This window comes from Herbiconiux daphne, assembly GCF_024979295.1.
Classification (GTDB): Bacteria; Actinomycetota; Actinomycetes; order Actinomycetales; family Microbacteriaceae; genus Herbiconiux; species Herbiconiux daphnes.
Window position 1 is genome coordinate 57,672 of record NZ_JANLCJ010000002.1, and the last position, 115,343, is coordinate 173,014.

Genomic DNA, 115,343 nt, shown 5'->3' on the forward strand with positions numbered 1-115,343 from the left:
TCGAGCCGCGCCGCGGTCAGTTCGCCGAGCGGAAGATGCCGCTCGTCCAGCAGCAGGGGGAGCGACGGAGCCATACGCCGATGCTCTCAGGCCGGCATCCGCCCCGCACCACCCGCGGCAGATCTGTGGAAACCCCCCGCTGCTGATCCGCGCCGCTCAGCCGAGGGCGTCGAGCCAGACCTTGCGGGCGTCGAGGGCTTCCTGGAGCTCGGCCACCTTCTTGGTGTCGCCGGCGGCCTTGGCCTGGTCGATCTCGGCCTGCAGCTTGTCGATGGCGCCGGTGAGCTGCGAGGCGAGACCCTCGGAGCGCGCCTTCTTCTCGGGGTTGTTGCGCGCCCAGTAGTCTTCGTCGAGCTTGCGCACGGCGGCCTCGACCTTGCGCAGTCGCTCCTCGACCGTCTTGACCTGGTCGCGGGGCACCTTGCCGATCTCGTCCCACCGCTTCTGGATCGAGATGAGCGCCTCGCGGGCCCTCGTGCGGTCGGTCTCTTTGAGCAGAGGCTCGGCCTCGTCGAGCAGTGCGAGCTTCTGCTCGAGGTTGCCGGTGAACTCCTGCTCGTCGCGGGCGACGACCTCGCTGCGCGCGGAGTAGAGCACGTCGCCGGCGGCCTTGAACTTGTCCCACAGGGCGTCGTCGTACTTCTTGCCGGCCCGACCGGTGGCCTTCCACTGCGCCAGCAGATCGCGATAGGCCGGAATGCCGTCGACTCCGCGGTCGGCGAGGGCCTCGGCCTGGTCGACGAGCTCCTGCTTGCGGTTGCGGGCGTCGCGGTGCACCTGGTCGAGCTCGGAGAAGAACGCCTTGCGCTGTGACTCGAGCGACGTGCGCGCCTCGCGGAACCGCTTCCAGAGGTCTTGCGCCTCGGAGCGGGGGAGCCGGGGACCCTCGTGCTGGTGCTTCTGCCAGCGCGCGAACAACTCGTCGATCTTCGCCGTGACCGACTTCCACTGCGCCTTCGCGGGGTCGGCAGCGGCGAGGGTCTCGATCGCGACCACGATCGCCTCGCGGTCGCGGGTGGCTTGGGCCACTTCGGCCTGGGCCTCGGCGGACTGCTTCTCGGTGATCTCGGAGACCGTTGCGGCGAGAGCCTCGAGCCGGGTGTGCAGCGACGCGAGGTCGCCGACGGCGTTGGCCGACTGCACCGAGGCCACGAGCGACGTGACGGCCTTGCTGATGTCACCCGCGGGGGCACCGCGCTTGGCACGCTGCTCGAGCAGGGTCACCTGCCCGGCGAGGTCGGTGTACTTGCGCTCGAAGTAGGCCAGGGCCTCTTCTTTGCTGCCGTCGGGATATTGGCCGACCAGGCGCTCACCGTCTGCTTCGCGAACGTAGACGCTGCCGTCGTCGTCCACTCGCCCCCACGGCTGTTGATCACTAGTCACGGAACCATCCTGTCGACGATGTCTGGAAGTACGGCCACCAGCCTATTGCACCAGGCGCGGTGGGTCATTGACGATCTGTCACCGCACGGTGGGCGCCGCACGGTGGGCACCGCACGTGAGAACTGCACGGCGGCTGCTGCTCGGGGTCAGTACACGGGGGTCACTGCACCGTCACGCCGCTGATGACCGCGGGCGCCGCCGGCTTGCCATCCGTCGACCCGTCGGCCGTGCCCGGCGCGATGACCGTGCTCTGCAACGCGTCGAGGCCACTGGTGACCGTGCCGAGCACCGTGTAGCCGCCGGCCGAGTCGGTGGGGAGCGTGGTGTCCTGGTAGACGATGAAGAACTGGCTGCCCATGCTGTAGCCGTTGTCGCCCTGCCGCGCCATGGCGATCGTGCCAGCGGGGTAGACGTTGTCGGCGGGGGCGTTCTCGACCGGGCCGTAGCTGTAGCCGGGTCCGCCGGTGCCGGTGCCGGTGGGGTCACCGCACTGCAGCACGAACAGGCCGCTGGTGGTGAGGCGGTGGCAGGCGGTGCCGTCGAAGTAGCCCTGCTGCGCCTGGGTGACGAACGCCGAGACGGCTTGCGGGGCGGCTGCACCGTCGAGCTGGATGCCGAGCGGCACACCGTCGATCGTGAGCGTGCCCGTCCAGTCGCGACCCTCGGCGATGGTCGACGCCGGCACGTCGCCGGTGTTCTGGCCGGCGGCCGAGTCGTCGGCGGGCGCGGTGGCCGAGGGACTGGGCGTCGGCGAGGGGGAGGCCACCGGCGACCCTGGTCCGCCGTTGAAGTAGAAGAGCTGAGCGGCCGTGACGCCGGCCAGGAGCACCACGACGACCACGGCGGCGATCACGTTGTCGCGAACCCGGCGGCCCGTGCGCTCCGAGTACGCCTTCTGGCGGGCCTGGTAGTCGCGCAAACGGTTGCGTGCCTCACGAGCAGCGCGCTCCTGATTGCTGGGTGCCACGGGTCCTCCATGTGTCTGCTTGCCGAAGGGCGCTGTCGGCCCATCACAGTACCCTAGACGTATGGCCTATCAGCAACCGGGACTCCACTCCGGGGCAGTCCCTCTTGCCGTGCGCATGCGCCCTCGCAGCCTCGACGAGGTGGCCGGGCAGAAACACCTCCTGCGGCCCGGCTCGCCGCTGGTGAACCTCGCCTCCGACACCGGGGGCACCACGGGTTCGGTGTCGGTCATCCTCTGGGGGCCGCCCGGCACGGGCAAGACCACGCTCGCCCAGGCCATCGCCCACTCCTCGGGGCGCAAGTTCGTCGAGCTCTCGGCGGTCACTGCCGGCGTCAAAGACGTGCGGCAGGTGATGGATGACGCCTTCCGCAACCGCGATCTCTACGGCCTGTCGACCGTGCTCTTCCTCGACGAGATCCACCGGTTCACCAAGGCCCAGCAAGACGCGCTGCTGCCGGGGGTCGAGAACGGCTGGGTCATCCTGGTCGCCGCCACCACCGAGAACCCCTCGTTCTCGGTGATCTCGCCCCTGCTCTCGCGTTCGCTGCTGCTCACCCTCGAGCAGCTGACCGACGACGACCTCGGCGTGCTGATCGACCGCGCGGTCACCGACCCGCGGGGTCTCGCCGGCACCGTCACGCTCGACGACGAGGCGCGGGCGGCCATCATCCGCATGTCGTCGGGCGACGCCCGGCGCGCCCTCACCGCCCTCGAGGCCTCGGCCGGAACGGTGCTCGCGAGCCGGCCGACACACGGCGAGGCAGACGACGACGATGACGATGATGACGACGATCTCGACGACGATGACGGCGTCGAGCCCGCCGTGCCGGTCATCACCCCCGAGGTGCTCGAGCAGTCGGTCGACCGCGCCCTGCTGCGCTACGACCGCAACGGCGACGAGCACTACGACGTCATCAGCGCGTTCATCAAGTCGGTGCGCGGCTCCGACGTCGACGCGTCGCTGCACTACCTCGCCCGCATGTTCGAGGCCGGCGAAGACCCGCGCTTCATCGCGCGCCGGGTGATCATCCTCGCCGCCGAAGACATCGGCATCGCCGACCCGCAGGCCCTGCCCATCGCGGTGGCGGCTGCCGAGGCCGTGCAGATGATCGGGATGCCGGAGGGCCGTCTGCCCCTGGCCGAAGCCGTCGTCTACCTGGCCACCGCCCCGAAGTCGAACGCCGCCTACATGGGCATCAACGCCGCCATCGCCGATGTGAAGGCGGGCAACTTCGGGCGTGTGCCGAAGCACCTGCGCGACGCCCACTACGCCGGCGCCAAGCGCCTCGGCCACGGCAAGGGCTACAAATACCCGCACGACGACGACCTCGGCGTGGTGCGGCAGCAGTACCTGCCCGACGAACTGGCCGGAAAGGTCTACTACGACCCCACCGACCACGGCCATGAACGCGAGGTGTCGGCGCGGCTGGCGAAGCTGCGCGACATCACGCGGGGGCCGCAGAAATAGGCGGATCCGCGGCATCCGCTGTGCTAGTCTTGTCGGTGCCTAATCAGCGTCATTTCGGAGCGGCTGCCGATCGATGCTCGATGACGGGATCGTGTCCTTTAGCCGGACCGCCTGGCACACACCCCTCTTACTTGCGACTTCGGTGAAGTCGACGCGCACTGCTGTGCGCAATCCCATCTTGTAAGAATTTCTACGAAAGGACGTAAGTGGCTACCAAGTCGCGTACGCGCAGCAAGACCCGCCTCTCCCGGGCCCTGGGCATTCCGCTCACCCCGAAGGCGGCGAAGTACCTCGAGAAGCGCCCCTACGCTCCCGGTGAGCACGGCCGCACCAAGCGCAAGCAGGACAGCGACTACGCCGTTCGTCTGCGCGAGAAGCAGCGTCTGCGCGCCCAGTACGGCATCCGCGAGAAGCAGCTGAAGATCGCCTTCGAAGAGGCCCGTCGTGCGAAGGGCCTGACCGGTGAGAACCTGGTCGAGCTGCTCGAGATGCGTCTCGACGCCCTCGTGCTGCGTGCCGGTTTCGCCCGCACCACCGCCCAGGCCCGTCAGATGGTCGTGCACCGTCACATCCTGGTCGACGGCCAGCTGGTCGACCGCCCCTCCTTCCGCGTGAAGCCGGGTCAGCTCATCCACGTCAAGGCCAAGTCGGAGGGCACCGAGCCTTTCCAGGTCGCAGCCGCCGGCGGTCACGTCGACGTTCTGCCGAAGACGCCGGGCTACCTCTCGGTCGAGCTCGACAAGCTGCAGGCGCGCCTCGAGCGTCGTCCGAAGCGTGCCGAAGTGCCCGTGACCTGCGAAGTGCAGCTCGTCGTCGAGTACTACGCGGCTCGCTGACCCGAGCAGTCACGACATACTAGAAGCGGGTCACCCCAGGGTGGCCCGCTTTCGTCGTCTCGAGATCATGGCGTCTCGACATCCAGGCATCAGAGAGGTTCCACAATGACCGGTGGAGACATCGCAGGACTCATCGCCGCCGGCGTCTTCGCCGTGCTGGTAGGCCTGATCGCGATTCCGTTGGTGAAGCTCGGGGGAGTGTTCGACCAGACCCGCGACTCCATCAAAGACGTCAGCGACGGCATCACGCCGATCCTCGCCGAGTCGACGGTGACCGTGCAGGAGGCCAACAAGCAGCTGGCCCGGGTCGACGCGATCACGCGCAACGTCGAGGAGGTCACGGGCAACGTGTCGTCGCTGGTGGCGCTGTTCGCGGCATCCGTGGGCGGCCCCCTGATCAAGCTCGCGGGCTTCAGCGCCGCCGTGCGCGCCGCGTTGCTGAGCCTGCGCGTGGCGAAGGAGGCCGGCGACGATTCCCCCCGGCGCAAGCCCAAGAAGAGCAAGCACTAAACTGGCGTGAGGCCTTCTGAGGCCGACGGACACGAACGAGGAGAGAACGACAATGAAGAAGGTTCTGTGGTTGATCGCCGGCATCGGCATCGGATTCCTGGTGGCGCACCAGTTCAACCAGACTCCCAGCGGCAAGAAGTTCTTCAACGAATTCGACAAGAAGACCAAGGAATTCAGCGACTCGCTCGTCGACGGCTACCGTGAGCGCGAGGCCGAGCTGCGCGCGGCCATCTCCGGCAAGTAGTAGATGCTCACCGCTGACATCCGCTCCCGCTGGCTCGAATTCTTCGGAGACCGAGGGCACACGGTCGTTCCCTCCGCCTCGCTCGTGAGCGACGACCCGTCGCTGCTGTTCACCGTGGCCGGCATGGTGCCCTTCATCCCCTATCTCTCCGGGCTGGTTCCCGCTCCCTACCCGCGCGCCACGAGCGTGCAGAAGTGCATTCGCACCCTCGACATCGAAGAGGTGGGCAAGACCACCCGCCACGGCACGTTCTTTCAGATGAACGGCAACTTCTCGTTCGGCGACTACTTCAAAGAGGGCGCCATCGGCTACGCCTGGGAGCTGCTCACGAAGCCCGAGAACGAGGGCGGCCTCGGCTTTCCCGAACGCGACCTCTGGGTGACGGTCTATGAAGACGACGACGAGGCCATCGACATCTGGAAGAAGGTCGCCGGGCTTCCGGATGCGCGCATCCAGCGCCGCGGCAAAGAAGACAACTACTGGTCGACCGGCCAGCCCGGCCCGGCCGGCCCGTGCTCCGAGATCTACTTCGACCGCGGACCCGCCTACGGCGTGGAGGGCGGCCCCGTCGCCGACGAGAACCGCTACATCGAGATCTGGAACCTCGTGTTCATGCAGTACCTGCGGGGCGAGGGCACCTCGAAGACCGAGTTCGAGATTCTCGGCGAACTCCCGCGCAAGAACATCGACACCGGCATGGGCCTCGAGCGGGTGGCGTTCCTCAAGCAGGGCGTCGAGAACCTCTACGAGATCGACCAGGTGCGCCCGGTGCTCGATCGCGCCGCCGAGATCTCGGGCCGGCGCTACGGCGCCGTGCACGACGACGACGTGCGGATGCGCGTGGTCGCCGACCACGTGCGCAGCGCCCTGATGCTGATGAGCGACGGCGTCACCCCGTCGAACGAGGGTCGCGGCTACATCCTGCGCCGCCTGCTGCGCCGCACCGTGCGCTCGATGCGCCTGCTCGGCGTCGACACCGCCACCATGCCCGAGCTGCTGACGGCTTCGCGCGACGCGATGAAGGCCGCCTACCCCGAGGTCGAGCGCGACTTCGGCCGCATCTCCCGAAGCGCCTACGCGGAGGAGGAGTCGTTCCTGCGCACCCTCACCGGCGGCACGACCATCCTCGACACGGCCGTCTCGTCGACGAAGTCGGGCGGCGCCTCCGTGCTGCCCGGCGACACGGCCTTCCTGCTGCACGACACCTACGGTTTTCCGATCGACCTCACCCTCGAGATCGCGGAGGAGTCGGGCATCAGCGTCGACCGGGTGGCCTTCGAGTCGCTCATGGCCGAGCAGAAGCAGCGCGCCAAGGCCGACGCCAAGGCGAAGAAGCTCGGCATCACCGACCTCACGGTCTACAGCCAGTTCCGCGCGCTCGGCGAGACCGTGTTCCACGGCTACGACGCCCTCGAGGCCGAGGCCCCCGTGCTCGGGCTCATCGTCGACGGCGTCTCGGTCAACTCCGCGGTCGCGGGCGAGCAGGTCGAGGTCATCCTGGCCGAGACCGCGCTGTATGCGGAGTCGGGCGGCCAGGAGGCCGACGCCGGCACGATCGTGGGCGACGGCTTCGAACTGACCGTGCTCGACGTGCAGAAGCCCGTCAAGGGGCTCATCAGCCACCGCGCCGAGGTCTCCAGCGGCCAGATCGCCGTGGGCGACCGGGCGCGGAGCGTCGTCGACGCCGACTGGCGCCGCGGCGCCACCCAGGCGCACTCGGCCACGCACCTCATCCACGCGGCCCTGCGCGAGACGCTCGGCGAGCAGGCGCACCAGGCCGGTTCCTACAACAAGGCCGGCTACATGCGCCTCGACTTCTCGTGGAACCAGCCGCTGTCGTTCGAGACCCGCACCGAGATCGAAGAGAAGGCGAACCTCGCCATCCGCGCCGACCTCGACGTGGTGACCCGCGAGCTGCCGCTCGACGAGGCGCGCTCGATGGGCGCGATGGCGTTGTTCGGCGAGAAGTACGGCGAGGTCGTGCGCATGGTCGACATCGGCGGCCCGTGGTCGCGCGAGTTGTGCGCCGGCACCCACGTGGCCTCGAGCGCCGAAATCGGCATGATCAACCTGCAGGGCGAGTCGTCGATCGGGTCGACCAACCGCCGGGTCGAGGCACTGGTCGGTTTCGAGGCGTTCCGCGAGTTCGCCGCCGAGCGCGCCCTGGTGTCGCAGCTGACCGCGTCGCTCAAGACCCCGCGCGACGAGCTCGCTTCGCGCATCGCCGATCTCTCGGCGAACCTCAAGGCCGCCGAGAAGAAGATCGCGGCCTACGAGGCGAGTGCGCTCTCCACCCGCATCCCCGCCCTCGCCGCGAACGCGACGGCGACGGGCGCGGTGACCCTGGTGGCCGAGAACGTCGGTGAGTTGCGGTCGGGCGACGACCTGCGCCAGCTCGCCACCGGCGTGCGCGAGGCCCTCGTCGCATCCGGAACCGCCGCCGCCGTCGTGGCCCTCGCCGCCGTGGTGGCCGGGAAGCCCCTCGTGATCGTGGCCGCCTCCGAGGGCGCCCGCGCCACGGGTGCCAAGGCGGGCGCGCTGGCGAAACTCGCCGCCGGAGTGCTCGGCGGCGGAGGCGGCGGCAAAGACGACCTCGCGCAGGGTGGCGGCACCGACACGTCGGCGATCGGAGCCGCGCTCTCGGCGATCGCCCAATCGGTGGCCGGTTAGCGGCATGCGCACCGGAGTGCGGATCGGCGTCGACGTCGGCAAGGCGCGCATCGGCGTGGCCCGCACCGATGCGCACGGGCTGCTCGCGACCCCGGTCGAGACCGTTCCGCGGGTGACGACGGATGCCGCGGGCACGGACGTGCCCACCGCGGTGGGGGCCGACATCCGTCGCCTGCACGAGATCGCCGACGAACTCGACGCCCTCGAGTTCGTGGCCGGGCTGCCGCTGTCGATGAGCGGCGGAGAGACCGCCTCGACACAAGATGCCCGTGACTTCGCCACGCTGCTCGCCACCACCGGCGACCGGCCGGTGCGCATGATCGACGAACGCCTCACGACCGTCTCGGCGCAGTCGGCACTGCACGCCAGCGGCCGGAACACTCGCAGCTCCCGTCCCGTGATCGATCAGGTGGCCGCGGTTATACTCGTGCAGCACGCCCTGGACAGCGAGCGTGCCTCGGGAAAGCCCCCCGGCATCCTCATCGACCCGAGCCAAGGAAAAGGTAGTGACTGACCGCCAGCCACCTGAAGACCACCCGTTCGCAGAATTCTTCCGGGCAGAGACGCCGGTGGATTCCAAGACCGGACAGCCCTCGTCGCGCCGTGAGGCTCGGCAGCAGGTCATGAATCCCGCCGCCCACCACCGGGCCGCGACGCCCACGAGGGGCGATGACGAGTTGGGCCGGGGCGGGGGCGGCTCGGGCCGCCGGGCCGGGTCGGGCCGCGGCTCCGGTTCACGGGGCGGCCGGCGCCGACCGCGGCGCTGGATCGCCCCACTGATCGTGACCGTGGTGATCGTCGGCCTGCTCGCCGCCGCCGGCGCGTTCGTCTGGAACACCTTCGGCCCCCAGATCGCCACCATGCTCGCCGGAACCCCCGCGGCCGAGGACTACGAGGGCAGCGGCTCGGGCGAGGTGATGTTCGTCATCAACGACGGCGACGTCGGCGAGACGATCGGCGACAACCTCGCGGCCGCCGGGGTGGTCAAGAGCTCGCGTGCCTTCTATGAACTGCTGCTGAAACAAGACCCGGCACCGGTGTTCCAGGCCGGCACGTTCAAGCTGGCCGAGAAGATGAGCGCCCAGTCGGCGCTCGACGCCCTCGAGAACCCCGACAACAAGGTCGATTTCACCGTGACCATCCCCGAGGGCTCGAGCGCGAAGGGCATCTACCAGGAGCTCGCCGACGTGACCGGCCTGCCGCTCGAAGACTTCCAGGCCGCCGGAGCGAACTGGGCCGCCCTCGGGGTGCCCGCCGACGCGCCGAGCATCGAGGGCTTCCTGTTCCCCGCCACCTACGTCTTCCAGCCCGGTCAGACGGCCGTCGACATGATCACGACCATGGTGCAGCGCAGCTTCCAGTCGCTCGACGCCGCGGGCGTGGCACCCGAAGACCGGTTGCGTGTGGTGACCCTCGCCGCCCTCATCCAGAAAGAGGCGGGCAGCGTCGCCGACATGGCGAAGGTGTCGCGCGTGTTCACCAACCGGCTCGACCAGGGCATGAACCTCGAGTCCGACGCCACCATCGCCTACGGCGCAGGCCACAGCCGGGTGGAGACCACCTCGGCCGAGCGCGAAGACCCGTCGAACATCTACAACACCTATCTCTATCCGGGGCTGCCGGCCGGCCCGATCTCGAACCCGGGCGACGACGCCATCAACGCGGCGCTGCATCCGGCCGACGGATCGTGGCTGTTCTTCGTGACGGTGAACCTCGACACCGGCGAGACGGTGTTCTCCGACACCGCCGACCAGCACGCCGCGGCGGTGGAGCAGCTTCAGCAGTGGTGGGCGGATCACCCCGATGTCCAGTGACGAGTCGTTCGAACGCCGCGCCCTCGACGAGCTGGCGCTGACCGACGAGACGTTCAGTGCCGACCCGATCACGGGCGACACCGACGAGCGGCACGCGCCGCGGCGGCTCGGCGTGCTCGGTTCGCCGATCGCGCACTCGAAGTCGCCCGCCCTGCACCGCGTCGCCTATGCGGCGCTCGGCCTGCCCTGGCGCTACGACCCCTATGAAGTGACGACGGATGCCCTCGCCGGCTTCGTCGACGGCCTCACCCCGGACTGGCGCGGCCTGTCGCTCACCATGCCGCTGAAGGAGACCGTCTTCGGCCACCTCGACGCGGTCGACGCGATCGGGCGCACGACGCGATCCGTCAACACCGTGCTCGTCACGCACGACGACGGCCGCCGGCGGCTCGAGGGCTTCAACACCGACGTCTACGGCACCCGCCAGGCGCTCGAGCGGGCCGGCATCCGTCAGGTGACCCGCGCCCTCGTGGTGGGCGGGGGAGCGACGGCCCGGTCGGCCGTCGTCGCCGTCGCGCAGCTGGGCGCCGAGCACGTCGACATCGTGCTGCGGAGCCCCGACAAGGCCGCCCAGGCGGCCGAGACCGCCCGCGCCGCCGGGGTGAGCGTCGACGTGGTGGCGCTGCACGACCCCTCGGTCGAGTGGCTCGCGCCCGACCTCACCATCAGCACGCTGCCCGGCGGCGTCGGCGCCGCGCAGAACTTCGCCGGCACGCTCGCGTCGACCTCGTCGGCCCTGCTCGACGTGTCGTACGACCCGTGGCCGAGCGAGTTCGCCGCGCTGTGGCAGGAGTCGGATCATCCGGTGGTCTCGGGCCTCGCGATGCTCGTGCACCAGGCGGTCGCGCAACTGCGCGTGTTCGTGCACGGCGACCCGCTCGTGAAGCTCGCCGACGAAGAGCGCATCACCGCCGCCATGCTCGACGCCGTCGGCCTGCCGCCCACCGCCTGACGACGCCGGTGGCCCCGCGGTCTGTGGGAAGATCGTAATCATGCTTCGTTGGCTCACCGCCGGGGAGTCCCACGGTCAAGAACTCATCGCGATCGTCGAGGGTCTTCCGTCCGGCATCCCCGTTACTCTCGATCAGCTCCGTTCCGACCTCGCCCGGCGCAAACTCGGCTACGGCCGCGGCGCCCGCATGAAGTTCGAGCAGGACGAGCTGGCCATGACCGGCGGTGTCGTGCACGGCAAGACCCTGGGCAGCCCGGTCGCCGTGCGCATCGGCAACACCGAGTGGCCGAAGTGGACCGAGGTCATGGGCGTCGACCCGATCGACGACGAGCTGCCCGGCCGGGGCCGCAGCGCGCCTCTCACCCGCCCGCGCCCGGGCCACGCCGATCTCGTCGGCATGCAGAAGTACGCCTTCGACGAGGCGCGCCCGATTCTCGAGCGGGCGAGCGCCCGCGAGACGGCGGCCCGCGTGGCGCTCGGCGCCATCGCGAAGGCGTTCCTCCGCGAGCTCGGCATCGCGCTCGTGAGCCACACCCTCGCCATCGGCCCGATCCGGGTGCCCGACGGCAGCCCGCTGCCCCGCCCGTCGGATGTCGACGCGCTCGACGCCGACCCGGTGCGGTGCTGGGATGCCGCGACCAGCGCCCTCATGGTGGCTGAGATCGACGACGCCCACAAGGAGGGTGACACCCTTGGCGGCGTCGTGGAGGTGCTCGCCTACGGCGTGCCGCCCGGGCTCGGCTCGCACGTGCACTGGGACCGCCGGCTCGACTCGCAGCTCGCCGCGGCCCTGATGGGCATCCAGGCGATCAAGGGCGTCGAGGTCGGCGACGGCTTCGAGACCTCCCGCCGCCGCGGGTCGGCCGCGCACGACGAGCTCTACCGCGAGGTCGCCCCCGACGGCTCCTACATCACCCGCTCCACCGACCGTGCGGGCGGCACCGAGGGCGGCATGTCCACCGGCACCGTGCTGCGCGTGCGCGCCGGCATGAAGCCGATCGCCACCGTTCCGCACGCCCTGCACACCATCGACGTCGCGACCGGCGAGGATGCCGCGGCCCACCACCAGCGCTCCGACGTATGCGCCGTTCCGGCCGCCGGCGTCGTGGCCGAGGCGATGACCGCGCTCGTGCTCGCCAACGCGGTGCTCGAGAAGTTCGGCGGCGACTCGATCGGCGAGACCCGGCGCAACCTCGAGTCGTACCTCGCGGCGATTCCCGAGGCGCTTCGCACCGGCATCGCCCAGCCATGAGGCTGGTGCTGATCGGCCCGCCCGCGGCCGGAAAATCGCGCATCGGCAAGCGCGTCGCCCGCCTGCTCGGGCTGCCGTTCATCGACACCGACTCGCTGGTCGTGGCCGCGCACGGGCCCATCAGCGACATCTTCGCCACGCACGGTGAACCGCACTTCCGCTCGCTCGAGCGCGCCGAGGTGGTGAAGGCGCTCTCGGCCGACGCGGTCGTCTCGTTCGGCGGTGGGGCCGTGCTCGATGCCGAGACCCAGCACGATCTCGCGCGGCATCCGGTGGTCTTGCTCACCGTGCAACCGCACGCCGTGCTCTCGCGTCTCGGCAACGGCAAGCGGCCGCTCGTGGCCGACGTCGAGTCGTGGATCGCGCTCTACGAGAAGCGCCGCGACCTCTACGAGCGGCTCGCCGACCACACCGTCGACACCTCTGACCGGCCCACCGACCAGCTGGCCGCCGAGATCGCCGACTGGGCCCGGCAGAACGCGACGCAGCCGACGAAGGAGAGCACCCGATGACCGACGCCGACCCGATCGACGACGCCACCACGATCCCCGTCACGGGCGACGACCCCTACGACGTCGTCGTCGGCCGCGGGGTGCTCGACCGGGTGGGCGCGAGCCTCGGCCCGGGCGTCACGAAGGTGCTGGTGGTGCATCCGCCCACCCTCGGCGCCCGCGCGGCGGAGTTCCGCGAGCAGCTGCTCGAGGGCGGCTTCGAGGTGCTGCTGGCCGAGATTCCGGATGCCGAGACCGGCAAGCGGGTCGAGGTCGCCGCGTTCTGCTGGCAGGTGATGGGGCAGGCCGACTTCACCCGCACCGACGCCGTGATCGGGTTCGGCGGGGGAGCCGTGACCGACCTCGCGGGATTCGTGGCCGCCACCTGGTTGCGCGGTGTCACGCTCGTGCAGGTGCCGACGACGCTGCTGGGCATGGTCGACGCCTCGGTGGGCGGCAAGACCGGCATCAATACCAACGAGGGCAAGAACCTCGTGGGCGCGTTCTATGCCCCCCGAGCGGTGTTCGCCGACCTCGATCTGCTGGCGACCCTGCCGCGCAACGAGATCCTGGCCGGCATGGCCGAGGTCGTGAAGTGCGGGTTCATCGCCGAACCCGAGATCCTCGACATCCTCGAGGCCGACGTCGACCGGGCGACCGATCCGTCGACCCCGGAGTTCCGGCGGCTGATCGAGCTCTCGATCGCGGTCAAGGCGCGCGTGGTGAGCAGCGACTTCAAAGAGGCCGGGCTCCGCGAGATCTTGAACTACGGCCACACGCTCGGGCACGCGATCGAGCACGCCGAGCGCTACCAGTGGCGTCATGGGGCGGCCGTCGCCGTGGGCATGACCTACGCCGCCGAACTGGGCCGCCTCACGGGGTCGCTGTCGGACGCCGTGGTCGACCGGCACCGCGACATCCTGAACTCGCTCACGCTGCCGACCACCTACCCGGCGGGCCGGTGGCCGACGCTGCTGGCCACCATGCAGCGCGACAAGAAGTCGCGCGCCGGCATGCTGCGGTTCATCGTGCTCGACGACCTGGCCCGCCCGAGCGTGCTGCAGGGGCCCGAGACGGCGCTGCTCTACGCTGCCTATCAAGAGATCGCGTCGTGATCGCAGAAGGAGACCCATGGCATCCGTGCTCGTTCTGAACGGCCCGAACCTCGGCCGGCTCGGCAGTCGGGAACCCGACGTCTACGGCTCGCAAGACCTGGTGACCCTCGAGCAACAGCTCACCACGGCCGCCGCCGGGCGCGCGAGCATCGACCTGCGGCAGACCAACGACGAGGCCGAGCTCATCTCGTGGCTCTACGAGGCGGTCGACTCGAACACGCCGGTCATCCTCAACCCGGCCGCGTTCACCCACTACTCCTACGCGCTTCGGGATGCCGCCGCGCTCGTCACCAAGGCCGGCATCCCGCTCATCGAGGTGCACATCTCGAACCCGCATGCGCGGGAGACCTTCCGGCACACCAGTGTCATCTCGGGCATCGCGAGCGGGGTGATCGCGGGGTTCGGGTTCGGCAGCTACCGACTCGCGCTGATGGCTCTCCTCGAGCCCGAAGGCTGAGCCGCTACACTCTTTCAGGACCGAAACGCCGGTCTCACCACACTCTTCGAAACGGATCACCTTTTTCATGGCTTCAACGAACGACATCAAGAACGGCACAGTGCTGAGCATCGACGGTCAGCTCTGGAACGTCATCGAGTTCCAGCACGTCAAGCCGGGCAAGGGCGGCGCCTTCGTGCGCACCAAGATCAAGAACGTCATGACCGGCAAGGTCGTCGACCGCACGTTCAACGCGGGCGCCAAGATCGACACCGCGAACGTCGACCGCCGCGACTTCCAGTACCTCTACAAAGACGGCGACTCGTTCGTGTTCATGGACACCAGCGACTACGACCAGATCACCCTCCCGGCCACCATCGTCGGCGACGCGGCGAACTTCCTGCTCGAGCAGCAGACCGCCACGATCGCGCTCTCGGAGGGTGAGCCGCTCTACGTCGAGCTGCCGGCATCCGTGACCCTCGAGATCACCTACACCGAGCCGGGTCTGCAGGGCGACCGCTCGACCGGCGGCACCAAGCCCGCCACCGTCGAGACCGGCTACCAGATCAACGTGCCGCTGTTCCTCGAAATCGGCACGAAGGTCAAGGTCGACACCCGCACGGGCGACTACCTCGGCCGCGTCAACTGAGGCCGGTCGTTGAGCGCACGCACGAAGGCCCGTAAGCGGGCCCTCGACATCCTCTACGCCGCCGACGTGCGGCAGATCCCGATCACCGAGTCGCTCGCGGCCGAGGCCGGGCGTGCCGCGAGCGAGCCCGACCGCGAGGCCTCGTGGCTGTATGCCCGAGACATCGTCGACGGGGTCGTCGACCACTTCGCCGAGATCGACGAGACGATCGAGACCTACGCGCAGGGCTGGAGCATCGCCCGCATGCCTACGATCGACCGGGCGCTGCTGCGCATCGCGATCTGGGAGATTCTCTACAACGACGAGGTGCCGGCGTCGGTCGCCATCTCGGAAGCGGTCGAGGCGGCCAAGACCCTGTCGACCGACGAGTCGGCCGGCTTCCTCAACGGCGTGCTCGGCAAGGTGGCCCAGTCGGCCTGACCGGCTCGGCGCGCCTCCTTCGGGAGGCCATTCGCCCTAGCGGAGGCCGATTCGGCCTCCCGAACGCGCCCGGAGCCGTCGCCGGGCTCCCGAGCGGTGACTCAATCGCGCTACCTTGAGACGTGAGCATTCGTCATGGCCTCGGCGGAAGGTGACCGTGAAGAGCCAGTCACGGTCGAGGATGCGCGTGTGCCGGTTCGTCGTGCTCACCGAGAACCCACACCTGCGAGACCGGTTGGGTGCGCCGGACGAGTGGCGCGAACACCTCGAACGGCAGAGGGCTCGGGCCGGGTGGGATGACGACCTGGCCGGCAGAATCCTCGACGGCCTGGAGCAGGACTCCGCTGTGATCGACTCGATCGTCGACGAGGCGATCGGCGACGGAGCGATCGTCGGGCGTGCGGACGACCGGATGTCGCCGGAGCCGAGCCCGCCAGACGCGCGCCGCGTGGCCCGGAGCTTCCTGCGGGTGGCGGTCGCGGAACTAATCCTGGTCGGCACGCCCTTCGCCGTGGTGCGGTCCGTATACTCCTGGATGCCGTTCCGCTTGCACGGCCGCGAATCCGCGCCCCGGATCCTCGCCGCGCTCGATCGAATCGGCCCGCGGCACGACGGCCCGCGGCCTCCGGCGTCACGGGACTGATAGGGTTGAGCCACGAAGTAGACATCCTTTAAGTCCGTCCGAGAGGCGGGGAAGGAGGTCGGTTGCATGGCGCGCACAGTGCTGCAGCAGGCTGACATAGCCCGGGCGTTGACTCGGATCTCGCACGAGATCCTCGAGTCCAACCGGGGAGCGAACGATCTGGTCATCCTCGGCATCCCGACCCGGGGTGTCGTTCTCGCCGAGCGCATCGGCGGCATCATCGCCGGCATCGAGCCGGGCGTCGACCCGGCCGCGATGGTCGGGTCGCTCGACATCACGATGTACCGCGACGATCTGGCGAAGCATCCGACCCGCACGCCGTCGCCGACGCAGGTGCCCCGCCAGGGCATCGACGGCAAGACCGTCGTGCTCGTCGACGACGTGCTCTACTCCGGCCGCACGGTGCGGGCCGCCCTCGACGCGCTCAACGACCTCGGCCGACCGCGGGTGGTGCGCCTCGCGGCGCTGGTCGACCGGGGCCACCGCGATCTGCCCATCCGCGCCGACTTCGTGGGCAAGAACCTGCCGACCTCGCGCGACGAGCGCATCAACGTGCGCCTCGCCGAGATCGACGGCACCGAAGAGGTCAGCATCGAGGGGTCCAGCATCGAGGGGTCCGGCACCGACGCATGAGGCACCTGCTCTCGACCAAAGACCTGACCCGCGACGAGGCCGTCCGCATCCTCGACATCGCCGAGGACATGGCGGATGTCTCCACCCGCGAGGTCAAGAAGCTGCCCGCCCTGCGCGGCAAGACCGTGGTGAACCTCTTCTTCGAAGACTCCACCCGCACTCGCATCTCGTTCGAGGCCGCCGCCAAGCGGCTGTCGGCCGACGTCATCAACTTCAGCGCGAAGGGCTCGAGCGTGTCGAAGGGCGAGAGCCTGAAAGACACCGCGCAGACCCTGGCCGCCATGGGCGCCGACGGCGTCGTCATCCGCCACCACGCCTCGGGCGCCCCGCAGGTGCTCGCGCAGAGCGGCTGGATCGACGCCGCCATCGTCAACGCCGGCGACGGCACCCACGAGCATCCCACCCAGGCCCTCCTCGACGCCTTCACCATGCGGCGCCGCCTCTTTCCCGGCGAGAGCCGCGGCCGTGGACTCGACGGGGTGAGCGTCGTGATCGTCGGCGACATCCTGCACTCCCGCGTGGCCCGCTCGAACCTCTGGCTGCTGCGCACCCTCGGCGCCACGGTGACCTTCGTCGCCCCCGCGACCCTCGTGCCGCTCGGCGCCGACACCTGGCCGGCCGACATCTCGTTCGACCTCGACGCCACGCTCGCGCTGACGCAACCCGACGTCGTGATGATGCTGCGCATCCAGAGCGAACGCATGAACGCCGCCTACTTCCCGACCGCGCGCGAGTACGCCCGGCAGTGGGGTCTCGACGACGAGCGCCTCGGGCGTCTGCGCCCGGATAGCATTGTCATGCACCCCGGACCGATGAATCGGGGCCTCGAGATCTCGGCCGGCGCGGCCGACTCGGCGCAATCGACTGTTCTCGAACAGGTCGCGAACGGTGTGTCAATCCGGATGGCGGTTCTCTACCTGCTGCTCTCCGGCGAAAGGGAGGCCCTGGCGTGACGCGGTATCTGCTGAGGGGAGCGACCCTGCCCGACGGCTCGCCCGCCGACATCGTGATCGACGAGGGCCGCATCGTGTCGACCGCTCCCGGCGCGGCATCCGACGGCCCCGGCACGATCGTGATCGACGCCGGCGGACTCGTGGCGCTGCCCGGCCTCGTCGACCTGCACACCCACTTGCGCGAGCCCGGCTTCGAGCAGAGCGAGACGGTGCTCACCGGCACCCGCGCCGCTGCGGCCGGTGGGTTCACGAGCGTGTTCGCGATGGCCAACACCCTCCCCGTCAGCGACACCGCGGGCGTGGTCGAGCAGGTGCAGTCGCTCGGCGACGCGGCCGGCTACGCCACCGTGCGGCCGATCGGCGCCGTCACCGTCGGCCTCGCCGGCGAGCGGCTCAGCGAGATCGGCGCCATGGCCCAGTCGCGCGCCGCCGTGCGGGTGTTCAGCGACGACGGCAAATGCGTGCACGACTCGCTGCTGATGCGCCGCGCGCTCGAGTACGTCAAGACCTTCGACGGCGTCATCGCCCAGCACGCCCAGGATCCGCGGCTCACCGAGAACGCGCAGATGAACGAGGGCGCGCTGAGCAGCGAGCTCGGCCTCAAGGGCTGGCCCGCGGTGGCCGAGGAGTCGATCATCGCCCGCGACGTGCTGCTCGCCGAACACGTCGGCGCGCGCCTGCACGTCTGCCACCTCTCGACGGCCGGCTCGGTCGACGTCATCCGCTGGGCGAAGGCCCGTGGCATCGCCGTGACCGCCGAGGCCACGCCGCACCACCTGCTGCTCACCGAAGACCTCGTGCGCAGCTACGACGCCCGCTACAAGGTGAACCCCCCGCTGCGGCGCGACGACGACGTGCAGGCCCTTCGCGAGGGCGTCGCCGACGGCACGATCGACATCGTCGCCACCGACCACGCCCCGCACCCCCGCGAGAGCAAAGAAAGCGAGTGGGATGCCGCGGCGTTCGGCATGGTGGGCCTCGAGTCGGCGCTGCCGGTCGTGCAGACCGCGCTCGTCGACACGGGCCTCATCGGCTGGCAGGATGTCGCGCGCGTGCTCTCCACGGCGCCGGCGCGCATCGGGCGGCTCACCGGCCACACCCACTCGTTCGAGGACGGCGCCCCTGCCAACCTCACCCTCGTCGACCCGTCGGATCGGAGCGTCTTCACGCTCGACCGGCTGCACGGCAAGAGCGTCAACACGCCCTACGAGGGCCTCGAGCTCGCGGGGAACGTGCGGTGGACATTCCACCACGGCTTCCCCACCCTGCGCGACGGCGTTCTCGCCCCCGCCGACGAGGTGGCCGCCTCGGCCGCCTCGATCGCCCAGCACCGGATCGGAGCGCAGTCCCATGGCTAGAGTCTTCCCGGCCCTGCTCGTCACCCTCTTCGCCCTGCTGCTGCTCGGCGCCATGTTCTGGGCCTGGCGGGCGCGAAAGCGCCGCCAGTCCGCGTTCTCGCGACCCGTCGAGGCGCCGGCGACGGATGCGCGCGGTGGCGTGCTCGCCCGCGCCGACGTCCTCTACGTGGCAACCACCACCGCCGGCGACCCGCTCGACCGCCTCACCATCCCCGGTCTGGCGTTCCGCGGGCGCGGGGTGGCGACGGTCTGGGAGTCGGGTGTCTCGATCTCGATCCCGGGCGAACCCGAGACGTTCGTCGAGAAGTCCCGGTTGCGCTCCATCGGCACCTCGACCTGGGCCATCGACCGGGTGGTCGAGACCGGTGGCCTCGTGCGCCTCGACTGGACGTTCGAGTCATCGAACGGCCCGGCCGACGTCGAGAGCTACCTGCGAACCATCGAACTCGGTGACGCGGCCCGGCTCATCGCCGCCGCGAACACACTCGTCCCTCACCAGGGCATCCCGCAACAGGAAGGAACCTCGTCGTGATCAGAACCGAACCCGCCGTGCTCGTGCTGGAAGACGGTCGACGCTACGAGGGCCGCGCCTACGGCGCCGTCGGCCGCACGCTCGGCGAAGCCGTCTTCGCCACCGGCATGACCGGCTACCAGGAGACCTTGACCGACCCGTCGTATGCCGGCCAGATCGTGATGATGACGGCGCCGCACATCGGCAACACCGGGGTCAACGACCTCGACAAGGAGTCGTCGAAGATCTGGGTGGCGGGCTTCGTGGTGCGCGACCCCTCGCGCGTGGTATCGAACTTCCGCGCCGAGCGCAGCCTCGACGACGACCTCGCGACCGACGGGGTCGTGGGCATCTCGGGCATCGACACGCGCGCGGTGACCCGGCACATCCGGTCGTTCGGCGCCATGCGGGCCGGCATCTTCTCGGGCGACGACTACGACCTCAGCCAGACCGAGCAGCTCAACACCGTGCGCTCCGGCGCCGGCATGGTGGGCCAGAACCTCTCGAGCACCGTCTCGACGCCCGAGCGCTACACCGTGCCGGCCGTGGGCGAGAAGGTGGGAACCGTCGCGGTTCTCGACCTCGGGGTCAAGACCTCGACCGTCGGCTACCTCTCGCAGCAGGGCTTCGACGTCGTCGTGCTGCCCGAGGCGACGACCGGCGACGACCTGATCGAGCTGGCTCCGGATGCCCTGTTCTACTCCAACGGGCCCGGCGACCCCGAGGCATCCGAAGCCCACGTCGAACTGCTGCAGACCTCGCTGCGCAGCGGCACGCCGTTCTTCGGCATCTGCTTCGGCAACCAGCTGCTCGGCCGCGCGCTCGGTTTCGACACCTACAAGCTGCCGTTCGGGCACCGGGGCATCAACCAGCCCGTGCTCGACCGGGTCACCGGCCGGGTCGAGATCACGAGCCAGAACCACGGCTTCGCGGTCGATGCGCCGCGCGACGGGGTCATCGAGTCGCCCGCCGGCTTCGGCCGGGTGGAGGTGAGCCACGTCAGCCTCAACGACGACGTGGTGGAGGGCCTGCGGTGCCTCGACATCGATGCGTTCTCGGTGCAGTACCACCCGGAGGCCGCCGCCGGCCCCCACGACTCCCAATACCTGTTCGACCGCTTCCGCGACATGATCGTCGCCAAGAAGTCGGCGGCCCCCGCCACCGACGACGACGCTTCCTTTGAAGGAGACCACCAGTAATGCCACGCAGGGAAGACATCCAGAGCGTTCTCGTCATCGGCTCGGGCCCGATCGTCATCGGCCAGGCGTGCGAGTTCGACTACTCGGGCACCCAGGCCTGCCGTGTGCTGCGCGAGGAGGGCGTGCGCGTCATCCTGGTGAACTCCAACCCGGCCACCATCATGACCGACCCCGACTTCGCCGACGCCACCTATGTGGAGCCCATCACCTGGCAGGTCATCGAGTCGATCATCGCCAAGGAGAAGCCGGATGCGATCCTGCCGACCCTGGGCGGCCAGACTGCGCTGAACGCGGCCATCCAGCTGCACGAGCACGGCATCCTCGAGAAGTACGGCGTGGAGCTCATCGGCGCCAACTTCGAGGCCATCAACAAGGGCGAGGACCGCCAGATCTTCAAGGAGCTGGTGCTGCAGTGCGGTGCCGATGTGGCCCGCTCGCACATCGCGCACACGGTCGAGGAGGCCGTCGGCTTCGCCGAAGACCTCGGCTACCCGCTCGTCGTGCGCCCCTCGTTCACCATGGGCGGGCTCGGCTCGGGCTTCGCCTACACCGAGGAGGAGCTGCGGCGCATCGTCGGCGACGGCCTGCACCAGAGCCCCACCACCGAGGTGCTGCTCGAGGAGTCGATCCTCGGTTGGAAGGAGTACGAGCTCGAGCTCATGCGCGACACCGCCGACAACACGGTGGTCGTCTGCTCCATCGAGAACGTCGATCCGGTCGGCGTGCACACCGGTGACTCGATCACCGTGGCGCCGGCGCTCACGCTGACGGACCGCGAATACCAGAAGCTCCGCGACATCGGCATCGACATCATCCGCGCCGTGGGCGTCGACACCGGAGGCTGCAACATCCAGTTCGCCGTCGACCCGGCGAACGGCCGCATCATCGTGATCGAGATGAACCCGCGTGTGTCGCGGTCGTCGGCTCTCGCCTCGAAGGCGACCGGCTTCCCGATCGCCAAGATCGCCGCGAAGCTCGCGATCGGCTACCGGCTCGACGAGATCCCCAACGACATCACCAAGGTCACCCCGGCGTCGTTCGAGCCCACGCTCGACTACGTCGTGGTGAAGGTTCCCCGCTTCGCGTTCGAGAAGTTCCCGGCCGCCGACCCCACCCTCACCACCACCATGAAGTCGGTGGGCGAGGCGATGGCCATCGGGCGCAACTACACCCAGGCGCTGCAGAAGGCGCTGCGCTCGCTCGAGAAGCGTGGCTCGTCGTTCCACTGGGAGCCGCTCAACGCGTCGAAAGACGACCTGCTCGCCAAGGCCGCCATCCCGACCGACGGCCGCATCGTGACCGTGCAGCAGGCCCTGCGTGCCGGAGCCAGTGTCGAGGAGGTCTTCGAGGCGACCAAGATCGACCCGTGGTTCATCGACCAGATCCTGCTGATCAACGAGGTGGCCGAGGCCATCTCGTCGTCGGAGAACGCCGACACCGCCATGTTCCTGCTCGCCAAGCAGCACGGGTTCAGCGACGCGCAGATCGCGTCGCTGCGCGGCTTCGGCGAGAAGGATGTGCGCGAGGTGCGGCACATCCTCGGCATCCGCCCCGTCTACAAGACCGTCGACACCTGCGCCGGCGAGTTCCCGGCCCTCACGCCCTACCACTACTCCAGCTACGACCTCGAGACCGAGGTGGAGCCCTCCGACCGGCGCAAGGTCGTCATCCTGGGCTCGGGCCCGAACCGCATCGGCCAGGGCGTCGAGTTCGACTACTCCTGCGTGCACGCGTCGTTCGCCCTGTCGGATGCCGGCTTCGAGACCATCATGATCAACTGCAACCCCGAGACGGTCTCGACCGACTACGACACCAGCGACCGCCTCTACTTCGAGCCGCTGACGCTGGAGGACGTGCTGGAGGTCATCCACGCCGAGCAGCAGTCCGGCGAGCTCGTGGGCGTCGTGGTGCAACTCGGCGGGCAGACCGCGCTCGGTCTCGCTAAGGGTCTCGAAGAGGCCGGCGTGCCGATTCTCGGCACGACCCCTGACGCCATCGACCTGGCCGAGGAGCGCGGGCTGTTCTCGGGCATCCTCGACGCCGCCGGCATCCTGGCCCCGAAGAACGGCACGGCGACCGACTACACCACCGCGGTGGCGGTGGCCGAGGAGATCGGCTTCCCGGTGCTCGTGCGCCCCTCCTACGTGCTGGGCGGTCGCGGCATGGAGATCGTCTACGACACCCCGTCGCTCGCCGACTACTTCGAGCGCATCGAGGGCCAGGGCATGGTGGGCACGGCGAACCCGCTGCTCGTCGATCGTTTTCTCGACGACGCGATCGAGATCGACGTCGACGCCCTCTACGACGGCCACGAGCTCTACATCGGCGGCATCATGGAGCACATCGAGGAGGCCGGCATCCACTCGGGCGACTCCAGCTGCACCCTGCCGCCCGTCACACTCGGCCGCGAGCAGATCAACCGCGTGCGCGAGGCGACCCTCGCCATCGCCCAGGGCATCGGCGTGCGGGGCCTGCTGAACGTGCAGTTCGCCATCGGCGCCGGCATCCTCTATGTGCTCGAAGCCAACCCCCGGGCCTCGCGCACCGTGCCCTTCGTGTCGAAGGCGCTCGGCATCCCGCTCGCGAAGGCGGCCTCGCGCATCATGGTCGGGTCGACCATCGACGAGCTGAAGACCGAGGGCATGCTGCCCGTGCAGGACGGCTCGATCGTGCCGCTCGACTCGCCGGTGGCCGTGAAGGAGGCCGTGCTGCCGTTCAAGCGCTTCCGCACCAAGGAGGGCCTGATCGTCGACTCGGTGCTCGGCCCCGAGATGCGCTCGACCGGCGAGGTCATGGGCATCGACCGCGACTTCCCGCGCGCCTTCGCCAAGAGCCAGGAGGCGGCTTATGGGGGCCTGCCGACGAGCGGCACCGTCTTCGTGTCGGTGAGTGATCGTGACAAGCGCGCGATCGTGCTCCCGGTGCTGCGCCTGCAGCAGCTCGGCTTCGAGATCCTCGCCACCGAGGGCACGGCCGAGGTGCTGAACCGCAACGGCATCCACGCGCACCTGGTGACGAAGTACTCCGACGGCAAGGGAACGGATGCGCCCACCATCGTCGATCTGATCAACCAGAACAAGGTCGACATCGTCATCAACACGCCGAGCGGTCGTTCGGCCCGGGCCGACGGCTACGAGATCCGCGCGGCAGCGGTGGCGGCCGACAAGCCGCTGTTCACCACCATCGCGCAGCTCGGTGCGGCGGTGGCCTCGTTCGACGCCCTTCGCGAGGGCTTCGAGGTGACCTCGCTGCAGGAGTACGCACTCGCCCGGAGCGCGCGCGGATGAGCGGGGCGCAGACCGCGTCACCTCCCACGCGCATCCGGAGCTTCGGCGAGCGGCTGGACGCCGCCTTCGGCGCGCACGGTCATCTCTGTGTGGGCATCGACCCGCACCCCTACCTGCTCGAGCAGTGGGGACTGCCCGGTGACGCGAACGGAACGCGATCGTTCGGGCTGGCCGTCGTGGCCGCCGCCGCGGCATCCGGTCGTGCCGGCATCGTGAAGCCGCAGGTGGCCTTCTTCGAGGCCTACGGCTCGGCCGGATTCGCCGCACTCGAAGACGTGCTCGCGGCTGCACGGGAGGCCGGGCTGCTGGTGATCGGTGACGCGAAGCGCGGCGACATCGGGTCGACCAACGACGGCTACGCCGACGCCTGGCTCACGAGCGGGTCGCCGCTCGAGGTCGACGCCCTGACCGTGACGGCGTTCACCGGCGTCGGAGCGCTGGCCCCGCTGTTCGATCGCGCCGAGGCGAACGGCAAGGGCCTGTTCGTGCTGAGCGCCACCTCCAACCCCGAGTCGGGGGCTCTGCAGACGGCCCGCACCGGCGCCGGCGAGAGCGTGTCGCGTCTCGTGGCCGACGGGGTGGCGGCCCGCAACACCGACCGAACGCGGCTCGGCGACTTCGGGCTCGTGCTCGGCGCCACGAAGCGCCTCGACGACTACGGCTTCACCGCCGACTCGCTGCGGGGCCTCTCGACCACGCCCGTGCTCGCACCCGGATTCGGGTTCCAGGGGGCCGAGTACTCGGCCATCCCGCACATTTTCGGGCCGTTGGCTCCGGATGTCGTCGTGAGTGTGTCCCGCTCCATCCTGCAGCACGGCCCCACCGGCCTCGCGGCCGCGATCGACGCCGACGCGGCACAGGTCGGCGAGGTGATCTCGTGAAGCCGCCCGAGGTCGACCGGGTCGCGGCATCCCGGGCCGCCGTCGCCGCACGCCGAGCCCGCGCCGCGGTCAAGCGCGCGGTCACGGAGCGCCGGCTGAGCGCCGTGTCGGTGCTCGACACCGCCCTGTCGAGCACGGAGAGCGTCGAAGCGACGATGCGCGTGCGCGACCTGCTGATGAGCATCCCGGGTCTCGGCCCGGTGCGGGTCGACCGCGTGATGGAGCGGCTCGGCATCGCCTCGTCGAAGCGACTGTCGGGCCTCGGCGTGCACCAGCAGCAGCGGCTGCGCGAGTTCCTGCTGAAGCGCGCGCCGCAGGTGGAGCGCGCCGCCCAGAGCCGGCTGGTCGTGCTGGCCGGGCCGACCGCGGTCGGCAAGGGCACCGTGTCGACCTACATCCGCGAGAACTATCCCGACGTGCTGCTCTCGGTGTCGGCCACCACGCGGGCGCCGCGGCCCGGCGAGGTCGACGGCGTGAGCTACTACTTCATCGACGACGCGGAGTTCGATCGCATGATCGACGAGGGCGAGTTCTTGGAGTGGGCGGTGGTGCACAACAAGTCGCGCTACGGCACCCCGCGCGGCCCGATCGACGCGGCCCTGGCCTCGGGGCGCAGCGTGCTGCTAGAGATCGACATCCAGGGCGCGCGCCTGGTGAAAGCCGCCATGCCCGAGGCCACGCTCGTGTTCCTGCTGCCGCCCACCTGGGAAGAGCTGGTGCGCCGATTGATCGGCCGTGGCACCGAGACGCTCGAGGAGCAGGAGCGCAGGCTCACCACGGCGAGGGTCGAATTGGCGGCCCAGGACGAGTTCGATCACCGGGTCGTGAACCGCGATGTGCAGGCTGCGGCGGCGGAGGTCGTAGAATTGATGCAGATTCAGAAGGCGATCGACCTTCGCGGCAAGGAGTAACCACACAATGGCCACCAACAAACTCGGCATCATCGACCCGCCCATCGACGAGCTTCTCTCGAAGGTCGACTCGAAGTACGCCCTCGTCATCTTCGCCTCGAAGCGCGCGCGCCAGATCAACGACTACTACGCTGACCTGCATGAGGGCAGCCTGTTCGACAACGTCGGCCCTCTGGTCGACTCGACCATCGACGACAAGCCGCTCTCGGTGGCCATGCACGAGATCAACGAAGACAAGCTCGTCGTCAAGCCTGCGGCTCCCATCGAGTAGAGGCCTCCGGCCCATCAGCACCGGAGCAGCATCCAATTGAACATCGTCGTCGGAATCACGGGTGGCATCGCGGCCTACAAGGCGGTGAACGTCATCCGTGGTTTCGTTCTGCAGGGTCACGACGTGCACGTCGTGGCGACCGAGGCGGCTCTGCGGTTCGTCGGGCGGCCGACGCTCGAGGCGCTCTCGCGCAACACGGTGAACACCGACCTCTACGAGGCGGTGGCCGAGGTGCGGCACGTGGCCATCGGCCAGGCCGCCGATCTGATCGTGATCGCGCCGGCGACGGCGAACACCATCGCGAAGCTTGCGGCCGGCCTCGCCGACGACCTGCTGGGCAACACGGTGCTCGCGAGCCGGGCACCGGTGGTGATCGCGCCGGCGATGCACACCGAGATGTGGCAGAACCCCGCGACCGTGGCCAACATCGCGACGCTCCGTGCCCGCGGCATCCACCTCGTCGGGCCCGTCAGCGGACAGCTCACGGGCAAAGACGCCGGCCCCGGCCGGATGGCCGAACCCGACGACATCGTGGCCGGAGCCCTCGCCGTGGTGGCGTCGGCCGGCATCCGCGATCTCGAGGGCCGGTCGGTGCTCGTCACCGCCGGCGGCACCCGCGAGCCGCTCGACCCGGTGCGCTACATCGGCAACCGCTCCAGCGGGCGCCAGGGCATCGCCATCGCCGAGGCCGCCCGCCGTCGCGGTGCGCGGGTGACCTTGATCGTCGCCCACATCGAGGTGCCGGTTCCCGAGGGCGTCGAGGTCGTGCGGGTCGAGACCACCGCCGAGCTGCTCGAGGCGACCGCGTCGGCGGCGCCCGCGAACGACCTCGTCGTGATGGCGGCGGCCGTGGCCGACTACCGGCCCGTGCACGTCTCCGACGACAAGATCAAGAAGGCGAACACGGGCGAGACGCTGACGCTCGAGCTGGTGCAGAACCCGGATGTGCTCGCCACCATCTCGGCGGAGCCGCGCGGCGATCGCCTCATCGTGGGGTTCGCCGCCGAGACGGCCGTCGACCGCGACGCGCTGCTCGAGCTCGGCCGCGCCAAGATCGCGCGCAAGGGCTGCGACTACCTCGTGGTCAACAACGTCGGCTGGTCGACCGGATTCGTGACCGACGACAATTCGGTCACGGTGCTCGACTCTTCCGGCGATATAGTTTTCGAGGCATCCGGCAGCAAGTCGTCGGTGGCTGATGACATCCTCGGAGTGTTCGCCGCCGCCCTATCAGGAGCAGAATGACCTCTCTTCGTCTTTTCACGTCCGAGTCCGTCACCGAGGGTCACCCCGACAAGATCTGCGACCAGATCTCGGACAGCATCCTCGACGCCCTCCTCACCGTGGATCCGCATTCCCGGGTCGCCGTCGAGACCTTGGTCACCACCGGGCTCGTGCACGTCGCGGGTGAGGTGACGACGGCGGGTTACGTCGAGATCCCCGCCATCGTGCGTGAGAAGATCACGTCGATCGGCTACACGTCGTCGGACGTCTGGTTCGACGGCCGCTCGTGCGGCGTCTCGGTGTCGATCGGCGGCCAGTCGCCCGACATCGCGCAGGGCGTCGACAACGCGTTCGAGACCCGCGAGGGCTCGTCGACCGACGAGGTCGACCGGCAGGGTGCCGGAGACCAGGGCATCATGTTCGGCTACGCCACGACCGAGACGCCCCAGCTGATGCCGCTGCCGATCTGGCTGGCCCACCGGCTGTCGGAGCGCCTGGCCACCGTGCGCAAAGAGGGGCTGCTCGACTACCTGCGGCCCGACGGCAAGACGCAGGTCACCATCGGTTACGACGGCGTCGTGCCGCGCACGGTCGACACCGTGGTGCTCTCGACCCAGCACGCTCCCTTCATCGACCTCGACGAGCTGCGGCACGAGGTGGAGGAGGTCGTCATCCGTCCGGTGCTCGAGGGAGCGGAGGCATCCGGGGTCTCGCTCGACTACTCGGCCGTGCGCACGCTCATCAACCCGACCGGCCGGTTCGAGATCGGCGGCCCCCAGGGCGATGCCGGGCTGACCGGCCGCAAGATCATCGTCGACACCTACGGCGGCGCAGCGCGCCACGGCGGCGGCGCGTTCAGCGGCAAAGACCCGTCGAAGGTCGACCGCTCGGCCGCCTACGCCATGCGCTGGGTGGCGAAGAACGCGGTCGCCGCGGGTCTCGCCGAGCGCCTCGAGGTGCAGATCGCGTACGCGATCGGCAAGGCCGCGCCCGTGGGCTTCTACGTGGAGACCTTCGGCACCGGCGTGGTGAGCGACGAGGTGATCACCGATGCTCTGCGCAGCGTCTTCGATCTGCGCCCGGCGGCCATCATCGAAGAACTCGACCTGCTGCGCCCGATCTATGCGCGCACGGCGACCTACGGCCACTTCGGGCGCGAACTGCCCGAGTTCACGTGGGAGCGCCTCGACCGGGTCGACGAGATCCGGGCCGCCGCAGGCCTGTAGGCCGCGTCGTGCCGGGCGAGGTCGCGGCCGACGGGGGAGAGGCCGCCCAGGAGCGGGCGGGTGACGGGGCGGCGGCGGTTGCCGTCGCGCCCGTCGAGGTGGTCGAGGTGGTCGAGGCCGGCGCGCCCGTGGAGGCGGTCGTGGCGGTCGTGGCGCGGGTGATGCTCGAGTCGCCACTGCCGCAGCTGGATCGGCTGTTCGACTACCGGGTGCCGCCGGCGCTCGTGGCAGCCGCGCGGCCCGGTGTGCGCGTGAAGGTTCCGCTGCGCTCGGCCGGACGGACCGCGCGGGGATACATCATCGAGGTGGTCGCGCACGCCGACTACCAGGGGTCGCTGAGCGAGATCGACGAGATCGTGTCGCCCCTGCCGGTGCTCACGCCCGAGGTGTGGGCACTCGCGCGACGGCTCGCCGACCGTGCGGCCGGCAGCGCGTGCGACATCGTGCGGCTCGCCGTGCCGCCGCGGTTCGTGCGCGTCGAGAAGGCTTTCCTGGCGCGACGCGCCGGCGTGGCGCCCGTCTCGGGGTCCGAGGTTGCCGCCGAGGACGCTGCCAAGGGCGGGGCAGGGGCCGAGGGCGAAGGCGCGGACGGGGACGCGCGGGACGGGGCGAAACGCGACGGCACGGACGACGTGGCAGACGGGGGCGCGCGAGACGGGGCGGACGATGGCGCGCGCGACAGCGTGGACGATGGCGCGCGAGACGGGGCGGACGGGGGCGCGCGAGACGGGTCGGACCCGCGCGACAGGGCGGACGCGCGCCAAAGCGCGGACGATAGCGCGCGAGACAGCGCGGGCGGCGGTGCTGCGGTGAGCGCAGCGGCCGACACCGGGACGTTGCGACTGACTGCGTACTCCGCGGGCGACGCCGGGCACCTCATGGAGCCCGGGTCGCGCAGCGCGATCGACGCCGTCGCCACTGTCGTGGCGGTGCGCGACGCCGAGGGCGCCGAGCACACCGTCGGCCACTGGGCGCTGACGGTGGCGGAGTTCGCCGCGGCGGTCTTCCGGGGTGGTGAGTCCGTCATCGTGGCGGTGCCCGACTACCGCGATCAGACCTCGCTGGAACAGGCACTCGCCCACGCCGGGGTCGCCGACGCCGTGGTGCCGCTCGATGCCCGGCAGGCGCGCACCGACCGCTACGCCAACTTCCTCACCGCCCTCGACGGCGAGCCGCACATCGTGGTGGGCAACCGGTCGAGCGTCTACGCCCCGGTGTCGAACCTCGGCCTGATCGTGGTCTGGGACGAGGGCGACTCCCTGCAGACCGAGCCCCTGGCGCCCTACGTGCATGTGCGCGATGCCGCGCTCGTGCGCCAGGAGCAGTCGGGGTGCCGGCTGAGCTTCGTGTCGCACTCCCGCAGCACCGAGGTGGAACGGCTCGTCGAACTCGCGTTCCTGCATCCGGTGTTCCCCACTCCGCGCTACCTGCCTCGCGTGGTGCCCACCGCCGAGCAGGACGACGCCGACGCCCCGCAGAACTCGGCCCGCATCCCCTCGTCGGCGTGGGCGGTCGCCCGCGCCGCCCTCGAGACCGGCCCGGTGCTGGTGCAGGTGGCACGCCCGGGCTATGCGCCGGTGCTCGCCTGCACCAACTGCGCAACGCCCGCCGCGTGCACGGTCTGCGGAGGGCCGCTCAAGGTCGCCCGAGCCGGGGCGCGCCCGTCGTGCAGCCTCTGCGGTGCCATCGCCGCGAACTGGTCGTGCGCCACCTGCCAGGGCACCACGTTCCGCTTCGCGTCGATCGGCGCCGGACGCACCGCCGACGAGCTCGGCCGCGCTTTCCCGGGCACCCGTGTCATCGTCTCCGACGGCGAGCGGCCCGTGCTGACCGTCGACGCCCGGCCCGCCCTCGTGGTGGCCACCCGCGGGGCGGAGCCCATCGCGACCGGCGGCTACCGGGCCGTGCTGCTGCTCGACGGCCCGCGGATGCTCGCGCGCGAGTCGCTGCGCGTCGCCGAGGACTGCCTGCGCTGGTGGTCGAACGCCATCGCGCTCTCGGCACCGCGCGCCACGAACGTGCTGGTGGGCGTCGGCGGAGAGCTGGCGAAGAGCCTGGTTACGTGGCAGCAGGAGAGCGTGGCCGGCGCCGAGCTGGTCGACCGGCGGCGGCTGCGGTTTCCGCCCGCGGTGCGGATCGCCACCGTGACGGGCGCCGCCGACACCGTCGAGACGGCGATGAACGACCTGCACGGTCTTCTGACCGACGCCGAATGGGCGAAGATGGACACACTGGGCCCCGTGCCCACTGACGACGGCAGTGTGCGCGTGATCGTGCGGTTCGACTACTCGATCGGCACGGCCGTCGCCCGCCACCTGCGTGCGCTGGTCGTGAAGAACGCGACCAGCCGGCGCGCCAAGGCCGGCCGAGGTGCGGCTTACCGGCCACCGCCCACCCTGCGGGTGCGGCTCGACGATTCGGAGATCATGGAATGAGACTCGTGTTCGCGGGCACCCCGGCGGTCGCTGTTCCGAGCCTGGAAGCGCTCGCCCGCCGTCACGACATCGCCGCCGTCATCACCCGGGTCGACGCCCCGCTCGGCCGTAAACGCGTGCTCACCCCCTCACCGGTCGCGGATGCCGCCGACCGCCTGGGACTTGCGACCATCAAGGCCAATCGGCTCGACGCAGATGTCACCGAGAAGGTCGCCGCCCTCGACGCCGACCTCGGTGTGATCGTGGCCTACGGCGGGCTCGTGCGCGAACCCCTCCTCAGCACGCCGAGGCAGGGCTGGATCAACCTGCACTTCTCGCTGCTTCCCCGCTGGCGCGGTGCCGCGCCGGTGCAGTGGACCATCATCGCCGGCGACTCCGAGTCGGGCGCCACGGTGTTCCAGCTGCAGCCCGGCCTCGACGACGGCCCGATCTGGCGATCGGCGTCGACCCCGGTCGCGCCCCACGAGACGGCGGGCAACCTGCTCGCGCGGCTCTCGGTCTCGGGCGCCGACCTTCTCGCCGACACCGTCGACGGCATCGCCGACGGCCGTCTGCACGCCGGGGAGCAGCACGGCGAGGTGACGCTCGCTCCCAAACTGACCATCGACGACGCCCGGCTCGACTTCACCGCCGACCTCGACACCGTCTACCGACGCCTGCGCGGAGTCACCCCCGAGCCCGGAGCGTTCACCGAGATCGACGGCACGCGCGTGAAGATCGTCGACGCCGCACCGGCGCGCGACCACGCCGGCTTGGAGCCGGGGGTCGTGGTCGCCCGCGACGGCCACGTCTACGTGGGCACCGCCGGCGCGGCCCTCGAGTTGCTCACGGTGCATCCTGCCGGCAAGAAGGCCATGCGTGCTGCCGACTGGTGGCGAGGCTTGGGAGCAGAGAGGATGATCGCCGAATGAGCGACGACCGCAACAGGGGCGAACGAGGCCGGCGAAGCCAGGGCGAACCGCAGGGCCGGAGCGGCCGGCGCGGGCAGGGTTCGTCGCGCGCCGGCGGCGGCTCGACCGGCGCCCATGCCGCCGACCGCTCCGGCCGGGGGAGAGGCTCGGAGAGCAGCACCGCTCGCTCGGGCGAGGCGGCCGGACACGTTCAGCCCGCCCGGCGCATCGCGCTCGAGGTGATCACGGCCGTGCGCGCCGACGACGCCTACGCCAACCTGCTGCTGCCCTCGAAGATCGCGGCCGCCCGCCTCGACTCGGCCGACGCCGGCCTCGCCACCGAACTCACCTACGGCACGCTGCGGATGCGCGGCTACTACGACCGGGTGATCGAGATCGCGTCGGGCCGCCCGATCGCCGAGCTCGACGGGGTGGTGCGCGACGTGCTCGAACTCGGCTGCCACCAGATTCTCTCGATGCGCGTCGCCCAGCACGCGGCGGTCAACGAGTCGGTCGAGCTCGCCCGTCAGGTGGCGTCCCGCTCGTCGACCGGGTTCGTCAACGGAGTGTTGCGGGCCATCACCCGCACCCCCGCGGCGGAGTGGGCGACACGGGCGATCGAGTCGGCCGAGGGCGTCGACGAGCAACTCGCGATCGCGGCATCCCACCCCGCCTGGGTGATCCGGGCGTTCCGCCGGGCCCTCGCCGCCGACGGGGTGCCGGCCGACGACGCGGCTTTTCAGCTCGACGAACTGCTCGACGCCGACAACACGCCGGCCCGCCTCAGCCTCACCGCTCTGCCCGGCCTGATCGACCGCGACGAGGTCGGCGAGGGCACCGAACCGTCGCCGCTGTCGCCGATCGGCCTGCTCGCCCCCACCGGTGACCCGTCGTCTATCGCCGCCGTGCACGAGGGCCGGGCCCGCGTGCAAGACGAAGGCTCGCAACTCGCCGCCCTCGCCCTCACCCGGGCGCGCCCGATCGTCGCCGGCGAGCGCTGGCTCGACCTCTGCGCCGGGCCCGGGGGCAAGACCGCCGTGCTCGCCGCCGAAGCGCGGCTCGGCGGCGCCGAGGTCGTGGCGAACGAGCCCATCGCCGCCCGTGCCGGCCTCGTGCGCCGCGCGGTGGCCGCCATTCCCGACCCGCCCGTGGTGTGGGAGCGCGACGGCACCTCCATCGGCGACGACGAGCCCGAGTCGTTCGACCGCATTCTGGTCGACGCCCCGTGCACCGGCCTCGGCGCCCTGCGCCGCCGCCCCGAGGCCCGGTGGCGCAAGTCTCCGAGCGACGTGGCCGACCTGGTCGATCTGCAGCAGCGCCTGATCGACTCGGCCGTGCGCGCGCTGAAGCCCGGCGGCGTGCTGGCCTACGTGACCTGCTCGCCGCACGTGGGCGAGACGCGCGGTCAGGTGCAGGGCGTGCTCCGCCGCTGGGGCGATGCCCTCGAGCAGCTCGACACCCAGGCCGTGCTGACCGATATCAGCGGGGGCGCGATCGCGTTGGGCGCTCCGGATGCCGCCGCTCAGCTCTGGCCGCACCGCAACAACACCGACGCCATGTTCATCGCCCTGTTCCGCAAGAGCGCGCCGGCACCCGCTCCGGCCGAGTAGCGCGGTCACAGCCGCACGACGCCGTCGGAGTGGCTGAGGAACTGCCCCCGCAGTCGCGTGCGGCCTCGAGGAAAACACGATGTCACCGCGTCGGCGACCGCGCGTTCGGCCGCCGTGGGCCGTGGGCGCCCCTCGCGCTCCCAGACCACCACGACCTGGGTGGCGTCGATGTGGCCGGCCACCTCATGGGCCAGGATCGCCAGCGCCTCGATCTCGGTGGGCTCGGCACAATCGAGATCGAGGTCGAACGGCATCACGAGCGGCAGCGGCCGATCGGTCTCGTCGAGGTAGAGCAGCCACACCTGGGGCCGGATCGCGGGCCCGACGAGCGATCGCACCAGGCCTGCGAGGTCGCGGTCGGTGCTCATCACTCCGACGTCGTCGGCTGAGGGCGGTGAGGAGAATGTCATGCGCCGATCTTCGCGACCACGGCCCGCCCGATGGCGCACGAGCGACGATCTGTGGAGAAAAAGCCCGACCCGGCCCGCCGGGGAGGACAGGCCGGGTCGAAGTAGGGTCGGTCTCATGGCACCACTGCGCACCCGGATGTCGCTCCCACTGCAGCTCGGCGACGGCCTGCGGCTCGAACTGCGGTCGCGCGAGACCATCGAGGCCGGCCTCGAGCTCACCCGGCGCAACCTTCAGCGGCTGCGCGAATGGGAGCCCTGGGCGCAGGCCGACCAGACTCTCGCGAGCGCCCGGTCGTTCACCGAGCTCGTGCTCTCGCAATACGCCCAGGGCCGCAACATCCCGACCCTGGTGTTCCTCGGCGACGAACCGATCGGCAGCGTGTCGATGCGCATCGACCCGCTGCTGGGCACGGGCGAGCTCGGCTACTGGATCGACGGCGACCACGAGGGCCGGGGCATCGTGACCCGCGCCTGCGCCGCCCTGCGCGACCGGAGTCTCGAGGCGGGGCTCGCCCGGGTCGAGATCCGGGCGGCCACCGCGAACACCCGCAGCCGCCGCGTCGCCGAGCGTCTGGGCTTCACCCTCGAGGGCGTGCTGCGCTCGGCGCTGCCGGTCGGGGCGCGGCGCCTCGACCTCGCCGTCTACGGCTTCGTCGCCGGCGACGACGCGCGTGACGGCGGGAACCGCGGCGAGGGCGCCGCCGGAACCGGGCACGCGGTGGACGGCCGGCAACGGTAGACGGCCCAGCCCGCTAGTCCGGCAGAACGGTAAAGTCGACCCGTGGCACTCCGCATCAACCCCAGCATCCTGGCCTCCGACTTCGCCAACCTCGAGGCCGAGCTCGGCCGCATCGCCAACGCCGACCTCGCGCACGTCGACGTCATGGACTACCACTTCGTGCCCAACCTCACCCTCGGCCTCCCCGTCGTGGAGCGCCTGCAGCAGGTGTCGCCCATCCCGCTCGACGTGCACCTCATGATCGACGACCCCGAGCGCTGGGCTCCGGCCTACGCCGAGATCGGCGCCTACTCCGTCACCTTCCACGCCGAAGCCACGCTCGAACCGGTGAAGGTGGCGCGGAGCCTCCGCGAGCGCGGCGCCCGTGCCGGTCTGGCGCTGAAGCCCGGCACCGAGGTCGAGCCCTACCTCGAACTGTTGCCCGAGTTCGACATGGTGCTGGTCATGACCGTCGAGCCCGGTTTCGGCGGTCAGTCGTTCATGCCGGGCACGATGCCCAAGCTGACCCGCCTCGCCGACGCGGTGAAGGCATCCGGTCTCGACATCTGGATGCAGGTCGACGGCGGCATCAACGACGACACCATCGCCGTGGCCGCGGAGGCCGGGGCGAACACGTTCGTCGCCGGATCGAGCGTGTTCGGAGCCGAGAGCGCCGCCGCGCAGGTCGACCACCTGCGCGCCCTCGCGGCCCGGCACAGCCACTGACACCGGTAGCCTTGACCCGTGAAGACTTTCGATGAGCTGTTCCTCGAGCTCTCCGCCAAGGCGGCCGAACGCCCCGAGGGCTCGGGCACCGTTCGCGAGCTCGACGCCGGCGTGCACACCATCGGCAAGAAGATCGTCGAGGAGGCCGCCGAGGTCTGGATGGCGGCCGAGTACGAGTCCGACGAGAACGCCGCAGAAGAGATCTCGCAGCTGCTCTACCACCTGCAGGTGATGATGCTCGCGAAAGGCCTGACCCCGGCCGACGTCTACCGACATCTGTAGCAAGAAAGCCCCGCGTCAGAACGTCACTCCCACCGAAAGACCCCCCATGCTCAAGATCGCGGTGCCCAACAAGGGTTCACTGTCTGAAACCGCCGCCCAGATGCTCGCCGAGGCCGGCTACGTCGGCCGCCGAGACCCGCGCGAGCTCGTCGTGCTCGACCCGCGCAACGACGTCGAGTTCTTCTACCTCCGCCCCCGCGACATCGCGACCTACGTCGGCTCCGGCGCGCTCGACGTGGGCATCACAGGGCGCGACCTGCTGCTCGACTCCGAGTCGACGGCCACCGAGACGGCTGCTCTCGACTTCGGCGAGTCGACGTTCCGGTTCGCCCGCCCGGTCGGCACGGCCATCGAGCTGCCCGACCTGCAGGGCGCCCGGGTCGCCACGAGCTACCCGGGCCTCGTCGGCGCGTTCCTCGCCGGTCACGGCATCAGCGCCACGTTGATCCGGCTCGACGGCGCCGTCGAATCCGCTGTGCGGCTCGGGGTGGCGGATGCCGTCGCCGACGTGGTCTCGACCGGCTCCACCCTGCGCACCGCCGGTCTCGAGATCTTCGGCCCCGTCATCCTCGAATCCACCGCCGTGCTGATCAGCTCCGGCACCGAGCACCCCGGCGCCTCAGTGCTGCTTCGCCGCCTGCAGGGTGTTCTGGTGGCCCGCCAGTACGTGCTGATGGACTACGACGTGCCGATCACCCACCTCGACGAGGCCTGCGCGCTCACGCCCGGCATCGAGTCGCCCACCATCTCGCCCCTGCACGACCCCGAGTGGGTCGCGGTGCGATCGATGGTGCCCCGGCTCGACACCAACCAGGTGATGGACTCGCTCTACTCCGTCGGCGCCCGCGCCATCCTGGTCAGCCCGATCCACGCGGCGAGAATCTGATGTCGCTCGCGGTGCGGGTGATCCCATGTCTCGACGTGGCCGCGGGCCGCGTCGTGAAGGGGGTCAACTTCGAGAACCTTCGGGATGCCGGCGACCCGGTCGAACTCGCCGCGCTCTACTCCGCCCAGGGCGCCGATGAGCTCACCTTCCTCGACGTGACCGCCACGGTGGATGCCCGCGCCACGATGTACGACGTGGTGCGGCAGACCGCCGAGCAGGTGTTCATCCCGCTCACCGTCGGCGGGGGAGTGCGATCGACCGACGACGTCGCCCGGCTGCTCGCCTCCGGCGCCGACAAGGTGGGCGTGAACAGCGCCGCCATCGCGCGCCCGGCCCTGCTTGACGAGATCGCCGACCGGTTCGGCGCGCAGGTGCTCGTGCTCTCGCTCGACGTGAAGCGCTCCGACCGCGCGGCGTCGGGCTTCGTGGTCACCACGCACGGCGGCCGGCGCGAGACCGACCTCGACGCCCTCGACTGGGCGGCCGAGGCCGTGCAGCGCGGCGCCGGCGAGCTGCTGGTCAACTCGATCGACGCCGACGGCACCAAAGACGGGTTCGATCTCGAGCTGGTCGGGCTGATGCGCGAGATCAGCACCGTGCCGGTGATCGCCTCGGGTGGTGCCGGAAAGGTCGAGCACTTCGGCCAGGCGATCGCCGCGGGAGCCGACGCGGTGCTCGCGGCATCCGTCTTCCACCTGCGCGAGATGACGGTGGGCGACGTGAAAGACGAACTGAAGAGAGAAGGGGTGATCGTTCGATGAGCGAAGACACCACCGTCGAGAGCACCACCGCCGACCGCACCACCGCCGACAGCACCGTCACCGACACCGCCGCGATCCTCGAGCGCGTGCGCTTCGACGACAAGGGCCTCGTGCCCGCGATCATCCAGCAGTGGGACAGCAAAGAGGTGCTCATGCTCGGCTACATGAACGCCGAGGCGCTGCGTCGCACGCTCACCGAGGGCCGGGTCACCTTCTGGTCGCGATCGCGGCAGGAGTTCTGGCGCAAGGGCGACACCTCGGGTCACGCGCAGTTCGTCAAGGGCGCTGCGCTCGACTGCGACGCCGACACCCTGCTCGTCGAGGTCGACCAGATCGGCGTGGCCTGCCACACCGGCGCCCGCCGCTGCTTCGACGTCGACCCGCTGAACCCCGTCGTGGGCCCGCGATGACCTCCACGTCGCAGGATTCGACCACGCGCGCCGAGTTCGACGAGCTGCACGCGAGCCACCGGGTGATCCCGGTCATCCGTGAGCTCTACGCCGACGGCGAGACCCCTGTCGGCATCTACCGCAAGCTCGCCGACGGCCGGCCGGGCACGTTTCTGCTCGAATCGGCCGAACAGGGCGGCATCTGGTCGCGCTTCTCGTTCATCGGCGTCTCGAGCTTCGGCATCCTCACCGAGCGCGACGACCGGGCCGTCTGGCTCGATCTCGGGCTGCCGGTCGAGCGCACCTTCCCGGGCGGGCTGCCCGAGGGCCCGCTCGACGCTGTGAGCGCGCTCTACGACCACTGGAAGACCCCGGCCGTGCCGTCGCATCCGCCGCTCACCGGCGGACTCGTCGGCTTCATCGGCTGGGAGACCGTGCGACAGCTCGAGCGCCTGCCCCACCGGCCGGCGGCCGACTACCCGATGCCCAGTCAGGGCCTGTCGTTCGTCTCCGAGATCGTCGTGGTCGACCACAGCCAAGGCACCCTGCAGCTGCTCGTGAACGTGCTGACCGACGACGAGACGGATGCCGCCACGCTCTGGGCCTCGGCGCAGGCGCGTCTCGACGACCTCCAGCGGGCCCTCGCGGCACCGTCGGAGGCCTGGCTCGCCACCATCGACTTCGGTGTTCCCGCGACACCCGAGCACCGCACCGAGCGCGACGACTTCCTGGCCGCCATCGAGGTGGCGAAGGAGCACATCCGCGAGGGCGACATCTTCCAGGTCGTCATCTCGCAGCGTTTCGACCTCGACTGCCCGGCGCATCCGCTCGACGTCTACCGGGTGCTGCGCACCCTCAACCCGAGCCCGTACATGTACCTGCTGACGCTCGTCGACACCGACGGCGTGCCCTACCAGATCGTCGGGTCGAGCCCTGAGGCGCTGGTGAAGGTGCAGCGCGGCCGGGCGCACACGCATCCGATCGCCGGCTCGAAGCCCCGCGGTGCGACCCCTCAGGATGACATCGACCTCGAGCAGGAGCTGCTGGGCGACCAGAAGGAGAAGGCCGAGCACCTGATGCTCGTCGATCTCGCCCGCAACGACCTGCTCAAGGTCTGCGAGGCGTCGTCGGTCGAGGTCACGGAGTTCATGCGGGTCGAGCGGTTCAGCCACATCATGCACATCGTGTCGTCGGTCGAGGGCCGGCTGCGCGACGGCGTCGACGCGATCGACGTGTTCCGGGCGACCTTCCCGGCCGGCACGCTCTCCGGCGCGCCCAAGCCGCGAGCGCTCGAGATCATCGACGAGCTCGAACCGACGCGGCGCGGGCTCTACGGCGGCGTGGTGGGCTACTTCGCGTTCGGCGGCGACGCCGACCTGGCCATCGCCATCCGCACCGCCACGATCCGCGACGGCGTCGCCCACGTGCAGGCGGGCGGCGGCCTGGTCGCCGACTCCGACCCGGCGAGCGAGTTCCAGGAGTCGCAGAACAAGGCCGCGGCGCCGCTGCGCGCGGTGGCCGTGGCGAACGCCATGACGAGAGTGCGCTGATGAGCGAGGCGGCCGCCGCACGCACGTCGGGACGCCGGGTGAAGTTCGCCGTCATCGTCGCCGTGCTGCTGCTCAGCGCCCTCACCTTCCTCGCCTGGTCGCAGTCGTGGGGCAGCCTCACCATCGTCGGCGGCACCACCACCGAGGCCACGCTCGACGTGCCCGGATCCGTCGCCGCGCCGGCGCTGTCGGCCCTCGGCCTCGCCGGCATCGCGCTGGCGGGCGCCCTGGCCATCGCCGGGCCCGTCATCCGCACCGTGCTGGGCGCCCTCGAGGTGCTGCTGGGCGCGAGCGTGCTGTGGTCGGGCATCGGCGCGCTCACCGACCCGGTGGGCACCGGGGCATCCGTCGTCACCACCAGCACCGGGGTCGCCGGAACGGAGTCCATCCGCGACCTCGTCACGGTGGGCGCCACGAGCCCGTGGCCGGCGGTCACGGTCGTGCTGGGCGCCGGCATGGTGCTCGTGGGGCTCGTCGTCGTGATCACGGTTCGGCGCTGGCCCGCGGCCGGCCGCAAATACCAGGCCGTCACCTTCGAGGGCGCCGACGGGCGGCAGAGCTCCGACCCGGCCGACTTCTTCGACGAGGCCACCGGCACTGGGGCAGTGGGCGACGGCGGCGCGCCCGACAGCGCCGTTCCCGGCGTCGCCGTCCCCGACGCGACCGCGCGTGAAGGCGCCGCGCCCGCCCGCCCCGCGGATGCCGTCAGCGCCCGTGACGCGGCCGTCGACGACTGGGACAGCCTCACCCACGGCGAAGACCCCACCCGCTGAGGCGCCCGACTGTTGAGAGGCACCGAGTCTCGAAGGCACCGGAGTCCCTGAGGCGCACCGAGTGTCGGGGCGAGACCCCGGTAGACTTGAGGCGAACGACCACCCGTGAGACAGGAAGCATCGATGAGCTCTGACGTTGAAGAACTAGGCGAAGGCCACTCTCCCGCTGCGTGGACCGCCGTGGCCGTGTCCCTCCTCGGCATCGCGATCGGCACGGTCGCGTTCTTCCTCGACATCCCGTGGCTGGTCTGGGCCGCGGCCGGCCTCACCCTCGTGGGCTTCATCCTGGGCTTCGTGCTCTCGAAGGCCGGCTACGGCGCCTCGGGCTCGCGGGTTCAGCACAAGGAGCACTGACCCCGGTGCTCGCCGATCTCGTAGCCGGAGCGCTCGAGGATGCGGCGGAGCGTCAGCTGAGCGTCGGTCTCGCCGACGTCGAGGCCGCGGCGGCCCTGCAGCCGGCCGCCCTCGATGCGCTGTCGTTCCTCGCGCCCGCCGACCGGGTCAAGATCATCGCCGAGGTGAAGCGCGCCAGCCCGTCGCGCGGCGACCTCGCCGCGATCGCCGACCCCGCCGCTCTGGCCGCCCGCTACGCCGCGGGTGGCGCGAGCGCCATCAGCGTGCTCACCGAGGCGCGCAAGTTCAAGGGGTCGCTCGCCGACCTCGAGGCCGTGCGGGCGGCGGTCGACGTTCCGGTGCTGCGCAAAGACTTCATCGCCACCGACTACCAGGTGTTCGAGGCTCGCGCCGCCGGCGCCGATCTGGTGCTGCTCATCGTCGCCGCCCTCGACCAGCCGACGCTGTCGCACCTGCACGACCTGATCGTGTCGCTCGGCATGACGCCGCTGGTCGAGACCCACGACGCCGCCGAGGTGTCTCGCGCCGTCGATCTCGGCGCCGCCCTGATCGGCGTCAACGCCCGCAACCTCAGCACGTTCGACCTCGATCCCGACCTGTTCGGGCGCCTGGCCGACCGCATCCCGGCCGGCACCATCAAAGTGGCCGAGTCGGCCGTGCAGTCCGTCGACGACGTCGCGCACTACCGCGCGGCCGGCGCCGACGTCGTGCTGGTCGGCGAAGCCCTCGTCACCGGCGACGACCCGGTGACGACACTGAAGGAGTTCCTCTCCGTATGACCGACATCATCCCCCCGCAGACCGCATCGCTCCGCGCCGAGTCCGGGCCGTTCTTCGGCGAGTTCGGCGGCCGGTTCATGCCGGAATCGCTCATCGCGGCGCTCGACGAACTCGACGAGGCCTACCAGCTCGCCAAGCTCGACCCCGAGTTCCACCGCGAGCTCGCCGAGCTCGGCCGCACCTACACCGGCCGGCCCTCGATCCTCACCGAGGTGCCCCGGTTCGGCCGGCACGCCGGCGGCGCGCGCATCATCCTCAAGCGCGAAGACCTCAACCACACCGGGTCGCACAAGATCAACAACGTGCTCGGCCAGGCCCTTCTCGCCAAACGCATCGGCAAGCACCGCCTGATCGCCGAGACCGGTGCCGGCCAGCACGGCGTCGCCACCGCGACCGCCGCGGCGCTGTTCGGCATGGAGTGCGTGGTCTACATGGGCGAGGTCGACACCGAGCGCCAGGCGCTGAACGTGGCCCGCATGCGGCTGCTCGGCGCCGAGGTGATCCCCGTCACGAGCGGCACGCGCACGCTCAAAGACGCCCTGAACGAAGCCTTCCGCGACTGGGTGGCCAACGTCGAGTCGACGCATTACCTGCTCGGCACCGTCGCCGGCCCGCACCCGTTCCCCGTGATGGTGCGCGACTTCGTCAAGGTGATCGGCGAAGAGGCGCGGCAGCAGGTCATCGACCTGACCGGCGCGCTTCCGGATGCCGTCACCGCCTGTGTCGGCGGAGGCTCGAACGCCATCGGCATCTTCCACGCCTTCCTCGACGACACCTCCGTGGGTCTCTACGGCTACGAGGCCGCAGGCCTCGGCGTCGACACCCTGGAGCACGCCGCCACCATCACCAAGGGCCGCCCGGGCGTGCTGCACGGCTCGCGCAGCTACATGCTGCAAGACGCCGACGGCCAGACCCTCGACTCGCACTCCATCTCCGCCGGTCTCGACTACCCGGGTGTGGGGCCCGAACACGCCTGGCTGGCCTCGATCGGCCGCGCGAACTACCGTCCCGTCACCGATGCCGACGCCATGGCCGCGTTCCGCCTGCTCTGCACCACCGAGGGCATCATCCCGGCCATCGAGTCGGCGCACGCCCTGGCCGGCACCCTCGAGCTCGGTCGCGAACTCGGCCCCGACGCCACCATCCTGGTGTCGCTCTCGGGTCGTGGCGACAAAGACGTCGAGACCGCCGGCCGCTACTTCGACGTGCTCGACGAGCAGGGGAACGCGATCGTATGACCGACGCGACCTCGACCTCGACCTCGACCTCGACCTCGGCCTCCCCGGTCGGGGCGGCGCATCCGTCGCCCGTCGCCGGCGCCATCCGGCGGGCGAACACCGAGCGCGCCGGCGCCCTGGTGGGCTACCTGCCCGTGGGCTTCCCCTCGCTCGACGAGAGCATCGACGCCGCCGTCGCCCTGGTCGAGAACGGCGTCGACGTGCTCGAGCTCGGGCTGCCCTACTCCGACCCGGTCATGGACGGCCCGGTCATCCAGCGGGCCACCGTCGCCGCGCTGCAATCGGGCTTCCGGCTGACCGATGCCTTCACCGCCGTCGAACGCATCCGGGCACGGGTCGACGCCCCCGTGCTGCTGATGACCTACTGGAACCCCGTGCTGCAGTACGGGGTCGACCGCTTCGCCGACGACCTCGTCTCGGCGGGAGGCGCCGGGCTCATCACGCCCGACCTGACCGTCGACTCGGGCGCCGACTGGCTCGCCACGAGCGACCGCACCGGCCTCGACCGCGTCTTCCTCGCCGCCCCGACCTCGACCGACGCCCGCCTGCGGCTCGCGATCGAGCACAGCCGCGGCTTCGTCTACACGGTGTCGACCATGGGCATCACCGGCGCCCGAAGCGACCTGGATGCCGCCGCCCGCACGCTCGTGGGCCGGCTGCGCGCCCAGGGCGCCGACAGCCTGGCCGTGGGCATCGGGGTGTCGACCGCCGACCAGATCGCCGAGATCCTGGGCTACGCCGACGGCGCGATCGTGGGCTCGGCGCTGGTCAAGGCGCTGGCCGACGGGGGAGTCGACGCGGTGGGCCGGCTCGCCGCGCAACTCGCCGTGGGCACGGGGCGATAGGGTAGCCGGATGTTCGTCCCCCTCAGCATCCCCAGCCCCGATGTGAACTCGTTCGACGTGACGCAGTGGCTCTCGAGCATCGGGCTGACCTTCTTCGGTCAGTGGAACCTGCCCATCCGGTTCTACGCGCTCTGCATCATCTTGGGCATCATCCTGGCCACCTGGATGACCTCGCGCCGGCTCACCAAGCGCGGTGCCGAGCCCGGCGTGGTGCTCGACATCATCATCTGGGCCGTGCCGCTCGGCTTCGTCGGTGCGCGCGTCTTCCACGTGCTCACACACCCGGGCGACTACTTCTACGACGGGGCCGACCTGCTGCGGGTGTTCTACATCTGGGAGGGCGGCATCGCGCTGTTCGGGTCGCTCATCGGCGGCGCGATCGGTGCGTGGATCGGCTGCCGGCTGAGCGGCATCCGCTTCTGGACCTTCGCCGACGCCCTGGCCCCCGCCATGCTCGTGGCACAGGCCGCCGGCCGCCTCGGCAACTACTTCAACACCGAGCTGTTCGGCCAGCCGACCACGCTGCCGTGGGGGCTCGAGGTGCCCTCCGACAACCCGGCGTTCCCCACCGGCCTCGCCGACGGCACGCTCTTCCACCCCACCTTCCTCTACGAGATCATCTGGAACCTCGCGGGCGTGGCGGTGCTGCTGCTGCTCGAGAAGCGCTTCCACCTGCAGTGGGGCAAGGTCTGGGCGCTCTACCTCATCTGGTACGGCATCGGCCGCACCTGGTTCGAGACCATCCGCGTCGATCCGAGCGAGATCTTCTTCGGCGTGCGCACCAACGTCTGGGCCGCGTGGGCCGCCATCCTGCTCGGCATCATCCTGTTCATCGTGCAATCGCGCCGCCACCCGGGCGTCGAGCCGAGCCCGTACCGGCCCGGTGCTGAATGGGTTCCCCCGACGGCTGAGGTAGAATCGACCGACACGTATTCGGACGACGAGCTGGAGGGCGAGGAAGCTCTGACGGCTTCCGAGAACGAGGCAGTCGAACCGAGCGCCAAAAGTGAAGTCGGAGCGAAGTCGTAGTCTGCGCTGAACAGCACCCAGCGTGGGCCATCTGACCACCACAGGGCCCCCACATCGGCCCTGAGGACACCACGGATATCAATGGGCCATCGGCGTCCCAGTTCCCTCAACCACGTAGAGGACGGTTCTCTATGGCCGATCAGCCTGCATCGCGCACCGCGCCGGCGTTCAGCTTCAGCAGCATGCCCCACGCCCAGGGTCTGTACGACCCGAGCATGGAGAAAGACGCCTGCGGCCTCGCCATGGTCGCGACCCTGCGCGGCACCGCCGGTCACGACATCATCGACACGGCGCTGGGCGCCCTGCGCAACCTCGAGCACCGCGGCGCCATCGGCTCCGACGCGGGCACCGGTGACGGCGCCGGCATCCTGACACAGATTCCCGATGCGTTCCTGCGCGCCGTCGCCCCGGTCGAGCTGCCCCCGGTGGGCCGCTACGCCGTCGGCAATGCGTTCCTGCCGCTCGACGCGGCCGAGCGTGACGACGTCATCGACCGCATCGCCGGCCTCGCCGAGCAGGAAGACCTGCGCATCCTCGGCTGGCGCGAGGTGCCGGTGCGGCCGGCCGAGCTCGGCCGGCTCGCCCGCGACGCGATGCCGGCGATCTGGCAGCTGTTCGTGCAGTCGACCCGCACCACGGAGTCGGGCGCCACGCTGTCGGGCCTGCCGCTCGACCGCCAGGCGTTCCGGCTGCGCAAGCGCGCCGAGCTCGAGCACCAGGTGTACTTCATGTCGTTGTCGTGCCGCACCATCACCTACAAGGGCATGGTCACGACGCTGCAGCTCGAGCCGTTCTACCCCGACCTCTCCGACGAGCGGTTCGCGTCGAAGCTCGCGCTCGTGCACTCCCGCTACTCCACCAACACCTTCCCGTCGTGGCCGCTCGCGCAGCCGCTGCGCATGATGGCGCACAACGGCGAGATCAACACCGTGCAGGGCAACCGCAACTGGATGCGCGCCCGGCAGTCGCAGCTCGAGTCGGAGCTGCTCGGCGACCTCAGCCCGCTGTTCCCGATCGTCACGCCGGGCCTCAGCGACTCCGGCTCGTTCGACGAGGTCGTGGAGCTGCTGACCCTGGCCGGCCGGTCGCTGCCGCACGCCATCATGATGATGGTGCCCGAGGCGTGGGAGAACCAGACCGACTTCGAAGAGGCCCGTCGCGCGTTCTACGAATACCACTCGATGCTCATGGAGCCGTGGGACGGCCCCGCCGCGCTCATCTTCACCGACGGCACGCTCGTGGGTGCGACCCTCGACCGCAACGGCCTGCGCCCGGGGCGCTACCTCATCACCGACGACGGTCTCGTCATCCTGGCGAGCGAGATCGGCGTGAGCCCCGACATCGACCAGTCGCGCATCGTGCGCAAGGGGCGCCTACGCCCCGGCAAGATGTTCCTCGTCGACACCGCCGCGGGCCGGCTGATCGAAGACGACGAGATCAAGGCCGAGCTCGCCGCCTCGGAGCCTTACGCCCAGTGGCTCGACGAGGGCCGCATCAACCTGCGCGACCTGCCGGAACGCGAGCACATCGTGCACACGCCGGCATCCGTCACCCGCCGCCAGCGCACCTTCGGCTACACCGAGGAAGAGGTGCGCATCCTGCTCACCCCGATGGCGAAGAACGCCGCCGAGCCGCTCGGCGCGATGGGCTCCGACACGCCCATCGCCGTGCTCTCCGACCGCCCGCGGCTGTTGTTCGACTACTTCACGCAGCAGTTCGCGCAGGTGACGAACCCGCCGCTCGACTCCATCCGCGAAGAGGTCGTCACGAGCCTGCGCCTCGGTCTCGGCCCCGAGCGCAACCTGCTCGCGGCGACGCCGCTGCACACCCGCCAGGTCATCCTCGACTTCCCGGTGATCGACAACGACGAGCTGGCCAAGATCCAGCACATCGACCCGTCGTCGGGCAGCCGCCTGACCACGACGATCAAGGGGCTCTACCGGGTCGACGAGGGCCCGAAGGCCATGCAGAACCGCATCGCGGCGATGTGCGCCGAGGCCGACGAGGCCATCGAGCGCGGGGCGCAGTTCATCGTGCTCTCCGACCGCGACTCCACCCGCGAGATGGCACCGGTTCCGTCGCTGCTGATGCTCGCGGGCGTGCACCACCACCTCATCCGCAAGCAGACCCGCATGAAGGTCGGCATGATCGTCGAGGCCGGCGACGTGCGCGAGGTGCACCACGTGGCGTTGCTGATCGGCTACGGCGCCTCCGCGGTCAACCCCTACCTCGCCATGGAGACCTGCGAGAACCTGGTGCGCTCGGGCGTCATCTCGGGTATCACGCCTGAGAAGGCCGTGAAGAACGTCATCAAGGCGCTCGGCAAAGGCGTGCTCAAGATCATGTCGAAGATGGGCATCTCGACCGTGTCGTCGTATGCCGGTGCCCAGACGTTCGAGGCCGTCGGTCTCGACCCCGCGTTCGTGAAGGAGTACTTCACCGGCACCTCGTCGAAGCTCGGCGGCATCGGCATCGACGTCATCGCGGCCGAGAGCGCGTCGCGCCACGCCGCCGCCTACCCCGACGACGGCGCCGTCACGGCGCACGAACCGCTCGCGGTCGGCGGGGAATACCAGTGGCGCCGCGAAGGCCCGCCGCACCTGTTCAACCCCGACACCGTCTTCCGGCTGCAGCACTCCACCCGCGCGAAGCGGTACGACATCTTCAAGGAGTACACCCAGCTCGTCGACGACCAGGCGACCAACCTGATGACGCTGCGTGGCATGTTCAAGCTGCGCACCGGTGTGCGCCCGCCCGTGCCGATCGACGAGGTCGAGCCGATCGAGTCGATCGTGAAGCGGTTCTCCACCGGCGCGATGAGCTACGGCTCGATCTCGCGGGAGGCCCACGAGACGCTCGCGATCGCGATGAACCAGCTCGGCGGCAAGTCGAACACCGGAGAGGGCGGCGAAGACGTCGACCGGCTGCTCGACCCGGCGCGACGCAGCTCGATCAAGCAGGTCGCTTCGGGCCGGTTCGGCGTGACGAGCATGTACCTCACGCACGCCACCGACATCCAGATCAAGATGGCGCAGGGCGCGAAGCCCGGCGAGGGCGGCCAGCTGCCGCCCACGAAGGTCTACCCGTGGATCGCGCGCACCCGCCACGCGACCGCCGGTGTCGGCCTCATCTCGCCGCCGCCGCACCACGACATCTACTCGATCGAAGACCTCAAGCAGCTCATCTTCGACCTCAAGCGCGCCAACCCCGAGGCCCGGGTGCACGTCAAGCTCGTGAGCCAGAACGGCATCGGAGCGGTCGCGGCCGGCGTCACGAAGGCCCTCGCCGACGTGGTGCTCGTCTCGGGCCATGACGGCGGAACGGGCGCCAGCCCGCTCAACTCGCTCAAGCACGCGGGCACCCCATGGGAGATCGGCCTGGCCGAGACCCAGCAGACCCTGATGCTGAACGGGATGCGCGACCGCGTGGTGGTGCAGGTCGACGGCCAGATGAAGACCGGCCGCGACGTGATCGTCGGCGCTCTGCTGGGTGCCGAGGAGTTCGGTTTCGCCACGGCGCCGCTCGTGGTGGAGGGCTGCATCCTGATGCGGGTCTGCCACCTCGACACCTGCCCGGTGGGCGTCGCGACGCAGAACCCCGAGCTGCGCGCCCGGTTCTCGGGCAAGCCGGAGTTCGTGGTGAACTTCTTCCAGTTCCTCGCCCAGGAGGTGCGCGAATACCTGGCCGAGCTCGGCTTCCGCAGCATCGAAGAGGCCATCGGCCACAACGAGCTGCTCGACGTGAACGCGGCGATCGAGCACTGGAAGACCGACGGCCTCGACCTCAGCCCCGTGCTGGTGGGCCCGCACTTCGACGCCGACGAGCCGCGCGCCAACCGCCGGCCCCAGGAGCACGAGCTCGAGAAGCACTTCGACGTGCGCCTCATCCACGAAGCCGTCGCCGCGCTCGACCACGGCGAACCGGTGGCCATCACGCTGCCGATCCGCAACACCGAGCGCGCCGTGGGCACCATGCTCGGCCACGAGGTCACGAAGCGCCATGGCGAGCAGGGCCTGCCCGAGGGAACGATCCAGATCACGCTCTTGGGCTCCGCCGGCCAGTCGCTCGGCGCGTTCCTGCCCAACGGCATCACGCTGCGCCTCGAGGGCGACTCGAACGACTACGTCGGCAAGGGGCTCTCGGGTGGTCAGATCATCCTGCGTCCCGACCGCAACTCGGTCTTCCCGGCCGAGCGCAACGTCATCGCGGGCAATGTGATCGGCTACGGCGCCACCCAGGGCAGCATGTTCCTGCGCGGCATCGTGGGCGAGCGGTTCCTGGTGCGCAACTCCGGCGCCACCGCCGTCGTCGAGGGCGTGGGCGACCACGCGCTCGAATACATGACCGGCGGGCTCGCGCTCATCCTCGGCTCCACCGGCCGCAACCTGGGTGCGGGGATGTCGGGCGGCACCGCCTACATCCACGACCTCCACCCCGAGCGGGTGAACGCCGATTCGCTCGCCTCCGGCGAGTTGCAGCTGCTGCCGCTCGGCGGCGCCGACGTCGAGATCGTGCGGGACCTGCTGCAGCGTCACGAATCCGAGACCGGTTCGCCGCTGGCGTCCCGGATGCTCGCCGATTTCGATGCGACGGTCGCCGCCTTCACGAAGGTGCTGCCTCGTGACTACGCCGCTGTCCTCGCCACCCGGCAGGAAGCGGTCGAAGAAGGACTCGACCCCGACGGCGACGTCGTCTGGGGACGCATTTTGGAGGTGACAGGTGGCTGATCCCAAGGGCTTCCTGAAGACGCAGGAGCGCGAGCTCCCGGCCCGCCGGCCGGTATCCGTGCGGCTCATGGACTGGAAAGAGGTCTACGAGCAGGGCGATGCGGCAACCATCCGGCGTCAGGCCGGGCGCTGCATGGACTGCGGCATCCCGTTCTGCCACCACGGCTGCCCGCTCGGCAACCTCATTCCCGAGTGGAACGACCTCACCTGGCGCGACGAGGGCCGGCAGGCCATCGAGCGGCTGCACGCCACGAACAACTTCCCGGAGTTCACGGGCCGGCTGTGCCCGGCGCCGTGCGAGGCATCGTGCGTGCTCGGCATCAACCAGCCCGCCGTCACGATCAAGCAGGTCGAGGTCTCGATCATCGACCAGGCGTTCGCGAACGGCTGGGTGCAGCCGCACCCGCCCGAGCGGCTGACCGGCAAGACCGTCGCCGTCGTGGGCTCCGGGCCCGCGGGCCTAGCGGCCGCCCAGCAGCTGACCCGGGCCGGCCACACCGTGGCCGTCTACGAGCGCGACGACCGCATCGGCGGGATGCTGCGCTACGGCATCCCCGACTTCAAGATGGAGAAGAAGCACCTCGAGGGTCGCCTCACCCAGATGATGGCCGAGGGCACCCGGTTCCGTGCCGGCATCGAGATCGGTGTCGACATCTCGTGGGACGACCTGCGCGCCCGCTACGACGCCGTGATCGTCTGCACCGGAGCCACCGTTCCGCGCGACCTGCCGATTCCCGGTCGCGACCTCGACGGCGTGCACTTCGCCATGGAATACCTCGTGCAGCAGAACAAGGTGGGCGCCGGCGACGACGTCCTCGGCCAGATCACGGCCGAGGGCAAGCACGTCGTGGTGCTCGGCGGTGGCGACACCGGCGCCGACTGCATCGGAACCGCCCACCGTCAGGGTGCGCTCTCGGTCACGAACCTCGCCATCGGCAAGCAGCCGCCGTCGGAGCGCCCCGAGACCCAGCCCTGGCCGATGTTCCCCACGCTCTTCGAGGTCGCCAGCGCCCACGAAGAGGGCGGTGAGCGCACCTACCTCGCCTCGACGGTCGAGTTCTTGTCGAACGACTCGGGCGAGGTGCGGGCCATCCGTGTCGCCGAGACCGAGTTCGTCGACGGCCGCCGGGTTCCGAAAGCCGGCTCCGAGCGCGAGATCCCGGCCGACCTGGTGCTGCTCGCCCTCGGCTTCACCGGCGCGGAGGGCGACGGCATCACCACCCAGCTCGGCACGCGCTTCGACCAGCACGGCACCGTGGAGCGCGACGGCGACTACCAGAGCACCACTCCCGGCGTGTTCGTCGCCGGCGACGCCGGTCGCGGGCAGTCGCTCATCGTGTGGGCGATCGCCGAGGGGCGTGCCGCGGCATCCGCCGTCGACCGCTACCTCGAGGGCACGACGGAGCTTCCGTTCCCCGTGAAGCCCACCGACCGCGCAATCTCGATCTGATAGCCTCCACCCCGGACAGAACAGACCCATCCCGAACACCTGGCACCATCCACCACCACCACCACCACCACCACCACCACCACCACACCATGCGCCCCGGCGCAGAACTCGGAGCAGTACACACCGATGAGACGCGCGAAGATCGTCGCAACACTCGGGCCGGCAACGTCGACCTATGAAACCATCCGGGCCATCATCGACGCGGGCGTCGACGTCGCCCGGATGAACCTCAGCCACGGCAGCTACGACGTGCACGAGGGCGTCTACCGCAACGTGCGTCAGGCAGCGGATGACTCCGGCCGCGCCGTGGCCGTGCTGGTCGACCTGCAGGGCCCGAAGATCCGTCTCGGCAAATTCGAGAACGGCCCCTACGACCTCGCCGAAGGTGACATCTTCAAGATCACCATCGAAGACATCATCGGCAACAAGGAGATCTCGTCGACGACTTTCAAGGGTCTGCCCGACGACGTGAAGCCGGGCGACCCCCTGCTGATCGACGACGGCAAGGTCACCCTGCGGGTGCTCGAGACCGACGGAACGGTCGTCACGACCCGGGTCGAGGTGCCGGGCGCGGTGTCGAACAACAAGGGCATCAACCTGCCCGGCGTCGCGGTGAACGTGCCGGCCATGAGCGAGAAGGACATCGCCGACCTGCGCTGGGGCCTGAAGCTCGGCGCCGACCTGATCGCCCTGTCGTTCGTGCGCGACGCCTCCGACGTGAAACTCGTGCAGGAGATCATGGCCGAGGAGGGTCGCCGCGTTCCCATCATCGCCAAGATCGAGAAGCCGCAGGCGGTCGACAATCTCGAAGAGATCATCGACGCCTTCGACGGCATCATGGTCGCCCGAGGCGACCTCGGTGTCGAGCTGCCGCTCGAGGCCGTGCCGATCGTGCAGAAGCGTGCCATCGAGCTCTCTCGCCGCATGGCCAAGCCCGTCATCGTGGCGACCCAGGTGCTCGAGTCGATGATCTCGTCGCCGCGACCCACGCGCGCCGAGGCATCCGACTGCGCCAACGCCGTGCTCGACGGCGCCGACGCGGTCATGCTCTCGGGCGAGACCAGCGTGGGGGAGTACCCCGTGATCACGGTGCAGACCATGGCGCGCATCATCGAGTCCACCGAGGAGCACGGCCTCGAGCGCATCCCCGCGCTCGGCACCAAGCCGCGCACCCAGGGCGGCGCCGTGACGCTGGCCGCGGCCGAGGTCGGCGACTTCGTGGGGGCCAAGTTCCTCTGCGTGTTCACCGAGTCGGGCGACTCGGTTCGCCGGATGACGCGCTTGCGCTCCACGATCCCGATCCTCGGGTTCACCCCTCTTCCCGGCATCCGCAACCGCATGGCGCTCAGCTGGGGCGTGCAGTCCTACCTGGTCGCCCGCGTCACCCACACCGACGAGCTCATGGTGCAGGTCGACGACGTGCTGCTCGGGCTCGGCCGGGCACAGATCGGCGACAAGGTGATCGTGATCTCGGGTTCCCCTCCCGGAATCTCGGGCACCACCAACGACATGCGTGTGCACATCATCGGTTCGGCGCACAACCCGCTGAAGCCGGAGACGTTCGACAACTGAGCGCGCGCGGGTAGCTCAGGTTTCGGCCAGTATTCGATCAGGCTTTGATCGGGTGCTGGCCGATTTCCGTCAGGACGGCCGGGTCGGGTGCTAATTTTTCGATGCTCCCAGCACCTCGTTCAGACCCGAACGATTCAGACCCGATCCTGAAGGTACCCGCTCATGTCCAAGCGTCTCGTTCTGCGCTCGCTCAGCGCCACGGCCGTCGTCGCGACCGCCGTCGCCCTCTCCGGCTGCTCCACGATCATGCCGTTGTTCGGCATCCAGCCCACCCCGGCGGGCCGGCCGTCGACGACCACCACGGAAGCCGATGCGGCGGCCGCCGACCAGGCTCTGCAGTTCGCCTCGGTCTTCACCGACATGGGCTCGGTGCACCCCACCGTCGACATCACCGATCAGCTGCAGCTGAAGCTCGACGTGTGGACCGAGCAGAAGACGCACGACTGGACCCCGATGGCCGACAAGCGCTTCTCGTTCGTCATCGGCGTCTACGACAACCGCGTGCCCGCCGAGGCGTCGTTCGACCAGAAGCGGCGCGTCTTCATGTCGAACCTCACCGTCACGGCGAAGACGACGACCACCTCGGGCACGGTCGAGACGCCCTACCTGCTCAACACCGACCCGCTGAAGGTCACGCTCGACCCCGAGGCGATCCGCTCGGAGCAGGGGCTCGGCCTGCTGATCACGTCGCCGAAGGGCGGCTTCCAGCTCGAGTCGCAGCAGATCGGCGTGCTGGCCGACGACACCGAGGGCGTGATGCTCGACTTCGCGATGCAGATCTCGTTCGAGACCAGCCCGCTGTCGAACACCTACACGACCCAGGTGGTGCACCAGTACGTTCCGGTGGCGATCTTCTCGGAGATCGCGGCATCCGCGACCCCGACGCCCACCCCGACGCTGACGCCGACCCCGATTCCGCAGGGCTGACAGCCGATCACCCGTCGTACCGGTGGTGGGACTCGAACCCACATGCCCTCACGGACAACGCATTTTGAGTGCGTCGCGTCTGCCATTCCGCCACACCGGCCTGCTACGACCGAGGTCAAGAATACCGTAGGGTTGAAATGTGACTGACCAAGAACCGACGACAGCAGCGCCCCGCCGTGTAGTGGTGGCGGAAGACGAATCCCTGATCCGCCTCGACATCGTCGAGATCCTGCGTGACAACGGGTTCGATGTCGTGGGCGAGGCCGGAGACGGCGAGACCGCGGTCGCCCTGGCGACGGAGCTGCGGCCCGACCTGGTCATCATGGATGTCAAGATGCCCCAGCTCGACGGCATCTCGGCCGCGGAGCGCCTGTCGAAAGACCACATCGCCCCCGTGGTGCTGCTCACCGCCTTCAGCCAGAAGGAGCTCGTCGAACGAGCCACAGAGGCCGGCGCACTCGCCTATGTCGTGAAGCCGTTCACGCCCAACGACCTGCTGCCCGCGATCGAGATCGCCCTCTCGCGCTACGCCCAGATCATCACGCTCGAGTCCGAGGTCGCCGACCTGGTCGAGCGCTTCGAGACCCGCAAGCTCGTCGACCGCGCCAAGGGTCTGCTGAACGAGAAGATGGGGCTCACCGAGCCCGAGGCGTTCCGCTGGATCCAGAAGGCGTCGATGGACCGCCGGCTCACCATGCACGACGTCGCCCAGGCGATCATCGAGCAGCTGAGCCCGAAGAAGAGCTGACCCGGCTCGTCATCGCGGCTCGAAGACCTGGCCCTCGGGCCGGTCTTTGATGAAGTTGGTCATGCGCACCGTCGACAGCCGGCGGCCCTGCTCGTCGCTGATGGCGATCTCGTGCGTCACCAGTGTGCGGCCGAGGCTGATGGCGGTGCAGACTCCCGTGACCCAGCCCTCGGTGGCGGAGCGGGAGTGGCTGGCGTTGATCTCGATGCCGACCGCCACCTTCGTCGGGCCCGCGTGCAGGTTGGCCGCGGTGGAACCGAGGCTCTCGGCGAGCACCACGTAGGCGCCGCCGTGCACCAGGCCGAGCGGTTGCGTGTTGCCTTCGACCGGCATCCGGGCCACCGATCGCTCGGGCGTGAGCTCGAGGAATTCGATGCCCATGCGCTCGGCGAGGGCGCCGATGCCGCGATAGCCGAAGACCTCCATCACGTCGAGGGGAAGAGGCTCTTCAGAGGGCGATTCGGTCTGCGTCATCGATCGGTGTTCCTGATCTCGTCGTTCTGCGCACGGCCCTGAAAGGCGGCGGAGAGCGTGTCGGAGGCCCTGTGTAGGCTTGCCGTGTGCCGGACAAAGAACAGCCTACCCTTCTCATCATCGACGGACACTCGCTCGCATTCCGGGCCTTCTACGCCCTGCCGGTCGACAGTTTCTCCACCCGCGACGGGCAGCACACCAATGCCATCCACGGCTTCATCGCGATGATGATCAACCTGCTGAAGGCCGAGAACCCCACGCACCTGGCGGTGGCCTTCGATGTCTCGCGCTCGTCGTTCCGCACGCGTGAATACCCCGACTACAAGGGCACCCGTGGCGAGACGCCGCCGGAGTTCGTGGGGCAGGTGCCGTTGCTGCAGGAGGCCCTGCACGCTCTCGGCATCATCACCATCGAGAAAGAAGACTTCGAGGCCGACGACATCCTCGCCACCCTCGCCCTGCAGGGCACCGAGCAGGGCTACCGCGTGCTCGTGGTGTCGGGCGACCGAGACGCCATCCAGCTCGTCAACGACAAGGTCACACTGCTCTACCCCTCGCGGCAGGGCGTCTCCGACCTCACCCGTTACGACGTCGAGAAGGTCTTCGACCGCTACGGCATCCGGCCCGAGCAATACCCCGAGATCGCGGCCCTGGTGGGCGAGACGAGCGACAACCTGCCCGGCATCCCGAAGGTCGGCGAGAAGACCGCGGTCAAGTGGCTCAACCAGTTCGGCTCGCTCGACGCCATCCTCGAGCACCGCGACGAGATTCCGGGCGTCGTGGGCAACAACCTGCGCGAATACGCCGACAACGCCATCCGCAACCGCAAGCTCAACCGGTTGCTCACCGACGTCGATCTGCCGGTCGGGCCCGCCGACCTCGCGCGGCAGCCGGTCGACGAGCAGCAGATGCGCGACGTGTTCGCGCGGCTGGAGTTCCGCACGCTGCTCGATCGCATCCTCAAGCTCGAGGGCATCGCCGGCGATTCCGAGGTCGGCCTCGCCGCCGCGGCCGAAGCAGCCGCGAAGGCCGAGAACGCCCCGACCCCGGTCACGCTGCTCGACGACGAGCTCGCGGCCTGGCTGAGCCGGCATTCCGAGACGCCCGAGGCCGTGGCATCCGACACCCCGGCGAGCCTCGTCGCGGGAGCGATCGCCGTGCACATCGAGACGGTCGACGGCTACCCGATCGCCATCGGGCTGGGCACCGCCCACGAGACCGTCTACCTGCCGTGGACGGCAGACGACCCGGCCTACGCACCCCTCGTGGCCTGGCTCGCCGGCCCGAGTCCGAAGATCTTCTTCGACGCCAAGCGCCAGATCAAGACGTTGCGCTCGGCCGGGCTCGAGGTCGCCGGTCTCGCCTTCGACCCGGTGATCGCCGCCTGGTTGCTGAAGCCCGACTCGAGCACCGACCGCTCGCTGGCCCAGCTCGTCGACCGGCACCTGCTCGAGACGCTGCCGACGCCCGATCCCAATCAGTTGGTGCCCGACACCGACACCGTCGTGGGCCCGGCCGGCGAGGCCTGGTATGTCTGGCGGGTGGCTCAGGCGCTCTCCGCCCTGCTCGACGACCGCACCCGCCGGGTGCTGACCGAGATCGAGATGCCCACCCTCATGGTGCTGGCGCAGATGGAGATGACGGGCGTCACCGTCAGCCACCCCGAACTGGCCGAGCTGTCGACCGAGCTCGGCGACACCGCCGCGCAGATCGCCTCTGAAGCCTTCGGCATCATCGGCCGCGAGATCAACCTCGGTTCGCCGAAGCAGATTCAAGAGGTGCTGTTCGACCAGCTCGACATGCCGAAGACGCGCGCCACGAAGACGGGCTACTCCACGGATGCCGGGGCTCTCGCCGATCTTCAGGCCTCGAATCCCCATCCCTTCCTCGGTCTGCTGCTCGCCCACCGTGACGCCACGAAGCTGCGCCAGATCATCGAGAGCGTCGACAAGGCGATCGCCTCCGACAACCGGGTGCACACCACCTACGTGCAGACGGGGTCGAGCACGGGCCGCATCTCGTCGACCGATCCCAACCTGCAGAACATTCCCGTGCGCACCGAAGAGAGCCGGCGCATCCGTCAGGCCTTCCAGGTGGGCGAGGGCTTCGAATCGCTGCTCACGGCCGACTACTCGCAGATCGAGATGCGCATCATGGCGCACCTGTCGCGCGATGCCGGCCTGATCGACGCCTTCCACTCCGGCGAAGACCTGCACCGGTTCGTCGGCTCGCGCATCTTCTCGGTGGAGCCCGAAGACGTCACGCCCAACATGCGCACGAAGGTCAAGGCCATGTCGTACGGACTGGCCTACGGGCTGTCGGCCTTCGGGCTGTCGAAGCAGCTGCGCATCGAGACCGCCGAGGCCAAGCAGCTGATGACCGACTACTTCGAGCGTTTCGGCGGCGTGCGCGACTACCTGCGCAATGTCGTCGTGCAGGCCAAGGTCGACGGCTACACCGAGACCATCTTCGGCCGCCGCCGCCCCTTCGCGAACCTCAACAGCAACAATCGCGTGCTGCGCGACAACGACGAGCGCGCCGCCCTCAACGCCCCCATCCAGGGCAGTGCGGCCGACATCATCAAGATCGCCATGATCAACATCGCCGCCGATCTCGATGCCCAGCAGCTCGCCTCGAAGATGCTGCTGCAGGTTCACGACGAGCTCGTCTTCGACGTCGCGCCGGGAGAGTGGGACGCCCTGTCCGCCATCGTGACCGCCCGCATGTCGACCGCGGCCGACCTCTCGGTTCCGCTCGAGGTGCAGGTGGGCCGCGGGCAGAACTGGAACGACGCGGCGCACTGAGTTGCTGCCGTGGGGGCCGTGCTTCGCGCGGCCTCCACGGGCGCCGCCGGTCCCCGCCCGGCGTCGCGCGACATGTGCCGACGCGGTCGCTGGCGCGGCCACGCCGACACCCTGGGTCGTCGAGCACGGCCTGTTGCGTTCGTGCGCCGTCCCTCCAGGTCGCGCGACATGACCGCGAGCCGCCCGAGGCGCGGCCACGCAAACACCTCGGATCGAGGAGCGCGGCCTGATGCGTTCGTGCGACGGTCTCGCCAGACGTCGCACATGTGCTCGAGCGGTCGCTGGCGCGGACACGCCGACACCCGGGGTCGTCACGGCGGCCTGGTGCGGTCGTCGCCGATCTCGGCGGGTGCGGCGGCGGGTGCCGACGCGGTCGCGCCGTCAGTGGGCCTGTGGTGGTGGCGGCGCTCACTGGAAGTCTCGGGAGCGGGTCTTGGCGCTCAGCACGAGCGGTTCGAAGCGGTCGGCCACGAGGTTGGTGACCCCCTCCGCGGAGCGTTCGAGCAGACCCCGCACGATCATGGCGGGGGAGTCGCGGGCGATGCGGCGATAGCGTTTCCAGACGCCGACGCCGCAGATGATATTGAGGATGCCCGTCTCGTCTTCGATGTTCATGAAGGTGATGCCGCTCGCGGTCGCCGGGCGTTGCCGGTGGGTGACCACCCCGCCGACTTCGATGCGGCGACCGGTCTCGGCGGCGACCAGGTCGGCGATCGACAGCGCCCCGCGCATCCGGAGTTCGTCGCGCACATGATGCAGCGGGTGATCGTCGGGCGAGATGCCGGTGGCCCAGAGGTCGTAGACCACCTGTTCTTCGGCCGAGAGCATCGGAAGCAGCGGCGGTTGCACCGACACGAAAGTGCCGGGAAGGTATTCCGCCCGGTCTTGGGAGGCATTGCCGGCCTCCCACAGCGCTTCGCGTTTGGTGAGGCCGAGTGATTCGAAGGCACCCGCGGTGGCGAGCGCCTCGAGCTGGGCGGTGGTGAGGCTCACGCGGCGGGAGACGTCAGCCATGCTGAGGTAGGGGCCGCCGCGCTCCCGCTCGTCGACGATGCGCTCGGCCAGGCCCTTTCCGATCGAGGTGACCTCGGCCAGCCCCAGCCGAACGGCGAGCCGGCCGTCGCGCCGGTGCTCGGCCGTGCGGTCGGGAGCCTGGCGGTCGAAGGTGTTCTCGACCAGTGGTGGCTCGTCGAGGCAGCTGTCGAGCCCGGTCTCGGCGACCTGCTCGTCGCCGGTTGCGGCGAGCAGCAGGGGTTCGAGGCCTGCGTCGACCCCCGAGCGCTGGATGTCGGGCCGCCGCACCTCCACCCCGTGCCGTCGGGCATCGGCCGTCAGCGTCTGCGGGGAGTAGAACCCCATCGGCTGCGCCCGCAGCAGGGCGGCGAGGAAGGCGGCGGGGTAGTGCAGCTTGAACCACGAGCTGGCATAGACCAGCAGAGCGAAGCTCGTGGAGTGGCTCTCGGCGAAACCGAAGTTCGCGAACGACTCGATGCGCATGTAGATGCCGTCGGCGAGCTCGCCGACGATGCCGTTCTCGGCCATGCCGACATAGAGCTTGTCTTTCAGCGACGAGATCTTCTCCAGACCGCGTTTGGAGCCCATCGCCCGGCGCAGCAGATCGGCGTCGTCGGCCGAGCATCCGCCCACGGCCATGGCCATCTGCATCAGCTGCTCCTGGAACAGCGGCACCCCGAGGGTGCGCTCGAGCACGGGCTTGAGCTTCGGGTGCATATAGGTGACCTCTTCGAGGCCGAGCTTGCGCCGGATGTAGGGATGCACGGCACCGCCCTGGATGGGGCCCGGGCGGATGAGGGCGATCTCGACAACCAGATCGTAGAACCGGCGGGGCTGCAGCCGAGGCAGTGTGCCCATCTGCGCCCGGCTCTCCACCTGGAAGACGCCGATCGAGTCGGCCCGGCAGAGCATGTCGTAGACGCCCTGCTCTTCTTTGGGGATGTTGTCGAGAGTCCAGCGCGTGCCCGTGTTCTGTGCCACCAGCTCCATGGTCTGACTGAGCGCCGTGAGCATGCCGAGGCCGAGCAGATCGAACTTCACGAGCCCCATCCAGGCGCAGTCGTCTTTGTCCCACTGCAAGACGGTGCGGTCGTCCATCCGGGCGTTCTCGATCGGGCAGACTTCACCGACGGGGCGGTCGGTGAGCACCATGCCACCGGAGTGGATGCCCAGGTGGCGGGGGAACTTGAGCACCTCGGTGGCGAGGGCGATCACCTCGGCAGGGATGTCGTGATCGTCGGTCTCGACCGCCGGCCCCCAGCGCTCGATCTGCTTCGACCAGGCGTCTTGCTGCCCCGGGCTGTGCCCGAGCGCCTTCGCCATGTCTCGCACCGCGAACTTCGGCCGGTATTGGATGACGTTGGCCACCTGGGCGGCGTTGCGGCGCCCGTATTTGGCATAGACGTATTGGATGACCTCCTCACGGCGATCGGAGTCGAAGTCGACGTCGATGTCGGGCTCTTCTTCGCGCATGCTGGAGAGGAAGCGCTCGAACGGCAGCTCGCGAGCGATGGCGTCGACGGCGGTGATGTCGAGCAGGTAGCAGACCGCCGAGTTCGCGGCGGAACCCCGGCCCTGACAGAGGATGCCGCGGCTGCGCGCCTCGCGCACGATGTCGTAGACGATGAGGAAGTAGCCGGGGAAGTCTTTCATCTCGATCACGCCGAGCTCTTTCTCGATGCGCGCCCAGTCGTCGGCACTCGCGTGCGGATATTTTCTCGGCACCGCGTCGAGCACCAGGTGCCGCAGCCACGACATCGGCGTGTGCCCCTCAGGCACCTCCTGCTTCGGCAGCTTCGGCTTGGCCATGCGCAGCTGGAACGACAGATCGGCCGCCACCTCGACCGTGCGTTCCACGGCGCCCGGGTAGCGGGAGAACCGCTGTGCCATCTCGGCGCCGGACCGCAGGTGCGCGGTCGGCGAGGCCGGCAGCCAGCCATCGAGCTCGTCGAGACTGCGCCGGGCGCGCACGGCGGAGAGCGCCTGCGAGAGACGGTGCTGAGCGGGAGTGGCGTAGTGCACGTTGCCGGTCGCCACGACTCCGAGCCGACGACGCTCGGCGATCGTGAACAGGGCGTCGTTCGCCGCGCTGTCGAGTGGATCGCCGCGATCGAAGAGTTCGACGAGCACATTGTCGCGGCCGAACAGCGCCACCAGCCGATCGACCTCGTGCTCTGCCGCCTCGGCACCCTCGAAGGCGAGGGCCTGCCGCACCGGACCTTTGCGGCATCCGGTCAGCACCGTGAAATGCCCCTCGCTCTGCCCCGCCAGCTCGTCGAGGTCGTAAAGAGGGCGGCCTTTCTCGGCGCGGGGGGCGAGCTGAGCCGAGGTGATGGCTCCGGCGAGGCGGTGGTAGCCCTCCTGCCGGCGCGCCAGCACCAGCAGATGCGAACCCTCGGGATCGGGCACGCCGTTCTGCGGCTTGCTCAGGTCGAGCGAGAGTTCGGCACCGAAGATCGTGGCCACATCGTGCTTCTCGGCCGCCTCGGCGAATCGCACGATGCCGTAGAAGCCGTCGTGGTCGGTGATGGCCAGGGCGTTCAACCGCAGCCGAGCGGCTTCTTGGATGAGCGACTCGGGGGAGGACGCACCATCGAGAAAGCTGAAGTTCGAGTGCGCGTGCAGCTCGGCATAGGGCACGACCGACTTCTCGTCGACCGCCGGCAGCAACGGTTCCGATGGCTCGTAGGCGGCCCGTTTGCGCGAGTGGGTCTCTTCGCTCGCCATCTTCTCTTCAGGCCGGCTGCGGCCCGAGAGCGTGCGTTCCAGTTCTGACCAGGGGATGGCCGGGTTGTTGAAGCCCATCTCAACCTCCCGCCTTCGGCGCCGGCGGGAGCGTCGGCGCGGTCGCCGGCTGCGCGGTGAAGAGCGTCTGCTCAGTCATACCGGGCCTCCGCACGCCAGACCTGGCCTTCGAGGGCGAGCAGCCACGCCATGCCGTCGGCGTCGACCACCTGGAAGCGATCGAGTCGGCGTCGTTTGTCGGAATCCCACCATCGCTCATAGACCGGCCACGGCCCGGCCCAGGCTTCGAGCGGCCGAAGGCCCTGGCCGGAAGGGTTCTCGGAGAAGAACACCGGCGGAGCCGAGAGGTCGCCCCGTTCGGTGACGGCCACCGGATCACGGTCGGCCGCGAGAACGACCACCGGGCGCGGCTTCTCGAACACCGTCGTCGGCAGAGGCGGCGGCAGGCTGCCCGGCCACGGAGCGATCTGCTCGGCCGCCGAGGCCTTCTGCCGCCCGCGGGGTCGCGGGGCGCGAGGTGCCTTCTCGGGCACCCGGTCGCCCCAGGGGATGAGCAGCTGGCGCTCGCGCGGCGAACGGCCGCCGCCGATCGAGGCGGTGAGCACGCCCTCGTGGCCGACGATGCTCTGCACCCTCGAGAGCCCGTGATGGATGCGTTCGTCGGAGCCGCTGCCCCAGAGACCGGTCTCGTGGTGGGAACTGTGATCGATCGTCTCGGCGACGATGCGCACCCGGGTGACCGGTGACGAGAGCGCGCTCTCGATCGTGCTGCCTCCCTGCAGCTGCCAGCGAACCCGGTCGACGACGTCGCTGGAGCCGAACCAGCGCGGGTGCAGCCAGCTGCGTTCGCGCACCTCTCCCCGTTCGGTCGTGATCTCGACCCGCAGCGCCGTGCACACGAACATCGCCGTCGCCAGGTCGTCGATGAACCGGTCGCTGGCGGCTCGGATGCCGAAGGTGATCTGGTCGATGCGGTCGAGCGGCGGCTCGAAGTCGCTCACGCTCTCCCGCACCTCGGGCGGGATGCGAGGGGTGACCTGCGTGCCGTCGAGACCACCCGCGCGGGCGTGCGCCCGGGCTCCGGGCTCGCCGAACCGGGTGCGCACGTCGTCGGCGGGCAGCCGGGCGAAATCGCCCAGGGTGCGGATGCCGAGCCGCCAGAGCAGCATGGTCAGCTCGTCTTCGTCGAGAAGCTGCAGGGGCAGCCCCGCCAGGAACCGGGGCGACTCGTTCTCGGGCACGATGCGGATGAGGTCGACCCCCGGCAGTCGTGCCGCCTGATCGGCCGCGAACATGCCGTCGGCGATGCCGACGCGGGCATCCGTCACCCCCAGCTCGGCGAAGCGCTCGAGAAAGGCCAGAGCCGCGGCATGTTCGTCGCCGTAATATCGCGCCGGCCCCCTCGCCCTCAGGGCACAACTGCCGGCCCGCACGATCTGCACGTGCGGGCTCATCTCTTCGAGCGCCGAGATGAAGGGCTCGAAGGCGCGATTGACCCGCACCGGATCGTGCACGAAATCGAGCAGCCGTGGGCTTCGCGCCTGGGCTTCGCGGATGCGCAGCCCTCGCCGCACACCGTCGGCCCGGGCTGACGCCGAGCAGGCATAGACCAGCCCTTTCTCGATGACGGCGATCGGCTCGTCGAGCGAGACCTCCTCGAACCCCGCGGTCGCGACGACGGGCCAGTCAGGGCACCAGACCACCATGGTGCGCACCGGGGCGATGGCCGCGTTCATCCGGCCACCACCTCGTGCAGAGCCCGCACCGGGGAGGCCGCCGTGCCCAGCACCGGCCGGAACAGCTCGTCGCCGTCGGGCAGCCACAGCCGCGCGCGACGCGGGCGCCCCGCGCCGCCCCGGGCCGTGACCGACACCATCGCCTGCCGGGCGGTGAGATGACCGTGCCCGACCCCGATGCCCGACCAGGAGCTCTCGGTGATGCGCAAGGTCGCCTCGCTCTGCGGCCAGTCGCCGAGCACGATGAGTGTCGCGTCGCGCTGACGGATGCGCGCCTGCAGCCGCGCGATCGACGAGTCGCTCACCCGCCCGGGCAACCTGGTCACCACCACCCCCACCACGTCGGCCATCGCCGCCGTGACGGTGAGCCACTCGTCGCCCGGGTCGGGCACCAGGGCGAGACGATCGAGGTCGATGCCGAAACGGGCAGCCGCCTCGACCCCGAAATCGGGCATTCCGACCACCCCGCACCACACGCCGTCAGACGATGGGCCGGCCATCAGCGCCATCACCAGTGCCGTCGATCGCTCGACCGAATAGGCGGCGCCCGAGCGGAGCGAGCCGCCCGGCAGCAACCCGGTGAGGGCGGGATGGGTGCGCACGCTGCGGGTGTCGAGTTTCGTCGCCTGCATCTGCTGGATGCGGGACTGCAGCGCCCTGATCTCCTCGCCCGCCGGAGCGGGGGAGGAGAGGGTGAGAGCCGCATCTGCCATGCCCTCATATTCGAACATATGTTCGAATAAGTCAATCGAGCCCGAGAGCCTGTGGAGAGTCGATTCTCTCTCCACAACCTGTGCCGCTCAGCATCCGGCGTCAGCCCCGTACCCTAGGGTCGAAACATGACCAGCACGACAGTACCGAGCTCCGCCGACACCCGCCCCCAGACCGAGATCGACCTCATCGCCGAGCGCTGGGTCGACACCCTCGTCGAGCTGGAACCCGTGCTCGGCACCTACATCGGCCGCTCCGAGGTCAACGACCGCTACGGCGATCTGTCGCCCGCGGGGCACGAGCGCTACATCGCCGCCGTCTCGTCGGTGCTGGCCGAACTCGCCGTGGCCACCCCGGTCGACGAGGTCGACGAGGTCACCAAGACCGATCTCGCCAACGAGCTCCGGCTCACCCTCGCGAGCTCCGATGCGCGACTGCACCTGCGCGACCTCAACGTCATCGAATCGCCGAGTCAGAGCATCCGCGAGGTCTTCGACCTCATGCCGACCGATACGACCGACGACTGGTCGACGGTGGCCAAGCGGCTCTCCGCCGTCGAAGAGGCGGTCGACGGCTACATCGTCACCTTGCGCGAGGGCATGCGCGAGGGCATCACGCCGGCCAGGCGGCAGGTGGTCGAGGTGCTCGCGCAGGTGCGCAAGCACTCCGGGCCCGAGAGCTTCTTCACCGAGTTCGCCGCCTCGGCCGCCCCGAAACAGGGTGAGCTGCCGGCATCGCTCCAGGCCGACCTCGAACGCAACGCCGTGACCGCCGCCGAGGCCTACGCCAAACTCGCGCAGTTCCTCGAGAACGAACTCGCTCCGGTCGCCACGAAGCAGGATGCCGTGGGCCGCGCCAGCTACGCGCTGCAGTCGCGCCGGTTCCTCGGCGCCGTGATCGACCTCGACGAGACCTACGAGTGGGGCATCGAGGAGCTCGGGCGCATGGTGCGCGAGCAGGAAGCCATCGCCGAAGAGATCAAGCCCGGGGCATCCGTTCACGAGGCCATCGCCTTCCTCGACGCCGACGACAGCCGCAAGCTGTACGGCACCGACGCCCTGCAGGCCTGGATGCAGGCCACGAGCGACCGGGCCGTCGAAGAACTCGGCAAGACGCACTTCGACATCCCGCACGAGATCCGGGCACTGGAGTGCATGATCGCCCCGACCCACGAGGGCGGCATCTACTACACCGGTCCCACCGACGACTTCTCCCGTCCCGGCCGCATGTGGTGGTCGGTGCCAGACGGGGTCACCGAGTTCGACACCTGGCGCGAGTTGACCACCGTCTACCACGAGGGCGTTCCGGGCCACCACCTGCAGATCGGCCAGGCGGTCTACAACCGCGCCAAGCTCAACACCTGGCGCCGCCAGCTCGCCGGCACGAGCGGTCACGCCGAAGGCTGGGCACTCTACGCCGAACGCCTGATGGAAGAACTGGGCTACCTCGATGACCCGGCCGACCGCCTCGGCATGCTCGACGGGCAGCGGATGCGTGCCGCTCGCGTCGTGCTCGACATCGGGGTGCACCTGCAGAAGCCCCGCCTCGACGGCAGTGGGGTGTGGGACGCGGATTACGCCCTCGAATTCATGCGCCGCAACGTGAACATGGATGACGCGTTCATCCGCTTCGAGGTCAACCGCTACCTCGGCTGGCCGGGCCAGGCGCCCTCCTACAAGGTGGGTCAGCGCATCTGGGAAGAGATCCGCGACGTCTACCGGGCCCGCGAGAAGGAGGCCTTCTCGTCGAAGGAGTTCCACCGTCGCGCCCTCGACCTCGGGGGAGTCGGCCTCGACACACTCCGCTCGGCCCTGCTCGGCTGACCGCCGACGCTGCGGCCATCCGGAGCGCCTCAGGGAATGCTCGACGGTTCTCGAACGTTCTATTGGATGTCGCTGGAAACGCGGCTTGCTGCGCATGCAACTGCGCGGCTAGACTAAATCGTCACTCTTGTGACCATCCATCCGCCTGCCAGTCGCGGAAACAACCCACGCAAGCGAACAGCTCGCACCAGTCGCGGCCGGCCCGAACTATGTCCATAACGGAGCAACCACTACATGACAATCGTAACGACCGAAAAGGCAACCAAGCAGGTCGCCATCAATGACATCGGATCTGCTGAAGACTTTCTTGCCGCGGTCGAAAAGACTCTGAAATTCTTCAACGACGGAGACCTCATCGAAGGCACCGTCGTGAAGATCGACCGCGACGAGGTCCTCCTCGACGTCGGTTACAAGACGGAGGGCGTCATCCCTTCGCGTGAACTTTCCATCAAGCACGATGTCGACCCGACCGAGGTCGTTCAGGTCGGTGACTTGGTCGAGGCTCTCGTCCTCCAGAAGGAAGACAAAGAAGGCCGCCTCATCCTGTCGAAGAAGCGCGCCCAGTACGAGCGTGCGTGGGGCGACGTCGAGAAGATCAAAGACGCCGACGGCGTGGTGACCGGTTCGGTCATCGAGGTCGTCAAGGGCGGTCTGATCGTCGACATCGGCCTCCGCGGCTTCCTGCCGGCCTCGCTCATCGAGCTGCGCCGTGTTCGCGACCTGACCCCATACTTGGGCCAGGAGATCGAGGCGAAGATCCTCGAGCTCGACAAGAACCGCAACAACGTCGTGCTGTCGCGCCGCGCCCTGCTCGAGCAGACGCAGTCCGAGAGCCGCACCACCTTCCTCAACAACCTCCAGAAGGGGCAGGTCCGCAAGGGCGTCGTCTCGTCGATCGTCAACTTCGGTGCGTTCGTCGACCTCGGCGGCGTCGACGGTCTCGTGCACGTCTCCGAGCTGTCCTGGAAGCACATCGAGCACGCCTCCGAGGTCGTCGAGGTTGGCCAGGAGGTCACCGTCGAGATCCTCGAGGTCGACCTCGACCGTGAGCGCGTGTCGCTCTCGCTCAAGGCCACCCAGGAAGACCCGTGGCAGGTGTTCGCCCGCACGCACGCGATCGGTCAGGTCGCACCGGGCAAGGTCACCAAGCTCGTTCCCTTCGGCGCGTTCGTTCGCGTCGCCGAGGGCATCGAGGGCCTGGTGCACATCTCCGAGCTGTCGGGCAAGCACGTCGAGCTCGCCGAGCAGGTCGTGTCGGTCGGCGACGAGGTCTTCGTCAAGGTCATCGACATCGACCTCGAGCGTCGCCGCATCAGCCTCTCGCTGAAGCAGGCGAACGACGGCGTCGACCCCGAGGGCACCGAGTTCGACCCCGCACTCTACGGAATGCTCACCGAGTACGACGACCAGGGCAACTACAAGTACCCTGAGGGCTTCGACCCGGAGACCAACGAGTGGAAAGAGGGCTTCGACGCCCAGCGCGAGAAGTGGGAGCAGGAGTACGCCGAGGCCCAGGCTCGCTGGGAAGCTCACAAGAAGCAGGTCGCGGCGTCCAACGCCGAGGCGCTCACGAGCGACATCCCCTCGGGTTCGAACTCGTTCTCGAGCGAGTCGACCGGCGCCGGCACCCTTGCCGACGACGAGACCCTCGCCGCACTGCGCGAGAAGCTCAGCTCGAACTCCTAAGCAGTTCTGCAACACACGGAAGGCCGTCCCTCAGGGGGCGGCCTTCCGGCCGTTAACCGTGCGACCGCTAGCATGAACTCGTGTACGTGATCGCACTCACCGGGGGCATCGCCGCCGGAAAATCCACGGTGGCCCGACGACTGCGCGAACTCGGTGCCGTCACCATCGACGCCGATCGCCTGGCCCGTGAGGCGGTGGAGCCGGGCACCCCCGGGCTCGCCGCCATCAGCGAGCGGTTCGGGGCATCCGTCATCGCCGACGACGGCTCGCTCGACCGGGCAGCCCTGGGCGCGATCGTGTTCTCTGACGAGCAGGCCCGCCTCGACCTCAACGGCATCACGCACCCGGCCGTCGGCGAACTGCTGAAGCAGCGGCTCGGCGAGGCAAAGGCCGCCGATCCCGGCGCGATCGTGGTCTACGACGTTCCCCTGCTCGCCGAGAGCGGGGGGCGCCGCGGCGGCCTCTTCGAGTTCGTGATCGTGGTCGTGGCTCCGGCCGAGCAGCGCGTCGAGCGCCTGGTCGAGTTGCGTGGGATGTCGCGCGATGAAGCCGCACGTCGCTTCGCGTCGCAATCGGGCGATGCCGAGCGCCGGGCCCTCGCCGATGTCGTCATCGATTCGGGCGGCTCCCTCGACGAGACGGTGGCGCAGGTCGACGCGCTCTGGCCGGACATCGTCGCCCGCGCGAGCACGGCCGGAGTCGCTGCCACCGACGACGAGCGGCAGGCGCCGGCTGGCGCGACGGATGCCGCCCTCGACACCGCCGACTCGCCGGCCACCGACCCCGCAGCGCCCGACTCCCGGCCTGCCGCATCTGCGGCGCCTGTCTCCTCGCCCGCCGGCGCCGCAGCGCCCGACTCGCCGGACACCGCATCCGCAGCACCCGGCACCGTAGCGAGCGGGGCCGCAACATCCGGCGACCGCCGCCGCGATACCCCGACCGCCGGCTGAACGGGGGGACGCGCCGATGAGCACGATCGACCTCAACGCCGATCTCGGCGAATCGTTCGGTGCCTGGACCATGGGCGACGATCCCGCCCTGCTGGCGATCGTGTCGAGCGCCAACGTGGCCTGCGGATTCCACGCCGGCGACCCGGCCCGCATGCTCGAGACCGTTCGAGTGGCCGCCGCCCGAGGCGTCGCGATCGGCGCTCACGTCTCCTATCCCGACCTCCGCGGATTCGGCCGCCGCGACCTCGAGCTGCCGGTCGCCGACCTGATCGCCGATGTCGTCTACCAGATCGGCGCCCTGAAGGGCATCGCCGCCGCCGCCGGCACCCGCGTGCGCTACGTCAAACCCCACGGCGCCCTCTACAACCGCATCGTGCACGACGACGAGCACGCCTCGGCCGTCGTCGACGCGATCGTCGCCGTCGACCCTGCGCTGGCGATCGTGGGGCTTGCCGACTCCGAGGTGGCGAGCATCGCCGACGCCGAAGGACTGCGTTTCGTGCCCGAGGCATTCGCCGACCGCGCCTACCGCAGCGACGGCAGCCTCGTGCCGCGCAACCAGGCGGGAGCCGTGCTGCACGACGCCGAAGAGATCGCCCAACGGATGCTCCGCCTCGCCGCCGAGGGCGTGGTCACCGCGATCGACGGCACCGACATCGCCGTCTCGGCCGAGACCATCTGCGTGCACGGCGACACTCGCGGTGCCGTCGACATCGCGCGTGCTCTGCGCCGCCGGCTCGAATCCGCGGGCCTCACGATCGCTTCGTTCTCGGCGCGATGAGCATGATTCCGGCCAGACCGCCGGGCCCACCGAGCGCCCGAGACGGGCAGGTCGGGATGGCAGCGCCGGTCATCCTGCCGGTGGGCGGGTCGGCGGTGCTCATCGAACTGCCCGTCCTTGCGTCCGCAGACACCACGAAGGCGGGCTCGACGCACGTCGGGGCGTCATCGGCGAACGTGCCGCTGGGCGCGTCCGCGGCCGCGAAGCCGATCGACCTCTACCGCGCCCTGCGCGCCACCGCGCCGTCGTGGGTGACCGAGCTGGTGCCCGCGGCGACCACGGTGCTCGTCGTGTTCGACCGCGCATCCGTCGGTCTGACACCGCTGCTGGCCTGGATCGATCGCGCCCTCTCGGCTCCGGCCGCCCCCTCGGCTGTGGCGGCCTCAGCGGCAGCCGCGCTCGGCTCCTTGGTCGAGATCGCCACGCGCTACGACGGCGCCGACCTCGCGACCGTGGCCGAGCTGGCCGGCCTGACCGTCGACGGGGTGATCGCGGCGCACAGCGAACAGACCTGGACCGCCGACTTCATCGGCTTCGCCCCGGGCTTCGCCTATCTCTCAGGCGAGAACGACCTGCTCGCCGCGCCCCGCCGGTCGACTCCGCGGCCGGTCGTTCCGGCGGGCTCGGTCGCTCTCGCCGCGGGGTACTGCGGCATCTACCCCCGCGAGTCGCCGGGCGGCTGGCACCTCATCGGCACCACGACCGCCTCGCTCTGGGACGCCCGCCGCACCGAACCCGCCCTCCTCGCACCGGGCACGCGCGTCAGGTTCGTGCCCGATGAGTGACACGCTGCCTCGAAGGACCCGTGCGAGCGACCCGCCGCGCGCTCACGTGCGCCCGGCGGTCGACAGTCCAGTGGCCACCCGATTGCTGCCCGGTGGGCGATGGTCGCGCTCGATGTCGCGGCCCCTCATCGTCGCCACCCCGAACCGAAGCACAGACGCATGGGCTCGTCATTCTCACGCGGCTCCGGATGCCGCTACCGGGGTGTCGTCATGAACTCCGGCACCACGCCTCCCAACCAGGCGGCCTGGTTCGACGTCGTCGCCGGCGGGCCGCTCACGCTGCTGCAAGATGCGGGCCGCCCGGGGTATGCCCATCTGGGTGTGACGGCGTCGGGCGCGGCAGACCGCGCGGCCTACACGGCGGCGAACCGCCTGGTGGGCAATCGGCCCGGCGCCGCGTGCCTCGAGACGGTCTTCGGCGGCCTCGAGCTCGTGGTGCGCCACACGGCCCTGCTCGCAGTGACCGGCGCGCCCGCGTTCGTGATCGTGACGCGCGCGGCCGGCAGCGCAGACAAGGGCGAGGCCGCCACCGAGCCCTGTATCCCCGCGGCGCGCGAGACCGTCGTGCCCACCGGATACTCGTTCACCGTGTGGCCGGGGGATCGCGTGCGCCTCGTCGCGCCCGAGCGCGGGCTGCGCAACTACGTCGCCGTGCGCGGCGGCTTCGACGCCGAGCCGACGCTCGGCAGCCGCTCCACCGACGTGCTCAGCAGACTGGGGCCGCCCGCGATCGCCGCCGGCGACCACCTGGCAGTCGCTGACGAGGCAGGGGAGTGGCCGGCAGCCGAATCGATCCCCCCGCGGCGGTCGATCGACGGTCCGGCACTGCTGCACGTCACGCGAGGCCCGCGGGACGACTGGTTCGGCGACTCCGGCTGGCAGACGCTCCTGTCGGGCACCTGGACCGTCGGCATCGAGTCGAACCGGGTGGGTATCCGGCTCGGCGGCGAGCGTCGCATCGACCGCCTGCCGGGACGCGGCGGCGAACTCCCGAGCGAGGGCATGGTGGCCGGAGCCGTGCAGGTGCCGCCGAGCGGCCAGCCCGTCGTGTTCCTGCGCGACCACCCCGTCACCGGCGGCTACCCCGTGATCGGCGTGCTCACCGCAGCGGCGCTCGATGCCGCCGCGCAGCTGCGACCGGGCGACTCCGTGCGGCTCGCCGCCTCCGTTGCCTCAAACGTCTCCGCCGCCGACTGAAAAAGCTGCAAATAACGACGACCGACGCCCTATACGGCCTCGGTCGTCGTCATTTGCAGCTTTTTGAGAGCGAGCACGCGCCCGGCATCAGCCGAACAGCATCGCCGCCTCGTCGTAACGGTGCTGCGGCACGGTCTTCAGCTTGCCGAGCGCCTCTTCGAACCCGACCGTGACGATGTCGGTGCCGCGCAGGGCCACCATCTGCCCCCACGAACCGCTCTGCACGATGTCGCTGGCCGCCATGCCCAGCCGCGTGGCGAGCACCCGGTCGTAGGCCGTGGGCACACCACCGCGCTGGATGTGCCCGAGCGTCGTCGCCCGGGTCTCGATGCCGGTGAGGTCTTCGATCATCGGCGCGAGACGCTCGCCGATGCCGCCGAGGCGGGGGCGGCCGAAGGCGTCGAGTCCGCGCTCGGAGTGCGGGTCGTCTTCGTGGTCGGGTTTGAAGCCCTCGGCCACGACGACGAGCGGCGCGCGACCTCGGTTGGCCGCGCTCTGCACCCATTCGGCGATCTGCTCGAGACTCGTCTTCTGCTCCGGGATGAGGATGGCGTGAGCACCCGCGGCCATGCCCGAGTGCAGCGCGATCCAGCCGACGTGCCGGCCCATGACCTCCGCCACCATGCAGCGGCTGTGGCTGTCACCGGTGGTGCGCAGCCGGTCCATGGCCTCGGTCGCGATCTCGACCGCCGTGTCGAAGCCGAAGGTGTAGTCGGTGGCGTCGAGGTCGTTGTCGACCGTCTTCGGCACGCCCACGATCTTGAGGCCGGCGTCGGTCAGCCGCTTGGCCGCCGCGAGGGTGCCCTCGCCGCCGATCGCCATGATGGCGTCGATGCCCAGCCGGTCGAGGGTCTCCTGGATGCGCTCCGGGCCGCCGTTGCCCTCGAACGGGTTGGTGCGCGAGGTGCCGAGGATGGTGCCGCCCTGCTTGCCGATGCCGCGCACGTCGCTGCGCTCGAGCGGGATGATGTCGCCGTTCACGACTCCGCGCCAGCCGTCTCTGAACCCGACGAACTCCTGGCCGTTGATCTCGGTGCCCTTGAGCACCGCTCCCCGGATGACGGCGTTGAGACCCGGACAGTCTCCTCCGCTGGTCAGAATTCCAATTCTCATGTGTCTGCCTCGAGGTGGTGGTGAGGTGGTGGGATGCTCGGCGTGACGCTGTGAGCGAGCACCGACCCTGGTGTCGGTGGTCCTCCCTAAACTTAATGCATGGAACCCACTCGCTCTGTTCACCCTTTCGAGGTCATCAGTGACTACACCCCGAGTGGCGACCAACCCGCGGCCATCGCCGAACTCGCCGGCCGCATCAACGCCGGTGAGACGGATGTCGTTCTCCTCGGCGCCACCGGAACAGGCAAGTCCGCCACCACGGCGTGGTTGATCGAGCAGGTGCAGCGCCCCACCCTCGTGCTCGCCCACAACAAGACCCTGGCCGCCCAGCTGGCGAACGAGTTCCGCGAGCTCATGCCGAACAACGCCATCGAGTACTTCGTCTCCTACTACGACTACTACCAGCCAGAGGCCTACGTTCCGCAGACCGACACCTTCATCGAGAAAGACAGCTCGGTCAACGCCGAGGTCGAGCGGCTGCGGCACTCCACCACGAACTCGCTGCTCAGCCGCCGCGACGTCGTGGTGGTCTCCACCGTCTCCTGCATCTACGGCCTGGGCGCCCCCGAGCAATACCTCAACGCGATGATCGCCCTCCAGGTGGGCGACAAGGTCGATCGCGACTGGCTCATCCGCCGCTTCGTGTCGATGCAATACCAGCGCAACGACGTCGACTTCTCGCGCGGCAACTTCCGGGTGCGCGGCGACACCATCGAGATCATCCCGATGTACGAAGAGCTCGCCATCCGCATCGAGATGTTCGGCGACGAGATCGAGGGCCTCTACAGCCTGCACCCGCTCACCGGCGACATCGTGAAGAAGCTCGAGAACGTCTCGGTCTTCCCGGGTTCGCACTACGTGGCCGACACCAACGTCATGCACCGCGCGATCGAGACCATCCAGACCGAGCTGCACGACCGGCTGGCCGAGCTCGAGCGCGAGGGCAAGCTGCTCGAGGCCCAGCGCCTCCGCATGCGCACCACGTTCGACCTCGAGATGATGCAGCAGATCGGCTTCTGCTCCGGCATCGAGAACTACTCCCGGCACATCGACGCCCGGGCGCCGGGCGAGCCCCCGCACTGCCTGCTCGACTTCTTTCCCGACGACTTCCTCGTCGTGATCGACGAGTCGCACGTCACGGTGCCGCAGATCGGCGCGATGTACGAAGGCGACTCCTCGCGCAAGCGCACCCTGGTCGACCACGGCTTCCGTCTGCCGAGTGCCCTCGACAACCGGCCGCTGAAGTGGAACGAGTTCAAAGACCGCGTCGGCCAGACCGTCTACCTCTCGGCCACGCCCGGCAAATACGAGATGGGCATCGCCGACGGCGTGGTCGAGCAGATCATCCGCCCCACCGGCCTCATCGACCCGACGCTGATCGTGAAACCCTCCAAGGGCCAGATCGACGACCTGCTCGAAGAGATCCGCCTGCGCTCGGCGCGCGACGAGCGCGTGCTCGTGACCACGCTCACGAAGAAGATGGCAGAAGAGCTCACCGACTTCCTCACCGAGGCGGGCGTTCGGGTGCGCTACCTGCATTCCGACGTCGACACCCTGCGCCGGGTCGAGCTGCTCACCGAGCTCCGTCAGGGCGTCTACGACGTGCTGGTCGGCATCAACCTGCTGCGCGAGGGCCTCGACCTGCCCGAGGTGTCGCTGGTGGCCATCCTGGATGCCGACAAGGAGGGCTTCCTGCGGTCGTCGACGTCGCTCATCCAGACCATCGGCCGTGCGGCTCGAAACGTCTCGGGCGAGGTGCACCTCTACGCCGACAAGATGACCGACTCGATGCGCCTGGCCATCGACGAGACCGACCGCCGGCGCGAGAAGCAGGTGGCCTACAACACGCTGAACGGCATCGACCCGCAGCCGCTGCGCAAGCGCATCGCCGACATCACCGAGGCTCTCGCCCGCGAGGGTGCCGACACCGCCGAGCTGCTGCGCGAGCGCTCGGGCCGGGGCAAGAAGGCCCCCACCCCGAACCTGCGGCGCGAGGGCATCGCGGCGGCCGGCGCCAACGACCTCGAGTCGATCATCGCCGACCTCAACAGCCAGATGCTCGAGGCCGCGGCCGAGCTCAAGTTCGAGCTCGCCGGTCGCCTGCGCGACGAGGTCTCCGAGCTCAAGCGCGAGCTGCGGCAGATGGAGAAGGCCGGCCACATCAGCTGACGGCGGAGGCCCGGCGGCGGCGGCGACTCAGCTGCCGCCCCAGGCCCGTCCGCACCTGCGACTCAGCCCTGAGAGGTCAAGCCGTGAGCGTAATCCGGCACCGGTGTCGGTGGGTCGCCATAGACTTTCGGGGTGTCGATTTCGAGCGTAGATTCCCTGGATTCCGTTGACTCCTTCGTGCCCTCCTTCCTCGCCCCCACGGGCAAGCTGAGCGTGCACGGGGCGCGGGTGCACAACCTGCGCGACGTCAGCATCGAGATTCCCCGAGACTCCCTCGTGGTCTTCACGGGCCTGTCCGGTTCGGGCAAGTCGAGCCTCGCGTTCGACACGATCTTCGCCGAGGGCCAGCGCCGATACGTCGAGAGCCTGAGCGCGTACGCGCGCCAGTTCCTCGGCCAGGTCGACCGACCCGACGTCGACTTCATCGAGGGCCTCAGCCCCGCGGTGTCGATCGACCAGAAGTCGACCAACCGCAACCCCCGGTCGACCGTGGGCACGATCACCGAGATCTACGACTACATGCGTCTGCTCTGGGCGCGCATCGGCGTACCGCACTGTCCCATCTGCGGCGAGCTCATCTCGGCGCAGACGGTGCAGCAGATCGCCGATCAGCTCATGGAGCTCGAGCCCGGCGTGCGCTACCAGATTCTCAGCCCGGTCATCTCGCAGAAGAAGGGCGAGTTCGTCGACCTCTTCAAAGAGCTGAGCGCGAGCGGCTACTCGCGGGCGATCGTCGACGGCGACATGATCCAGCTCGCCGAGCCGCCGAAGCTGAAGAAGCAGTTCAAGCACGACATCTCGGTGGTGGTCGACCGGCTCGTGGCGGGCCCCGACATCCTGGGCCGTCTCACCGACTCGCTCGAGACCGCCCTGCGGCTCACCGACGGTCTGGTGCAGATCAACTACGTCGACGAGAACGGGCCCGAAGCCTGGGCCACCTTCTCCGAGAAGCTTAGCTGCCCCAACCAGCACCCCATCCAGCTCACCGAGATCGAGCCGCGCACCTTCTCGTTCAACGCCCCGTTCGGCGCGTGCCCCGAGTGCTCGGGCCTCGGCACCCGCATGTCGGTCGACCAAGACCTGCTGCTCGGCGACGAAGACCTCAGCATCAACGACGGCGTCATCATCCCGTGGACGACGCAGGGCAAGGGCCTTTTCCAGTACTACGAGAAGCTGCTCGACGGCCTCGCGCGCGACCTCGACTTCTCGCTCAACACGCCGTGGAAGAAGTTGAAGCCCGACGTGCAGGAGGCGATCCTGCGCGGCAACAACTTCGAGGTCAAGGTCAAGTGGAAGAACCGCTACGGCCGCGAGATGAGCTACACCTCGGGCTTCGAGGGCGTGATGCCTTACATCGAGCGCCAGTTTCTGCAGGCCGAGAGCGACTCGCAGCGGGCACGCTGGAGCGAATACCTGCGCGAGGTGCCCTGCCCCGTCTGCAACGGCAAGCGACTCAAGCCCGAAGTGCTCGCGGTCACCGTCAACGGTCACAGCATCGCGGATGCCGCGGAGCTCAGTCTCGCCGACGCACAGCGGTTCATGGGAACCCTCGTGCTCACCGATCGCGAAGCGATGATCGGTGCGCAGGTGCTGCGCGAGATCAAGGCCCGGCTCGACTTCTTGATCGAGGTGGGGCTCAACTACCTCAACCTGGCGCGCTCGGCCGGGTCGCTCTCGGGTGGCGAGGCCCAGCGCATCCGTCTGGCGACCCAGATCGGTTCGGGGCTCACGGGCGTGCTCTACGTGCTCGACGAGCCATCGATCGGGCTGCATCAGCGCGACAACCGCCGGCTGATCGACACCCTGGTGAAGCTCAAGAGCCTCGGTAACACCCTGATCGTGGTGGAGCACGACGAAGACACCATCCGCACCGCCGACTGGATCGTCGACATCGGGCCGGGTGCCGGCGTCAACGGCGGCACGGTGGTGCACTCCGGGCACTACGACGAGCTGCTCGCTAACACCGATTCACTCACCGGCGACTACCTCGCGGGGCGCAAGTCGATCGCGGTGCCGAAGAAGCGGCGGCCGATCGACAAGAAGCGCATGATCACGGTCGTCGACGCCGAGGCCAACAACCTCAAGAAGGTCACGGCCGACTTCCCGCTCGGGGTGATGACGGCGGTCACGGGTGTCTCGGGCTCCGGCAAGTCGAGTCTCGTGAACGACATCCTCTACCGCGTGCTGGCCAATCAGCTGAACGGGGCGCGAAAGCTCCCCGGCAAACACAAGCGGGTCACCGGGCTCGACCAGCTCGACAAAGTCGTGCACGTCGACCAGGCGCCGATCGGCCGCACCCCGCGGTCGAACCCGGCGACCTACACGGGGGTGTTCGACCGCATCCGCACGCTCTTCTCCGAGACCGCCGAGGCGAAGGCTCGCGGCTATCTGCCGGGTCGGTTCTCGTTCAACGTCAAGGGCGGCCGCTGCGAGGCGTGCTCGGGTGACGGCACGATCAAGATCGAGATGAACTTCCTGCCCGACGTCTACGTGGCGTGCGAGGTGTGCGGTGGGTCGCGCTACAACCGCGACACCCTGAGCGTGCACTACAAGGGCAAGAGCATCTCCGAGGTGCTCGACATGCCCATCAGCGAGGCGGCCGAGTTCTTTGAGCCGATCTCGGCCATCCACCGCTTCTTGAAGACCCTCGTCGAGGTCGGCCTGGGTTACGTGCGGCTCGGCCAGAGCGCGACCACCCTGAGCGGTGGCGAGGCGCAGCGCGTGAAGCTCGCGACCGAGCTCCAGCGGCGGTCGAACGGCCGCAGCGTCTACGTGCTCGACGAGCCGACGACGGGCCTGCACTTCGAAGACGTGCGCAAGCTGCTGCTCGTGCTCAACGGGCTGGTCGATAAGGGCAACACCGTGATCGTGATCGAGCACAACCTCGACGTGATCAAGTCGTCCGACTGGGTCATCGACCTCGGTCCCGAGGGCGGTTCCGGCGGCGGCACGGTCATCGCCACGGGCACACCCGAGAAGGTCGCCAAGACGGAAGGAAGCCATACCGGCAGGTTCCTCGCCGAGGTGCTCGCGCAGAAGTAGCCATGGCAGACACCGTCAGTTACCGCCCGAAGGCGGGGGAGATCCCGACCCAGCCGGGGGTCTACCGGTTCAAAGACGCAAGCGGCCGCGTGCTCTACGTGGGCAAGGCGAAGAACCTGCGCGCCCGCCTGAGCAACTACTTCGCGCCGTTGCGCAGTCTGCACGAGCGCACCCGCCGCATGGTCACGACCGCAGCCGGCGTGGAGTGGACCGTCGTAGCCACCGACATCGAGTCGTTGCAGCTGGAATACACCTGGATCAAGGAGTTCAACCCGCCGTTCAACGTCAAGTTCCGTGACGACAAGACCTACCCGTTCATGGCGATCACGCTGGCCGACGAGTCGCCGCGGGTGATGGTGACGCGCAACCACAACATTCGGGGCGCCCGCTACTTCGGGCCCTACCCGAAGATCTGGGCGGTCAAAGACACCGTCGATCTGATGATCAAGGCGTTCCCCATCCGCACCTGCTCCGACTCGAGCTACAAGCACGCGATGCAGACCGGCCGCCCCTGCTTCCCGGGCCAGATCGGCCGCTGCGGCGGCCCCTGCTCGGGTCGGGTGACCATCGAGGAGCACCGCGAGATCGTGAACGACTTCGTGGCCTTCATGGCCGGCGGCGACAAGCGTTTCGTCACCGCCGCCTCGAAGAACATGCGCGAGGCGGCCGAGCGGCAGGACTACGAGTCCGCCGCGAAATACCGCGATCAGCTGCAGGCCCTCGAGGCGGTGCTGGCCAAGAGCGCCGTGGTGCTCGCCGACAGTGTCGACGCCGACCTGTTCGCCATCGAGCACGACGAGCTGGCGGCATCCGTTCAGCAGTTCATCGTGCGCGGCGGCCGCATCCGCGGTGAGCGCAGCTGGACGGTCGACAAAGAGATCGACGTCGACACGGCCGAACTGGTCGACTCGATCCTGCAGCAGGCCTACGACGGCGACGAGCCGCCGAAGGAGATCATCGTTCCGGCGCTGCCCGACGACCGCGACGAGCTCGAGACCTGGCTCGGCGAGCGGCGTCAGAAGGGCAAGGTGCGGCTGCGCACCGCCCAGCGCGGTGAGAAGGCCGCCCTCATGCAGACCGCCACGATGAACGCCAAGAACAACCTCATGCTCTACAAGACCCGGCGGTCATCCGACTTCGTGGCCCGGTCGCAGGCGCTCACCGACATCCAGGAGGCCCTGGGCATGACGGATGCCCCGCTGCGCATGGAGTGCTTCGACGTGTCGCACCTCGGCGGCACGAACATCGTGGCGTCGATGGTGGTGTTCGAAGACGGGCTCGCCCGCAAAGACCAGTACCGCCGGTTCTCGATCGCCGACTCCACCGACGACACCGAGTCGATCTACCAGGTGCTCACGCGCCGGCTCGCATACCTGAAAGAGGAGCCGAAGACGGATGCCGACGAAGCGGTCTTCGGCGTGGGCGAAGGTCCGGTCGAACCCACCAGACGCAAGAAGTTCTCCTACCCGCCGAACCTGCTGATCGTCGACGGCGGGCAGCCTCAGGTCAACGCGGCCGCCCGTGCGCTCGAGGAGTCGGGCGTGCAGGGCATCTTCCTGGCCGGAATCGCGAAGCGGCTCGAGGAGGTGTGGCTGCCCGACACCGACTACCCGGTCATCCTGCCGCGTGGCAGCGAGGCGCTGTTCATGATCCAGCGCATCCGCGACGAGGCGCACCGCTTCGCGATCACCCACCAGCGGTCGCGGCGAAAGCGCGACATCACGTCGGTGCTCACCGAGATCCCGGGGCTAGGCCCGTCGCGCGTGCGCGAGCTGCTGCGGCACTTCGGTTCGGTCGCCGAGCTCAAGAAGGCCGAGCCGTCGGCCATCTCCGAGGTGAAGGGAATCGGTCCGCAGCTCGCCGCCACCGTGCATCACCAGTTGCACTCGTGAGATACTGAGGGATATTCATTCCCTTTCGAACGGCACTGTATGATCACTTACGAGCTCACGGACGTCACGAGGGTCGACAGTACCGGCGCAGTGCTTCGACAGCTGCGTGCCCTCGAACCTCGGGCAGCCACCGAGCACACGCCAGCGGTCGACGTGGGCGATCTGGGTGGCTGGATGCCGAGCGAATCGATCACTGATCCGGCCTCGCCCCATGCCGGTCAGCCTCGCCTGTCAGGCCTGGCGTGGGTTCACGACGATGCCCGGATCCTCGGAAATGCCGTCGTCCAGGGTCAGAGCCACGTCTTCCGAAACGCCCGCGTCGAGGGCGAGGCGCGGGTGAGCGGTTCCGCGTGCGTGTCGGGCAGCGTCCGAGTCGAGCATCACGCTCACATCTTCGGCGAAGCGGAGGTCTGGGGCTCGGCCATCGTGACGGGCTACGCGCAGGTCTTCGACATGGCCAGGGTGAGAGGGCATTGCCATGTCGACGATCTGACGAGGGTGGGCGGCACAGCGTCAGTCCACGGCCACGCTCGCATCGAGGGTAATGCGATCGTCTGGGATCAGGCCATCGTCGGAGGATTCGCAACAGTCGGCGGCACTGCTCAGATCAGCGGCAAGGCTCGGATCGACGGAAGCCACTCCTCGAATGGAGCAAGTCCGGTCGTGATGGATGCGAAGGTCTCGGGCACGACGATCATCACCGGGATGGCTCAGGTGCGGGCGCCACTCTCGATCGCGGGGCGCGCGATCATCGACGAAGACGCGCTCATCGAGTCGGTCACCCATGTGCTGTACCTCGAGTCGATGGGGCCCAACGACAACGCCCTGACGGTTTTCCGCACCGCCGGCAACTCGGCACGGGTTCACCACACCTGTTGGAGCTGGAGTCATGGGCCCCTCCACGAGTTGTTACCCAATGCTGCTGCCGAGGTCAGGCGCACGTCGTACGGTGACCTCGCAGCGTCGTACATCCGTCAATACGAACTCGTGATCGAGGTCGCGCGCGAGCGAATGGCGTTCTGGCCCCAGCGTCAGGGAGGGTGACCGGCAAGCCCGATCGTCGGCCCCGCCCGATAGTCTTAGACGAGACCACCGACGAGGCGACAGCACCCGAGACACCGAAAGCACCCGAGACACGATGAGCCCCGAAACACCCGAGCAGCAGGAAGTGCTCATCGTCACGGGCATGTCCGGCGCGGGTCGCTCCACGGTGGCGAACGCGCTCGAAGACCTCGGCTGGTACGTCGTCGACAACCTGCCGCCGCAGATGCTGCGGCCGCTGGTCGACCTCGCCGAGCACGCCGGCTCGACCCTGCCGCGCATCGCCGCCGTGGTCGATGTGCGCGGACGCGACTTCTTCTCCGATCTGCAAGACATCATCCAGGCGCTCCGAGGCGGAACCCAGCTGCGGGTCGTGTTTCTCGAGGCCACCGATCAGGCGCTCGTGCGCCGGTTCGAGCAGGTTCGCCGGCCGCACCCGCTGCAGGGCAACGGCACCCTGCTCGACGGCATCGGCGCGGAGCGCGCGCGGCTCAGCCCCATCCGCGAGTCGAGCGACATCATCATCGACACGTCCGACCTCAACATCCACCAGCTCGCAACCGCGGTGCAGGAGAAGTTCTCGACCGTCGACACGGCCGGCGTGCAGGTGACGGTGATGAGCTTCGGCTTCAAGTACGGCGCGCCGACCGATGCCGATGGCATCGCCGACGCCCGGTTCCTGCCCAACCCGTTCTGGGTGCCGGAGTTGCGGGCGCACACCGGACTCGACGCCGACGTCAGCGACTACGTGCTCGGTCAGTCCGGGGCGAAGGAATTCGTCGAGGCCTATGCCAAGGCGCTCGAACCCGTTCTCGCGGGGTATCAGCGAGAGAACAAGAGACATGCGACGATCGCGATCGGATGCACCGGTGGAAAGCACCGCTCCGTCGCGATCGCCCGCGAGCTCGCCGACCACATCGGCCGATTTCCCGGCGTGGTCGTCAACGTCAAGCACCGCGACCTCGGTCGCGAGTGATCGGCGGCACCGGTCGCGGGGCAGGTCTGCCCGCCGGCCGGTGAACTGCAGGTGAATCATCGAAGAGAAGTAGAAGAAGGTTTCCATATTGGCTCTCACCGCCGACGTCAAAGACGAGCTGACCCGCGTCACGGTCAGTAAGACGACCGTTCGGGCCGCCGAGCTCGCAACCATCCTCCGGTTCGCCGGGGGACTGCACCTCATCTCGTCGCGCATCGCGATCGAGGCCGAGCTCGACACCCCCGACATCGTGAAGCGCGTGCTGCGCGACCTCGCAGAGCTCTACGGGGTCAAGGGCGACGTGTCGATGGTCGCGGCATCCGGGGCCCGGCGGGAGGGCTACTACCTCGTGCGCGTGCTCGACGGCGGCGAGACCCTGGCCCGCCAGACCGGCCTGCTCGACGCCCGGCGACGCCCCATCCGCGGCCTGCCGAACCGGCTGACCACGGGCGGCCGCGACGACCTCGCCGCCGTGTGGCGGGGAGCGTTCCTCGCCAGCGGCTCGCTCACCGACCCCGGCCGCTCGGCGGCGCTCGAGATCACGTGCCCGGGCAACGAGGCCGCGATGGCCCTGGTCGGCGCGGCATCCCGCCTCGGCGTCTCGACCAAGGCGCGGGAGGTGCGCGGCGTTCACCGCGTCGTCATCCGCGACGGAGAGGCCATCGCCGCGATGCTCTCCGTCATGGGCGCGACCGAGACCGTGAAGAAGTGGGAGGAGATGCGTCAGCGGCGCGAGGTGCGCGCCACCGCCAACCGGCTCGTCAACTTCGACGACGCCAACCTGCGCCGCTCGGCCCAGGCGGCCGTCGCGGCGTGCGCCCGGGTGGAGCGCGCGATGGAGATCCTCGGCGACGACATCCCCGACCACTTGAAATACGCCGGCGAGCTCCGCCTGGCCCACCGCGACTCGAGCCTCGACGAGCTCGGCCACCACGCCGACCCGCCGATGACCAAAGACGCGATCGCCGGGCGCATCCGCCGGCTGCTCGCGATGGCCGACAAGCAGGCCACCGATCTCGGAATTCCGGGCACGGAGGCCAATCTTCCGCCCGACCTCGACGACTGACGACGTCGCCAATCGCAATAGACTGAAAGAGTCACTCAACAGCCGCCGCGAATCAGGTCGGCGGCGTCAAACACGAGGAGATCATCAATGGCTGAGTACACTCTGCCTGAGCTGCCGTACGACTACGCCGCGCTCGAGCCCCACATCAGCGGCAAGATCATGCAGCTGCACCACGACAAGCACCATGCCACCTACGTCGCGGGCGCCAACACCGCTCTCGCCTCGCTCGCCGCAGCCCGTGAGGCCGGCGATCTCGCCAACGTCAACAAGCTCGAGAAAGACCTCGCCTTCAACCTCGGCGGTCACGTCAACCACTCGGTGTTCTGGACGAACCTGACCCCCGACTCCCAGACCCCCGAGGGCGAGCTGGCGGCCGCCATCGACGACGCCTTCGGGTCGTTCGAGAAGTTCCAGGCGCACTTCACCGCCGTCGCGCTCGGCGTGCAGGGCTCCGGCTGGGCCGTGCTCGGCTGGGACGTCATCGGCCAGCAGCTCACCGTGTTCCAGCTGTTCGACCAGCAGGGCAACGTGCCGTTCGGCGTCGTTCCGCTGTTCATGCTCGACGTCTGGGAGCACGCCTACTACCTCGACTACCTCAACGTGCGTGCCGACTACATCAAGGCCGTCTGGAACATCGCCAACTGGGCGAACGTCGCCGAGCGCCTCAGCGCCGCCCGTGAGAAGACCGCGGGCCTGCTGATACTGTCTTAGCGACGCAGGATCCGGCGGGGCCGGCTCACGTGCCGGCCCCGCCCTCCTTCTCCACCGCTACCCACCACTCTGCCCACCCGGGCCCCAGCAACAGGAGCAATTCGTGTCTGTAAAGATCGGCATCAACGGCTTCGGCCGCATCGGTCGCAACTTCTTCCGCGCCGCCCTCGCGAAGGGAAGTGACCTCGAGATCGTCGCGGTCAACGACCTGACCGACAACAAGGCGCTCGCTCACCTGCTCAAGTACGACTCCATCACGGGTCGCCTTGACGCCAAGGTCGAGCTCGACGGCGACAAGATCGTCGTCAACGGCAAGCCGATCATCGTGCTCGCCGAGCGCAACCCCGCCGACCTGCCCTGGGGCGAGCTGGGCGTCGACATCGTCATCGAGTCGACCGGCCGCTTCACCAAGAGCGACGACGCCCGTCAGCACATCACCGCCGGCGCCAAGAAGGTCATCGTCTCGGCGCCCGCCACCGGCAGCGACGTCGCCACGCTGGTGCTCGGTGTGAACGAGGGCACCTACGACCCCGCCATCCACGACATCATCTCGAACGCCTCCTGCACCACGAACTGCCTCGCGCCGCTCGCCAAGGTGCTGCTCGACAACTTCGGCATCGAGCGCGGCCTCATGACGACGGTGCACGCCTACACCGCCGACCAGAACCTGCAGGACGGCCCGCACAGCGACCTGCGCCGTGCCCGCGCCGCCGCGATCAACATCATCCCGACCTCCACCGGTGCGGCCAAGGCCCTCGGCCTCGTCATCCCCGAGCTGGTCGGCAAGCTCGACGGCTACGCGCTGCGCGTTCCGGTTCCGACCGGTTCGATCACCGACCTCACGGTCGAGCTGACCAACCCGGCCTCGGTCGAGCAGATCAACGAGGCCTACAAGAACGCCGCGAACGGCGAGCTCAAGGGCATCCTGAGCTACACCGAAGACCCGATCGTGTCGAGCGACATCGTCTCCGACCCGCACTCGTCGATCTTCGACGCCGGCCTCACCAAGGTGATCGGCAACCAGGTCAAGGTCGCCTCGTGGTACGACAACGAGTGGGGCTACTCCAACCGTCTCGTCGACATCACCGAGTACGTCGCCGACCGGCTGTAACCGAACCCTGAAAGCGAATCCGTGACGCTCCGCACTCTCGACTCCCTCGGATCGCTCGCCGGCAAGCGCGTCATCGTGCGGTGTGACCTCAACGTTCCTGTGAAGGACGGGGTCATCACCGACGATGGGCGCGTGCGCGCGAGCCTGCCCACCCTGAACGCACTGCTGAACGCCGGAGCGAAGGTCGTGGTGGTGAGCCACCTCGGCCGCCCCGACGGCGCTCCCGACGCCAAGTACACCTTGGAGCCGGTGGCCCAGCGCCTCAGCGAGCTGCTCGGCAAGCCGGTCGTGTTCGCGCACGACACGGTGGGCGAGGCGGCCGAGGAGGCCGTCTCGGGTCTCGACGACGGCGACATCGCCCTGCTCGAGAACCTGCGCTTCAACGCGGGGGAGACGAGCAAAGACGATGCGGAGCGTCGCGGTTTCGCCGAGAAGCTGGCCGCCTTCGGCGACGCCTTCGTCTCCGACGGCTTCGGCGTCGTGCACCGCAAGCAGGCGAGCGTCTACGACCTCGCCGAACTGCTGCCGAGCGCTGCCGGTCTGCTCATCCAGACCGAGCTCGAGGTGCTCGACAAGCTCACCGAGAACCCCGATCGCCCCTACACCGTGGTGCTCGGCGGATCGAAGGTCTCCGACAAGCTCGGCGTCATCGGGCACCTGCTGCCGCGCGTGAACACCTTGCTCATCGGCGGCGGCATGCTCTTCACCTTCCTCAAGGCCCAGGGTCACGCCGTGGGCTCGAGCCTTCTCGAGGAAGACCAGCTCGACACCGTGCGCGGTTACCTTGCGAAGGCCGACGAACTCGGCGTCACGATCGTGCTGCCGACGGATGTCGTGGTCGCATCGAAGTTCGGAGCCGACGCCGACATCGTCACCACGAGCGCCGACGCCATCGAGGACACCCCCTTCGGGGCATCCGGACTCGGCCTCGACATCGGGCCTGAGACGGCGGCCACCTTCGCCTCGATCATCGAGTCGTCGAAGACCGTGTTCTGGAACGGCCCGATGGGCGTGTTCGAGCTGGCGCCCTTCGCGGCGGGCACCAAGGCCGTGGCCGAGGCCCTCACCCATGTCGACGGCCTCGGTGTCGTCGGCGGTGGAGACTCCGCGGCGGCCGTGCGCGCGCTCGGCTTCTCCGACGACCAGTTCGGTCACATCTCAACCGGAGGCGGTGCCAGTCTCGAGTTCCTCGAGGGCAAGCGTCTCCCCGGCCTGGAGGTCCTCGGATGGTCCTGAAGCGCACCCCGCTCATCGCGGGCAACTGGAAGATGAACCTCGACCACCTGCAGGCGATCGCCTTCGTGCAGAAGCTCGCCTGGTCGCTCAGCGATGCGAAGCACGACTTCAGTACCGTCGAGGTCGCGATCTTCCCGCCGTTCACCGACCTCCGCTCGGTGCAGACGCTCGTCTCGGCCGACAAGCTCGAGATCGCGTACGGCGGCCAGGATGTCTCGGCGCACGACTCCGGCGCCTACACCGGCGAGATCTCGGGCCAGTTCCTCTCACAGCTCGACTGCGGTTACGTCATCGTCGGGCACTCCGAACGGCGCACGCTGCACGGCGAGACCGACGAGGATGTCGCGGCGAAGGTCAAAGCGGCGATCAAGCACGGCCTCGTGCCGATCATCTGCGTCGGCGAGACCGCCGACGACCTCGAGAAGCACGGGCAGAGCGCCGTTCCGGTGGCTCAGTTGAAGGTGGCCCTCGAGGGTCTGAAGGCGGACGCCGATGTCGTGGTCGCCTACGAGCCGGTGTGGGCCATCGGTTCGGGGCAGGCGGCGACGCCCGAGCAGGCCGAGACCGTCGGTGCGGCCCTGCGCGCGGTCGTGGCCGAGAGCCTCAGCGCCGACGCGGCGGCCGCGACGCGCATCCTCTACGGCGGATCGGTGAATTCGGGCAACATCGCGGGCTTCATGCGCGAGCCGAACGTCGACGGCGCGCTGGTGGGCGGAGCGAGCCTCGACATCGCCGAGTTCGCCGCGATCGTGCGCTACCAGAAGCACGTCGGCGTCTGAAAATCCGGCCACGGGTTATACTTACCTGTGGTCTCGGGGGAGCGATCCGGCTCTCCCGCGTGTGAAAGGCAAGTAGTGCAAATCCTTCAGGTCATCCTCCAGGTGGTTCTCGGCATCACGAGCCTGCTGCTGACCCTTCTCATCCTTCTGCACAAGGGCCGCGGTGGCGGTCTCTCCGACATGTTCGGAGGCGGCGTCACCTCGAACCTCGGCGCCTCGGGGGTCGCCGAGCGCAACCTCAACCGCATCACCGTCATCCTGGGCTTGGTCTGGGTCGGAAGCATCGTCGTGCTCGGCCTCATCACCAAGTTCGAATCAGGCATTTAGGAGCACAGAACATGGCATCAGGAGGTAGCGCGATCCGAGGATCGCGCGTGGGCGCGGGCCCGATGGGCGAACAGGATCGCGGGTTCCATGCGGAGCGCATCCAGGTCTCCTACTGGGACGCCCTGGGCAACGAGACCGTTCGCTACTTCGCGGCCAACCTGCCCGACGAGGAGATCCCCGAGACCATCGACTGCCCCACCTCGGGGCTGCCGGCCGGTCGCGACAAAGAGAACCCGCCGTCGGTGGCGAAGCTCGAGCCCTACAAGACCCACCTCGCCTACGTGAAAGAGCGCCGCACCGAGAAAGAGGCCGAGCAGCTTCTCGAAGACGCCCTCCAGCAGTTGCGCGAGCGCCGCGGCACGGTCAACTCGAAGTAGCGCCCGCCGTCGATCAGATTCGTCTGAAACCAGAAAGGGAGCCTCACAATGACGTGGGGCTCCCTTTCTGCTGTCACGGCAGCTCTCAGCGCAGCGATAGTCAGTACGACGGCGCGATGAGCGACTGCGGCACCTCGGCCGCCGCCTCGCGGTCGACGAAGAACACGGTGCGCTTGCGCCCCTCGGCTCCCGCGACCGGCACCTCGTCGATGCTCGCGCCCGCGAGGGCCAGCCCCAGCGCGGAGGCCTTGTCGGCACCCGCGAGCACCATCCAGATGCGGTCGGCCGACTGGATGACGGGCAGCGTCAGCGTCAGGCGCAGGGGAGGAGGCTTGGGCGAGTTGCGCACCGGCACGACGGTCGCGTCAGTGATGCGGATCTCATCGTGTCCGGGGAACAGCGAGGCGATGTGGCCGTCGGGGCCGACCCCGAGGAACATGATGTCGAAGCGCGGGTAGTCCGCGCCATCCGGTGCCGCCTCGGCCAGCTCGCGGGCGTAGCTGCGAGCGGCCTCGTCGATGTCGGCGATCTCGTCTGACGCCGGAAAGGCGTGCACCCGCGACTCGTCGACCGGGATGTGGTCGAGCAGCGCCTCGCGCGCCTGCAGGTCGTTGCGGTCGGGGTCGCCCTTCGGCACGAACCGCTCGTCGCCCCACCAGAAGTTGATGCGCGACCAGTCGATGGTGTCGGATGCCGGTGACGCCTTGATCGCCGCGAGCACCGCGCTCCCCATGGTGCCACCGGTCAACACGATGTTGGCCTCCTCGAACTCGTCGAGGATGTCGATCACCTTCGTGATGAACCGGGCGGCGACGGAGCCGGCCAGCGACTCCTTGTCGGGGTGGACGAGAACACGGCGATCAGTTGTCATAGGGCTACACCTTCACTCGTCACGCTGCGTCGCCAGCGAGGCCTTCGTTCTTCTCCAGCAATTCGACCAGACCTTGGGAGATGACTTCACCATACAGGTCATCAGGGTCGAGCCGACGCAGCTCCTCCGCCAGGCAATCGCGCAGGTTGCGGCGGGGCAGCGAGAGGTCGTGGGTGGGCTGATTCGGCTGGCTCAACCGCGCCACGTTGGGCACCTCGCGCACCAGTTCGATCGGTCCGCTCTCCCGGGTGAGAATCACGCCGTGGATGCCGCTCGAGCCGTTCGCGCGCGGCGAGAGGCCGTATTGCACCGGCACCTTGAGCTGGTGCCGCAACCACGCCGCCAGCAGCAGCGTCGAGGGGGAGTCGGATGCCCCGGAGACCTCGATCGCGGTGACCGGCTCGTAGGGCGGCTGGTCGAGCACGGCGGCGAGCTGCGCCCGCCACAGGGTGAGCCGCGTCCACGCGAAGTCGGTGTCGCCCGGGGCGTACGACTTCGAGCGGCTGAGCAGCGCCTCATAGGGGTTGAGCTGGTTCGACGAGTCGGTGATGCGCCGGGTGGCGATGCGGCCGAGGCTCGAGCTGGAGACGTCCTCCGGCGCCGTTCCCGGCCACCACACCACCACGGGGGCGTCGGAGAGCAGCAGGCCGGTGACCAGGCTCTCGTCGTCGCTCGCGGCGGCACCGTAGGCGCGCAGCACGATGACCTCGCTCGCTCCGGCGTCGCCGCCGACACGGATCTGGGCGTCGAGGCGCGCACCGCGGCCGGTGTTCATGCCGTCGTTCTCGTGGTCGGTCGAGACCACGATCACACGCATCGGATGCTCGCGCGAGGCGTCGTTCGCCGCCTCGATCGCGTCTTCTTCTTCACCGAGGGTGGTGACGATCACGAGGGTCAGCACGCGACCGAGGGCCACGGCGCCGCCCTCCTCGCGGATCTTCACGAGCGACTTCGAGATCTTGCTCGTGTTGGTGTCAGGCAGGTCGACGATCACGGGCGTCTCCAGGTTCTTCCGTCGCGGGCCAGGAGTTCGTCAGCCGAACTCGGCCCCCAGGTTCCGGGGCGGTACTGCTCGGGCTGACCCAGCGTGGTCCAGTACTCTTCGATCGGGTCGAGGATCTTCCACGACAACTCGACCTCTTTCTGACGCGGGAACAGCGGCGGGTCGCCGAGCAGCACGTCGAGGATGAGTCGCTCGTAGGCTTCAGGGCTCGCTTCGGTGAAGGCGTGCCCGTAGCCGAAGTCCATGGTGACGTCGCGCACCTGCACGCCGGCACCCGGCACCTTCGAGCCGAAGCGGATGGTCACACCCTCGTCGGGCTGCACCCGGATGACCAGGGCGTTCTGCCCGAGCTCCGAGGTCTGGCTCTCGGCGAAGAGATACTGCGGTGCGCGCTTGAACACAACCGCGATCTCGGTGACCCGGCGACCGAGGCGTTTGCCGGCCCGCAGATAGAACGGCACGCCCGACCAGCGGCGGGTGCCCACGTCGAGACGCACCGCGGCGTAGGTCTCGGTGGTCGACTCCGGGTTCATGCCGTCTTCCTCGAGGAAGCCGAGAACCTTCTCGCCGCCCTGCCAGCCGCCCGAGTACTGACCTCGCGCGGTCACGGTGCTGAGGTCGTCGGGCAGCTTGACGGCCGCGAGCACCTTCTCCTTCTCGGCCCGCAGGTCTGCGGCGTCGAACGAGATCGGCTCCTCCATGGCCGTGAGGGCCATGAGCTGCAGCAGGTGGTTCTGGATGACGTCGCGCGCCGCGCCGATTCCGTCGTAGTAGCCGGCTCGGCCGCCCACCCCGATGTCTTCGGCCATCGTGATCTGCACGTGATCGACGTAGTTGGCGTTCCAGATGGGCTCGTAGAGCTGGTTGGCGAAGCGGAGGGCCAGGATGTTCTGAACCGTCTCCTTGCCGAGGTAGTGGTCGATGCGGAACACCGAGTCGGGCGGGAAGACCGACTCCACGACCTCGTTGAGCTCGATGGCGGTCTTCAGGTCGCTGCCGAACGGCTTCTCGATCACGACCCGACGCCAGTGGTCGTCGCTCTGATCGGCCAGGCCCGAACGACGCAGCTGCTCGGTGACGAGCGGGAACGCCTTCGGCGGGATCGAGAGGTAGAACGCGTAGTTGCCCATGGTGCCGCGATCGCGGTCGAGCTCGTCGATCGTCGTCTTCAGCTGCTCGAACGCCGCCTCGTCGTCGAACTCGCCCGAGACGAAGCGGATGCCCTCGGAGAGCTGACGCCAGACGTCTTCATCGAAGGGGGTGCGGGAATGCTCCTTGACGGAGTCGTGCACCACCCGCTCGAAGTCCTGGTCTTCCCAGTCGCGCCGGGCGAAGCCGACGAGCGAGAATCCAGGTGGCAGAAGGCCGCGGCTGGCGAGGTCGTAGACCGCCGGCATCAGCTTCTTGCGGGACAGGTCGCCGGTCACCCCGAAGATCACGAGGCCCGACGGCCCCGCGATCCGGTTCAGACGGCGGTCGGTCGGCAGCCTGAGCGGGTTGTACTCCGGCGTTATCTCAACGGGAGGCATTGGACTCCTAGGGGGTGAGGTGCCGATCAGCGCAGGGCGCTGAACAGCGTCGGCACGTCGTTTGCGGCGTCGGTCAGATTGAGTCGGAGAACGGGTCGCCCGTGCTCCGCGAGCACACCGGCGTCGCCGGCGGCCTGCGCTTGGATGAGCTGCCCGAAGGTGAAGGGGCGGTCGGGAATGGCGAGGTCGTCGACCGTGTCGGCCGTGATCTGCAGGAACACTCCCGTCGCGGGGCCGCCCTTGTGGTACTGCCCGGTCGAGTGCAGGAACCGCGGACCCCAGCCGAAGGTCACCGGACGACCCGATCGCGCCGCGAGCAGGTCGCGGAGGTCGGCGAGCTCGGGCAGGGCCAGGCGGTCGACATAGGCCATGACCGCGACGTAGCCGTCGGCGGGCAGCTGCGCGAGCAGGGCGTCGACCGCTCCGGCCAGCGTGCCGGCGGCCGAGACGACGTCGGCGGTTCCGCGCACCTCGATGCCGCCCTCGACGAACGAGGGAGCGACGGGCTCGGGGCGGTCGTCGAGCAGGCCCCGGGCGGCGGCCTTCGCCGACTCCACGTCGGGCTGGTCGAAGGGGTCGATGCCGAGCAGGCGGCCGGCCACGGCGATGGCGTACTCCCAGGTGAGGATGAGTGCGCCCAGCGAGCCGCTGATCAGCACCTCGCCCGGGTGGCGCTCACGCAGGTGGAACGCACCCGCATCGCCGACGAGTCGCACGATCTGCACGTCGGGCAGGTTCTCGGTGAGCTCGGGCGACTCGAGGTCGAGCACCACCGGCAGCAGGCCCTTGCCGCTCTTGCCGGTCGACTCGGCGATCAGCTGTTCGGCCCAGTCGGCGAACCCGACGACGTGGGTGCCGTCGGAGACGATGCCCGTCTTGTCGCGCAACGGCTGGGTGCCGGCGAGAGCAGCGCCCAGGATGAGTCCGACGTTGTCGGCGCCGTCTTCGGCCAGGTTGAGCGAGAACGCGTCGGCCTCGTCGAGCAGCTCGCCGATGTCCGCACCCGCGAGCCCCGAGGGCACGAGACCGAAGGCGGTGAGGGCCGAGTAGCGGCCGCCCACGTTCGGATCGGCCAGGAACACGCGGTAGCCGGCATCCGTCGCCAGCTTCTGCAACGGCGAACCCGGGTCGGTCACGATCACGATGCGCTCGGCCGGGTCGATGCCCGCCGCGCGGAAGGCGCTCTCGTAGGCGCGACGCTGGCTGTCGGTCTCGAGCGTGCCGCCCGACTTCGACGAGGCGATGAGCACCGTGGTCTCGAGCCGGTCGGCGAGGGCCGAGCGGATCTGCTCTGGCGCCGTGGAGTCGAGGATGGTCAGCTCGACGCCCAGCGTCTTCGTGATCACCTCGGGTGCGAGCGACGAACCGCCCATGCCGGCCAGCACGAAGTTGTCGATTCCCGACTCGACGAACAGCGCGCGCAGGTCGGCGATCTGCTGCACGAGGGGCCGCGAGATCGCGACCGCCTCGGTCCAGCCCAGTCGCTTCGAGGCCTCGGCCTCGGCGTCAGCGCCCCAGAGTGCGGGGTCTTGCGCCGTGATGCCCGAGGCCACCAGGTCGGCGACCAGTTGAGGAACGTGCCTTTCGACCGCCGCCTTGGCGTCGCCCGAGACGTGGATCGAAACGGTCATTTCGCTTCTTCGAGCGCCGCGGTGACGGTGTCGAGGAGTTCGTTCCAGGAGACGATGAACTTCTCGACGCCCTCTTTCTCGAGCAGCTCGGTGACCTCGGCGTAGGAGATGCCGAGGGCTCCGATGGCGTCGAGCACCTTGTTGGCCTCGAGGTAGGAGCCGTCGATGGTGTTGCCGCGGATCTTGCCGTGGTCGAACGTGGCGTCGAGGGTCTTCTCGGGCATCGTGTTGACGACCTCGGGGGCGGCCAGCTCGACCACGTAGGTGGTGTCGGGCACGCTCGGGTCTTTCACGCCGGTCGAGGCCCAGAGCGGGCGCTGCTTGTTGGCGCCGACGCCCTGGAGGTACTTCGCGCGCTCGGTGTCGAAGGCCTGCTCGTAGACCTCGTAGGCCAGCTGGGCGTTCGCCACGCCCGCCTTGCTCTTCAGCGCGAGGGCCTCGTCGGTGCCGATGGCCACGAGGCGCTTGTCGATCTCGGTGTCGACGCGCGACACGAAGAACGAGGCGACGGAGTGGATCTTCGACAGATCGAGGCCGGCCTCCTTGGCCTTCTCGAGGCCGGTGAGGTAGGCGTTGATGACGTCGCGGTAGCGCTCGAGCGAGAAGATCAGCGTCACGTTCACCGAGATGCCGGCGGCGATGGTCTCGGTGATGGCCTCGAGGCCCTCGACCGTCGCGGGGATCTTGATCAGCACGTTCTCGCGGTCGACCTTGGCGTAGAGCGCCTTGGCCTGCTCGATCGTGCCCTGCGCGTCGTGCGCGAGGCCGGGCTCGACCTCGATCGAGACGCGGCCGTCGAAACCGGCCGTCGCGTCGTAGATCGGCTTGAAGATGTCGCTGGCGGCAGCGACGTCGTCGGTGGTGATCTCGAACACGGCGGTCGTGACATCCGTGTTCGCCTTGGCGAGCACCGAGACCTGCTCGGCGTAGCTCTCGCCCTTGGCGAGGGCGGCGGCGAAGATGGTCGGGTTGGTGGTGACGCCGACGACGTTCTTCTCGTCGATCAGCTTCTGCAAGCCGCCGGACGAGATGCGCTCGCGCGACAGGTCGTCGAGCCAGATGCTGACGCCGACGTCGGAGAGCTGCTGGGTGGGAGTTGATTCAGTCATTTCAGTCTTCTATCTCTTGTATGCCGGGCGCGTTTGGGTCGACGACTCAGAGGGCGGCCAGCGACGTCTTCGCGGCTTCGACGGCGGCTTCGGTCGTGATGCCGAACTCGCGGAACAGGGTCTTGTAGTCGGCCGAGGCGCCGAAGTGCTCGATCGACACGCTGCGACCGGCGTCGCCGACGTACCGGCGCCAGCCCATGGCGATCCCGGCCTCGATCGACACGCGGGCCTTCACGGCTGCCGGCAGCACCGACTCCTTGTATTCGTCGGTCTGCTCCTCGAACCATTCCAGGCTCGGGGCCGATACCACGCGGGCATTGATGCCTTCTTCTTTCAGGATGGCTCGCGCTTCGACGGCGAGCTGCACCTCGGAACCGGTGGCGATGAAGATCACGTCGGGGGTTCCGTTGGGTGCTTCTGCGAGAACGTAGGCGCCCTTCGAAACATTCCGGGCCGACGCGAACACCTCACCGGATGCCTCGCCGTCGCCGCGCTCGAACACCGGGATGTTCTGACGGGTCAACGCGATGCCGGCCGGGTTGTGGTGACGGCCGAGAATCGTGAGCCAGGCCTGAGCGACCTCGTTGGCGTCGGCTGGACGCACGACGTCGAGCCCCGGGATGGCCCGCAGCGCGGTGAGCTGCTCGACCGGCTGGTGGGTGGGGCCGTCTTCACCGAGGGCGACGGAGTCATGGGTCCAGACGAAGACCGAGGGAACCTTCATCAGGGCGGCCAGACGCACCGCCGGGCGCATGTAGTCGCTGAAGATGAGGAAGGTGCCGCCGAACGGGCGGGTCTTGCCGTGCAGCACGATGCCGTTCAGGATGGCGCCCATCGCGTGCTCGCGGATGCCGAAGTGCAGCACGCGACCGTAGGGGTTGCCCGACCACTCGTGCGTGGAGTGCTCGGTGGGCACGAACGACGCGGCCGACTCGATGGTGGTGTTGTTCGACTCGGCGAGGTCGGCCGAGCCGCCCCAGAACTCGGGCAGCACGGGGGCGAGGGCGTTGATGACCTTGCCCGAGGCGGCGCGGGTCGAGACGTCTTTGCCGGCCTCGAACACGGGCACCGACGACTCGAGGTCGTCTGGCAGCTCGCCGGCCTCGAGCCGGTCGAGCAGCGCCTTGCGCTCGGGGTTGGCCTCGGCCCAGGCGTCGAAGCCCTTCTGCCACTCGGCGCGCAGCTCGGCGCCGCGCGCGACGGCGCCGCGGGTGTGCTCGAGCACGTCGGCGTCGACCTCGAAGGTCTTCTCGGGGTCGAAGCCGAGAACCTCCTTGAGACCCTTTATCTCGTCGGCGCCGAGAGCCGATCCGTGGATCTTGCCGGTGTTCTGCTTCTTCGGGCTCGGCCACCCGATGATGGTCTTGAGGATGATGAGCGACGGCTTGCTCGTCTCGGCCTTGGCGGCCTCGATCGCGTCGTTGAGGGCCTGCACGTCTTCGACGTAGAGACCGGTCTTCTTCCAGTCGACCACCTGCACCTGCCAGTGGTAGGCCTCGTAGCGGGCCTTCACGTCTTCGGTGAAGGCGATGTTGGTGTCGTCTTCGATCGAGATCTGGTTGGAGTCGTAGATGGCGATCAGGTTGCCGAGCTGCTGGTGGCCGGCGAGGGAGGAGGCCTCGCTCGTGATGCCCTCTTCGAGGTCGCCGTCGCCCGCGATCACGTAGATGTGGTGGTCGAACGGGCTGGTGCCGGCATCCGCGTCGGGGTCGAACAGGCCGCGCTCGAAACGCTGGGCATAGGCGAAGCCGACGGCCGACGAGAGGCCCTGGCCGAGCGGGCCGGTGGTGATCTCGACGCCGTCGGTGTGGCCGTACTCCGGGTGGCCGGGCGTCAGCGAACCCCAGGTGCGGAGCGCCTTGAGGTCGTCGAGCTCGAGGCCGTAACCGCCGAGGTAGAGCTGGATGTACTGGGTGAGCGACGAGTGGCCGACCGAGAGGATGAAGCGGTCGCGGCCGAGCCAGTGCTGGTCGGTGGGGTCTTTGCGCATGACCTTCTGGAAGAGCAGGTAAGCGGCGGGGGCCAGGCTGATCGCGGTGCCCGGATGCCCGTTTCCGACTTTCTCGACGGCGTCTGCCGCGAGGATCTTCACTGTCTTCACTGCTTTGTCGTCAATGGGTTCCCATTGGAGTGTCGCCACGAGGTATATGACCCTTCTCGATTGCGGTCCGTGAGCACGGAATCGTCCTCATCAATCATATCGACGCCGCAAGGGACGCCGGTCGCCATCGCCTAGACTTACGTCGGGGATTGACAAGCGGGACAGGTTAGAGGAGCGATGGACGTGGTGGTTGACGGCCTGGTGGAGCATCGGCGAATCAGCCCGCTCGACAAGGTCAAGGCGTACTTCGCCCTCACCAAACCGCGGGTGATCGAGCTTCTGCTCGTCACCACCGTGCCGGTGATGATCCTGGCGCAGGGCGGCATCCCGAACCTCTGGCTCGTGTTCGCCACCCTCATCGGCGGTGCGCTGAGCGCCGGGAGCGCGGGCGCGTTCAACTGCTACTTCGACCGCGACATCGACCGGCTGATGCACCGCACGTCGCAGCGGCCGCTCGTGACCGGCGTGCTGAGCGACCGCGAGGCGCTGGTGTTCGCCTGGACCATCGGCGTGATCTCGATCGCCTGGCTGGCCGTGTTCACCAACCTGCTGGCGGCCTCGCTCTCGCTCGTCGCCATCCTCATCTACGTGCTGCTCTACACGCTCGTGCTGAAGCGCCGCACCCCGCAGAACATCGTCTGGGGCGGCACCGCCGGCTGCATGCCGGTGCTGATCGGCTGGGCGGCCGTCACGAACTCGCTGTCGTGGGAGGCGCTGATCCTGTTCGGCATCATCTTCCTCTGGACGCCGCCGCACTACTGGCCACTGTCGATGAAGTACCGCGCCGACTACAAGACCGCCGGCGTGCCGATGCTCGCCGTGGTGCGCGGCCGCGTGGTCGTGGGCCTGCAGATCGTGCTCTACGCCTGGGCGATGGTGGCCTGCTCGCTGCTGCTCATCCCGGTGGGCCACATGGGTCTCATCTACTCGGCGACCGCGGTGATCGCCGGCGCCTGGTTCCTCTACGAGTCGCACCGGCTCTACAGCCGCTCCATCCGCGACCTCGAGATCAAGCCGATGCGCGTGTTCCACGGCTCGATCACCTACCTCACGCTGATCTTCCTCGCGGTCGCGATCGACCCCCTGCTGCCGTTCCTCCAGGTCTGACGCCGTGAAGACACCACTCGGCTGGGCCGCCGACCGCTGGACCCTGACGCCCCGAGCCCTGCGCTGGGGCACCACGGCGGCGCTCGTCGTGAGCATCCTGATCATCGTCACCGGCGGCGTCGTGCGGGTGACGGGCTCGGGGCTCGGCTGCCCCACCTGGCCGACCTGCGACGGCACGTCGATCACCACCACCCCCGAGCTCGGCCTGCACGGCTTCATCGAGTTCGCGAACCGGGCGCTCACCGGCGTCCTGATCCTCGCGGTCGGCTGGGCCATCGTGGCCGCCCGGCTGCAGAAGCCGCGCGAGCGCAGCATGACCCGCCTGGCCTGGTCGCAGTTCTGGCTCGTGGTCGCGAACGCGATCGCCGGGGGAGTGACGGTGCGCACCGACCTCAACCCGTGGGTGGTCGCGATGCACTTCTTGATGGCGGTCGCGCTGCTCACCACGACGACGCTCACCTGGCACCGTGCCCACCGCGGCCAGTCGGCGGCCGTGGCGTTCCCGCGCTTCATCGGGCCGCTCGCGTGGGCGCTCGTGGCGCTCACCGCCGTGCTCATCATCGCGGGCACGCTCGTCACCGGCACCGGACCGCACGCGGGCGACCCCGCCGACGTTCCGCGCATGCCGTTCCACTGGGAGGGCGTCACCGTTCTGCACGGGGTACTCGGCGCCTCGACCCTCGTACTGGGTGTCGTGCTCTACCTCGCACTGCTGCGGGTGCCCGGCGCCAACCTGGCCCGCCGCCGCGCCGCCACCTTCGTGGCCGTGGTGATCGTTCAGGCCGGCATCGGTCTCGCCCAGTCGCTGCTCGGTCTGCCCGAGTGGCTCGTGGTGCTGCATCTGCTCGGCTCGGCCCTGGTCTGGGTGGGCGTGCTCCGGGTGCTGCTCGACGTGCATCCGAAGCTCTTCGCCCCCGCCGCGCCCACGACGTATACAATGAAGACCGAGGAACACGCTCTTAACGCGTGAACCACTCGTCCGCCGAATCCCGAACGGCACGGCTCCTGCCCGTGAGTGCACCGGGACATCATGACGGGCAACACACAATCCGCCCAGAGTCTCGGTTCGGCAGATAGATCGCTGCGACTATGGAATGACGGAGACCTCCAGCAGGTTGTCAGCAGTAGGGAAGGGAGTCAGTCATGACCGACGTACTCATCGACCGACCGGAACTCGAGAACCTGGGGGTGTACGAGTTCGGCTGGTCCGACTCGGATGCCGCCGGTGCCAGCGCGAAACGCGGCATCAACGAAGCGGTCGTGACCAACATCTCGGCGCTCAAGAGCGAACCCGAATGGATGCTGAAGAACCGTCTGAAAGCCCTTCAGATCTTCGGCCGCAAGCCCATGCCGACGTGGGGCGCCGACCTCTCGGGCATCGACTTCGACAACATCAAATACTTCGTGCGCTCCACGGAGAAGCAGGCCACCACGTGGGACGACCTGCCCGACGACATCAAGAACACCTACGAGAAGCTCGGCATCCCCGAGGCGGAGCGTCAGCGCCTCGTCTCCGGCGTGGCCGCGCAGTACGAGTCGGAGGTGGTCTACCACCAGATCCGAGAAGACCTCGAGGCGCAGGGCGTCATCTTCATGGACACCGACACCGCGCTCCGCGAGCACCCCGAGTTCTTCACCGAGTACTTCGGCACCGTCATCCCCTCGGGCGACAACAAGTTCGCCGCGCTCAACACGGCCGTCTGGTCGGGCGGCTCGTTCGTCTACGTACCGAAGGGCGTGCACGTCGAGATTCCGTTGCAGGCCTACTTCCGCATCAACACCGAGAACATGGGCCAGTTCGAGCGCACGCTGATCATCGCCGACGAGGGCTCGTACGTGCACTACATCGAGGGCTGCACCGCCCCGATCTACAAGAGCGACTCGCTGCACTCGGCCGTGGTCGAGATCATCGTGAAGAAGAACGCCCGCGTTCGCTACACGACCATCCAGAACTGGTCGAACAACGTCTACAACCTCGTCACCAAGCGCGCGATCGCGCACGAGGGCGCGACGATGGAGTGGATCGACGGCAACATCGGCTCCAAGGTCACCATGAAGTACCCGTCGATCTACCTCGTGGGCGAGCACGCCAAGGGCGAGACGCTGTCGGTGGCCTTCGCCGGCCCGGGCCAGCACCAAGACGCCGGCGCCAAGATGATCCACATGGCGCCCTACACGCAGTCGTCGATCGTCTCGAAGTCGATCGCCCGTGGCGGTGGCCGAGCCGGTTATCGCGGCGAGGTGCGAATGTCGGAGAACGCGCACCACTCGGCGAACACCGTGCGCTGCGACGCGCTGCTGGTCGACACCATCTCGCGGTCGGACACCTACCCGGCCATCGACATCCGGGTCGACGACGTTCAGCTCGGGCACGAGGCCACGGTCTCGAAGGTGTCGGAGGAGCAGCTGTTCTACCTGATGTCGCGCGGTCTTCCCGAAGACGAGGCGATGGCGATGATCGTGCGCGGTTTCATCGAGCCGATCGCCCGTGAACTGCCGATGGAATACGCACTCGAACTCAACAAGCTCATCGAGATGGGCATGGAAGGCTCCGTAGGCTAAATGGCCGCCGACACCACAGCAACAGCTCCCGCTCCCGCCCCCGGCATAACCGAGGTCGCCGACCGCCAGACGGCCTTCGTGCCGGTGCAGACCCGCTCGGGCCGGTTCACCTCGACGTCGGTCGACGACTTCGAGGCCGTCACCGGTCTCGAGTTCGAGTGGAAGTTCGCCCCGCTCGCCCGGGTCAAGCACCTCACCGAGGCCGCGCTCGACGGGTCGCCCGTCGAGGTTCACTCGGCCGAGGTCGAGGGCGCCACGGTGGGGTGGATCGATCGGGCGGATGCCCGGATCGGCTCCGCCGGCACGCCCGAGGAGCGGGCGTCGGCGAACGCCTGGTCGAGTTTCGAGAAGGCGCTGCACATCCGGGTGACGGGCGAGGAGGCATCCGAGGTCGTGGTGCGTCGTGACTCGTTCGGCGAGGCCGCACGCTCGGCCCACGTCGTGATCGAGGCCGCGCCGAACAGCCGCGGCACCGTCATTCTCGAGCAGACCGGCGAGGCGAACCTCTCCGAGAACGTCGAGATCGTCGTGGGGGAGGGCGCTCAGCTCACCGTCGTGACCGTGCAGGAGTGGGACGACTCGGCCCGCCACCTCTCGAGCCATTTCGCCACCATCGGCCGCGACGCCAACCTGCGGCACGTGATCGTGTCGCTCGGCGGCGAGGTCGTGCGCGTCAACCCCGCGTTCCACCTCGTGGAGCAGGGCGCGAGCGTCGACTCGTTCGGCCTCTACTTCGCCGATGCGGGCCAGTACTTCGAGCAGCGCCCCTACATCGACCACGTCGCCGCCAACACGCGCAGCCGGGTCAATTACAAGGGCGCGCTGCAGGGCAAGGGTGCGCACACGGTCTGGGTGGGCGACGTGCTCATCGGCCCGCACGCCGACGGCACTGACAGCTACGAACAGAACCGCAACCTCGTGCTGAGCGAGGGCACCCGGGCCGACAGCATCCCGAACCTCGAGATCGAGACCGGCAACATCGTCGGTGCCGGCCACGCCTCGTCGACCGGCCGGTTCGACGACGAGCAGCTGTTCTACCTGCAGTCGCGTGGCATCAGCGAAGAAGAGGCGCGCCGACTCGTGGTGCGCGGCTTCCTCGCCGAGATCATCTCGCAGATCGGCTCGGCGTCGCTCGAGACCCGTCTGGGCGAGGCGATCGAAGCCGAGCTCCTGCGCGCCCAGGCAGGGGAGTAGCCCGTGGCCGAGAAGGTCTGTGCGGTCGACGACGTGCCGGTGAACCAAGCCGTGCGCGTGGTCGTCGGGGGAGTGCCGATCGCCGTCGTCAAAGACTCGGCGGGCGACATCCATGCCATCGGCGACACCTGCACCCACGGCGACATCTCGCTGGCGGAGGGTTTCGTCGAAGACGCTCCCTCTGCCTCCGGCGTGGGGCCCACCCTCGAGTGCTGGGCGCATGGCTCCAAGTTCTCGCTCGAGACCGGCAAGCCGCTGACGCTGCCGGCCTACGAGCCCGTTCCCGTGTTCGAGATCCAGGTGATCGACGGGGACATCTACATCGACCCAACCGTGACGAAAGAGATTGATTAGCATGTCCGTTCTGAAGATCGAAGACCTCCAGGTGAGCGTCGAGACCGAGCAGGGAACGAAGCAGATCCTGCGCGGCGTCGACCTCACCGTCGGCGAGGGCGAGACCCACGCGATCATGGGCCCCAACGGCTCGGGCAAGTCGACGCTCGCCTACGCGATCGCCGGGCACCCGAAGTACCACGTCGAGGGCGGCTCGGTCACGCTCGACGGCGTCGAGATGCTCGACAAGACGGTCGACGAGCGCGCCCGTGCGGGTCTGTTCCTCGCGATGCAGTACCCGGTCGAGATCCCGGGCGTCTCGGTGTCGAACTTCCTGCGCACCGCGAAGACCGCGATCGACGGCGAGGCTCCCGCCATCCGCGGGTGGATCAAAGACCTCGACTCCTCGATGACCGCGCTGCGCATGGACAAGTCGTTCCGTGAGCGCAACGTCAACGAGGGCTTCTCGGGCGGCGAGAAGAAGCGCAACGAGATCTTGCAGCTCGAACTTCTGAAGCCGAAGTTCGCCGTGCTCGACGAGACCGACTCCGGTCTCGACGTCGACGCGCTCAAGATCGTCTCCGAGGGCGTCAACCGCGCCAAAGAGAACACGGGGCTCGGCATCCTGCTGATCACCCACTACAACCGCATCCTGCGTTACGTGAAGCCCGACTTCGTGCACGTCTTCGTCGCCGGCCGCGTGGCCGAGCAGGGCGGTCCCGAACTCGCTGTGCGACTCGAGAACGAGGGATACGATCGATTTCTCGAGTCCTCGAACGTAGGATAACGATATGGTCACGACCCTAGAACCCCAACTCTTCGACCAGGTCGAAGAGGCGCTCAAAGACGTGATGGACCCCGAGCTCGGCGTGAACATCGTCGACCTGGGCCTCATCTACGATCTCGGCTGGGACGCAGAGCAAGACGCCCTCGTCATCAGCATGACCCTCACCTCGGCCGGCTGCCCGCTCACCGACGTGCTCGAGGAGCAGACCGCCGAGGCGCTCGACGGCATCGTCGAGCAGTTCCGCATCAACTGGGTGTGGATGCCGCCGTGGGGCCCCGACAAGATCACCGACGACGGCCGCGACATGATGCGCGCTCTGGGCTTCTCGATCTAGCCGCCTCGCCGCTCTCCCGCGGACTTCACCCAAACGTCGCGGCAACCTCCCCGAATACGGGGTGTGGTTGCCGCGACGTTTGCGTTTCTCCGCGCGGCGGCTTCTCCTCCACACGCAGAGCTCCGGATGCCGCATCCCACCGATGCCGGCCGGCGGGCGCGCCGACGCGCTCCCGGTGGCATCCTCGCCCCATGTCCGATGTCGTCGAAACCGTCTTCCGTCTGGGCGGAGTCGCGTCGTGCGACGAGCTCAGGTCACACGGGCACTCGTTGCGCGATGTGGACCGCGAGGTGCGACGCGGTGCGGCAGAGCGGCTTCGGCGCGGCTGGGTCGCGCTGCCCGGCGCCCCTGCCGACGTCGTGGCCGCCGTCTCGGCGGGCGGGGTCGTCTCCTGCCTCTCGGCGCTTCGCCGGCACGCCGTCTGGACGGGTCTCGACGAACGGCTGCACGTGCGAGTTCCGCGCTTCGCCCACCTCGCGGGCGATGCCGAGCCGCTCGCGCTCACCTTCCATCGCTCGCTGCAACTGCGAGACGTCGTCCCCGCCCGCGGAGGAGTTGACTCGCTCGGCTGGAGCATCGCTCACGCGGTCTCGTGCCAGCAGCGGTCCGATGCGGTGGCTTCACTGGACTCCGTGCTCCACCGCGGCCTGATGTCACGCGCATCCCTCTCGCGGTTGCTCGCCCAGTTGCCGGCGACCTTCCGCGACTACCTGACGCTCTGCGATCCGCGGGCGGAATCGGGGGTGGAGACGCGGGCGCGACTCGGTCTTCGGGCCGTCAACATCCGGTGCCGGCCCCAGGTGCGCATCGACGGAGTCGGGCGGGTCGACCTGCTCGTGGGGGATCGGCTGGTGATCGAGGTCGACGGTGGCCGATGGCATTCCGGGCCCGACGCCGTGCGGGCCGACAAGGCGCGCGATCTGGCCGCCGCCGAGCGGGGGTACCTCGTGCTGAGGCTCACCTACGAGCAGGTCATGTTCGAGTGGCCCCGAGTGGTCGCGGTCATCCGGGGGATGGTCGCCCGTGGCGAGCACACCTGGTCGGCACGGCACCGCCGCGGGGGGCTCGTGTGCCTGTGACGCGCGGACAACGGCAAACGTCGCGGCAGCCGCCCGGAATACGAGGGCGGTTGCCGCGACGCTTGCTGAACTCCGCGGGGCGCGCCGGCGGCGGCCGGCGGCGGCGCGCCGCGGAGTTACTTCTTGAAGCGGTCGGTGAGCTTCCAGGCGAGGGGGATGACGCCGGCCGCGATCAGGGCCTTGATGATGCCGCCCACGATGAAGGGGTAGAGGCCCGCTTCGAGGGTCTGCGAGAAGGTGAGGCCGAGAGAGGCGGCGAGCCAGGGGAGGCCGACCGCGAAGGTGATGACCGTGCCGGCCATGAAGGAGGCGAAAGCGCCGACGACCCGGCGGTCCCAATTGCGCTGGGCGAGCCATCCGGTCAGCCCCGCGGCGATGATGAAGCCCACGATGTAACCACCCGTCGGGCCCGCGATGACCTGCCAGCCGGATGCCGCGTCGCTGAACCACGGCACGCCCACCACGCCGAGCAGGGCGTAGACGACCATCGCGACCGCACCGCGCAGCGCGCCGAGTGTGGAGCCCACGAGCAGCACGGCGAGCGTCTGACCCGTGATCGGCACCGGCCAGAGCGGGATGGCGACCTGGGCGAGCAGGCCGGTGAAGGCGGCACCGCCCGCGACCAGCATCACGTCGGTGAGCACGCTACGCGAGATGAGACGATCGGCCAGAGTGGGCCGGCCGGCGGCGAGGGACAGGGTTGACATGCAGTCTCCTTCGAGGATGCGGGATCGCCGTGCGATGCGCGACGATTGCGCGCACAGCGAGCAGCGGTCAGCCGCCCGTGTCCCTCGAAATATACTAGAAGACACCTCCCCCTCCCGCCTGTTGTGGAAACGCAACGAAAGAATTGGATATCCCTGTGCTCAGCGTTACAGACCTGGCGATCCGGGTCGGCGCACGAACCCTCATGGAGGACGTGTCCTTCCGTGTCGGCGACGGCGACAAAGTGGGCCTCGTGGGCCGCAACGGGGCGGGGAAGACCACCCTCACGAAGGTTCTCTCCGGCGAACTGCAACCCGCCGCGGGTTCGGTGCATCGCACCGGCGAGCTCGGCTACCTGCCGCAAGACCCTCGATCGGGCGACCCCGACGAGCTCGCGCGCACGCGCATCCTGAACGCCCGCGGTCTCGGCTCGCTGCTGGAGGGAATGCACCAGTCGTCGATGGACATGGCCTCGGATGACCCGAAGACCAGTGCCGCCGCCATGAAGAAGTACGGCAACCTCACCGAGCGCTTCGACGCCCTCGGCGGGTACGCCGCCGAAGCCGAGGCCGCGTCGATCGCGAGCAACCTGAGCCTTCCCGACCGCATCCTCGACCAGCAGCTGAAGACCCTGTCGGGTGGTCAGCGCCGCCGCATCGAACTAGCACGCATCCTGTTCTCCGACGCCGAGACGCTCATTCTCGACGAGCCCACCAACCACCTCGACGCCGACTCGGTGGTGTGGTTGCGCGAGTTCCTCAAGAGCTACAACGGCGGCTTCATCGTGATCAGCCACGACATCGAACTCGTGGGCGAGACCGTGAACCGCGTGTTCTACCTCGACGCCAACCGTCAGGTGATCGACGTCTACAACATGAACTGGCGCAACTACCTCAAGCAGCGCGAGGCCGACGAGGAGCGCCGCAAAAAGGAGCGCACCAACGTCGAGAAGAAGGCCACCCAGCTGCAGATGCAGGCCGCGCGCTTCGGCGCCAAGGCCTCGAAGGCCGCGGCCGCCCACCAGATGGTGGCTCGGGCCGAGAAGATGCTGTCGGGCCTCGAAGAGGTGCGCGCGGTCGACCGCGTGGCCAAGCTGCGCTTCCCGACCCCCGTCGCCTGCGGGCGCACGCCGCTGATGGCCTCCAACCTCTCGAAGAGCTACGGGTCGCTCGAGATCTTCGCCGCCGTCGACCTCGCGATCGACCGCGGGTCGAAGGTGGTCGTGCTCGGCCTCAACGGCGCCGGTAAGACGACGCTGCTGCGCATCCTGGGCGGGGTCGACACGCCCGACACCGGCCAGATCGAACCGGGTCACGGCCTGCGCATCGGCTACTACGCGCAGGAGCACGAGACCATCGACGTGAAGCGCTCGGTGCTCGAGAACATGGTGTCGGCGTCGCCGAACCTCACCGAGACCGAGGCCCGGCGCGTGCTGGGTTCGTTCCTCTTCACCGGCGACGATTCGCACAAGCCCGCCGGCGTGCTCTCGGGCGGTGAGAAGACCCGCCTCGCGCTCGCGATGATCGTGGTCTCAGGCGCGAACGTGCTGCTGCTCGACGAGCCGACGAACAACCTCGACCCGGCCAGTCGCGAGGAGATCCTGGACGCGCTAGCCCACTACGAGGGCGCGGTCGTGCTGGTCAGCCACGACGAGGGCGCTGTCGAGGCGCTCAACCCCGAGCGGGTGCTCATCCTGCCCGACGGCGTCGAAGACCACTGGAACAAGGACTACGCCGACCTGATCAGTCTGGCGTAGACCGGCTGTCGAGGATCTCGTCCTCGACCTGCGCGTCGGTTCGCTTGGCGAGCCGCTTGCGCTCGCGCTCGGCCGCGCGCTCCTGCTCTTCGGGGTCGTCTTCGTTCACCCGGCGGTACTCCTGGCGGATGATGTAGCCGAGGCCCACGAAGCCCAGCAGGCCGAAGCAGAACCACTGGAACGTGTAGGAGAGGTGGGCGCCCTCGTCGGGCGTCGGCTTCGCCACGGCGGTCGGGCGCTCCGCCGGCGCCGGATCCTCCGACGCGAGCAGACCGTAGGCGCTCGTATAGGTAGGCTGCCCGACCTGGTCGGCGATCACGGGCAGCTCGATGGTGGCGATCTGCCCGGCGACAGCGCCCCGGCTGTCGAGGTGCGGCTCGCCCGCCTTCAGCCGCGCCACCACCGAGACGGTGCCGGTCGGCGCGGCGGGGACGGCGTCGGGAACGTCCTGCTTCTGGCCGGTGGGCACCCAGCCGCGGTCGACCACGAAGACGTCGCCGTTCGCGAGCTGGAACGGCACCAGCACGTCGAACCCGACGTCGCCGCCGAGCGGGCGATTGCGCACGAGCACTTGATCGTCGGTGAGGTAGCGCCCGGTCATCGAGACCGTCAGCCACTCCTGCGACGGGTCATAGGCGTCGAGCTCGGGCAGCACGTCCGCGAGCGGAGTCGGCTCGGCGTCGAAGTTCGTCTCGACCCGGTTGATCTCGGCCACGGCTTCGTCGCGCCGGGCGAGTTGCCACATCGCAAGCAGCACGCAGACGATCGCGAACACCACGGTGAGGGCCAGATAGCCCGCCCAGCGCCGGCTGATGAGGAAGCGCCATCCGGTCATGCGGTCATCGCGCCGTTCTGGTCGCGCAGCGGGAGCACCTCGAGCGGAAAATCACGGGCGGCCAGGAACTCGCGCAGGAACCCGACGTGCTCGTCGCACGCCAGCCACACCTTGCGCCGCGACTCGTCGTGGATCTTCGGATTGCGCCACTCGATGCGCCAGACGGCCTCGCCGCGGCATCCGGCCCGGGAGCATTCTTCGGCGGCCGGCTCGATTCCGAGCGAGATCATGACCGCGGAGCGCCGGGGGCAGCGGGGGCATCCGGGGAGGGAGCATCGGGCCCGGCGGTGTCGGGCCCGAGACCCTGCGCCGGCATCGGGCTGCGGTAGACCTCGATGGCCGTCGGACGCTCGGCCTTGCTCACCCACGACGTGCCGACGTTGCCGAGCACCACGGCGAAATAGGGCAGCAGGATCGCGCCCGCCGCCACGATTGCGAGCCACCAGCCCTGCACGAACAGCATCAGCACGAGGCACACGATGCGGATGCCCATGGTGACCATGTACTTGATCATGCGCTTGCGCCGCTCGTCATCGGGTGACGGCGGAAGGCTCGTGAGCGACTGCGGCTGCTGCTTCATGGTTGCCCTAAGCCTACGCTTCGTCGACTGCTCCTAAGCTGGGGGAGCCAGACCGTCTCGAACACGTAAGGACCACCCGCCGTGACCACTCCCACCACCCCCCGAACCGTTCTCGTCACCGGCGGAAATCGCGGAATCGGCTACGCGATCGCCCAGGAGTTCGTGGCCCAGGGTCATCGCGTCGCGGTCACCGCGCGGTCAGGGTCCGGCCCCGAGGGTACGCTCACGGTGGTCGCCGACGTCACCGACGGCGCCTCCGTCGACGCCGCGTTCGACGAGGTCGAGCGCGAACTGGGCCCGGTCGAGGTCGTCGTGGCCAATGCCGGCATCACGCGCGACATGCTGCTGCTCCGGATGTCGGAAGACGACTTCACGGCCGTGATCGACACAAACCTGACCGGGTCGTTCCGGGTGGTGAAGCGGGCGTCGAAGGGCATGCTGAAGGCGCGCTTCGGCCGCATCGTGCTCATCTCGAGCGTCGTGGGCCTCTACGGATCACCCGGACAGGTGAACTACAGCGCGTCGAAGAGCGCCCTCGTGGGATTCGCGCGCTCGATCTCGCGAGAGCTCGGCGCCCGCAACATCACGGCCAACGTGGTGGCGCCCGGGTTCATCGAGACCGACATGACCGCCGAGCTGCCCGAGGCGCAGCAGGCCGAGTACAAGAAGAGCATTCCGGCGGCCCGCTACGGCACCGCCGAGGAGGTGGCCAAGGCGGTGGCCTGGCTCGCCTCCGACGACGCCGCCTACATCACCGGCGCGGTCATCCCCGTCGACGGCGGCCTCGGCATGGGCCACTGACCCCTGCCCCGCCCCTGTCCTCCGCCGAGTTGCGCCAAACTGCCCGAACGCGAGCGTTCTTAGGGCAGTTTGGCGCAACTCGGCGAAGGGGAGGCGGGGTCAGCCGCGGAGGCCCAGGAGGGGGAGGAGCTGGCTGAGGTCGCGCACGTCCATGGCGAGGTCGGCGTGCTGCCGCACCAGGGGGCGCGCGTCGAAGGCCACGGAGAGGCCGGCGACCTCCATCATGCGCAGGTCGTTGGCACCGTCGCCCACGGCGATCGTGTGCGCGGCCGGAACCCCCCGCTCGGCAGCCCACTCGAGCAGCGCGTCGGCCTTCGACTGCGGATCGACGATCGGCCCGCTGACCGTGCCGGTGAGCACGCCGTCGGCGACGCCGAGCCGGTTGGCCCGCCAGTAGTCGAGCCCGAGTCGCTCGGCGAGCGGGTCGAGGATCTCGTGGAAACCCCCCGACACCACGCCCACCACGCTGCCGGAGGCGTGCAGGCCCTCGATCATGCGAGGAACCCCGGCCGTCACCTCGATCTGGCCGCGCACGTCGGCGAAGACGTCGGCCGACAGGCCCTTCAGGGTGGCGACGCGCTCGCGCAGGCTCTCGGCGAAGTCGATCTCGCCACGCATCGCGCGCTCCGTGATCGCGGCGACCTCGGCGTGGCGCCCGGCGCAATCGCCCAGCATCTCGATGACCTCGTTCTCGATGAGGGTCGAGTCGACGTCGAGAACGACCAGAAAGCGCGCGCCACCGGCATCCGGAGCATCGGACGGCTGGCGCGCGGGCGTGGACTCGTGTGCCAGCACCGGATGCTTCATGGAACTACGCGAACTCCCTTACCCACGACCGTGATCCCCGTGTCGGTGACCGTGAAGCCCCGCTCCCGGTCGCGGTCGGGATCGACGCCCACCTGGGCGCCGGCGGTGACGACGACGTTCTTGTCCAGGATAGCCCGGCGCACGACGGCGTCGGGTTCGATGTGAACGCGGTCGAACAGCACCGAGTGCTGCACCAGGGCGCCGGAGTCGACCGTGGTCCACGGCCCCACGACGCTGCCCTCGACCCGGGCGCCCGAGATGAGGCAGCCGAGCGACACGATCGACTCGACCGTCACGCCCGGGTTGCCCTTGCTGTCGCGCACGAACTTGGCCGGCGGCGAGTTGAGCTGCTGCGTGTAGATGGGCCAGGTCTCGTTGTAGAGGTTGAACACCGGCAGGGCCGAGATGAGGTCTTGGTGGGCGTCGTAGAACGACTCGATCGTTCCCACGTCGCGCCAGTAGTAGCGGTCGCGATCGGTCGACCCGGGCACCTCGTTGCGCTTGAGGTCGTAGACGGCGGCATTGCCGGCGGCCACGAAGTCGGGGATGATGTCGCCGCCCATGTCGTGGCTCGACTCGGGCCGCTCGCCGTCGCGGATGACCGCGTCGATGAGCTGGTCGGCGTCGAAGATGTAGTTGCCCATCGAGGCGAGCACTTCGTGCGGGGAGTCGGCGAGCCCCGTGGCGTTCTTCGGCTTCTCGAGGAACTCGTCGATGAGAGTGGGGTCGTCGGCCGAGGTCTGGATGACGCCGAACTGGTCGCTGAGCTCGATCGGCTGGCGGATGGCGGCCACGGTCGCACCCTTGCCCGACTCGATGTGGGCCTGGATCATCTGGCCGAAGTCCATGCGGTAGACGTGGTCGGCGCCGACCACGACCACGATGTCGGGCTTCTCGTCGCGGATCAGGTTGAGCGACTGCAGGATGGCGTCGGCCGAGCCCGAGAACCAGCGCTTGCCGAGCCGCTGCTGAGCCGGCACCGACGCGATGTAGGAGTTGAGCAGGCCGTCGAGGTGCCAGGTCTGCGACACGTGACGGTCGAGCGAGTGCGACTTGTACTGCGTCAGCACGACGATCTGGCGCAGCCCCGAGTTGACGAGGTTCGACAACGCGAAATCGATGAGACGGTAGCCGCCTCCGAAGGGAACGCCCGGCTTGGCCCGGTCGGCGGTGAGGGGCATGAGTCGCTTGCCCTCGCCCCCGGCGAGCACGATGCCGAAGATCTTCTTTGATGCAGCCATACCCCCAACCATAATGAGGTTTCCGACGAGCAGTACTACCGTTCAACTATGCGAGTAGATGTGATTTCCCGTGAGTATCCGCCCGAGGTCTACGGAGGGGCGGGAGTGCACGTCGCCGAGCTCGTCAAGAGCCTGCGGAGCCACCTCGACGTCACGGTGCGGTGCTTCGGCGCGCCCCGGTCGGAGGAAGGGGTGTTCGCCTACGGCATCCCGACCGAGCTCGAGGGCGCCAACCCGTCGCTCACCACCCTCGGCGTCGACCTGCAGATCGCCGAGGCGATCGCCGCGGCGGGAACGGATGTCGTGCACTCGCACACCTGGTACGCCAACGCGGCCGGGCGACTCGCCTCGCTGCTCGCGGGCGTGCCGCACGTCGTCACCGCGCACTCGCTCGAGCCGTTGCGGCCCTGGAAGGCCGAGCAGCTCGGCGGCGGCTACCGCATCTCGTCGCTGATCGAGAAGGATGCGTTCGAGTCGGCCGACGCGGTCATCGCGGTGAGCGGGGGCATGCGCCGCGACATCCTGCGCTCCTATCCGGCGATCGACGAGTCGCGGGTGAGCGTGGTCTACAACGGCATCGATCTCGAGACCTGGAAACCGCACTACGACGAAGACGTGCTGCGCCGCCACGGCATCGACGCGAGCCGGCCGACGGTCGTGTTCGTCGGCCGCATCACGCGCCAGAAGGGCCTGCCCTACCTGCTGCGCGCGATCGCGCTGCTGCCCGAAGACGTGCAGGTCGTGCTCTGCGCGGGGGCGCCCGACACCCCCGCCATCCTCGAAGAGGTGAGCTCGGCCGTGCGCACCCTCCAGCAGACCCGTGGCGGGATCGTCTGGATCGACGAGATCCTGCCGCAGCCCCAGCTCGCCGCCGTGCTCACCGCGGCCACGGTGTTCGTCTGCCCCTCGATCTACGAGCCGCTCGGCATCGTGAACCTCGAGGCGATGGCCTGCGGGCTGCCCGTGGTCGGAACGGCGACCGGCGGCATCCCCGAGGTGGTCGACGACGGCGTCACGGGGCTGCTGGTGCCCATCGAACAGCTGCAGGACGGCACGGGCACGCCGACCGACCCCGACCGGTTCGTGGCCGATCTGGCGCGAGCGCTCACCGAGGTCGTGAGCGATCCGGTGCGGGCCGCCGCGATGGGCGAGGCCGGGCGGGCGCGGGCCGAGGCGGAGTTCAGCTGGGGCCGCATCGCGGCGCAGACCGCCGAGATCTACCGCTCTCTGGTGCGCTGACACGGCCGCGCCGGTACGGCAGGGTCGGCGCGGTTGGTTAGGCTTAGAACCATGCCCAATGTGCTCGATCTCGAAGACGTTTCGGTTGTTCGCGATGGAAATCGCATCCTGACTGATCTGAACTGGAAGGTCGACGGCGATCAGCGCTGGGTGGTGCTCGGCCCGAACGGCGCGGGCAAGACGACCCTGCTGCAAATCGCGGCGGCGATGAACCATCCCTCTGGTGGCACGGTGCACGTGCTCGACGGCAAGCTCGGCGAGGTCGACCTGTTCGAGCTGCGGCCGCGCGTCGGCTTCGCCTCGAGCGCCATGGCCCGCCGGTTCCCGGCGAACGAGACGGTGCTGAACGTCGTGCTCACCGCGGCCTACTCGGTGACCGGGCGCTGGAACGAGTCGTACGAAGACATCGACCTGCGCCGCGCCCAGCGGGTGCTCGCGGAATGGAAGCTCGATCACCTGTCGGAGCGGCTGTTCGGCTCGCTCAGCGACGGCGAGCAGAAGCGCGTGCAGATCGCGCGCTCGGTGATGACCGACCCCGAGCTGCTGCTGCTCGACGAGCCCGCGGCGAGCCTCGACCTCGGTGCCCGCGAAGAACTGCTGCAGCTGCTCGGCGGCTACGCCAGTGCGCCCGAAGCGCCCGCGATCGTGATGGTGACCCACCACGTCGAGGAGATTCCGCGCGGGTTCACCCACGCGATGCTGCTGAAGAAGGGCGAGGTAGTGGCCAGCGGCCCTATCGGCGACGTGCTGACCTCTGAGAACCTCGAGACCACGTTCGGCCTGCCGATCGCGCTCAGCGAAGACGACGGCCGTTACACAGCGCGCGCATCCTGAGCGTGTTCCTGGAACACAGCAGTCAAACCTGCTAAGCTATCTAGCTGGCCCGTCTAGTCTGGCCAAAGATTTCCCATCCCCTGAGCAGTCAAAACAAGGACACCACCATGAAGTCTGACACCCACCCCGACTACGCCCCGGTCGTCTTCCGCGACCTGGCCAGCGGCGCCACGTTCCTCACCCGCTCGACCGTGTCGAGCTCGAAGACGATCGAATGGGAAGACGGCAACACCTACCCGGTCATCGACGTCGAGATCTCGTCGGAGTCGCACCCGTTCTACACGGGCAAGCAGCGCATCCTCGACTCCGCCGGCCGCGTCGAGAAGTTCAACAGCCGCTACAAGGGCTTCGGCGGCAGCAAGTAGCTTTCGCAATCACACGCACGGGCGACCCCGTCGACTTCGGTCGGCGGGGTTTTCTGTTGCCACGGGCGTGCTGCGCGCCCGCACCTCTTCCGACGAGAATGGGTGGGTGATGGCGCGATGACGTCCGGCAGCGACGTGCGGCAGCGGCTCCGCGCGCTTCCCGTGGGGGAGTGGAGCGGGTACCTCGCTGAGCACTCCGGGCTTCCCGGTCCTCGCGCGAACCTCGAGCTCGCTCAGGCGGTGGCGGATGTCGCCGACGCCGACACTCTTCGCGCCTTCGCTCAGGGTGCCGACGAGTATCGCGCCCTCTGCGGAGCCATCGGCCTGGGCCGGCTGCTGGTCGAGCTCGCCGCGCGCGCCGAGGCAACCGACACGCGAGCGGACGCCGACGCCGACAACCACGACAGCGCCGCCGCCGACGCCCCCGAACTGCGGCTCGAGCTGCGCCGGCTCGCAGCCGACGAGCGCTGGCGCGTGCGCGAGGGAGTCGCGATGGCGCTGCAACGGTTGGGCGATGCCGCCCCCGAGACGCTGTGGGCTCTCGCCGACCAGTGGCTGACCGAGGTGGAGTCGCGTACCGCGCGGGCGGGCGTGGATCGGGCAGGAACACCGCCCACGAGCGCAGCACCCGCAGGCGCCCCAGCCGCAGTGGCGGCTACCGACGACCACCTCTCGCTGACCGAGGTGAAGGCGCGAACCGCGCGGGCGAGCGCAGATCGGGCGGCCCCACCGCCGACGGGCGCCCCAGCCGCGGGGGCGGCCACCGACGACCACCCTCTGCTGATCGCGCGAGCTGTCGCGGCGGGCATCGCCGAACCGCGCCTGGTCAGACGCGAGCAAGCGGCGCGGCGTGCTCTCGGCATCCTGGATCGCATCACCGCATTGCTGGTCGCGGTGCCGGCCCGCGATCGACGCCACGGCGACGCCCGCGTGCTGCGCCAGGTTCTCGGCTACTGCTGGAGCGTTGCGCTCGTCGGCGCTCCAGCCGACGGTTTCGACGCACTCGACCGCTGGGCGGCGAGCGGAGATGCGGATGCCGCCTGGATCGTTCGCGAGAACCTCAAGAAGGCCCGCCTCGTGCGAGCCGACCCGGAGCGCGCCGAGACCCTGCGCGCGCTCTGCTGACGCGCCGGCGCGAGTCACACCGGCGACGTTCTACGCCGAGGCCTACGCGGACGCACGGCGCGGAGACTCGGGCCAGCCGCGACGCGACGTGAACGACGGGTTCTTGGTGCGGCGCATGTAGTCCTCGAACGAGGCGCACTGCTCTTCGTGCCAGGCGACCTGTGCCTCGTGCAGGTCGTGCGGCGAGAGATCGAGCTCGGCGGCGAACTTCGCGGCGATCGCCTGCGCGACCCGGCCGGCGGCGATCGCGTCGGCGCCGGCGTCGTGGGCGTCGAGGAGTTCGACGCCGTAATGCGCCGCCGACACTTCGAGGGTGCGCTTGCCCTTGCGGTAGCGGTCGACCTGCTTGTCGATCACCAGCGGATCGATCACCGGCGACGGCTGCTCGAGCGGCGGCACGCCGTGGCGAACGGCCTCGCGGTTGAGCAGCGTGATGTCGTAGGGCGCGTTGTAGACCACGATCGCGTAGCCTTCGGCGAGGGCTCGCCGCAGCTCGGCCACGATCTCGGCGACCACGTCGGCGGCCGGCCGCCCGGCGGAGCGGGCGTGCTCGGTGGTGATGCCATGCACGGCCGTGGCCTGCTCAGGGATGTCGACCTGCGGATCGGCCAGCCAGTCGAGTCGTGACACCGCGGTGCCTGAGGCATCCAGCAGCGAGATGTTGGCCGTGACGATGCGACTCGTCTCGACGTCGATGCCGGTGGTCTCGAGGTCGAACACCGCCAGGCGCTCGGCCCAGGCCGGCACCGGAAGCGCCATCGGCGGGCCCTCGTCGAACGGGCCCTCGCGCCAGTCGGGCTCGTCGTGCCAGTCGGGCTCGCGGGGCCACTCCTCCCGCCGCCAGTCGGGCTCCGCGGGCGCACGAGGAGCCCGCGGGGCATCCGCATCAGGATAGGGGGCGTAGGGCGCGAAAGGGGTCGCGGCAGTCGACGACGGACCGCCGGTGACCGGCAGCGACACCGTCGACGAGGTCGAGTAGGTGGTCTCCGGCGCCGGCGCCGACCCCGCTCCGGGCACCGCACCGTGAGCCGGCGGATGATGCGGTGCGGCAGCCGCGTGGGCCGGCGCCCCCGACGGCCCTGCGGCGTCATCCGGCACCCCCGGCCCTGCCGCGGGCGACGTCTCCGCGGGCGGCGGCGGGAACGCGGGCCCGAACTTCTCGGTGACGGTCACCGACACCGTCACCGATCGCTCCACCACCACCCCGTCGTCGGGGGCTCCACCGGCGTGCCGCCCCAGGCGCCGCGGGCCGAAGGGCGCCTCGCCGCGCTCGTTCTCCGGAATGTCGAACAGCGGAATCTGAGTCTCGGTCACCCGCTAGCGCCCTCTCTCGATCGCCCGCTGGGCGGGATCGGCACGGGGCACGGACAGCGCGGGGGAATTCACGTTTGAACTCTAGGACGAACCACCGACGCCCCGGTGACCGGGGCCGCGCGCCGTGCAAACGCCGCGCAAACCCCGTGCAGACGCCGCGCGAACCCCGACCGGATGTCGGCGCGCACGTCGCGCGCCACCCCGCTAGCGGCCCTGCTCCTGCTCGGTGGTCTGCCCGACGTGCAGCCAGTAGAACGCCTGCGTGCCGAAGGTGAGGCTCACGGTGCCGTTCTCGTCGAACGACGGGAACTCGGCGTGGCCGAACAGGTCGAACAACCGGCGGTTCGCGAACTGGGGCGCAGTGATGGTGGCCGACACCGGGTTGTGGGCGAAGCTGAACACGCAGAGCACGTCTTCCGGTCCGTCGCCGAAGTATGCGCCCGACCCCTCGTAGCTACGCACGAAGGCGAGCACCGACTCGTGGTCGGAGCCGACGACCTCCATCGACCCGAGCCCGAACGTCGGATGCGCCTTGCGCACGTGGATGACGTTGCGCACCCAGTGCAGCAGCGAGCGCGACTGGGCCAGCTGCGACTCGACGTTGACGAGGTTGTAGTTGTAGACCAGCGACTGCACCACGGGCAGGAACAGCTTGCCCGGGTCGGCGGTGGAGAACCCGGCGTTGCGGTCGGGCGTCCACTGCATGGGCGTGCGCGAGGAGTCGCGGTCGGGCAGCCAGATGTTGTCGCCCATGCCGATCTCGTCGCCGTAGTAGAGGAACGGCGAACCGGGCAGCGCGAACAGCAGCGCGTGCGCGAGTTCGAGCTCGGCCCGCGAGTTGTCGAGCAGCGGAGCGAGGCGCCGCCGGATGCCGATGTTCGAGCGCATGCGCGGATCGTAGGCATACCAGCCGTACATCGCCTGCCGGTACTCCTCTGACACCATCTCGAGGGTCAGCTCGTCGTGGTTGCGCAGGAAGACGCCCCAGGCGGCTCCCTCGGGGATGTCGGTGGTCTCCGACAGCACCCGGATCAGCTCGTCGGCCTTCTGCGACCGCAGCGAGTAGTAGATGCGCGGCATCACCGGGAAGTCGAATGCCATGTGGCACTCGGGCTCCTCGTCGGTGCCGAAGAACGCGGCCACCTCGCGCGGCCACTGGTTCGCCTCGGCCACGAGCATGCGGCCCGGGTATTCGGTGTCGATCATCTCGCGCAGCTTCACGATGTATTCGTGCGTCTTGGGCTCGCCCTCGCCGTTGCCCTCGTCGGACTCGAAGAGGTAGGGGATGGCGTCGAGCCGCAGACCGTCGACGCCCATGTCGAGCCAGAACCGGCAGATGTCGAAGATGGCCTCCTGCACGGCGGGGTTCTCGAAGTTGAGGTCGGGCTGGTGCGAGAAGAACCGGTGCCAGAAGAACTGCCGGCGCACCGGGTCGAAGGTCCAGTTCGACTCCTCGGTGTCGACGAAGATGATGCGGATGTTCTCGTACTTCTCGGCCGTGTCGCTCCACACGTAGAAATCGCCGTAGGGCCCCTCGGGGTCGGCCCGCGACTGCTGGAACCACTCGTGCGCGTCGGAGGTGTGGTTGAGCGGAAAGTCCATGATGATGCGCATGTTGCGCTCGTGCGCCTTCGTGACGAGGTCGCGGAACTCCTCGACGGTGCCGTAGTCGGGCAGCACCGCCTTGAAGTCGGAGACGTCGTAGCCGCCGTCGCGCAACGGCGACTTGAAGAACGGCGGCAGCCAGAGCGCGTCGATGCCGAGCCACTGCAGGTAGTCGAGCTTCGAGATCAGCCCCGCGATGTCGCCGAACCCGTCACCGTTCGAGTCGACGAACGACCGGATCATCACTTCGTAGAACACCGCCCGCCGGTACCACTGAGGGTCGAGAGTCAGACCCGGCAATTGAATGGGTGCGGTGAAGTTCACGGGTGTCCTTTCGGAACATCGACGGCAACGTGCATTCCTGGATTCACGATAGTCCAGACCGCCCGCACCGGAAGGGCCCACCACGCCCCGTCTATGCTGGACGGGATGACCGTCGCCTCGCCTTACGCCGTCGAACTCGCCCGGATGCCCGTCAGCACACGCGTGCTGCCCGTGGCCGGCAGCGAGACCCACGTCTGGGAATACGGCGATTCCGGCGCCGACG

At 69.1% G+C, this 115,343-nt stretch carries 103 protein-coding genes, 1 tRNA gene and 1 pseudogene (2 of these 105 cut by a window edge); 81 read left to right on the forward strand and 24 right to left on the reverse strand.

Annotated elements, in window-relative coordinates; genetic code table 11:
- The 3 genes from N1032_RS05755 to N1032_RS05765 all read right to left on the reverse strand — a co-directional run.
- Positions 1-74: the start of a hypothetical protein gene (locus N1032_RS05755; RefSeq protein ID WP_259538053.1), read on the reverse strand. Its footprint begins 511 nt before the window's first position; only the first 74 of its 585 coding nucleotides appear in the window; its start codon is at positions 72-74; its stop codon lies off the left edge, out of view.
- A gap of 82 nt (positions 75-156) precedes the next feature.
- Positions 157-1,383, reverse strand: coding sequence for a DUF349 domain-containing protein (locus N1032_RS05760; RefSeq protein ID WP_259538054.1), 1,227 nt, complete (start codon positions 1,381-1,383; stop codon positions 157-159).
- A 160-nt stretch (positions 1,384-1,543) separates the two neighbouring features.
- Complete coding sequence (locus N1032_RS05765) at positions 1,544-2,350, reverse strand: peptidylprolyl isomerase (RefSeq protein ID WP_259538055.1); 807 nt, start codon at positions 2,348-2,350, stop codon at positions 1,544-1,546.
- Positions 2,351-2,411: 61 nt separating this feature from the next.
- On the opposite strand from N1032_RS05765, the gene N1032_RS05770 reads away from it, so the two are divergent.
- The 29 genes from N1032_RS05770 to N1032_RS05910 all read left to right on the forward strand — a co-directional run bounded on the left by N1032_RS05770 (position 2,412) and on the right by N1032_RS05910 (position 33,239).
- A complete protein-coding gene (locus tag N1032_RS05770) occupies positions 2,412-3,818 on the forward strand; it encodes a replication-associated recombination protein A (protein WP_259538056.1) in 1,407 nt (468 codons plus the stop codon).
- Between the two features lie 206 nt (positions 3,819-4,024).
- Positions 4,025-4,654: a 30S ribosomal protein S4 gene (rpsD, locus tag N1032_RS05775; protein WP_259538057.1), complete on the forward strand. Its 630-nt coding sequence runs from the start codon at positions 4,025-4,027 to the stop codon at positions 4,652-4,654.
- 105 nt (positions 4,655-4,759) lie between these two features.
- On the forward strand, positions 4,760-5,164 hold the full coding sequence (locus N1032_RS05780) for a DUF948 domain-containing protein (RefSeq protein WP_259538058.1): 405 nt from the start codon (positions 4,760-4,762) through the stop codon (positions 5,162-5,164).
- Positions 5,165-5,216: 52 nt separating this feature from the next.
- Positions 5,217-5,408, forward strand: coding sequence for a hypothetical protein (locus N1032_RS05785; RefSeq protein WP_259538059.1), 192 nt, complete (start codon positions 5,217-5,219; stop codon positions 5,406-5,408).
- Between the two features lie 3 nt (positions 5,409-5,411).
- Positions 5,412-8,078: an alanine--tRNA ligase gene (gene alaS, locus N1032_RS05790; RefSeq protein ID WP_259538060.1), complete on the forward strand. Its 2,667-nt coding sequence runs from the start codon at positions 5,412-5,414 to the stop codon at positions 8,076-8,078.
- 4 nt (positions 8,079-8,082) lie between these two features.
- Complete coding sequence (gene ruvX, locus N1032_RS05795) at positions 8,083-8,592, forward strand: Holliday junction resolvase RuvX (protein WP_259538061.1); 510 nt, start codon at positions 8,083-8,085, stop codon at positions 8,590-8,592.
- Positions 8,585-9,892 carry an endolytic transglycosylase MltG gene (gene mltG, locus N1032_RS05800; RefSeq protein ID WP_259538062.1) on the forward strand — a complete coding sequence of 436 codons (1,308 nt, stop codon included), beginning with the start codon at positions 8,585-8,587 and terminating at the stop codon, positions 9,890-9,892. The genes ruvX and mltG overlap by 8 nt, the downstream gene beginning before the upstream one ends.
- The gene (locus tag N1032_RS05805; protein WP_259538063.1) at positions 9,882-10,844 is read left to right on the forward strand and encodes a shikimate dehydrogenase; all 963 of its coding nucleotides are present in this window, start codon (positions 9,882-9,884) and stop codon (positions 10,842-10,844) included. Before mltG ends, N1032_RS05805 begins: the two co-directional genes overlap by 11 nt.
- A 40-nt stretch (positions 10,845-10,884) precedes the next feature.
- Positions 10,885-12,096, forward strand: coding sequence for a chorismate synthase (gene aroC, locus N1032_RS05810; RefSeq protein ID WP_259538064.1), 1,212 nt, complete (start codon positions 10,885-10,887; stop codon positions 12,094-12,096).
- Complete coding sequence (locus N1032_RS05815; protein WP_259538065.1) at positions 12,093-12,608, forward strand: shikimate kinase; 516 nt, start codon at positions 12,093-12,095, stop codon at positions 12,606-12,608. Before aroC ends, N1032_RS05815 begins: the two co-directional genes overlap by 4 nt.
- The gene (aroB, locus tag N1032_RS05820) at positions 12,605-13,702 is read left to right on the forward strand and encodes a 3-dehydroquinate synthase (protein WP_259538066.1); all 1,098 of its coding nucleotides are present in this window, start codon (positions 12,605-12,607) and stop codon (positions 13,700-13,702) included. Before N1032_RS05815 ends, aroB begins: the two co-directional genes overlap by 4 nt.
- 16 nt (positions 13,703-13,718) lie before the next feature.
- Entirely contained in the window at positions 13,719-14,159 is a 441-nt protein-coding gene (locus tag N1032_RS05825) for a type II 3-dehydroquinate dehydratase (RefSeq protein WP_259538067.1), read from the forward strand.
- Between the two features lie 67 nt (positions 14,160-14,226).
- Positions 14,227-14,787 carry an elongation factor P gene (gene efp / locus N1032_RS05830; RefSeq protein ID WP_259538068.1) on the forward strand — a complete coding sequence of 187 codons (561 nt, stop codon included), beginning with the start codon at positions 14,227-14,229 and terminating at the stop codon, positions 14,785-14,787.
- A 9-nt stretch (positions 14,788-14,796) separates the two neighbouring features.
- Positions 14,797-15,207 carry a transcription antitermination factor NusB gene (gene nusB / locus N1032_RS05835; RefSeq protein ID WP_259538069.1) on the forward strand — a complete coding sequence of 137 codons (411 nt, stop codon included), beginning with the start codon at positions 14,797-14,799 and terminating at the stop codon, positions 15,205-15,207.
- 157 nt (positions 15,208-15,364) lie between these two features.
- Complete coding sequence (locus tag N1032_RS05840; RefSeq protein WP_259538070.1) at positions 15,365-15,850, forward strand: hypothetical protein; 486 nt, start codon at positions 15,365-15,367, stop codon at positions 15,848-15,850.
- Positions 15,851-15,916: 66 nt separating this feature from the next.
- Complete coding sequence (pyrR, locus tag N1032_RS05845) at positions 15,917-16,483, forward strand: bifunctional pyr operon transcriptional regulator/uracil phosphoribosyltransferase PyrR (RefSeq protein WP_259538071.1); 567 nt, start codon at positions 15,917-15,919, stop codon at positions 16,481-16,483.
- Entirely contained in the window at positions 16,480-17,436 is a 957-nt protein-coding gene (locus N1032_RS05850; RefSeq protein ID WP_259538072.1) for an aspartate carbamoyltransferase catalytic subunit, read from the forward strand. The genes pyrR and N1032_RS05850 overlap by 4 nt, the downstream gene beginning before the upstream one ends.
- Entirely contained in the window at positions 17,433-18,794 is a 1,362-nt protein-coding gene (locus tag N1032_RS05855; protein WP_259538073.1) for a dihydroorotase, read from the forward strand. Before N1032_RS05850 ends, N1032_RS05855 begins: the two co-directional genes overlap by 4 nt.
- Positions 18,787-19,326: a PH-like domain-containing protein gene (locus N1032_RS05860; protein ID WP_259538074.1), complete on the forward strand. Its 540-nt coding sequence runs from the start codon at positions 18,787-18,789 to the stop codon at positions 19,324-19,326. The genes N1032_RS05855 and N1032_RS05860 overlap by 8 nt, the downstream gene beginning before the upstream one ends.
- On the forward strand, positions 19,326-20,504 hold the full coding sequence (gene carA, locus N1032_RS05865; protein WP_259538655.1) for a glutamine-hydrolyzing carbamoyl-phosphate synthase small subunit: 1,179 nt from the start codon (positions 19,326-19,328) through the stop codon (positions 20,502-20,504). Before N1032_RS05860 ends, carA begins: the two co-directional genes overlap by 1 nt.
- Positions 20,504-23,791 carry a carbamoyl-phosphate synthase large subunit gene (gene carB / locus N1032_RS05870; RefSeq protein ID WP_259538075.1) on the forward strand — a complete coding sequence of 1,096 codons (3,288 nt, stop codon included), beginning with the start codon at positions 20,504-20,506 and terminating at the stop codon, positions 23,789-23,791. Before carA ends, carB begins: the two co-directional genes overlap by 1 nt.
- Positions 23,788-24,672 (forward strand): orotidine-5'-phosphate decarboxylase, encoded by an 885-nt coding sequence (gene pyrF, locus N1032_RS05875; RefSeq protein WP_259538076.1) that lies wholly within the window; start codon positions 23,788-23,790, stop codon positions 24,670-24,672. Before carB ends, pyrF begins: the two co-directional genes overlap by 4 nt.
- The gene (gene gmk / locus N1032_RS05880; protein ID WP_259538077.1) at positions 24,669-25,583 is read left to right on the forward strand and encodes a guanylate kinase; all 915 of its coding nucleotides are present in this window, start codon (positions 24,669-24,671) and stop codon (positions 25,581-25,583) included. The genes pyrF and gmk overlap by 4 nt, the downstream gene beginning before the upstream one ends.
- A 7-nt stretch (positions 25,584-25,590) precedes the next feature.
- Positions 25,591-25,854 (forward strand): DNA-directed RNA polymerase subunit omega, encoded by a 264-nt coding sequence (rpoZ, locus tag N1032_RS05885; RefSeq protein WP_259508988.1) that lies wholly within the window; start codon positions 25,591-25,593, stop codon positions 25,852-25,854.
- A 36-nt stretch (positions 25,855-25,890) separates the two neighbouring features.
- Positions 25,891-27,099 (forward strand): bifunctional phosphopantothenoylcysteine decarboxylase/phosphopantothenate--cysteine ligase CoaBC, encoded by a 1,209-nt coding sequence (gene coaBC, locus N1032_RS05890; RefSeq protein ID WP_259538078.1) that lies wholly within the window; start codon positions 25,891-25,893, stop codon positions 27,097-27,099.
- The gene (gene metK / locus N1032_RS05895) at positions 27,096-28,304 is read left to right on the forward strand and encodes a methionine adenosyltransferase (protein WP_259538079.1); all 1,209 of its coding nucleotides are present in this window, start codon (positions 27,096-27,098) and stop codon (positions 28,302-28,304) included. Before coaBC ends, metK begins: the two co-directional genes overlap by 4 nt.
- Positions 28,305-28,312: 8 nt before the next feature.
- Entirely contained in the window at positions 28,313-30,739 is a 2,427-nt protein-coding gene (locus N1032_RS05900) for a primosomal protein N' family DNA-binding protein (RefSeq protein ID WP_407933008.1), read from the forward strand.
- Positions 30,736-31,650: a methionyl-tRNA formyltransferase gene (fmt, locus tag N1032_RS05905; RefSeq protein ID WP_259538080.1), complete on the forward strand. Its 915-nt coding sequence runs from the start codon at positions 30,736-30,738 to the stop codon at positions 31,648-31,650. The genes N1032_RS05900 and fmt overlap by 4 nt, the downstream gene beginning before the upstream one ends.
- Positions 31,647-33,239: an RsmB/NOP family class I SAM-dependent RNA methyltransferase gene (locus N1032_RS05910; RefSeq protein ID WP_259538081.1), complete on the forward strand. Its 1,593-nt coding sequence runs from the start codon at positions 31,647-31,649 to the stop codon at positions 33,237-33,239. Before fmt ends, N1032_RS05910 begins: the two co-directional genes overlap by 4 nt.
- Before the next feature lie 5 nt (positions 33,240-33,244).
- Here N1032_RS05910 and N1032_RS05915 read toward each other — a convergent pair whose 3' ends face one another.
- On the reverse strand, positions 33,245-33,649 hold the full coding sequence (locus N1032_RS05915) for a hypothetical protein (RefSeq protein WP_259538082.1): 405 nt from the start codon (positions 33,647-33,649) through the stop codon (positions 33,245-33,247).
- Between the two features lie 115 nt (positions 33,650-33,764).
- On the opposite strand from N1032_RS05915, the gene N1032_RS05920 reads away from it, so the two are divergent.
- The 17 genes from N1032_RS05920 (at position 33,765) to N1032_RS06000 (ending at position 52,655) form a co-directional block, all read left to right on the forward strand.
- A complete protein-coding gene (locus N1032_RS05920; protein WP_259538083.1) occupies positions 33,765-34,388 on the forward strand; it encodes a GNAT family N-acetyltransferase in 624 nt (207 codons plus the stop codon).
- A gap of 42 nt (positions 34,389-34,430) precedes the next feature.
- Entirely contained in the window at positions 34,431-35,093 is a 663-nt protein-coding gene (rpe, locus tag N1032_RS05925; protein WP_259538084.1) for a ribulose-phosphate 3-epimerase, read from the forward strand.
- 18 nt (positions 35,094-35,111) lie between these two features.
- The gene (locus N1032_RS05930) at positions 35,112-35,375 is read left to right on the forward strand and encodes a phosphoribosyl-ATP diphosphatase (RefSeq protein WP_259538086.1); all 264 of its coding nucleotides are present in this window, start codon (positions 35,112-35,114) and stop codon (positions 35,373-35,375) included.
- A gap of 46 nt (positions 35,376-35,421) precedes the next feature.
- Entirely contained in the window at positions 35,422-36,261 is an 840-nt protein-coding gene (gene hisG / locus N1032_RS05935) for an ATP phosphoribosyltransferase (protein ID WP_259538088.1), read from the forward strand.
- Positions 36,261-37,022, forward strand: coding sequence for an imidazole glycerol phosphate synthase subunit HisF (gene hisF / locus N1032_RS05940; protein WP_259538090.1), 762 nt, complete (start codon positions 36,261-36,263; stop codon positions 37,020-37,022). The genes hisG and hisF overlap by 1 nt, the downstream gene beginning before the upstream one ends.
- Complete coding sequence (gene hisI, locus N1032_RS05945; RefSeq protein ID WP_259538091.1) at positions 37,019-37,432, forward strand: phosphoribosyl-AMP cyclohydrolase; 414 nt, start codon at positions 37,019-37,021, stop codon at positions 37,430-37,432. Before hisF ends, hisI begins: the two co-directional genes overlap by 4 nt.
- The gene (locus N1032_RS05950) at positions 37,429-38,961 is read left to right on the forward strand and encodes an anthranilate synthase component I (protein WP_259538093.1); all 1,533 of its coding nucleotides are present in this window, start codon (positions 37,429-37,431) and stop codon (positions 38,959-38,961) included. Before hisI ends, N1032_RS05950 begins: the two co-directional genes overlap by 4 nt.
- Positions 38,961-39,734 (forward strand): Trp biosynthesis-associated membrane protein, encoded by a 774-nt coding sequence (locus tag N1032_RS05955; protein WP_259538094.1) that lies wholly within the window; start codon positions 38,961-38,963, stop codon positions 39,732-39,734. Before N1032_RS05950 ends, N1032_RS05955 begins: the two co-directional genes overlap by 1 nt.
- Before the next feature lie 123 nt (positions 39,735-39,857).
- Positions 39,858-40,088 (forward strand): DUF6704 family protein, encoded by a 231-nt coding sequence (locus N1032_RS05960; RefSeq protein ID WP_259538095.1) that lies wholly within the window; start codon positions 39,858-39,860, stop codon positions 40,086-40,088.
- Positions 40,089-40,093: 5 nt separating this feature from the next.
- Positions 40,094-40,867 carry an indole-3-glycerol phosphate synthase TrpC gene (gene trpC / locus N1032_RS05965; RefSeq protein ID WP_259538096.1) on the forward strand — a complete coding sequence of 258 codons (774 nt, stop codon included), beginning with the start codon at positions 40,094-40,096 and terminating at the stop codon, positions 40,865-40,867.
- On the forward strand, positions 40,864-42,105 hold the full coding sequence (trpB, locus tag N1032_RS05970) for a tryptophan synthase subunit beta (protein WP_259538097.1): 1,242 nt from the start codon (positions 40,864-40,866) through the stop codon (positions 42,103-42,105). The genes trpC and trpB overlap by 4 nt, the downstream gene beginning before the upstream one ends.
- A complete protein-coding gene (gene trpA / locus N1032_RS05975) occupies positions 42,102-42,950 on the forward strand; it encodes a tryptophan synthase subunit alpha (RefSeq protein WP_259538098.1) in 849 nt (282 codons plus the stop codon). Before trpB ends, trpA begins: the two co-directional genes overlap by 4 nt.
- A gap of 9 nt (positions 42,951-42,959) precedes the next feature.
- Complete coding sequence (gene lgt / locus N1032_RS05980; RefSeq protein WP_259538099.1) at positions 42,960-43,979, forward strand: prolipoprotein diacylglyceryl transferase; 1,020 nt, start codon at positions 42,960-42,962, stop codon at positions 43,977-43,979.
- A gap of 131 nt (positions 43,980-44,110) precedes the next feature.
- Complete coding sequence (gltB, locus tag N1032_RS05985; RefSeq protein ID WP_407933009.1) at positions 44,111-48,706, forward strand: glutamate synthase large subunit; 4,596 nt, start codon at positions 44,111-44,113, stop codon at positions 48,704-48,706.
- Complete coding sequence (locus N1032_RS05990; RefSeq protein ID WP_259538100.1) at positions 48,699-50,156, forward strand: glutamate synthase subunit beta; 1,458 nt, start codon at positions 48,699-48,701, stop codon at positions 50,154-50,156. The genes gltB and N1032_RS05990 overlap by 8 nt, the downstream gene beginning before the upstream one ends.
- A 126-nt stretch (positions 50,157-50,282) precedes the next feature.
- Positions 50,283-51,728 (forward strand): pyruvate kinase, encoded by a 1,446-nt coding sequence (pyk, locus tag N1032_RS05995; protein WP_259538101.1) that lies wholly within the window; start codon positions 50,283-50,285, stop codon positions 51,726-51,728.
- 162 nt (positions 51,729-51,890) lie between these two features.
- Positions 51,891-52,655, forward strand: a complete 765-nt coding sequence (locus tag N1032_RS06000; RefSeq protein WP_259538102.1) for a hypothetical protein — start codon at positions 51,891-51,893, stop codon at positions 52,653-52,655.
- 17 nt (positions 52,656-52,672) lie between these two features.
- Here the strand turns inward: N1032_RS06000 and N1032_RS06005 are convergent.
- A tRNA-Leu gene (locus N1032_RS06005) sits at positions 52,673-52,755 on the reverse strand.
- A 39-nt stretch (positions 52,756-52,794) separates the two neighbouring features.
- Between N1032_RS06005 and N1032_RS06010 the strand changes: the two genes are divergently transcribed.
- Positions 52,795-53,403, forward strand: coding sequence for an ANTAR domain-containing response regulator (locus tag N1032_RS06010; RefSeq protein ID WP_259538103.1), 609 nt, complete (start codon positions 52,795-52,797; stop codon positions 53,401-53,403).
- A 9-nt stretch (positions 53,404-53,412) separates the two neighbouring features.
- On the opposite strand, the gene N1032_RS06015 is transcribed toward N1032_RS06010, so the two are convergent.
- Positions 53,413-53,829: a PaaI family thioesterase gene (locus tag N1032_RS06015; protein WP_259538658.1), complete on the reverse strand. Its 417-nt coding sequence runs from the start codon at positions 53,827-53,829 to the stop codon at positions 53,413-53,415.
- A 134-nt stretch (positions 53,830-53,963) separates the two neighbouring features.
- Between N1032_RS06015 and polA the strand changes: the two genes are divergently transcribed.
- The gene (gene polA / locus N1032_RS06020; protein WP_259538104.1) at positions 53,964-56,681 is read left to right on the forward strand and encodes a DNA polymerase I; all 2,718 of its coding nucleotides are present in this window, start codon (positions 53,964-53,966) and stop codon (positions 56,679-56,681) included.
- Between the two features lie 408 nt (positions 56,682-57,089).
- Here the strand turns inward: polA and N1032_RS06025 are convergent, their stop codons facing one another.
- From N1032_RS06025 to N1032_RS06035, 3 genes are all read right to left on the reverse strand, one after another.
- Positions 57,090-60,500: an error-prone DNA polymerase gene (locus N1032_RS06025; protein WP_259538105.1), complete on the reverse strand. Its 3,411-nt coding sequence runs from the start codon at positions 60,498-60,500 to the stop codon at positions 57,090-57,092.
- A 71-nt stretch (positions 60,501-60,571) separates the two neighbouring features.
- Positions 60,572-62,176 (reverse strand): DNA polymerase Y family protein, encoded by a 1,605-nt coding sequence (locus N1032_RS06030; protein ID WP_259538106.1) that lies wholly within the window; start codon positions 62,174-62,176, stop codon positions 60,572-60,574.
- Positions 62,173-62,889 (reverse strand): hypothetical protein, encoded by a 717-nt coding sequence (locus N1032_RS06035; protein ID WP_259538107.1) that lies wholly within the window; start codon positions 62,887-62,889, stop codon positions 62,173-62,175. The genes N1032_RS06030 and N1032_RS06035 overlap by 4 nt, the downstream gene beginning before the upstream one ends.
- 126 nt (positions 62,890-63,015) lie before the next feature.
- Here N1032_RS06035 and N1032_RS06040 point away from each other — a divergent pair, with 126 nt between their 5' ends.
- The 6 genes and pseudogenes from N1032_RS06040 to N1032_RS06065 all read left to right on the forward strand — a co-directional run bounded on the left by N1032_RS06040 (position 63,016) and on the right by N1032_RS06065 (position 70,109).
- A complete protein-coding gene (locus N1032_RS06040) occupies positions 63,016-64,710 on the forward strand; it encodes a DUF885 domain-containing protein (RefSeq protein ID WP_259538108.1) in 1,695 nt (564 codons plus the stop codon).
- A 234-nt stretch (positions 64,711-64,944) separates the two neighbouring features.
- Positions 64,945-66,396: a 30S ribosomal protein S1 gene (gene rpsA / locus N1032_RS06045; protein WP_259538109.1), complete on the forward strand. Its 1,452-nt coding sequence runs from the start codon at positions 64,945-64,947 to the stop codon at positions 66,394-66,396.
- An 80-nt stretch (positions 66,397-66,476) separates the two neighbouring features.
- Positions 66,477-67,070: pseudogene (gene coaE, locus N1032_RS06050) on the forward strand (dephospho-CoA kinase); the annotation flags it as partial.
- Positions 67,071-67,362: 292 nt separating this feature from the next.
- Positions 67,363-68,127 carry a LamB/YcsF family protein gene (locus N1032_RS06055; RefSeq protein ID WP_259538110.1) on the forward strand — a complete coding sequence of 255 codons (765 nt, stop codon included), beginning with the start codon at positions 67,363-67,365 and terminating at the stop codon, positions 68,125-68,127.
- Positions 68,128-68,183: 56 nt separating this feature from the next.
- Complete coding sequence (locus N1032_RS06060; RefSeq protein ID WP_259538111.1) at positions 68,184-68,912, forward strand: 5-oxoprolinase subunit B family protein; 729 nt, start codon at positions 68,184-68,186, stop codon at positions 68,910-68,912.
- 159 nt (positions 68,913-69,071) lie between these two features.
- On the forward strand, positions 69,072-70,109 hold the full coding sequence (locus N1032_RS06065; protein ID WP_259538112.1) for a 5-oxoprolinase subunit C family protein: 1,038 nt from the start codon (positions 69,072-69,074) through the stop codon (positions 70,107-70,109).
- 87 nt (positions 70,110-70,196) lie between these two features.
- Here the strand turns inward: N1032_RS06065 and N1032_RS06070 are convergent, their stop codons facing one another.
- Complete coding sequence (locus N1032_RS06070) at positions 70,197-71,222, reverse strand: 6-phosphofructokinase (RefSeq protein ID WP_259538113.1); 1,026 nt, start codon at positions 71,220-71,222, stop codon at positions 70,197-70,199.
- 99 nt (positions 71,223-71,321) lie between these two features.
- Between N1032_RS06070 and uvrB the strand changes: the two genes are divergently transcribed.
- The 12 genes from uvrB (at position 71,322) to N1032_RS06130 (ending at position 85,949) form a co-directional block, all read left to right on the forward strand.
- Complete coding sequence (uvrB, locus tag N1032_RS06075) at positions 71,322-73,391, forward strand: excinuclease ABC subunit UvrB (RefSeq protein WP_259538114.1); 2,070 nt, start codon at positions 71,322-71,324, stop codon at positions 73,389-73,391.
- A gap of 177 nt (positions 73,392-73,568) precedes the next feature.
- Positions 73,569-76,433 carry an excinuclease ABC subunit UvrA gene (gene uvrA / locus N1032_RS06080; RefSeq protein ID WP_259538659.1) on the forward strand — a complete coding sequence of 955 codons (2,865 nt, stop codon included), beginning with the start codon at positions 73,569-73,571 and terminating at the stop codon, positions 76,431-76,433.
- Positions 76,434-76,435: 2 nt separating this feature from the next.
- Positions 76,436-78,325, forward strand: a complete 1,890-nt coding sequence (gene uvrC / locus N1032_RS06085) for an excinuclease ABC subunit UvrC (RefSeq protein WP_259538115.1) — start codon at positions 76,436-76,438, stop codon at positions 78,323-78,325.
- A 39-nt stretch (positions 78,326-78,364) separates the two neighbouring features.
- A complete protein-coding gene (locus tag N1032_RS06090) occupies positions 78,365-79,369 on the forward strand; it encodes a bactofilin family protein (RefSeq protein ID WP_259538116.1) in 1,005 nt (334 codons plus the stop codon).
- Between the two features lie 94 nt (positions 79,370-79,463).
- A complete protein-coding gene (rapZ, locus tag N1032_RS06095) occupies positions 79,464-80,342 on the forward strand; it encodes an RNase adapter RapZ (protein WP_259538117.1) in 879 nt (292 codons plus the stop codon).
- An 88-nt stretch (positions 80,343-80,430) separates the two neighbouring features.
- On the forward strand, positions 80,431-81,408 hold the full coding sequence (gene whiA / locus N1032_RS06100; RefSeq protein ID WP_259538118.1) for a DNA-binding protein WhiA: 978 nt from the start codon (positions 80,431-80,433) through the stop codon (positions 81,406-81,408).
- An 87-nt stretch (positions 81,409-81,495) separates the two neighbouring features.
- The gene (locus N1032_RS06105) at positions 81,496-82,119 is read left to right on the forward strand and encodes a superoxide dismutase (protein ID WP_259538119.1); all 624 of its coding nucleotides are present in this window, start codon (positions 81,496-81,498) and stop codon (positions 82,117-82,119) included.
- 103 nt (positions 82,120-82,222) lie between these two features.
- The gene (gap, locus tag N1032_RS06110) at positions 82,223-83,230 is read left to right on the forward strand and encodes a type I glyceraldehyde-3-phosphate dehydrogenase (RefSeq protein ID WP_259538120.1); all 1,008 of its coding nucleotides are present in this window, start codon (positions 82,223-82,225) and stop codon (positions 83,228-83,230) included.
- A gap of 21 nt (positions 83,231-83,251) precedes the next feature.
- On the forward strand, positions 83,252-84,466 hold the full coding sequence (locus tag N1032_RS06115; RefSeq protein WP_259538121.1) for a phosphoglycerate kinase: 1,215 nt from the start codon (positions 83,252-83,254) through the stop codon (positions 84,464-84,466).
- Entirely contained in the window at positions 84,457-85,245 is a 789-nt protein-coding gene (gene tpiA / locus N1032_RS06120) for a triose-phosphate isomerase (protein ID WP_259538122.1), read from the forward strand. Before N1032_RS06115 ends, tpiA begins: the two co-directional genes overlap by 10 nt.
- Before the next feature lie 75 nt (positions 85,246-85,320).
- Positions 85,321-85,572 (forward strand): preprotein translocase subunit SecG, encoded by a 252-nt coding sequence (gene secG, locus N1032_RS06125; protein WP_259538123.1) that lies wholly within the window; start codon positions 85,321-85,323, stop codon positions 85,570-85,572.
- An 11-nt stretch (positions 85,573-85,583) separates the two neighbouring features.
- Positions 85,584-85,949: an RNA polymerase-binding protein RbpA gene (locus tag N1032_RS06130; RefSeq protein ID WP_259538124.1), complete on the forward strand. Its 366-nt coding sequence runs from the start codon at positions 85,584-85,586 to the stop codon at positions 85,947-85,949.
- A 100-nt stretch (positions 85,950-86,049) separates the two neighbouring features.
- Here the strand turns inward: N1032_RS06130 and pgl are convergent, their stop codons facing one another.
- Genes pgl through tkt form a run of 6 tightly spaced genes read right to left on the reverse strand, consistent with a single transcriptional unit; the run spans position 86,050 to position 94,232 of the window.
- Positions 86,050-86,820 (reverse strand): 6-phosphogluconolactonase, encoded by a 771-nt coding sequence (gene pgl, locus N1032_RS06135; RefSeq protein WP_259538125.1) that lies wholly within the window; start codon positions 86,818-86,820, stop codon positions 86,050-86,052.
- Positions 86,821-86,839: 19 nt separating this feature from the next.
- Complete coding sequence (locus N1032_RS06140) at positions 86,840-87,814, reverse strand: glucose-6-phosphate dehydrogenase assembly protein OpcA (RefSeq protein ID WP_259538126.1); 975 nt, start codon at positions 87,812-87,814, stop codon at positions 86,840-86,842.
- On the reverse strand, positions 87,811-89,352 hold the full coding sequence (gene zwf, locus N1032_RS06145; protein ID WP_259538128.1) for a glucose-6-phosphate dehydrogenase: 1,542 nt from the start codon (positions 89,350-89,352) through the stop codon (positions 87,811-87,813). Before zwf ends, N1032_RS06140 begins: the two co-directional genes overlap by 4 nt.
- A gap of 26 nt (positions 89,353-89,378) precedes the next feature.
- Positions 89,379-90,983, reverse strand: coding sequence for a glucose-6-phosphate isomerase (locus tag N1032_RS06150; protein ID WP_259538129.1), 1,605 nt, complete (start codon positions 90,981-90,983; stop codon positions 89,379-89,381).
- On the reverse strand, positions 90,980-92,092 hold the full coding sequence (tal, locus tag N1032_RS06155; protein WP_259538130.1) for a transaldolase: 1,113 nt from the start codon (positions 92,090-92,092) through the stop codon (positions 90,980-90,982). The genes N1032_RS06150 and tal overlap by 4 nt, the downstream gene beginning before the upstream one ends.
- Before the next feature lie 46 nt (positions 92,093-92,138).
- Positions 92,139-94,232, reverse strand: coding sequence for a transketolase (tkt, locus tag N1032_RS06160; protein ID WP_259538131.1), 2,094 nt, complete (start codon positions 94,230-94,232; stop codon positions 92,139-92,141).
- Positions 94,233-94,370: 138 nt separating this feature from the next.
- Here tkt and N1032_RS06165 point away from each other — a divergent pair, with 138 nt between their 5' ends.
- The 8 genes from N1032_RS06165 (at position 94,371) to N1032_RS06200 (ending at position 101,589) form a co-directional block, all read left to right on the forward strand.
- Positions 94,371-95,300 (forward strand): heme o synthase, encoded by a 930-nt coding sequence (locus N1032_RS06165; protein WP_259538132.1) that lies wholly within the window; start codon positions 94,371-94,373, stop codon positions 95,298-95,300.
- 4 nt (positions 95,301-95,304) lie between these two features.
- Positions 95,305-96,270, forward strand: coding sequence for a COX15/CtaA family protein (locus N1032_RS06170; protein WP_259538133.1), 966 nt, complete (start codon positions 95,305-95,307; stop codon positions 96,268-96,270).
- Positions 96,271-96,443: 173 nt separating this feature from the next.
- A complete protein-coding gene (gene sufB, locus N1032_RS06175) occupies positions 96,444-97,862 on the forward strand; it encodes a Fe-S cluster assembly protein SufB (protein ID WP_259538134.1) in 1,419 nt (472 codons plus the stop codon).
- Positions 97,863-99,056, forward strand: coding sequence for a Fe-S cluster assembly protein SufD (sufD, locus tag N1032_RS06180; protein ID WP_259538136.1), 1,194 nt, complete (start codon positions 97,863-97,865; stop codon positions 99,054-99,056). It begins immediately after the preceding gene.
- A 3-nt stretch (positions 99,057-99,059) separates the two neighbouring features.
- Entirely contained in the window at positions 99,060-99,410 is a 351-nt protein-coding gene (locus tag N1032_RS06185) for a non-heme iron oxygenase ferredoxin subunit (RefSeq protein ID WP_259538137.1), read from the forward strand.
- 1 nt (position 99,411) lies between these two features.
- Positions 99,412-100,176: a Fe-S cluster assembly ATPase SufC gene (gene sufC, locus N1032_RS06190; RefSeq protein ID WP_259538138.1), complete on the forward strand. Its 765-nt coding sequence runs from the start codon at positions 99,412-99,414 to the stop codon at positions 100,174-100,176.
- Positions 100,177-100,180: 4 nt separating this feature from the next.
- Positions 100,181-100,510: a metal-sulfur cluster assembly factor gene (locus N1032_RS06195; protein WP_259538139.1), complete on the forward strand. Its 330-nt coding sequence runs from the start codon at positions 100,181-100,183 to the stop codon at positions 100,508-100,510.
- A 191-nt stretch (positions 100,511-100,701) separates the two neighbouring features.
- Entirely contained in the window at positions 100,702-101,589 is an 888-nt protein-coding gene (locus tag N1032_RS06200; RefSeq protein WP_259538140.1) for an endonuclease domain-containing protein, read from the forward strand.
- Between the two features lie 116 nt (positions 101,590-101,705).
- On the opposite strand, the gene N1032_RS06205 is transcribed toward N1032_RS06200, so the two are convergent.
- Positions 101,706-102,296 (reverse strand): biotin transporter BioY, encoded by a 591-nt coding sequence (locus N1032_RS06205; RefSeq protein ID WP_259538142.1) that lies wholly within the window; start codon positions 102,294-102,296, stop codon positions 101,706-101,708.
- Between the two features lie 155 nt (positions 102,297-102,451).
- Here N1032_RS06205 and N1032_RS06210 point away from each other — a divergent pair, with 155 nt between their 5' ends.
- Positions 102,452-104,050: an ABC-F family ATP-binding cassette domain-containing protein gene (locus N1032_RS06210; RefSeq protein WP_259538143.1), complete on the forward strand. Its 1,599-nt coding sequence runs from the start codon at positions 102,452-102,454 to the stop codon at positions 104,048-104,050.
- Here N1032_RS06210 and N1032_RS06215 read toward each other — a convergent pair.
- Genes N1032_RS06215 through N1032_RS06225 form a run of 3 tightly spaced genes read right to left on the reverse strand, consistent with a single transcriptional unit; the run spans position 104,037 to position 105,465 of the window.
- Positions 104,037-104,885: an SURF1 family cytochrome oxidase biogenesis protein gene (locus N1032_RS06215; protein ID WP_259538144.1), complete on the reverse strand. Its 849-nt coding sequence runs from the start codon at positions 104,883-104,885 to the stop codon at positions 104,037-104,039. The two genes, N1032_RS06210 and N1032_RS06215, sit on opposite strands and share 14 nt — an antisense overlap.
- Positions 104,882-105,115, reverse strand: coding sequence for a hypothetical protein (locus N1032_RS06220; protein WP_259538145.1), 234 nt, complete (start codon positions 105,113-105,115; stop codon positions 104,882-104,884). The genes N1032_RS06215 and N1032_RS06220 overlap by 4 nt, the downstream gene beginning before the upstream one ends.
- On the reverse strand, positions 105,112-105,465 hold the full coding sequence (locus N1032_RS06225) for a DUF3099 domain-containing protein (protein WP_259538146.1): 354 nt from the start codon (positions 105,463-105,465) through the stop codon (positions 105,112-105,114). Before N1032_RS06225 ends, N1032_RS06220 begins: the two co-directional genes overlap by 4 nt.
- Before the next feature lie 81 nt (positions 105,466-105,546).
- Here N1032_RS06225 and N1032_RS06230 point away from each other — a divergent pair, with 81 nt between their 5' ends.
- On the forward strand, positions 105,547-106,266 hold the full coding sequence (locus N1032_RS06230; RefSeq protein WP_259538147.1) for a beta-ketoacyl-ACP reductase: 720 nt from the start codon (positions 105,547-105,549) through the stop codon (positions 106,264-106,266).
- 99 nt (positions 106,267-106,365) lie between these two features.
- Here N1032_RS06230 and serB read toward each other — a convergent pair whose 3' ends face one another.
- A complete protein-coding gene (gene serB, locus N1032_RS06235) occupies positions 106,366-107,073 on the reverse strand; it encodes a phosphoserine phosphatase SerB (RefSeq protein WP_259538150.1) in 708 nt (235 codons plus the stop codon).
- Positions 107,070-108,314 (reverse strand): glucose-1-phosphate adenylyltransferase, encoded by a 1,245-nt coding sequence (locus tag N1032_RS06240; RefSeq protein ID WP_259538151.1) that lies wholly within the window; start codon positions 108,312-108,314, stop codon positions 107,070-107,072. Before N1032_RS06240 ends, serB begins: the two co-directional genes overlap by 4 nt.
- Positions 108,315-108,362: 48 nt before the next feature.
- Here N1032_RS06240 and glgA point away from each other — a divergent pair, with 48 nt between their 5' ends.
- From glgA to N1032_RS06260, 4 genes are all read left to right on the forward strand, one after another.
- Positions 108,363-109,553 (forward strand): glycogen synthase, encoded by a 1,191-nt coding sequence (gene glgA, locus N1032_RS06245; protein WP_259538152.1) that lies wholly within the window; start codon positions 108,363-108,365, stop codon positions 109,551-109,553.
- A gap of 51 nt (positions 109,554-109,604) precedes the next feature.
- The gene (locus N1032_RS06250) at positions 109,605-110,387 is read left to right on the forward strand and encodes an ABC transporter ATP-binding protein (RefSeq protein ID WP_259538153.1); all 783 of its coding nucleotides are present in this window, start codon (positions 109,605-109,607) and stop codon (positions 110,385-110,387) included.
- 107 nt (positions 110,388-110,494) lie between these two features.
- Positions 110,495-110,752 (forward strand): type B 50S ribosomal protein L31, encoded by a 258-nt coding sequence (locus tag N1032_RS06255; RefSeq protein ID WP_259538154.1) that lies wholly within the window; start codon positions 110,495-110,497, stop codon positions 110,750-110,752.
- 117 nt (positions 110,753-110,869) lie between these two features.
- Positions 110,870-111,877 (forward strand): hypothetical protein, encoded by a 1,008-nt coding sequence (locus N1032_RS06260; RefSeq protein WP_259538155.1) that lies wholly within the window; start codon positions 110,870-110,872, stop codon positions 111,875-111,877.
- A 42-nt stretch (positions 111,878-111,919) separates the two neighbouring features.
- Here N1032_RS06260 and N1032_RS06265 read toward each other — a convergent pair whose 3' ends face one another.
- Entirely contained in the window at positions 111,920-112,636 is a 717-nt protein-coding gene (locus N1032_RS06265; protein ID WP_259538660.1) for an exonuclease domain-containing protein, read from the reverse strand.
- Between the two features lie 759 nt (positions 112,637-113,395).
- On the reverse strand, positions 113,396-115,120 hold the full coding sequence (gene treS / locus N1032_RS06270; RefSeq protein WP_259538156.1) for a maltose alpha-D-glucosyltransferase: 1,725 nt from the start codon (positions 115,118-115,120) through the stop codon (positions 113,396-113,398).
- Positions 115,121-115,225: 105 nt separating this feature from the next.
- Here treS and N1032_RS06275 point away from each other — a divergent pair, with 105 nt between their 5' ends.
- Positions 115,226-115,343: the 5' portion of an alpha/beta fold hydrolase gene (locus tag N1032_RS06275; RefSeq protein WP_259538157.1), read on the forward strand. Its footprint extends 854 nt past the window's final position; only the first 118 of its 972 coding nucleotides appear in the window; the start codon lies at positions 115,226-115,228; its stop codon lies off the right edge, out of view.

What these genes read in the sequence shown, in the direction of transcription:
- N1032_RS06055 (WP_259538110.1), top strand. Translation starts at nt 67,363, where the DNA reads ATGAGCACGATCGACCTCAACGCCGATCTCGGCGAATCGTTCGGTGCC.
- uvrC (WP_259538115.1), top strand. Translation starts at nt 76,436, where the DNA reads ATGGCAGACACCGTCAGTTACCGCCCGAAGGCGGGGGAGATCCCGACC.
- N1032_RS06065 (WP_259538112.1), top strand. Translation starts at nt 69,072, where the DNA reads ATGGGCTCGTCATTCTCACGCGGCTCCGGATGCCGCTACCGGGGTGTC.
- N1032_RS06205 (WP_259538142.1), bottom strand. Translation starts at nt 102,296, where the DNA reads ATGTCAACCCTGTCCCTCGCCGCCGGCCGGCCCACTCTGGCCGATCGT.
- N1032_RS05815 (WP_259538065.1), top strand. Translation starts at nt 12,093, where the DNA reads ATGAGGCTGGTGCTGATCGGCCCGCCCGCGGCCGGAAAATCGCGCATC.
- pgl (WP_259538125.1), bottom strand. Translation starts at nt 86,820, where the DNA reads ATGACAACTGATCGCCGTGTTCTCGTCCACCCCGACAAGGAGTCGCTG.
- pyrR (WP_259538071.1), top strand. Translation starts at nt 15,917, where the DNA reads ATGGCGCGCACAGTGCTGCAGCAGGCTGACATAGCCCGGGCGTTGACT.
- N1032_RS06195 (WP_259538139.1), top strand. Translation starts at nt 100,181, where the DNA reads ATGGTCACGACCCTAGAACCCCAACTCTTCGACCAGGTCGAAGAGGCG.
- N1032_RS06040 (WP_259538108.1), top strand. Translation starts at nt 63,016, where the DNA reads ATGACCAGCACGACAGTACCGAGCTCCGCCGACACCCGCCCCCAGACC.
- N1032_RS05780 (WP_259538058.1), top strand. Translation starts at nt 4,760, where the DNA reads ATGACCGGTGGAGACATCGCAGGACTCATCGCCGCCGGCGTCTTCGCC.
- N1032_RS05860 (WP_259538074.1), top strand. Translation starts at nt 18,787, where the DNA reads ATGGCTAGAGTCTTCCCGGCCCTGCTCGTCACCCTCTTCGCCCTGCTG.
- N1032_RS05850 (WP_259538072.1), top strand. Translation starts at nt 16,480, where the DNA reads ATGAGGCACCTGCTCTCGACCAAAGACCTGACCCGCGACGAGGCCGTC.
- efp (WP_259538068.1), top strand. Translation starts at nt 14,227, where the DNA reads ATGGCTTCAACGAACGACATCAAGAACGGCACAGTGCTGAGCATCGAC.
- N1032_RS06255 (WP_259538154.1), top strand. Translation starts at nt 110,495, where the DNA reads ATGAAGTCTGACACCCACCCCGACTACGCCCCGGTCGTCTTCCGCGAC.
- N1032_RS05955 (WP_259538094.1), top strand. Translation starts at nt 38,961, where the DNA reads ATGAGCGAGGCGGCCGCCGCACGCACGTCGGGACGCCGGGTGAAGTTC.
- hisI (WP_259538091.1), top strand. Translation starts at nt 37,019, where the DNA reads ATGAGCGAAGACACCACCGTCGAGAGCACCACCGCCGACCGCACCACC.
- ruvX (WP_259538061.1), top strand. Translation starts at nt 8,083, where the DNA reads ATGCGCACCGGAGTGCGGATCGGCGTCGACGTCGGCAAGGCGCGCATC.
- tpiA (WP_259538122.1), top strand. Translation starts at nt 84,457, where the DNA reads ATGGTCCTGAAGCGCACCCCGCTCATCGCGGGCAACTGGAAGATGAAC.
- N1032_RS06260 (WP_259538155.1), top strand. Translation starts at nt 110,870, where the DNA reads ATGACGTCCGGCAGCGACGTGCGGCAGCGGCTCCGCGCGCTTCCCGTG.
- N1032_RS06225 (WP_259538146.1), bottom strand. Translation starts at nt 105,465, where the DNA reads ATGAAGCAGCAGCCGCAGTCGCTCACGAGCCTTCCGCCGTCACCCGAT.
- gltB (WP_407933009.1), top strand. Translation starts at nt 44,111, where the DNA reads ATGGCCGATCAGCCTGCATCGCGCACCGCGCCGGCGTTCAGCTTCAGC.
- N1032_RS06090 (WP_259538116.1), top strand. Translation starts at nt 78,365, where the DNA reads ATGATCACTTACGAGCTCACGGACGTCACGAGGGTCGACAGTACCGGC.
- rpsA (WP_259538109.1), top strand. Translation starts at nt 64,945, where the DNA reads ATGACAATCGTAACGACCGAAAAGGCAACCAAGCAGGTCGCCATCAAT.
- N1032_RS06035 (WP_259538107.1), bottom strand. Translation starts at nt 62,889, where the DNA reads ATGGCAGATGCGGCTCTCACCCTCTCCTCCCCCGCTCCGGCGGGCGAG.
- glgA (WP_259538152.1), top strand. Translation starts at nt 108,363, where the DNA reads ATGCGAGTAGATGTGATTTCCCGTGAGTATCCGCCCGAGGTCTACGGA.
- N1032_RS05785 (WP_259538059.1), top strand. Translation starts at nt 5,217, where the DNA reads ATGAAGAAGGTTCTGTGGTTGATCGCCGGCATCGGCATCGGATTCCTG.
- N1032_RS05960 (WP_259538095.1), top strand. Translation starts at nt 39,858, where the DNA reads ATGAGCTCTGACGTTGAAGAACTAGGCGAAGGCCACTCTCCCGCTGCG.
- N1032_RS06105 (WP_259538119.1), top strand. Translation starts at nt 81,496, where the DNA reads ATGGCTGAGTACACTCTGCCTGAGCTGCCGTACGACTACGCCGCGCTC.
- serB (WP_259538150.1), bottom strand. Translation starts at nt 107,073, where the DNA reads ATGAAGCATCCGGTGCTGGCACACGAGTCCACGCCCGCGCGCCAGCCG.
- N1032_RS06025 (WP_259538105.1), bottom strand. Translation starts at nt 60,500, where the DNA reads ATGGGCTTCAACAACCCGGCCATCCCCTGGTCAGAACTGGAACGCACG.
- N1032_RS06000 (WP_259538102.1), top strand. Translation starts at nt 51,891, where the DNA reads ATGTCCAAGCGTCTCGTTCTGCGCTCGCTCAGCGCCACGGCCGTCGTC.
- trpA (WP_259538098.1), top strand. Translation starts at nt 42,102, where the DNA reads ATGACCGACGCGACCTCGACCTCGACCTCGACCTCGACCTCGGCCTCC.
- carB (WP_259538075.1), top strand. Translation starts at nt 20,504, where the DNA reads ATGCCACGCAGGGAAGACATCCAGAGCGTTCTCGTCATCGGCTCGGGC.
- hisF (WP_259538090.1), top strand. Translation starts at nt 36,261, where the DNA reads ATGTCGCTCGCGGTGCGGGTGATCCCATGTCTCGACGTGGCCGCGGGC.
- hisG (WP_259538088.1), top strand. Translation starts at nt 35,422, where the DNA reads ATGCTCAAGATCGCGGTGCCCAACAAGGGTTCACTGTCTGAAACCGCC.
- N1032_RS06240 (WP_259538151.1), bottom strand. Translation starts at nt 108,314, where the DNA reads ATGGCTGCATCAAAGAAGATCTTCGGCATCGTGCTCGCCGGGGGCGAG.
- N1032_RS06220 (WP_259538145.1), bottom strand. Translation starts at nt 105,115, where the DNA reads ATGATCTCGCTCGGAATCGAGCCGGCCGCCGAAGAATGCTCCCGGGCC.
- N1032_RS05770 (WP_259538056.1), top strand. Translation starts at nt 2,412, where the DNA reads ATGGCCTATCAGCAACCGGGACTCCACTCCGGGGCAGTCCCTCTTGCC.
- N1032_RS06265 (WP_259538660.1), bottom strand. Translation starts at nt 112,636, where the DNA reads ATGGCGCTTCCGGTGCCGGCCTGGGCCGAGCGCCTGGCGGTGTTCGAC.
- N1032_RS05910 (WP_259538081.1), top strand. Translation starts at nt 31,647, where the DNA reads ATGAGCGACGACCGCAACAGGGGCGAACGAGGCCGGCGAAGCCAGGGC.
- sufB (WP_259538134.1), top strand. Translation starts at nt 96,444, where the DNA reads ATGACCGACGTACTCATCGACCGACCGGAACTCGAGAACCTGGGGGTG.
- N1032_RS06215 (WP_259538144.1), bottom strand. Translation starts at nt 104,885, where the DNA reads ATGACCGGATGGCGCTTCCTCATCAGCCGGCGCTGGGCGGGCTATCTG.
- N1032_RS06250 (WP_259538153.1), top strand. Translation starts at nt 109,605, where the DNA reads ATGCCCAATGTGCTCGATCTCGAAGACGTTTCGGTTGTTCGCGATGGA.
- pyrF (WP_259538076.1), top strand. Translation starts at nt 23,788, where the DNA reads ATGAGCGGGGCGCAGACCGCGTCACCTCCCACGCGCATCCGGAGCTTC.
- N1032_RS06130 (WP_259538124.1), top strand. Translation starts at nt 85,584, where the DNA reads ATGGCATCAGGAGGTAGCGCGATCCGAGGATCGCGCGTGGGCGCGGGC.
- lgt (WP_259538099.1), top strand. Translation starts at nt 42,960, where the DNA reads ATGTTCGTCCCCCTCAGCATCCCCAGCCCCGATGTGAACTCGTTCGAC.
- fmt (WP_259538080.1), top strand. Translation starts at nt 30,736, where the DNA reads ATGAGACTCGTGTTCGCGGGCACCCCGGCGGTCGCTGTTCCGAGCCTG.
- N1032_RS06070 (WP_259538113.1), bottom strand. Translation starts at nt 71,222, where the DNA reads ATGAGAATTGGAATTCTGACCAGCGGAGGAGACTGTCCGGGTCTCAAC.
- N1032_RS06060 (WP_259538111.1), top strand. Translation starts at nt 68,184, where the DNA reads ATGGCAGCGCCGGTCATCCTGCCGGTGGGCGGGTCGGCGGTGCTCATC.
- aroC (WP_259538064.1), top strand. Translation starts at nt 10,885, where the DNA reads ATGCTTCGTTGGCTCACCGCCGGGGAGTCCCACGGTCAAGAACTCATC.
- sufC (WP_259538138.1), top strand. Translation starts at nt 99,412, where the DNA reads ATGTCCGTTCTGAAGATCGAAGACCTCCAGGTGAGCGTCGAGACCGAG.
- N1032_RS06150 (WP_259538129.1), bottom strand. Translation starts at nt 90,983, where the DNA reads ATGACCGTTTCGATCCACGTCTCGGGCGACGCCAAGGCGGCGGTCGAA.
- rpoZ (WP_259508988.1), top strand. Translation starts at nt 25,591, where the DNA reads ATGGCCACCAACAAACTCGGCATCATCGACCCGCCCATCGACGAGCTT.
- N1032_RS05920 (WP_259538083.1), top strand. Translation starts at nt 33,765, where the DNA reads ATGGCACCACTGCGCACCCGGATGTCGCTCCCACTGCAGCTCGGCGAC.
- tal (WP_259538130.1), bottom strand. Translation starts at nt 92,092, where the DNA reads ATGACTGAATCAACTCCCACCCAGCAGCTCTCCGACGTCGGCGTCAGC.
- N1032_RS05805 (WP_259538063.1), top strand. Translation starts at nt 9,882, where the DNA reads ATGTCCAGTGACGAGTCGTTCGAACGCCGCGCCCTCGACGAGCTGGCG.
- aroB (WP_259538066.1), top strand. Translation starts at nt 12,605, where the DNA reads ATGACCGACGCCGACCCGATCGACGACGCCACCACGATCCCCGTCACG.
- pyk (WP_259538101.1), top strand. Translation starts at nt 50,283, where the DNA reads ATGAGACGCGCGAAGATCGTCGCAACACTCGGGCCGGCAACGTCGACC.
- uvrB (WP_259538114.1), top strand. Translation starts at nt 71,322, where the DNA reads ATGGAACCCACTCGCTCTGTTCACCCTTTCGAGGTCATCAGTGACTAC.
- rapZ (WP_259538117.1), top strand. Translation starts at nt 79,464, where the DNA reads ATGAGCCCCGAAACACCCGAGCAGCAGGAAGTGCTCATCGTCACGGGC.
- N1032_RS06165 (WP_259538132.1), top strand. Translation starts at nt 94,371, where the DNA reads ATGGACGTGGTGGTTGACGGCCTGGTGGAGCATCGGCGAATCAGCCCG.
- N1032_RS06030 (WP_259538106.1), bottom strand. Translation starts at nt 62,176, where the DNA reads ATGAACGCGGCCATCGCCCCGGTGCGCACCATGGTGGTCTGGTGCCCT.
- N1032_RS05915 (WP_259538082.1), bottom strand. Translation starts at nt 33,649, where the DNA reads ATGACATTCTCCTCACCGCCCTCAGCCGACGACGTCGGAGTGATGAGC.
- trpB (WP_259538097.1), top strand. Translation starts at nt 40,864, where the DNA reads ATGACCGACATCATCCCCCCGCAGACCGCATCGCTCCGCGCCGAGTCC.
- N1032_RS05825 (WP_259538067.1), top strand. Translation starts at nt 13,719, where the DNA reads ATGGCATCCGTGCTCGTTCTGAACGGCCCGAACCTCGGCCGGCTCGGC.
- alaS (WP_259538060.1), top strand. Translation starts at nt 5,412, where the DNA reads ATGCTCACCGCTGACATCCGCTCCCGCTGGCTCGAATTCTTCGGAGAC.
- N1032_RS06200 (WP_259538140.1), top strand. Translation starts at nt 100,702, where the DNA reads ATGTCCGATGTCGTCGAAACCGTCTTCCGTCTGGGCGGAGTCGCGTCG.
- sufD (WP_259538136.1), top strand. Translation starts at nt 97,863, where the DNA reads ATGGCCGCCGACACCACAGCAACAGCTCCCGCTCCCGCCCCCGGCATA.
- zwf (WP_259538128.1), bottom strand. Translation starts at nt 89,352, where the DNA reads ATGCCTCCCGTTGAGATAACGCCGGAGTACAACCCGCTCAGGCTGCCG.
- N1032_RS06015 (WP_259538658.1), bottom strand. Translation starts at nt 53,829, where the DNA reads ATGGAGGTCTTCGGCTATCGCGGCATCGGCGCCCTCGCCGAGCGCATG.
- N1032_RS05950 (WP_259538093.1), top strand. Translation starts at nt 37,429, where the DNA reads ATGACCTCCACGTCGCAGGATTCGACCACGCGCGCCGAGTTCGACGAG.
- metK (WP_259538079.1), top strand. Translation starts at nt 27,096, where the DNA reads ATGACCTCTCTTCGTCTTTTCACGTCCGAGTCCGTCACCGAGGGTCAC.